Source organism: Marinactinospora thermotolerans DSM 45154 (assembly GCF_900167435.1).
In the GTDB taxonomy this organism is placed as follows: Bacteria; Actinomycetota; Actinomycetes; order Streptosporangiales; family Streptosporangiaceae; genus Marinactinospora; species Marinactinospora thermotolerans.
Genome location: NZ_FUWS01000006.1, coordinates 1 through 115,343 on the forward strand (window position 1 = coordinate 1; position 115,343 = coordinate 115,343).

Genomic DNA, 115,343 nt, shown 5'->3' on the forward strand with positions numbered 1-115,343 from the left:
ACGACGCCGGTGGGTTCGATGCGGCGTTCTTCGGGATCAGTCCGCGTGAGGCGGTGGCGATCGATCCGCAGCAGCGGTTGCTGTTGGAGGTGGCCTGGGAGACCCTGGAGCGTTCCGGGATCGACCCCGACCGGCTGCGCGGCACCCCCACCGGCGTCTTCATCGGCGGCACCCACACCGGATACGGGGCGGAGGCCCACTCGGCCGACGCCGAGGGGTACCTCGTCACCGGCAACTCCGCCTCGGTGATGTCGGGTCGGGTGGCTTATGCGCTGGGTCTGGAGGGTCCGGCGGTGACCGTGGACACGGCCTGCTCGTCCTCTCTCGTCGCGATCCACCTGGCGGCCGAGTCGCTGCGCCGTGGCGAGAGCACCCTCGCCCTCGCCGGCGGTGTGACGGTGCTCCCCGAACCCGACCTGTACGTGCAGTTCAGCCGGCAGCGTGGGTTGGCCCGTGACGGCCGGGTCAAGGCGTTCTCTGATGATGCCGATGGCACGGTGTTCTCCGAGGGCGTGGGGTTGATCCTGTTGGAGCGGCTTTCTGACGCGCGTGCGAACGGTCACCGTGTTCTGGGGCTGGTGCGTGGTTCGGCGATCAACCAGGATGGTGCGAGCAATGGGTTGACCGCTCCCAGTGGTCCGTCGCAGGAGAAGGTCATCCGTCGGGCTTTGGCCGCGGCCGGCCTGGAACCCGGGGACGTCGACGCGGTCGAGGCCCACGGCACCGGCACCACACTGGGCGACCCCATCGAGGCGCAGGCGCTACTGGCCACCTACGGGCGTGACCGAGACGGCGCGGAACCCCTGTGGCTCGGTTCGATCAAGACCAACTTCGGGCACGCTCAGGCGGCCTCGGGGGTGGCCGGGGTGATCAAGATGGTGGTGGCCATGCGGGAGGGCTTCTTGCCTCCCACCCTGTACGCCTCCTCCCCCTCCACCCACGTGGACTGGGACCAAGGCCGGGTACGGCTTCTGGATGAGGGCCGGGACTGGCCTGAGCGGCCGGACGCGCCCCGCCGGGCCGGAGTGTCCTCCTTTGGGATCAGTGGCACCAACGCCCACCTCATCATCGAACAAGCCCCCCACCACCCCGACCACGCCGACCAGACCGAGCACTCCGACCAGCCCGACGATTCTGACCAGACCGGGAAGGCTCCGGTTTCGTCTGTGTCGTTGCCGTTGACCCCGGTGGTGATCACCGCGCGTACCCCCCAGGCCCTACCCGCCCAAGCCGCCCGCCTAGCCGACCACCTGGCCGCTCACCCCGAGCATGACCTGCCCGCCATCGCGTTGGCCACCACCACCCGCACCCCCCACCAACACCGCGCCATCATCCTGGCCCCCACCACCCACGACCTACACACCTCACTGAACAACCTCGCCCACGGCCACCCCGACCCCGCCACCATCACCGCGCGCGCCCGCACCACCAAAACCGCGCTGCTCTACTCCGGCCAAGGCGCCCAACACCCCGGCATGGGCCACACCCTCTACACCACCTTCCCCGCCTTCGCCACCGCCCTGGACCAGGCCTGCGACGCCCTGGACGCCCACCTAGACCACCCCCTACGCGACGTCATGTGGGCCACCCCCGACCACCCCCTCCACGGCCTGCTCAACCACACCGCCTACACCCAACCCGCCCTCTTCGCCATCGAAACCGCCCTCTACCACCTCCTCACCACCTGGGGCCTACACCCCGACTACCTCACCGGCCACTCCATCGGCGAGATCACCGCCGCCCACACCGCCGGCATCCTCACCCTCACCGACGCCGCGACCCTGGTCACCGCCCGCGGCCGCCTCATGCAAACCCTGCCCCCCGGCGGCGCCATGACCGCCATCCAAGCCACCGAAGACGAAATCACCCCCCTACTCAGCGACCACCCCGGCCACATCGCCATCGCCGCGATCAACGCCCCCGACTCCACCGTCATCTCCGGCACCACCACCGCCGTCAACACCATCACCGCCCACTTCACCGCCCTGGGCCGCAAAACCCGGCCCCTCAACGTCTCCCACGCCTTCCACTCCCCCCTCCTGGACCCCATCCTCGACGAATTCACCACCATCACCGCCGGCCTGACCCCCCGCCCCGGCCACACCCCCGTCATCTCCAACCTCACCGGCACCCCCCTCACCCCCGACCAAGCCGCCGACCCCACCTACTGGGCCCACCACGCCCGCCACACCGTCCGCTTCAGCGACACCATCACCCACCTCCTCGCCGCCGGGACCGGCGTGTTCATCGAAGCCGGCCCCGACACCCCCCTGACCGCCATGGGCCCACGCACCGCCCCACCCGACACCACCGCCCTGTTCACCGGCCTACTACGCCCCGGCCACGACGAACCCACCACCCTGCTGCGCGGCCTGGCCACCGCCCACACCCACGGCACCCCCATCGACTGGGCCCGCCTGCACACCACCACCGGCCACCCCGCCCCCACCCCCCACATCGACCTGCCCACCTACGCCTTCACCCACCACCACTACTGGCTCACCGGTAGCGACAGCGGACACGAGCAGACTCCGGCCGGCGTGGACGACGGTTTCTGGACGGCCCTGGAGTCCGAGGAGATCGGGACGCTGGCGGAACGGCTGGACGTGGACGCCGAGGCGCTGGAGACGGTGCTGCCCGCGCTGTCCTCGCTGCGCGACCGCGAACGCGAGCGCGCCGAGGCCGAGAGCTGGCGGTACCGGCTGGTGTGGCGGCCCGTGGAGGTCCCCGCGACCACGCCGGGCGAAGCGGTGTGGTTGCTGGCGGTGCCCGCCGCCGCGCGGGACACCGACCGGGTCGGCGCCGTCGTGGACGGGCTGACCGGCCTGGGCCTGCGGACCCGCCTCCTCGTGATAGACGACGAGGACCGCGCCGCCCTGGCGGATGCGGTGCGCGCCCTGGTCACGGACGCGGATCCCACCCCGATCGGCGGCGTGCTGTGCCTGCTCCCGCTGGACGCGGCCCCGCACGGCGTCCACCCCACGCTCTCCCGGGGTACGTCGGCCACCGTCCTGCTGGTCCAGGCACTGGCCGACGCCGGGGTGACGGCCCCCCTGTGGGTGGCCACCGGTGGAGCGGTCACCGTCGACGGCGTCGATGACCCAGGCACGGTGGACCCCTTCCAGACCTCGGTCTGGGGGCTCGGCGCGGTACTGGCCCTGGACCACCCCGACACCTGGGGCGGTCTGGTCGACCTTCCCGCCGACCTCACACCCGAGGACGTCGCGGTCCTGCACGGTGTCCTGGCGGGCGGCGGCGTGGAGGACCAGATCGCGATCCGAGCGGAGACCGCGCACGCGCGGCGCATGGTGCGGGCCCGCGCCGGGGAGTCGCCGCAGTCCTGGCGGCCGCACGGGACCGTGCTGGTCACCGGCGGGACGGGCGGCGTGGGCGCGAACGTGGCGCGCTGGCTGGCCGAGGAAGGCGCCGAGCACCTGGTGCTGGTGAGCCGGCGCGGCCCCGCGGCCGAAGGGGCCGCCGACCTGGTGGCGGAACTGGAGAAGGCGGGCGCCACGGTGTCCGTCGCCGCCTGTGACGTCACCGACCGGGAGCAGGTGCGGCGCCTGCTGGCCTCGCTCTCCGACGGTCCGCCGCTGACGGCCGTGATGCACGCGGCCGGAACTGGGCACGAGGACGTGCTCGTCTCCGCCACTCCCTTGGCGGACTTCGCCGCCTTCGGGCGGGCGAAGATCGCCGGCGCGCTCGTCCTGGACGAGCTGGTGGACGAGGCGGCGGCCGCCCGGCCGGACGGTCGCCCGTTGGAGGCGTTCGTGATGTTCTCCTCCGGCGCGGCGGTCTGGGGGTCGAGCGGTCAGGCCCCCTACGCCACCGCCAACGCCTTCCTGGACGGGCTGGCGGAGCGCCGCCGGGCCCGTGGGGTGGCGGCCTCCTCGATCGCCTGGGGCGGTTGGGACGGCGGCGGCATGATGGACGGGACCGTCCGGGAACGGTTGGGCCGGATCGGCATGCGCCCGATGGCGCCCCGGGTGGCGGCCCGCTGCATCGGCCGGGCGCTGGGCGCCGGGGAGGATCACCTCGTCGTCACCGACATCGACTGGGAGCGGTTCGCTCCGGCGTTCGCGCTGGCCCGGCCCCGCCCGCTGCTGAGCGCGATCCCCGAGTTCGCCCGGGCGCTGGAGGAGACCGGTGACGGGGAGCCCGCCTCCGGGACGGGGGAGGACGGCTCCGACACGGCGCTGACCGAGCGGCTGGCGGGCCTGCCTCCCACCGAACGGGAGCGGGTGCTCGTGGGGCTGGTGCGCGCGGAGGCCGCCGCCGTCCTGGGCCACGACTCCGATGCCCCCGTTCAACCGGACGTGGCCTTCAAGGAGCTGGGCTTCGACTCCATGACGTCGGTGGAACTGCGCAACCGTCTCCACGCCGTCACCGGGCTGAAGCTCCCGGCGACGCTGGTCTTCGACCACCCCAACTCCGCGGCCCTCGCCCGCTTCGTCTTGGAGCGGCTGGTCCCGGAGGGCGCGGAGGAGACCGCGGACGGCATCCTCGGCCGGCTCGACGAGATGGAGCGGATGCTGCGGGAACAGCCGCTGACCCCGGGCGAGCGCGCCCGGATCGGCGAACGGTTCCGCGCTCTGCTGGACGCCACCGAGGCCCGGGAGGCCACGGAGGCGGACGAGACCGAGCGGGATCTCGACGAGCTGTCCGACGATGAGCTGTTCGCGGCGCTGGACGACCAGCTCGGGACGTCCTGACCGGCGTCGGCGCCGCTCACCGGCCGGGTCCGCTCGCGGGCCCGGCCGGTCGCGTCACGGCAGTGGGCGGCGCTTCTCCGGGGTGGTAGGGGAGACCTAGGGGTTGGTGACCCCCGGCCGCGAAATTATCGTTGCCCTGCGTATACGGGCCCGGCGCCGCAACGCGCGGCCATGCGGCGCGCCTCCCCCTTCCATCCCTCGCCGGCACCCTCCCGTCCCACCCGGACGAAGGCGGTGCCGTGTGCCCGCCGCCGTGCCCCCATCTCTCGCGGAGGAGACCCATGAAGGAGATCGCAGACGCCCTCGCGTCGGACGGATTCGACGCCGCGGCGGTTCGGGACCTCCCGATCCCCGAGACCTACCGGGGCGCGGTGGTGCTGGAGGACGACGTCGAGATGTTCGACGGCATCCCGATCAGGGACCGCGACCCCGCCAAGGCGCTGACCGTGCGCGAGGTCCCCACCCCCGAGCCCGGCCCGGGCGAGGCGCTCGTCGCGGTGATGGCGAGCAGCATCAACTACAACACCGTGTGGAGCTCGATCTTCGAGCCGGCCTCCACCTTCGGTTTCCTGAAGCGCTACGCCCGGTCGGTGCCCTCGGCCGCGTCCCACGATCAGCCGTTCCACGTGCTCGGTTCGGACATGTCCGGTGTGGTGCTGCGGACCGGCCCGGGGGTGCAGCGGTGGAAGGCCGGCGACAAGGTCGTGGCGCACTGCCTGTCGGTGGAACTGTCCGCGGCTGACGGGCACGACGACAGCATGCTCGACCCCGACCAGCGGATCTGGGGGTATGAGACCAACTACGGCGGGCTGGCCCAGCTCAGCCTCGTCAAGTCGAACCAGCTCATGCCCAAGCCGGCCCACCTGACCTGGGAGGAGGCGGCGGTCTCGGGGCTGGTGAACTCCACCGCCTACCGGCAGCTCATCTCCCGCAACGGCGCCCACATCAAACTCGGCGACGTGGTGCTCATCTGGGGCGCTGCGGGCGGGCTGGGCTCCTACGCCACCCAGCTCGCCCTGCGCGCCGGGGCGATCCCGGTGTGCGTGGTCTCCAGCGAGCGCAAGGCCGAGCTGGTCCGCTCCCAGGGGGCGGAGCTGATCATCGACCGGGCGGCCGAAGGGTACCGGTTCTGGAAGGACCCCGAGACCCCCGACCCTTCGGAGTGGAAGCGCTTCGGCCGGCGGATCCGCGAGCTGACCGGCGGCGACGACCCCGACGTGGTGTTCGAGCACCCCGGCCGGGAGACCATGGGGGCCAGTGTCTACGTCGCCCGCCGCGGGGGGACGATCGTGACCTGCGCCTCCACCTCCGGTTACCGGCACGAGTACGACAACCGGTACCTGTGGATGGGGCTGAAGCGGATCGTCGGCACCCACTTCGCCAACTACCGGGAGGCGTGGGAGGCCAACCGGCTCATCGCCAAGGGGACGGTGCACCCCACCCTGTCGGCGGTCTACCGGCTGGCCGACGTCGGTCTGGCCGCCCGGCGGGTACACGAGAACACCCACAGCGGCAAGGTCGGGGTGCTGGCGTTGGCGCCGCGCCCGGGGCTCGGCGTGGACGACCCCGAGCTGCGCGCCCGGCATGCCGACGCGATCGACCGGTTCCGTGAAGGGGACCCGGAGCAGACCGCCGTGGCCGACTGATCCGCGGCCTATCAGCGCCGGGCATGAAGAGACCGCCGACCGGAACGGGATCAGGGTTCCGATCGGCGGTCCGTTCCATGTCCGGTCCAGCCGGGGCCGGACCGGAAGGCGTGCCGGGGTCAGCCGACGTTCCGGTCGAGCGGGGCCGGTTCGCCGTGGCTGTGCTCCTCTTCGACGATCTTGGTCTTACGCAGGTAGACCATTGCGAGGATCCCCATGAGGACCGTGAGCACGGCGCCGGTGGCCGCGGCGGCCTGGGTGCCGTCGATGTAGGCCTCGCGTGCCGCGGTGACCAGTGCGGCCGCGGTGTCCGCGGCCAGCTGTCCGGCGGCGGCCAGCGCACCGCCGAGCGTCTGAGCGGTCGCCACCACCTCTGTGGGGAGTCCCTCCGGCAGGCGCTCCGCCAGCGAGCTGCGGTAGATGGCCGCGCCGACACTGCCGAGGACGGCCGCGCCCAGGGCACCGCCGAACTCGACGGTGGATTCGAAGAGGGCCGAGGCGGAGCCGGCCTTCTCCCGGGGGGAGTTGGCCACGACCATGTCGGAGGCCAGGGCCGACACCGAGCCGATGCCCCAGCCGACCAGCGCCATACCGCCGAACAGCAGCGGCAGGTTCGCCTCGACCGACAGCTGGGTCAGCAGCAGGAAGCCCACCGACATGACGATCAGCCCTGATCCGACGACGAAGCCGGGGCGGATGCGGCGGGTGAACGCGGCGCCCAGCAGCGCGCCGGCCACGGACCCGACGGCGGCCGGCAGGGTCATGACCCCGGCGATGAGCGGCCGCATCTCCAGGACGAGCATCAGGTACTGGGTGATGAAGTAGGTCGTACCGACGAGGGCGAACAGGGTGAGCCCCGCCGCGATGAGCGAGATGCTGAACGCCGACGTCCGGAACAGGGCCAGGTCCAGCATGGGGTGCTCGATCTTGCGCTGCCGCTGGATGAAGAGGACGCCCACGACCAGTCCCACGACGATGGCGCCCCACACCGGGATCCCGATGACTCCGGCGGCGATCTGCTTGACCGCGTAGACGATGGGGAGCACGGCCAGCAGGATCAGTCCGCCGCTGAGCAGGTCGAACCTCCCCTCGCGGTTGGGGCGCGTCTCAGGCAGCAGCAGGGGGCCGGCGATCAGCAGGATGATCATGAAGGGGACGTTGACGAGGAAGACCGACCCCCACCAGAAGTACTCCAGCATCCAGCCACCGGTGATGGGGCCGATGACGCTGCCGACGGACAGCATCGTGGCCCACAGCGCCATGGCCATCTGGCGCTGGCGGGTGTCCCGGAAGAGGTTGCGGATCAGGGCGAGGGTGGGCGGCATGAGGGTCGCCGCCGCGGCGCCCTGGAGGGCCCGCATGGCGATGAGCGTCTCGGCGTTGGGGGCGTAGGCGGCCACCACGGAGGTCACGGCGAACGTGGCGGAACCCACGAGGAGCAGCCGGCGCATCCCGATGCGGTCACCGAGGGATCCCATCGGGATGAGGAGGCCCGCCAGGACGAACGTGTAGATGTCGACGATCCAGAGCTGTTCGGAGGCCGTGGGCTCCATCTCCGCCGTGAGCGCCGGCAGGGCGAAGAACAGCGCGGTCACCGTGATCGAGATGATGAGGACCGGGAGCATGAGAACGACCAGGCCGGTCCATTCCTTCCACCCGGCCTTTCCCTGCTCCTTCACTGAAGGCATGTCGCACCTTTCCTTACGTGCATCAGAATTACTTTCGTACTGTGTCCAAGTACACCATAAGGCTGACAACAACTCATCACAACCCGGCCCCTACCTTGGAGTGCAGCCGTAACCTCCTGGGATGACACCAGGCCCTAAGACCCCTTTTGTCCCGGCCTAACGTCCTCCTGATCCGCTGAGCTGCATAAACGCATCTCTTTATTTCGTCACAGCTTTACCGCACAATCTGGACCGAGTATCATTTCAACACAACCGATCCTCGTGTGACGAAAAAAGAGGTGGGCGGATGAGGACCTGCGTGCAATGCGGACGCAAACTCGATGTACCGGCACGCGGCCGTAAACCCCTGTACTGTTCGCGTTCCTGCCAGGCGCACGCCTACCGGGCCCGGGCCAGGGCCCGCATGACCGAGGGAGACCCCTCCCCGCCGCAGCCCACGGCGGTGGAGGAGGGGGAGGGGGAGGACCGCCCCGCCACGCGCCAGGGCGGCGGGCAGAAGAGCGAGGGGCTCTCCCTCCAGGTGACGGTGCAGGCCGCCATGGAGATCGCCGACGCCGAAGGACTGGACGGGCTGTCGATGCGCAAGGTCGCCGCTCACCTCGGCGTGGCCACGATGTCGCTGTACCACTACGTCGCTTCGAAGGACGAGCTGATCGACCTGATGGTGGAGGCCGTTTTCAGCGAGGGCGAGCAGGGGCTCCCCGAGGCGACCGACTGGCGTACCGGCCTGGAGGCCGCCGCGCGTTGGGAGTGGGCGCTGTACTCCAGGCACCCCTGGAGCCTCCAGGTGATGGCCAGTGTCCATCAGCCCCTCGTCCCCAGCCTGCTGACCTACGGGGAACGGGTGCGCTCCCTCCTGGACGGCCACGGACTGGACCCGGTCACCTCGCACCGTCTGGTCCTGAGCGTGGACAGCCTCGTCCACGGGCTGGCGATGCTGCGCGTCAGCGAGATCGAGGCCCTGCGGCGCGGGCCGGACTCCGTCAGCGAGTTCCGCTCCGTGAAGGTCCCCGCGGCGCTGAAGACGACGGCCGACGTGTCCTATCCGCGCCTGGCCGCGCTGCGCAACCACGAGGAGGTCGTCGAGGACCTGGACGGCCTCTTCGAGTTCTGCCTGTCCCGGGCCCTCGACGGGGTCGCGCTCTTCCTGGAACGGGAGCGCTCCGCGGAGCCCGTGCACTCCCCGGCCGACCCCTCCCCGGAGGGAGCGGCCGGGGAGGAGGGCGCCGCGGGGCCGCGCCCCGGCCGGGACACGGCCCCCTCCGTCTAACCGACGACCAGAGGGGCCCGGCCCGGAGTGTCGGCGGTGCCGGTGGAGAAGAGGAGGGGCAGATCGTTGCGGCCGGCGATGCCGAGCTTGCGGTAGATGCGGGTGAGGTGCTGTTCCACGGTGCTGACGGTGATGTGGGCCTTACGGGAGATCTCCCGGTTGGTGTAGCCCAAGGCCGCCAGGGAGGCCACCCGGTGCTCCGCCGGGCTGAGCAGACCGCGCGCCCCCCGCGCCGGCCCCATCTCCCCGCCGCCTCCCGCCGTCGGCGCCTGCGCGGGCACGGCCGGCACCTCGGGGGACGGGCCGTCCGTCCCTCTCCGGCCGATCCCCCGCGCCTGCTGGCCGATGAGCCGCGCCTTGTCGTTCTCCCCCAGTTCGGCCAGGGTCCGGCCGAGCAGGGTGAGGGCCTGGCGCAGCTCGTTGTCGGGACCGGATTCCTGGAGCAGGTCGACGGCCTCGCGCAGCAGTGGAGGGCGCTGCCGAAGCTCCCTGGTCGAGGCCAGCACCATCAGCGCCATCCCCTTGGTGCGGGGGGTGTGGCCGTGGGGCAGGGCCCGGTGCCGGTCCAGGAGCCTGACGGCCCGCGCACGGTCACCGAGTTCGACCGCTGCCGTGGCCGCGCGCAGCGCCCAGGGCACGAGCAGCGGGTTGTCGAGTTCCCAGGTCCGCATCAGTGCCCCGCATTCCAGCAGGTCGCTCAGTGCGGCGTGCGGCTGCCCCACCGCGATCTGGTGGCAGCCGCGCGCGGCGAGGTGATGCAGCCCGTAGCGGGTCCGGTACACCCCCGCGGGGAGCGGGATGCGCAGGTACTCGGCGGCGCGTTCGTGCTCCCCCGTCCAGGTGCACGCCTCGACCAGCGTGGCGATCGGCAGCGCCGCCAGGACCCCCAGGCTCCGGATCGGCAGCGCCGTGAGGGCGCGTTCGGCATACCGGATCGCCGTGGCCGGGTCGCCGCGCCGCTCGGCGACGAAGGCGTGGAAGGCGGCGGTCACACTCGTCCACATCGGTGAGGAGCCCCGGGCCGCCCGCTCGCACAGGGCGTGGGACAGCGTGGCGGCCTCCTCAAGGCGGTCGGAGTAGACGAGGTGGAAGAGGGCGGACTCGGCCACTTCGACGCCGACGCCGTCGATCCGGGCGGACTGCAGGATGCGTTCCGCGGCCGCCGCTCCGGCGTCGGTCACCTCCCCGCGCAGACCGGTGGGCAGCAGCGCGGCCGGGGACCCACGCCGCCGCTGGAGCGGCGCGGCCCGGTAGCCGCCACGCAGCCGGTGGAACAGGACCGGATGGGTGCCGGACATCCACTGTTCGGCGGTGGCCCGCCATTCGGCCGCCTCCTCGCCCGCGTCGGCCTCGAGCAACGCGTACAGCGACGCGGCCTCCTCCTCGTTGCCGTGCCAGAGCATGCAGGTGAGAAGCCAGTACACATCGGCGGGTCCCAGCAGACCGTCACGCGCGGCCTGGAGCAGCCGGGAGAGGTGGACGAGGGTGGCGGAGGGGTTGACCCGCCACTCGGCCTTGGCCAGGGCGACGACGAGGTCGACACGTTCCCGTTCGCCGGTGCACAGGTCCACCGCGTGCCGGAGGTAGCGCACGGTGACCTCGTGCTCGTCGGCGGCACGGGCCTGGTCGGCCGCCTCGCACAAGATGTCGAGGATCCAGGATTCCTGGAGCGGGCCGCCCTCCAGGACCCGGTCCGCGACCACGGTGGGCTGCATTCCCATTCCGTGCAGGACCTGGGCGGCCCGGGCGTTGAGTTCGCGGCGCGCGTCCGGCTCGATCGCCTCCAGCACCGCGTCCCTGGCCGCGGGATGGCGGAAGCCCTCCGCCCCCAGCAGCCCGATCGACTCCAGCCAGGACAGGGTGGCGGCGACGTCGGCGCGCTCGACGCGCAGCACCCGGGCCAGCAGGTCTGGTGTGACGAAGGGGGCGAGGACGGCCGCCGCGTGGATGACCTGGCGGGCCGCGGGGCCGATGCGGTACAGCAGCGTGCGCACGCCTCCCCTGAACGCCTCCCCCGTGGCGCGACCGGCCGGATCGGCGGCGTAGTGCAGATCCTCGACGAGGGCGTGGACGAGCAGGGCGTTGCCGTTGCTGACGTCGTGGATCCACTCCGCGGTCGCCTCGTCTCCGGTCCCGTGGACCTCCTCCAGCAGCCGGGCGATCATGCCGGGCCGGTAGGAGGTGAGCCTGAGCCTGCGACAGTTCGGGTGGTGCATGAGGCCCGCCTGGATCCGCAAGGGGAGCCCCGACGGCCCTTCGGTGACCGTGAAAACGAGCAGGACCCTGGCTCCGTGCACCCGGTTGACGAAGTGGGTGAGCACTTCGAGGGAGATGGGGTCGGCGTACTGGACGTCATCGACAGTGATGAGTACAGTATCGTTGTCAGTACGCTGTGTGATGGCCCCCCACAGACCTTGGGTGATTCCGATCCAGTTGACGTCCTCCACCCTGACCCCGTCCGGTCCGGCGTTGAACATCGCCTCGCGCAGTTCCCTGAGTGCCCAGGGAGGCTCGTCGAACGACGTGGCAAGGCTCTGTGCGATCTGATAGACGACCCCGAGCGAGAGGTTCTGTTCATTCCTCAGACACGAGGCGCTCAGGTGGACGGTCTCCGACCGAACCGCGGCCTCGGCGAAGGCGTGCAGCGTCCGCGTCTTCCCGGACCCCGGCGGCCCGGTGATCACCGCGATCCTCCCCCGCCGGTCGCCGATTTCGTCGAGCATCGACCTGAGAATGGTCAGCTCGGATTCGCGTTCAACCAGCTGCATCGACTTTTCCTTCTGACGTAATCCCCGTGAACTTCTTTTCGGCAGCTCGCCTTCCGGAAAGTCAGATCATTTCCGGGAGAACACCCGACCTGGTCCAGGATGGGGTGATGGCACCATGGACGAATGACCATGGAAGGCCCGCGAGCAGGATGGATTATCACGAAAAGGGCGTCCGCCCCGGCCTCGTTCCAGCCCTCCGGGATCGTCACCCGGGGCCGGCCCCCATTCCGCCGCCCTCGCCCTTCAACGCGAGGCACGGCTGCGGGTCCGGGATGGTGAAACAGATCGCAATCCGGCGTCACCACACTTCACGGCCTGGGCCGGGTGCTCGTTCCATGCGGCCAGGGTTCGACCTCCCGTCGGCGCGGCATACGCCTGGTCCGGCGCACCGCGGGGGCGGGGCGGCGCGTTCACTGTCGTCGGGCGCGGTGCCCGGGGGCCGTGCCACCCGTCCGGAGCACCGGTCACGAGGCTCCCGTTCGGAGCCCTGAGATCACCTAATTCAGCAGGACGGATGGCGCACGTGCCATTCCCACCGCCTGCAAAGACTGTGCTTTGTACCGATTCAGACCTTTACTCCACCCTACTCAGACCACCCCAGAAAAATCTGTCCTCATGCGGCCACATGTAATTCACGACACGGGGCCGCCACCCCTCACGGCCATTTCGTCACACCCGCCGTTCCCGGCCGCGCACCCTTCGCCTTTCCGCCTCTCATAAAGGGGGGTCCGCCGCCCGCAGTCCCGCTGGTCCTGGAGGGAAGCGGCGAGCGCCCCCGCCCCTAGGGGGCGGATTCTCCGGCCGGAGGCGCGGCACACGTCCGGACCGCAAAACATCACACCCCTGAAGCGGAAGGCCCCTCCTCCCCCTTTCTCAGGAAAGCCACATATTCGCTGGTCGCCGCTTTTCCACGGCACACCCGGACGGGGGAGTGATATTCGCCACTCCAGAAAAGCACGAAAAGCGAAAAACCTGCACAAAAACCGACAGAACACGCAGATCGCCTCGCGCCCCACCCCCGGGCCCCGCCCCACAGCGCCCGCCCCGCCCCGGCGGGCACGGCACCGCGTCCCGCCCCCCTCTCCCCCCTGAAATCGGGAAAGGACCGTCCTTCCTCCCCAGCGGCCGGGCGGCCGCCACGGAACACGCCCGCGCCGAGGGACCCGGTCCGCCCCACCCCTAATCCCCACCGAGCCCACCACTCCCTGGGCAGGGGAGCGGCCGCCCTTGCCCGGCCGGACCGCATCGAGGGGGGTAGGGCGCGCGGTTCTAGGGGTGTCGGACGGCCGAGGGGCCTACGTACCCTCGACGCGGCGCACACCAGAGCGGCAGGTACCGGATGGCGCGCGCGCCGCCGACGTGCTCCGCGCCCCGGGCCGGAGAGGAACGGCCCGCAGACGGGGCTCGCCGTCCTATGCGCCGGACGGCGGACCCACCCAGCGGCACAGGACCCGGGTCGACGTGGCCCGGCGGACCGGCGGCGACAGAAGGGAACGCAATGGATCCACTGGCCGAAGCAGTCGTACGGGGCGCGGACCCGGCCGAGCTCGAAAAGACCGACACACCCACCGAGTACACCGCCGCGCACGTCCGCGCCGAGGACGTGGACATGTTCGACGGGGTCGTCGACAAGGACGTGCGCAAGTCGCTGCGGGTCGGCAAGGTCCCGCTGCCGGAGCTGGCCCCCGATGAGGTGCTGGTCGCCGTCATGGCGAGCGCGATCAACTACAACACGGTCTGGTCGGCGATCTTCGAGCCGCTGCCGACCTTCCGTTTCCTGGAGCGGCACGCCCGCCGGGGTGGCTGGGAGGAACGGCACAACCAGCCCTACCACGTCCTGGGCTCAGACGCCGCGGGTGTCGTGGTGCGGACCGGCGCGGGCGTGCGCAACTGGAAGGTCGGCGACCACGTCGTGGCGAGCACGGTCTACGCCGACGGCGAGGAGCCGGCCACGCAGGCGGACGGGATGCTCGGCGCCACCCAGCGCGCCTGGGGGTTTGAGACCAACTTCGGCGGCCTGGCCCACTACACCGTGCTCCGCTCCTCCCAGCTCCTGCGCAAGCCGGCCCATCTGAGCTGGGAGGAGGCCGCCGTCAACCCGCTGTGCGCCGGCACCGCCTACCGGATGCTCGTCAGCGACCGCGGCGCGCGGATCAAGCAGGGGGACGTCGTCCTCATCTGGGGCGCCAGCGGCGGCCTCGGCGCCTACGCGACACAGATGGTCCGCAACGGAGGCGGGATCTCGGTCGGCGTGGTCGGCTCGGGGCGCAAGGCCGAGGCGGCCCGCGCGCTGGGATGCGACGTGGTGATCGACCGCGAGGAGGCGGGGTTGATCACCCGCCCGGACGCCTCGCCGGACCAGGTGCTCGCGACGGGCAAGCGGCTCGGCAAGATCATCCGCAAGGAGGTCGGCGAGGACCCCAGCGTGGTGTTCGAGCACGTCGGCCAGAGCACCTTCGGCGTCTCGGTGTTCGTCGCCGCCCGCGGCGGCACGGTCATCACCTGCGGCTCCAGTACCGGTTACCACCACCAGTTCGACAACCGCTACCTGTGGATGAACCTGAAGCGGATCATCGGCAGCCACGGCGCCAACCTCCAGGAGCAGTGGGAGACCAACCGTCTCCTCGACATGGGCCGGATCGTGCCCGCCCTCACCGATCTGTACCGGTTGGAAGAGGTGGGCGAGGCCGCCCGGCTGGTCCAGCGCAACGGGCACATCGGCAAGGTGGGGGTGCTCGGCCTCGCCCCCGAGCCGGGACTCGGCATCACCGACCCCGAGCGGCGTGCCCGATTCGGCGAGGAGCGGATCACCACGATGCGCTCGTTCGCCACCCGCGGCTGACCCGTCCGCCCAGAGCCCGGCCCCGGCCGAGGCCGGACGCGCCCCGGCGGCGCGTCACCCTCGTCCGGGGCCGTCCCCGTGCCCTTTCCCCGGTCCCCTTTTCAGACGCAACCAGCCACATGCCCCGGCCGGGACGATCGGCCGCCACGACCACGAGGTATCCCATGCCCAGCAGTTTCACCGGACACGTGCTGGACGTTGTCGAACGACACGGCGAGACGCGTTCCTACACGTTCCTGCGCGAGTCCTCCGGTGGGCTCGTCGAGGACACCCTGACCTATGCCGGACTCGACCTGCGCGCCAGGGAACTCGGCGCCCTGCTCTCGGAGAGTCCGGGGGCGGGTTCCCGGGCTCTGCTGCTGTACCCGGCGGGGCTGGGATTCCTGGAGGCGTTCCTCGGCTGCCTGTACTCCGGCGTCGTCGCGGTCCCGATCCCCCTGCCGACCAACCGGGCCAGCCTGGACCGCGTCGCCGGGGTGATCGCCGACTGCTCCGCCGAGATCGTCCTGACGGATTCCACCTGTCACGACGACGTCGTGGAGCGGCTGGCCCAGTCGCCCCCGCCCGGAGGGCCGGTCCCCGTCGTGGCCACCGACCGGCTGGGAGCGGGCCGCGCCGGAGCCTGGCGGATGCCCGCGCTGGGCCCGGACTCCATCGCGTTCCTCCAGTACACCTCCGGTTCGACCAGCGCCCCCAAGGGGGTCATGGTCACCCACGCCAACCTCCTCGCCAACGAGCAGAGCCTGCTGCACATCACCGGGCTGACCGATCAGGGCGGGATGGCCGGCTGGCTGCCGCACTTCCACGACATGGGGCTCATCGGGATGCTGCTGAACCCCCTGTACGCCGGGGCCGACTGCGCCTACCTGAGCCCGCTGGGGTTCATGAAGCACCCGTTCCGGTGGCTGGAGGCCATCACACGTTTGCGCGCCACCTGCACCGTGGCACCCGACTTCGCCTACGGGCTCACCGCCAACCGGGTCACCGACGAGGAGCTGGAACGGCTCGACCTGTCCTCCCTGCGGTCGGCGATCAACGGCGCGGAGCCGGTCCGCGCGCGCACCCTGCGCGCGTTCACGCGGCGCTTCGCCCCGGTGGGGTTTCGCCAGGAGGCGTTCCAGCCCAGCTACGGCCTGGCCGAGGCGACCCTGCTCGTGGCCGGCCCCTCTCTGGAGGAGGAGCCCGTGATCAAGGAGTTCGCCCCGGCCGGCCTGGAGGCGGGTGAGGCCCGCGAGACCGCCCCCGGTACGGGGCTGGCGCTGGTGGCCTGCGGCCGACCGGTGGACCTGGACGTGCGGATCGTGGACCCGCAGACCCACGTGGAACTGGCCGACACGATCGTCGGGGAGATCTGGGTACGGGGCGGCAGCGTCGCCGCGGGGTACTGGAACGCCCCGGAGAAGACCGCGCGGACCTTCCAGGCCACCCTCGTGGGCGAGAACGGGGCGTGGCTGCGTACCGGGGATCTCGGATTCTACGAGGACGGCCGACTCTTCATCGCCGGACGCGTTGATGACATGATCATCGTCAACGGCCGCAACTTCCATCCGCAGGATCTGGAGGATGCGGCTCAGGGCGTGCATCCGGCGTTCACCGCCCAGCCGGCCGCGGCCTTCGCGGTGGAAGCGGGATCGCGGACCCACATCATCCTCGTACAGGAGATCAGGAGGGGCATGGCCCGCGACACGACGATTGAGGAGCTCGCCGAGCGGCTCCGTGCCACTCTGTCCTCATCCTTTGGCCTATCCCGGGTCGGGGTGTGCCTGGTCGCCGGAGGCGTACCGCGCACGACGAGCGGGAAGGTGCAACGGCGCCGCGCCCGCGCGCTGTTCCTGGAGAGCCGCTACCGGGTGTTCGCCACGGCGCTGGACGACACGGTCGAGGCGCTCGTGCGTGCGCAGCGCAGTGAGGACGATGGAACGGCCCGCGTCCCCGCGGAGGTGCGATGATCCCCCAGCAGACGGGCGCGCGTATCGTGGCCCTCGGCCACTACCTGCCCTCGCGCGAGGTCACCAACGACGAACTGGCCCAGCAGATCGACACCACCGACGAGTGGATCAGAACCCGCGTGGGCATCTCCACCCGGCGCGTCGCCGAACCCGATGAGAGCGTCGCCGACATGGCGGTGGCCGCGGCGGCGAAGGCGCTCGCCCGTTCGGGGCTCGACGCGGCAGAGGTCGACCTGGTCACCGTCGCCACCTGCACCGCGATGGAGCGCATGCCCAACATCGCCTCGCGTGTGGCCCGGAGCCTGGACATCCGCGGCGCCGCGGTGTTCGACACCAACGTCGCCTGCTCGGGGTTCTGCTACGCGCTGGCGACCGCCGACCACGCCGTGCAGTGCGGGTCGAGCCGGGCGGCGCTGGTCATCGGCGCCGACAAGATGTCGGACTTCCTCGACTGGCAGGACCGCACGACCTGCGTCCTCTTCGGGGACGGCGCGGGCGCCGCGGTGGTCGCCGCCGGTGGAACGACGCCCGAGCCCGGGATCGGGCCGGTGGTCTGGGGCTCCGAACCCGACCGTGGCGAGGCGATCCGGCTGGAGACCAGCGGGCCGGAGGGGCCGCGCGCCCTGTTCCGTCAGGACGGCCAGACCGTCTACCGATGGACGACCACGACACTGGCCTCCGTCGCGCGCCAGGCGTGCGAACGGGCCGGCGTGCCCCCGGAGGAACTCGCGGGGATCGTCACCCACCAGGCCAACCTGCGCATCATCGATCGGATCGTGGACCGGTTGGGGGCGCACCAGGCCGTCGTCGCCCGGGACGTGGTCGACTCGGGCAACACCTCGGCGGCCAGTGTCCCGATCGCCCTGTCCAAGCTCATCGAACAGGGGGCGCTGCCGACCGGGTCGCCGGTGCTGCTGCTCGGTTTCGGCGCCGGCCTGGCCTACGCGGCCCAGGTCGTCCGCTGCCCATGACCCGTCCCATCCGGCGGCGCGCCGCCACCCGGCGAGACCGAAAGGACGATCGATGACGATACCGGTGTGGGATTACCGGCCGGAACTGGAGGAGGAGCGGGCCGAGATCCACGACGCGGTGGACACGGTGCTCGACTCCGGCCGGCTCGTCCTGGGTGCCAGCCTCCAGGCGTTCGAGCGGGAGTTCGCGGACTACCACGGCGCCGGCCACTGTGTCGGGGTCGACAACGGGACCAATGCGCTGGTGCTGGCGTTGCGGGCGCTGGGGGTGGGCCCCGGTGACGAGGTCATCACCGTGGCGCACACCGCCGTGCCCACCGTGATCGCCATCGACGCGGTGGGCGCCCGCCCGGTCCTGGTGGACGTGCGCGAGGACCATCTGATCGATCCCGGGCAGGTCGCGGCGGCCGTGACCGAGCGGACCCGGGTGGTGCTGCCGGTCCACCTCTACGGCCGGTGCGCCGACATGACGGCCCTGCGCCGGATCGCCGACGAGCACGGCCTGCGGATCGTCGAGGACTGCGCCCAGGCGACCGGCGCCCGCCACGACGGCCACCTCGCCGGGACCCTGGGCGACCTGGCGACCTTCTCCTTCTACCCGACGAAGGTCCTCGGCGGTTTCGGTGATGGCGGAGCCGTCCTCACCGGTGATGCGGGGCTGGCCGAGGAGATCCGGAGCCTGCGGTTCTACGGGATGAAGGAGCGCTACTACACGCTGCGCACCCCCGCCTACAACAGCCGGCTCGACGACCTGCACGCCGAGATCCTGCGCCGCCGGCTGCGCAGGCTCGACGGCTACCTCGCCCGCCGCCGCGCGGTGGCCGCGCGCTACGCCGAGGGCCTGGCGGACACGGGCCTGGTGCTGCCGGACCGCGGCGCGGACGACGAGCACGCCTACCACCTGTACGTGGTGCGCCACCCCGACCGCGACCGGATCGTCGAGGCGGTGCGGGCCGAAGGGGTCGGCGTGGGGATCCACTATCCCTGGCCCGTGCACACCATGACGGGGTTCGCGCACTTGGGGTATGCCGCCGGGTCCCTCCCGGTCACCGAGCGGCTCTCCCGGGAGGTCTTCTCCCTGCCGATGTACCCGACCTTGACCACGGACCAGCAGGACCGGGTGATCGAGGTCCTGCGCAAGGTGGTGTCGGCCGGCTAGGGGGCCGGCGCCAGCACACCGTGGGGGGCGGACGCCTTGGCGTCCGCCCCCCACGGGCGTCTGCACCGTCCTATGCCCCGGCCGGGTCCCGACGGCAACCGCCCCCCTGCTCCGTGGGGCAGGGGGGCGGTCGCGGGCTCCGGGACGGCCGGAGCCCTCCCATCACAGGGAGCGCAGCCAGGTCTCGATCGTGCTCGCCATGGCGGGCGCGCCCTCTTCCAGCATGGTGAGATGGTCGCCGGGGACCTCGGCGAGGGTGTGCTCTTGGGGCCAGGTGGCGCGCCACAGGCCGGAGCGGTTGCGTTCGCCGTCGGGCCCCGAGGGCAACGGGGTGTCGGGCAGGACGCAGAAGGTGGGGGCCTCGACCTCCACCCGCATGGTGTCGCCGGCGACCTCCCGGACCAGCCGGTAGTAACGTCCCATGGCCGCCATCCGGGCGTCGGTGAAGGGGCCGAAACGGTCCTCCCGTTCGAACATCCCCACCAGCATCGAGTCGCCGACCTCGTCGACGATCCTGCTGTCGGGGTAGGTGTCGAGGAGGACGAGCCCCTGGGGGCGGGTCCCCATCCCCTCCAAACGGGAGGCCACGGCGTGCGCGAAGTTGCCCCCGGCGCAGTAGCCGAGGAGCGCGAACGGCTCGTCGCCCGCTGCCGCGCGGATGCTCTCGGCCCACAGACCGATGATCGCCTCGGTGGTCTCCGGCAGGGCGGAGACCGAGGAGAACCCGGGAACCGGCAGCACGTGCAGGTCGCGGACCCCGCGAAAACCCGTGGCGAGCCGCGCGAACTGCGCGGCGCCGCCCAGCGCCATCGGAGTGCTGAAGCAGTACAGGGCGGGGCGGGCCGGGCCGCGGGCCAGGGTGAGCGGGCGCAGGGGCCCACCGGCCTGTGTGTGCTCCCGGAAGGACGGGTAGAGGCCGGCGACCATCTCCAGCATGTCCAGCGCCTCCTGGACCCGGTCGGCGGCCGCGGCCGAACGGAGCAGGAGGCTGAGACCGTCGCCGCGCTGCCCCCCGGCTCGGGTCACCGGGGCCGGGGTCGCGGCCGGGGAGGCGGTCGGCGATCCGGAACCGGCGGGGTGGGCCCCCGAGTTCTCGGGGAGCTTCTCCGCATCGATCAGCTCCTCCAGGTGGCGGGCGAGACCGGCGGGGTCGCGCTCGTCGAAGGCGATGGTCGCGGGCAGCCGGATCCCCAGGGCCTTGGTCAGCCGGTTGCGCAGTTCGACGGTGGTGAGCGAGTCGAAGCCCGCCTCCAGGAAGTCCTGTTCCGGGTCCACGGCCTGCGCGGTACCGTGCCCGAGCACCGCCGCCACGCTCCGGCGGACCAGTGTGAGGACCTCGGCGGAGCGTTCTTGGGGGGTGAGCCCGGCCAGGTGGGTCAGGAGTGCGACGGCGCCGTCGGACTCCTCATCTCCGGGGGCGCTCCCCGTCACCTCCGGAGCGCTGAAGGAGTCCTCCAGCCAGTAACGCCGCCGCTGGAAGGCGTAGGTCGGCAGGTCCGTCGCCAGTATCGGGGCGCCGGAGAGGACGGTGTTCCAGTCCACTGCGACGCCGGCGCAGTGCGCCTGTCCCATCGACTCCAGGAAGCGCTCGGCTCCCCCGTCGTCGCGGCGCAGCGACCCCACCGCGGTCACCTCGCCCGCGGGCCCGCGGGCGGCGATCTCCTGCACCCCCGAGACGAGGACGGGGTGTGCGCTGCACTCCACGAAGACACCGTGGCCATCGGCGAGCAGCGCGTCGACGGCCCCGTGGAAGTCCACGGGCCGGCGGGCGTTGCGGTACCAGTAGTCGGCGGTCAGCTCCGTCCCGTCCAGCCGGCCCCCGGTCACCGTCGAGTAGAAGGGGATCTTCGCGGGGCCGGGGGTGATGTCGGCGAGCTCGGCGAGCAGGGGCTCGCGGATCCGCTCGACCTGCGGCGAGTGGGAGGCCAGCGTCGAGGGGAACAGGCGGGCGCGGATGTCCTCGGCCCGGCACTCCTCGACGAAGCGGGCCAGCAGGTCGGCGTCGCCGGAGACGACCGTCGACGTCGGACCGTTCTTGGCGCTGACGGCGATTCCCTCGCTCCAGGGGGCGATCCGCTTCTCGACCTCGTCGGCGCCCAGGGCGACCGCGGCGAGCGCGCCCTGGCCGGCCAGGTGATCGACGAGCAGGCGGACGCGCCGCTCGGCCACGCGCACCGCCTGGGACAGGGAGAGGACTCCGGCGACATAGGCCGCGGCGACCTCGCCCTGGGAGTGCCCCACGACGGCCAGCGGGCGCACGCCCACCGAGGTCCACAGCTCGGCCAGGGAGACCATGACCGAGAAGGTCAGCAGGGGCAGGACGTCGATACGGTCCATCGGCGTGGCACCGGGGAGGCCGCGCAGGACCGCCTCGGGGTCCCAGTCCACGATCTGCTCGATCTCGGCGAAGCACGCGCGCATCCGGGCGGCGAACACCGGCGAGGTGTCGAGGAGGTCCCGGCCCATGCCGATCCAGTGGGAGCCGTGCCCCGGGAAGACGTAGACCGCGCCGCTGGGCCTGCCCCGCCCGCCAGAGCCGCCCCGCACCGTACGGGCCCCTTCTTCTCCCGTGGCCAAAGCGTCCAGCCGCGCGGTCAGCTCCTCCAGGGAGGAACCGATGACGACGGCCCGCTCCTCCAGCGTCTGCCGGGCGGCGTACAGCGAGGCGGCGATGTCGGCGGGGTCGGCATCGGGGCGGGCGCGGGTGAAGGCGGCCAGCCGCTGCGCCTGCTCGCGCAGCGCGGCGCTGTTCCCGGCCGACAGCGGCAACGGGACGGCCGGGCCCGGGCCGAGCACGGACGTCCGCTGCTCCGCTTCGGACGGCGCGGGCTCCTGGGAGGTATTGGGCTCCTCCGGCGCGGGCGCCTCCTCGATGATCAGGTGGGCGTTGGTGCCGCTGACCCCGAACGAGGAGACGGCGCCCCGGCGCGGGCGGCCGGGGTGGGCCGGCCACGGCCGCGCCTCGGTCAGCACCCTGACCCGGGCCGCGTCCCAGTCGACCTGGGAGGAGAGGGCGGAGACGTGCAGGGTGGCGGGCATGCGCTCCTGGCGCAGCGCCATCACCGTCTTGATCACCCCGGCCACGCCGGCGGCCGCCTGGGTGTGCCCGATGTTGGACTTGAGCGACCCCAGCCACAGCGGCCACTCTTCGGGGCGGTCACCGTAGACCGCTTGGAGGGCCCGGGCCTCGATGGGGTCGCCCAGTTCGGTCCCGGTCCCGTGGGCCTCGACCACGTCGACGTCGGCGGCGGTGAGGCCGGCGTCGGCGAGGGCCTGGCGGATCACCCGCTCCTGCGCGGGACCGCTCGGCGCGGTGAGTCCGTTGCTCGCCCCGTCCTGGTTGACCGCCGAGCCGCGCAGGACCGCCAGCACGGTACGGCCGTTACGGCGCGCGTCCGACAGGCGTTCCAGGACGACCATGCCGACGCCTTCGGCGAAGACGGTGCCGTCGGCTCCCTCGGCGAAGGCCTTGACCCGCCCGTCGGCGGCCAGCCCGCCGAATCGGTGCCCGGTGGTGATGATCTGCGGGGTGGCCATCACGGTGACGCCACCGGCGAGGGCGAGCGTGCTCTCGCCCCGGCGCAGGGAGATGCAGGCCAGGTGGAGGGCGGTGAGGGAGGAGGAGCAGGCGGTGTCCACGGTGAGGGCCGGACCCTCCAGGCCGAGCGTGTAGGCCACGCGCCCCGAGATCACCGACCCCGACGTCCCCGTCCCCAGGAACCCTTCGACCCCTTCGGGGACGGAGGCGGGTTTGACACCGTAGTCGTTGGTGAAGGCCCCGACGAAGACCCCCGTACGCGTCCCCTTGAGGGAACGCGGGGGCAGCCCGGCCCGTTCCAGGACCTCCCAGGACGTCTCCAACAGCAGGCGCTGCTGCGGGTCCATGGCCAGCGCCTCACCCGCGGTGATCCCGAAGAAGCCGGCGTCGAACTGGTCGGCGCCGTCCATGAAACCGCCCGCCAGCGAAGGCGCCCCCTCGTCGGAGGGCTCCAGCTCCCAGCCGCGGTCCCCGGGGGCGGGGACGATCCCCTCGCCTCCGTCGGCGACGAGGCGCCACAGATCCTCGGGGGAGGCGACGCCGCCGGGGAGCCGGCAGGCCATCCCGACGATCGCGATCGGTTCGTGCTCCCGGGCCTGCACGGCGCGTAGCCGCGCCTTGGCCGTCTGGAGGTCCTCCGTCGCCCGCCGCAGGTATGCGAGGAGCTTTTCTTCGTCCGCCACGCGTCCGCCTTCCTCGATAGGCACTGGGAAATCCGGTCCGGGACCGGCCGCTTAGGAGCGCGTCGTGGCACCGGACGACGCCTGGTGCCGGGCGACGAGCGCCTCAAGCTCACGGACGAGGTCCTCCGGGCCGGGCAGCTCCCGCATCTCCTTGGCGATCTGTGCGGCGTTCTCCCGGAAGGAGGGGTCCTCCAGGACCCGGGTCAGCTCGGTGCGCAGGAGGTCGGCGGTGAGGGTGCCGGGGTCCAGGTGCACGCCCGCGCCTCGCGCCGCGATCTGGTCGGCCACCTGGTCCTCGTCGATGAGGTCGTGTGGGATGACGATCTGCGGGATTCCGTTGGACAGGGACGTCGCAACGGTCCCGGTCCCGCCGTGGTGGATGATCGCGGCGCAGGTCTTGAGCAGGAAGTCCAGCGGAACGAACCCGGGCAGGCGGACGTTGTCGGGGACGGTGGCCCCTTCGGGGAGGGCCGCGGGGTCCATCAGCGCGATGACCTCGATGGGCATGTCCGCGACCGCCTCGAAGAAGTCGTCGAGCCCGAAGGTGGTCCGGTCCCCCATGACCTCGCTGGTGGAGAACCCCTTGGTGAGGCAGACGCGCGGGACCTTCGGCTCCTCTTCGGCGAGCCAGGCCGGCAGGGCGCCAGGCCCGTTGTGCGCCACGTAGCGCATGTCGATGTAGCGGTGCTCGGCGGGGATGCGCAGCCACGGCGGCAGGGAGTCGATCGTCGCCTGCCCGAAGATCACGTCCTCGTGGAAGTCGCAGCCGAACCTGCGCAGCTTCGCGGAGATCCACTCGACGACCGGGTCGGCCTCATCGGCGGCCTCGGGGCGTTCGGCGCGCATGCGCAGGTACAGCTCCCGCATCCGGACCCAGTGGTCGCGGCTGATGGTGGTGCGCACGTGCGCGGCACCGCAGGCGCGCGCCGCCACCGCGCCCGGGAAGGTCAGCGTGTCCCAGATGACGAGGTCGGGACGCCAGGACCGGCAGAAGTCGACCAGCCCGTCGTACATGTGGTCCTCGACGGTGCCGTCCAGTGACAGCGGGGACGCCCAGGCCGCCAGGCAGTCGCGAACGTACTCGTAGGTGAGCACCTCGGGGCGCGACTCGGCGAGGCGGAAACCAGAGCCGTAAATCGTCTCCTCGGGCGCGAGCTCGGCCAGGCGCTCGGCCAGGCGCGCCGGTCCGCCGACCGCGACCCCTGTCAGCCCGGTCCGGTCGACCGCGTGCATGATGTCCGGCTGGGCCGCGACCACGACCTCGTGTCCGGCGTTCTTCAGGGCCCACCCGATCGGCACCATGAGGTTGAGGTGGGTTGATGCGGCGATATGGGTGAGGACGACGCGCATGTGGAGCCTCTCAATTCCGGGAGGTCGACGGCCGGGGACGGCCGTTCGCGCCCGCCCGGACGCGCCCGCCCCCGCGGGACGCCGGCCCCGGGCGTTCCCATCGCCGTGGCGGGGACCCGCCGTTCCCGGCCGGCACAGGGCGACACTAATCACGCCCGCCGCGCGCTCCGACCCTTAGGACACCCCTCAAACGCCCCTGCGGCCCGCTGGGCGGGACGCTGCCCCGGCCGCTCCCGCGCCCGCCCCGGCAGCGCGGGGGCGCCCCGACGTGCCGGGCGGGCTCTGGCGCCTGTTCGCCGGATGTCCGGGGAGGAACGGCTTAGGGGCGAGGTAGGGGTTGAGGCGGGCGGAACCCGAAAACTACGGTCGTCCCGCGATGTCCCGGCCCGCACCCCCGTGCACGGCACGACCGTGCCCGGATACGGGCCCGTCCCCGCTCCGGCCGGTGGCGGCCGAGGACCCGCCCTCCCGCCCCCGGCCTTTGGAGCCCGTAGCAGCGATGAAGTACACCGAACTCGCGATCGAAGGGACCCTCCTGGTCACCCCCGACGTCCTCGCCGACGAGCGGGGACGCTTCCTGGAGGAGTTCAACAGCGGATCGTTCGAGGCGCACACCGGCCGCACGCTCCCGGTGGCCCAGCTCAACCTGTCGGTCTCGCACCTGGGCGCGGTCCGGGGGATGCACTCCTACGTGCTGCCGGGCCAGTGCTACTACATGATCTGCGTCCAGGGCGCCGTCCTCGACGTGGTGCTGGACATCCGGGTGGGCTCCCCGACCTTCGGTGAGCACGTGGCCGTCACCTTGGACGCCGACCGGCACCAGGCGATGTACGTCGCCGAGGGACTGGCGCACGGCTTCGCCCCGCTGACCGACGGCGCGACGATCGTCTACCTCGCGACGAGCCTGTGGCGGCCCGGGACGCAGTTCGGGATCAACCCCCTGGACCCGCGGCTCGGCCTGCCGTGGCCGCGGCACGCCGGCCGGGACCCCTTGCTGTCGGAGAAGGACCGCACCGCCCCCTCTCTGGCCGAGGCGCGGGAGCGGGGGATGCTGCCCTCCTATGCGGACTGCCGGCGGATCTACCGGGCCGCGTCCGCCTGACCCCCGCGCCGGGGCCGGCCCGTCTCACTGCCCGGCGCGCTCCCACCAGGAGCGGTGGTCGGCGTACCAGCGGACCGTGTCGGCCAGTCCCCGCTCCAGCGGGACCTCCGGGCGGTAGCCCAGCTCGTCGCTGATCTTGGTGTGGTCGACCGAGTAGCGCAGGTCGTGGCCGGGACGGTCGGCGACCCGGTGTACCAGGGACGCGTCCGCGCCGATGATCTCCAGCAGCTTGCCGAGCAGGTCGCGGTTGGTCAGCTCGGTCCCGCCGCCGATGTTGTACACCTCCCCGGCCCGGCCCTTGGCCGCCACGAGCGCGATACCCCGGCAGTGGTCGTCGACGTGCAGCCAGTCCCGCACGTTCACGCCCTCGCCGTAGAGCGGCACGGGCAGCCCGCGCATCAGGTTGGTGACGGCCTTGGGGATGAACTTCTCGGGGTGCTGGCGCGGTCCGTAGTTGTTGGAGCAGCGGGTGACGCACACGTCCAGGCCGTGGGTGCGGTGGTAGGCCCGCGCGAGCAGATCGGAGGCGGCCTTGGAGGCCGAGTAGGGCGAATTGGGTTCCAGGGGGCGGGTCTCCTCCCACGACCCCTCCGCGATCGAACCGTAGACCTCGTCGGTGGAGACGTGAACGACCCGCCCCACCCCGACCTCCAGCGCGCACTGGAGGAGGGTGTGGGTCCCCACCACGTTGGTCGAGATGAACTCGGCCGATCCGGCGATCGACCGGTCGACGTGGGACTCCGCGGCGAAGTGGACCACCAGGTCCACTCCCCGCAGCAGGCGCGAGAGCAGCGCGGCGTCGGTGACATCGCCGCGCACGAATTCCAGCCGGTCCGGGTCGAGCCCGTCCAGGTTCTCGCGCCGGCCCGCGTAGGTGAGCTTGTCCACGACGGTGACGTGCGCGCCCTCCGTCTGGGGATAGGCCCCCTCCAGCAGGCGGCGCACATAGTTCGACCCGATGAACCCGGCCCCGCCGGTCACGAGGATGCGCATGGCGTCCGTTCCCTTCTCGACTGACCGTCCCGTCCCCTCCGCACCGGTCCACCGCCCTCAGACGTACGGCAGCGCGGGAACGTCACGGAACTCCTGCGCCACGCGCATGACGTAGCGCCCGTACTCCGACTTCGCCAGTTCCTCGCCCAGCCGGTAGCAGGTGTCCGCGTCGATGAACCCCTTGCGCAGCGCGACCTCCTCCAGGCAGGCGATACTCACCCCCTGGCGCTCCTCGATCACCTGCACGTACTGTCCGGCCTGGGTCAGCGACTGGTGCGTCCCGGTGTCCAGCCAGGCGAACCCGCGTCCCAGGTCGACCAGCCTGGCCTTGCCCCGGTCCAGGTAGTTCCGGTTCAGGTCGGTGATCTCCAGTTCACCGCGGGCCGAGGGGCACAGGTTCTTGGCGATGTCCACGACGTCGTTGTCGTAGAAGTAGAGCCCGGTGATGGCCCGGTTGGAGCGCGGCCGGACGGGCTTCTCCTCCAGGGAGATCAGCCGGCCCTGCTCATCGGTCTCGCCGACCCCGTAACGTTCCGGGTCGCTGACCGGATAGCCGAACAGGACGCACCCGTCCACGTCGGCGCTGTTCTCCTCCAGGACCGAGGAGAACGAGGAGCCGTGGAAGATGTTGTCCCCGAGCACCAGGGCCACGGAGTCGGACCCGATGTGCTCGGCCCCGATGGTGAACGCCTCGGGCAGGCCCTTGGGGGTGACCTGGACGGCGTAACTGAGCTCCAGCCCCAGCCGCGAGCCGTCGCCGAGGAGCCGGCGGAACTGGTCGTGGTACTCCGGCGCGCAGATGATCAGGATCTCCCTGATCCCGGCCAGCATGAGCACCGACATCGGGTAGTAGATCATCGGTTTGCCGTGGACCGGCAGCAACTGCTTGGAGACCGCCAGGGTCACCGGATGCAGGCGGGTTCCCGTGCCTCCGGCGAGAATGATGCCCTTCATCGTCGATCACCTGCCTCTCTGTATCTCCGCCCGGAACGCGCGACGCGCGGGGCGGCTGACCACCGGCAGGGGATCCAGGCGAGCCGGGCCGTTCGCGCCCTGGCCGGGCCGTACATGGTGCGGCCAGGTCGAAGCTAGGCGAACGGCTCCGGGCGGACCAGCCCGGGAACGCGACTTAGGGGGGCGAGGGCCGCCTTTGAGGGGTCCGCCCCGCCTCGCGCGGCCCGGTGGGGGCGAGCCGCCGGGCCGCCATCCGGCGCCGGCCGGATTCACGGGTGGGCTAGGGGTTGCCCCGGTTCCCGCGGGGCGGCACAGTTCGATGGGGACCGCCCCCCGCCGCGGGGCGGGGACGGCCGCCCTCCACCGGCTACCCCCTGGACGAGGCATGCCTGAGACCTTCACGACCAGCACCGATCCCGACCTGTGGCTGCGGCGTTTCGCCCCGGACCCCGCCGCACCGGCGCGGGTACTGTTCCTGCCGCACGCCGGCGGCGCCGCCTCCTTCTACCGCCCTTTGTGCAGGGCGCTGGCCGGGGTGGCCGAGGCGATCGCGGTGCAGTATCCGGGACGCCAGGAGCGGCGGCGCGAACCGTGCGTCGAGGACCTGCACCAAATGGCCGACCTGGTGGCGGAGGTCCTGGCGGGCGCGCCCGAGCGGCCGACGGCGCTGTTCGGGCACAGCATGGGCGCGGTCGTCGCGTTCGAGCTGGCGCTGCGCCTGGAGGAACGCGGGGCCGCCCCCGTGGCGCTCTTCGTCTCGGCCCGCCGGGCGCCGTCGCAGTACCGGGTCGAGGATCTGTACCTGCAGAGCGACGAACGGGTGCTGGAGGAGATCCGGCGGCTCGACGGCACCGACACGACGTTTCTGGAGGACGAGGAGCTGGTCCGGCTGATCCTGCCGACCCTGCGATCGGATTACCGGGCCATCGGCACCTACCGCCCCCGGCCGGGGAAGGCGACCTCGGCGCCGATCACCGTCCTGGTCGGCGACAGCGATCCGCGCATGTCGGCGCCCGAGGCGCCACACTGGGCCGGTCACACCTCGGCAGGGATCGACGTGCACTCCTTCCGCGGCGGCCACTTCTACCTGGCCGAGCACGTGGAGCCCGTGGCGGGGCTGATCGGACGCCGGCTGCGTGAGGCGGGGGTACCGGTCCCGGCCGCGCGCTGACCCCGTGGCCGGCGGCGATCCGGTGCCCGTCCGGCCGTGAAACCGGGTTGTGAAGGGCTCGGACTCCCCCTATCCCTAGAGGGATGATCGAGAGCGGAGCCGTCGGCGCGGCCGGGAGGATCGCGGCTCGGGTGGCGACGGGCCGGACCACGGCCGTGGAGGTGGTCGAGACCGCCCTGGAGACCATCGGCTACCGCGATCGGGAGCTGAACGCCTTCCCCGAGGTGTGGGCCGGGCAGGCCGTGGAACGGGCCGCCGCCGTCGACGCCGCCGTGGCCCGGGGCGCGCGTCTTCCCCTGGCCGGGGTGCCCATCGCCGTGAAGGCGTCGGAGGGCACCGGCTCGCTCCAGGCCCGCCGGCTGGTCACGGCCGGCGCCGTCCCCGTGGGCTCGACCTCGGTGCCCGGCCCCGGAACGGAGTGGAAGACCTGGGGGAGGACCCCGCGCGGGCGCACCGTCAACCCGTGGCGGCACGACGTCACCCCTGGAGGCTCATCGGCGGGGTCGGCCGTGGCCGTCGCGGCCGGCATGGTCCCATTGGCGACGGCCAGCGACGGGGCCGGTTCCACCCGGATCCCCGCGGCGTGGTGCGGGGTGGTCGGCTACAAGCCGACCACCGGACTGCTGCCCTCCCGGGATCGGGCGGGCCTGACGGTGGGCGGCCCCATCGCCCGGTCGGTCGCCGACGTAAGGCTGTACCACCGGGTGGCGGCGGGGGCGGAGCCGCGCGCGGCGGCCCGGCGCGTCGCCGGCGCCCTGCGCGTGGCCTGGTCGCCCACGCTCGGGTTCAACGAGGTGGACCCCGAGGTCCTGCGGGTGGCGGGCCGGGCGGTCGAGGCGTGGGCGCGACGGACCGGGACCACGCTGGAGGAGACCGATCCGCGCGTGCGCGACCCGGCGGCGAGCTGGTTCGCCCGACGGGCCGCGGGAGGCGGCCCGGGCTCCGCCGACGGGCGCGACCGGGCGGCCCTCGACGCTCTCTTCGGCTCCTTCGACCTGCTGGCCACCCCGACCACACCGAACCTCGCGCACGGCCACGACGGTCCCGGGACGACGATGAGCGTCGGCTTGACCTGGCTGTTCAACATCACCGGGCATCCGGCGATCAGTCTGCCCGCGGGTGTGTCCCGCGACGGCCTGCCGGTGGGCGTGCAGCTGGTCGCCGCCCACCACGACGATGGCCTGCTGCTGTCGGCCGCGGCGGAGTACGAGGCCCACGTGCCCTGGCCGGCCCCGCCGACCTGACTCGGGTCTCTCCGGCGCCAAGGCCACGCGGCCGCGCCGGCGGCCGCCTCCTGCTCACCGGCCGTATCCGGCCGTGCGCCTTCCTCTTCCCGGCCCGATACGCGGTGCCCATCGCGCCGCGCGTCCTCTCGGACGAGCCCGCAGCCGGACGGCTTCCGGCGTTGGAGGCCCACCTCCTGTTCGCCGCGATCTCGCGGGCCGGCCTGCCCCTCATGCGTCACCGGTTCGGTGAGGCGGGACCCCTGTGGGTGCGGCTCCTGGTGGCGGCCATCCGCTCCCACCAGGAGGCGGGGAACGCGGCCATGGTCTGTGACCTGGCGCAGTGGCTGCGCGGCACTTCGGTCTCCCTTCCCCCCTTCGCCCGGCTCGGCCAGGAGGCCCAGCGCGCCTTCGACGAGGGTGACGCCCTGGTCAGCCGGCGCGGGCCCCGCCGGAAGCCAGCGGCTCCTCCTCGACCAGGCCGTGCTCGGTCAGCTCCCAATAGTGGCGCCGGCTGGGCCTGGCCAGCTGGATGACGGCCTTGTAGGCCGCGATGCTCATCAACGCCCAGTAGAACGGGAGCGCGAGCATCGTGCGCACGGCGCCGTGGATCCCCCGCTCCATACAGCCCGCCATGTGCCCGTAGAGCAGCAGGAGGTTGCCCCCGACCATCGTCACCATGCCCAGGTACAGGACCGGCCGGGGGAAGAGCGGGGCGATCGGGTCGGGGCCGACGACGAGGTAGGTGGCCGTCAACGTCCAAAAGACCGGGTTGACCAGCGCCGCGAAGGTCGGGAAGCCGACCGTCAGGTGGAAGGAGAGGAACCCCGATGTGCCGAGTTCGCGCCACAGCCGGACCGGAGAGCGCATGTGGACCAGCCAGGTCTGCAGATACCCCTTGATCCAGCGACTGCGCTGGCGGATCCAGTTGCCCAGCCGGCTGTTGGCCTCCTCCTCGGTGACCGAGGCCATCATCCGCACCCCCCATCCCCGACGGGCGATGCGCACCCCCAGGTCGGCGTCCTCGGTGACGTTGTGCGCGTCCCAGCCGCCCAGCTCCAGCAGGGCGTCGGTCCGGAAGTGGTTGGAGGTCCCACCCAGCGGGATGGGCAGCCGGTACCGGTCCAGGCCGGGAAGGAACAGGCTGAAGTTGAGGGCGTACTCCGCGGCGAAACAGCGGGTGAGCCAGTTGGTCCAGGGGTTCCAGTACTGGAGCTCGGCCTGGACGCACACCACCCAGCCGGGCAGGGAGCGAAACGCCGCCACGGCCTTGCGGAGCTGATCGGGTTCGGGCCGGTCCTCGGCGTCGTAGATGACGCAGAACTCGCCCCGGGCCTGGGCCAGGCCGACATTGCACGCCTTCGGCTTGGTCCTCGGCCGCCCCGGTGGGATGAGCACCGTCTCGAAGACCGGCGACAGGACCTCGGGGATCGCGGCCCGGGTCTCCTCGTCGTCCTCCTCGACCAGGAGCAGGACCTGCAACCGTTCGAGCGGGTAGTCCAGGGCGGCGAGCCGCTCCAGCAGCGAGGGGAGCACCCTCCCCTCGCGGTAGAGGGGGACGAGGACCGTGTAGTCGGGAAGGTCGGTGTGCGCAGGCAGGTCGACGGCGCGGAACCGGATCACGTGCGCCCCGTCGGACCCGTAGACCATCAGCAGTTTGAAGACGAGGACCGCGGTGTAGACGACGGTGATGGCGGCGAGCAGCGCCGTGGCCACCGCCGTGGCGCCGTACAGGAACAGACAGGCGACGAGCACCACCAGCCCGGCCGCGGCCGTCACCCGCTGCCCCCCGCTGAGCAGGGTGCGCGCGCCCGCATCGGGGACGGCGCCGTCGGGGTGTTCCGCCACCGGGGACATCACGCCTCCCTCAACCGGTAGACGACCCGGTCGGCGTCCTCGTAGACGAGCGAGTAGTCGCGGAGCCGCGACGTCTCGTCCAGCGCCGACCACACGCGATCGGGGGCGCCCGGGGTGCGCCGCATGTGCACCCAGCGGATGTCGTTGGCCCGCGGGTCGGCCAGGGCAGGCTCCCACCTGCGGTAGCTGCCCTCGTAGACGATCTGGTGGACCGGCAGCCGCGAGTGGAACATGACGGTCTCGTTGCCGAACGACTCCATGAGGACCCGCCCGCCGTCGTAGTTGTCGCGCAGCCAGGCGGCCGTGCGCGCGGCGGCCTGTTCGGCGGGCGCGGAGCTGAACTGCTGGGCTTCGCGCAGGACCACGACGTCGCCGTCGCCGACCGCTCCCATGAGGCTCATCGCCGCGGCGGCGCCGCCGACGAGGGCGCCCACCACCCGGCGGGTCACCGCCACCCGGGTACGCAGCACCTCCGCCGCCAGGCAGCCGGTGAACAGCGCGATCGGCAGGAGCATGACCAGCGCGAAGCGCACGTTGTAGAGGTCCCCGGTGATCTCCTCGACGTGCAGGGGCCGTTGTCCCGAGTAGAGGGCGAGGACGAAGAACGGGGGGAAGACCAGCAGCGCCAGGGGGGCGACGCCGCGCCGCCGCACCAGGTGGACGACCAGGCCGGCGACGGCGAGGAAGGGCAGGATGCCGCCCGCGACCCCCATGATCGCGTACAGGTAGGTCATGGTCGAGGTCGCCCAGTCGCCGACCGTCGCCTCCTGGTCGGACACCCACAGCGAGGGTTTGGCGTAGTCGCCGTTCTGGAAGAAGAGGGGGTCGCCGAAGATGACGGCGTTCCACAGCACCCAGCCCACGGCGCCGGCGCAACCCACCAGGCCGAAGAAGATCACGTTGGCCTCGGTGCGGCGCAGCCGCTGGCCGACCGGTGACCGTCGCCATTCGACGTGGGCGACGATGACCGCGACCGCCAGGGCGAACACCCACGTCTCATAGCGGGTGAGGGTGGCCAGCAGGGTCGCGACGGCCGTGGCGGTCAGGTTCCGGTGGCCGCCGGTACGGCACCACACGGTCAGGTGGTGGGTGGCCGCGGCGACACAGGCGATCATCAGCAGCTCGGTCATCGGGGTGCTCTGGAGGTAGAGCACCCCGGGGCAGCCGGCGAAGACCAGGCCGGCGATCAGCGCCGCCCCCCGGTCACCGGTGAGCAGCGCGGCGGTCTTGTAGAGGTAGCGGGTGGCGACGACGTAGGAGGCCATCGATATCAGCGAGGCCGCGAACCCCGACAGATACCAGGAGTCCAACCAGACGAACGGCAGCGCCAACAAGTGGGGCAGCGGCAGCCACACGCCGCCGAGCTGGGCCAGCCCCGGAGTGGGGGAGTCCACGACCCTGCGGGCGATGAGCAGGTGCGAGATCGCGTCGGGATAGGCGAGGGTGAGGGGAAGGAAGTGGACGTAGGCCAGCACCGACAGCAGCAGCGCTCCGGTGGTGAGAGCGGCCAGGGCGGGATCACGGGGGCGCACCAGACGGCCGGCCACGCCCGCCCGGGCGAGCTCGCCCCAGATCGCGACCATCCCGACGAGGGAACGCCAGATCACACCCAGGTCGGCCCCTGTCTGCTCGCCGTGGGTGCGGGGATGGTGCTCCACCGGCCGCTGTACGATCCTGGCACCCACGGCACGCAGCTTGGCGACGAGCTCGGGCGAGACTGCGGCGGCCTCGCCGCGCAGGTCGACCCTTTCCAGCACGCTGCGGCGCACCAGCTTGTAGGCGCAGTCGACGTCACGCGCCCGGGTGCGCAGCAGCAGCCGGTTCAGCCCCGTCCACAGCGCGCCGTTGACCCTGCGGTGCAGGGGGTCGGCCCGGCGGGCGCGGTAGCCGATGACGGCGTCGGCCCGTTCCCTCGCGGCCGTCCGCAGGAAGCCGAGGAGAGCGTCGGCACGGTACTGGCCGTCGGAGTCGGTCAGGAGGACCCACGAGGCCCGGGTCCGGTCCAGGGCCGCGCGGACACCGCTGCGCACGGCCGCCCCGTAGCCGCGGTCCTCCTCGTGCCGGACGACCTCGACCCGGCCGGGGAAGCACGTCGCGGGTTCCTCCGCGTCCCGTCGCGTCGCGGCTGCCGTCGTCGACCACGACGACCCGGTGGGGCTCGCCGGCCCTCTCAAGGGGGCGGAGCAGGTCCTCCACGACCGCTTCGAGGTTCTCGGCCTCGTCGTAAGCCGGCATCACCACAGCGACACCCACTGAACCCCCTCCGTGAGGGCGGAAACGAAAGAACGCCGGGTTCCCGGCGGGTTCCCGGGGAGCGCACGGCATCGGCTGTTCCACGACTCGCGGGAAACACGCGTCCGCGTTCCCGGAGAAGAATTGCGAAATGAACGGGAATCACGACCCGGGAAACCGAATAACCCCAGGTAAGCACACCCGCATCGCCCCGCATCGCATTTGGGGACCGCGACACGTGAATTGCCATCCATCCGGTTCACGAGGAGCGCGACACCGGAATAAGCGGCGGCTGACGGGATGCCGGAAACTTCGCTCCCTACAGGCCGATTCGCCCTCTCCCTTCTCCATGGATACGCTTCGCTTCCCTGCGGAGAAGATGTCTCGAACTTCCTTTCTCGAAAGGGATCACCCCATTGCCGGGAAAGGAGAACAACGGAATATCCACCGAGAGGTGCCGCATCCGGACGTCCGCTGTCACCTCGGTGACATCCGAGCGTTATCCGTTTCCGCCCTACGATGGTGGAATGGACGATCTGCACGGTAATCAGGCGACGTGGCGGTTCGACGGGGAGAAGGTCCTCATCCGCTACCGGTCCGGATGGCGCGTCGCTCCGTTGCTGAAGGAGCTGGGAGGCTGCGAGGTACCGCTGGCCGCCATCGCCTCGGTCGACTTCACCCCCAAGAAGGGCCGGCGCGGAAGCTGGGATCTGCGGCTACGGCTACGCGACCACGCCGACCCCTTCGCCGCCGTCGGCGCGGCGCTGTCCGAGAAGAGCCTGCCGTTCCACCTGACCGGTGACGCCTCGACCGAACTCGTCGCCGAGTACTACGCCGACCAGCTCTCCTTCTCCGTGGAGGCGACGCGCGACACCGGCGACCCGGGTCCGGCCGAGAGGTTCGCGGTCGGCCTCGTCCCGCCCCTGCCGCTGCACATCCGCACCTCGGAGGGGACGGCGGCGTTCGACGGCCGGACCCTGCTGTTGGCGTGGTCCGGCGACGCCTCCTCCCGCAAGCACAAGGAGCAGCGGCGCGAGTTCCCGATCGAGGAGATCCGGCGGGTCGAGTGGGCGCCCGGCGACGGTTGGAACGAGGGGTACCTGCGTGTCGTGACGCACGGGTCCTCCACCGCGCAGCCGGTCAAGCCCAGCAAGGACCTGCACTGTCTCCTCACCGAGGACAGCGCGCGGGAGAGCGCGCGCGCCCTGCTGATGGCCGCGACCGTGACCGCCCACCTGTGGGCGCGGGAGGAGGCCGTGTCGGCCCGGCGGGGGGAGACGGCGGCACTGGAGGCCGGGGCGAATGCCCTGGGGGCGGGCGGGACGCCGCCCTCGCCACAGCCCCTCCCCGCCGACGACGTGGCCCGCGGCATCTACGACCGCATCCGCGAGCTGGGCCGGCTCCACGAGGAGGGCCTGTTGACCGACGAGGAGTTCCGGAACAAGAAGGCCGAACTGCTGGATCGACTGTGAGACCGCCCGTCCCCCTATCCGTGCGGACGCCGCCGGCCGAGCATGCCGAAGCGGGTTTTGGAAGGCCATGACCATTCCCTGGAATTACCTTTCCCCCGTCCTGGCGCATGCTGGGGAAAGAGGCGGGACGGGGCCGGCCGAAAAGGTCCGGAAAGGAATACGGCCCGCCCACGAGGCTTCTCAGGGGGAGGCATGAGAATGCGCGTCAACGGATGGGTCGCCTTCGCGGCCACCATGATGCTCCTGGCCGGCGTGTTCAACATCCTGCACGGCCTGGTCTCATGGTTCAGACCGGGGTTCTTCGCAACCTCCGAAGGCAACCTGCTGCTGTTCGGCTTCACGGGGTGGGGCGTCCTGCTCACCCTCTGGGGCATCCTGATGGTGGTCACCGCGTTCTCGCTGCTGAGCGGTGCGACCTGGGCACGTGTGCTGACGATCGCGGTGGTCGGGGTGAACGCGGTCGCCCAGCTCGCCTTCCTGAACTCGTTCCCGTGGTGGTCGGCGATCATGATCGCCCTCGACGTCCTGGCGATCTACGGGCTCACGGCCAGGTGGCCGGCCACGGCCGCAGCGGGACCGGGAGAGCGCGCGGAGGGTTCGGGCATCAGCATGCCGGAGCAGCGCTCCGGGATGCACTCCGAGGGGGCCCACACCCCGCAGGGTGCGCACGAACGTCACCGGACCTGACCCGCCACACGGGCCGCCGTCACACGCCGGTCCGCAACCGATCCCGTCCCTGGACGTCCTCCGGCGGCGCCGGAGGGCTCCCGAGGGCGGGATCGGCCGTTGAACGTCAGTCCGCGGGCTCGAAGGAGCGCGTCATCTCGTCCAGGAGCGCGCGGTTGGTCTCCCAGTCCTCCTCGGTGGAGACCAGGAACAGCGCGTACCCCTTCTCCTCGGTGTGGAAGGCCCGGTTGACCGCGCGCATGCGCCCCTGGGAGCCGTCGAAGGTGAACTCCCAGTCGGCGGCGCTGACGTAGTCGTCGAGGTCGAGGGAGTCGTCGTCCAGCCGGGTGATGGCCACCTTCTCGTAGCCGCCGAAGTTCGAGGAGATCGCCCCCTCCTGCCGGTTCCAGTCCTCCAGCGCGTCCTCCCCCGGCTGATCGGTCTGGTCGATCTGGAGGTAGCCGCCCTCGGGATTGGTGAAGAACACCCCGTTGTCGCGCCGCTCCAGCTCCCACCCCTCGGGAACCTCGATCTCGAAGCCGGTGGGGTCCTCGTGCCGCCGCATCGGCGTGTCCTCGGCCGCGTCCTCCGCGTCGCCCTCCTGCTCGGGCTCCTCGGCCGCGGTGGGGTCGGCGGCGATGCTCTCCTCGGCCGACGCGGGAACCGTCTCCGGGGCCTGCGACGGGGCTTCCGAGGGCTCCACGGGCGCGTCTCCCCGCTGGTCCGAGGCGTTCCCGTTGGCCAGCCATAACCCCAGCGCGGCCGCGAGCACCAGCCCGACAACGGCGAGCAGCGCCGGCACCAGCAACCGGGTCACCGGTCTGCGGCCGGGGCCGGGCGGGGGCGCCACGGAGGCGAACTCGGCGGTGGACTCGGCCTGGACGGGGCCCGCCGCCACGGGGGCGACCCGGGTGGCCTCGCCGTCCTCTTCTGCCTGCCCCTCGACGACGATGGGGTGCAGCATCGCCACCGCCTCCTCCACGGTGAGGCGACGCGAGGGGTCCTTGTCGAGCAGTCCGTCGAGGACGGGGCGCAGGGGGCCGGCGGAGGTCGGCGGTGGGACCTCCTCGGTGACGATCGCGGTGAGCGTCGCCATCGCGGTGGAACGCTGGAACGGCGGTTTGCCCTCGACGGCGGCGTACATCGTGATCCCCATCGCCCACATGTCCGTGGAGGGGCCGGCCAGCTGGCCGCGCGCCTGTTCGGGGGCGAGGTAGTTGGGCGAGCCGAGGAGGTTGCCGGTGCTGGTCAGCTGGGTGTTGCTGTCCTCCAGCCGGGCGATGCCGAAGTCGGTGAGCACGGCACGGTCGTCCTTGGCGATCAGCACGTTGCCGGGCTTGATGTCGCGGTGCACGATGCCGCGCTGGTGGGCGACCGCGAGCCCCGAGAGGACCTGGAGGGCGATCTTGGCCACACGGGTCGGCGGGAGCGCGCCGTGTTCCTTGAGGAGCTCGCTCAGCGAACTGCCGCGCACCAGTTCCATGACGATCCACGGCCGGTCGTCGCTCTCGACCACGTCGAAGACCGTGATGATGGAGGGGTGGCTGAGCTGGGCGGCGCTGCGCGCCTCGCGGAGCATCCGGGTCCGCAGGATGGTGATCTCACGCTCGGGGAGCTGGGCGGAGATGGTGAGTTCCTTGATCGCGACGGGGCGGTCCAGCAGCTCGTCGGTGCCCTGCCACACCCGCCCCATGCCGCCTTCGCCGATCAAATGGGACAACCGGTAACGCCCGACGAGCAGGCGTCCCGGCTCAGATTGCTCAGTGCTCATAGAAGAGGTTCCTCGGTAGGGAGGCGAACGCCCGCGAGGCCGCGGCGCCACTCTGGGGAGTGTAAAAGCCCTCGGGAGGGCGGATGGGCCGCATCCGGCCGTATCGGGGGTTCCGGCGGCCACCGCTCCACCGCCCCGCCCGGTGACCTGCCCCGACACCGGCCGCGGACGGCCGGGGAGCCGAAACGGTCGGGTCCGGGCCGGGAATACGGTGTGGCCCACGCCTCAGGGGTCCTCCTCCCCCGACGGGGATTGTTGCGTACGATGGCGCCGTGATTTGTCCTAAGTGTCAAAGCCGCATGATGACCTTCGACCGCATGGGGATCCACATCGAGCAGTGCGAGCGCTGCCGCGGGATCTTCCTCGACGCCGGTGAGCTGGAGCAGATCACCGCCGCCGAGCAGCGCCACTACGGTGGCGGCGCCCACTACGGCGGCCACCGTCCCGACTCTCCCGCCCCCTACCGTGGGCGTCCCGACTCCCCCGCCCCCTACCGCGGCCGTCCGGACTCCCCCGCCCCCTACGGCTACGGCCACGGCTACCCCGACTCCCCGAAGCCCTACGGACACCGCCGCAAGAGCTTCCTCGGGGAACTGTTCGACTGACGTCAGGTGAACCTGCTGATCTGCGCGCGCTGCGGCGCGCGCACCGACGTCCCCCTGGTCGAACCGGACGAACCGGTGATCCGCTGTGCCGCGTGCGGCCATCGGCGCCGGTTCCACCGGTTGCCGCTGTACTGCGTGACCGGGCCGAGCGGGACGGGCAAGTCGACGGTGGCCCGGCTGCTCGGCGAGCGGCTGAGCGACCGGTTCGTCGTGCTGGAGCAGGACGTGTTGTGGCTGGCCGGGCTGCGTGACCCCGCCGACGACCATCGGGCCTTCCGGTCGGCGTGGTTGCGGGTCATCTCGATGATCCACCAGAACGGCCGGCCCGCCGTCCTGTGCGGCACGGTCGTCCCTCCCGAGCTGGAGCCGCTGCCCGAACGCGCCCTGTTCGCCGAGATCCGGTACCTGTCCCTGGTGTGCGACCCCGACGTGCTGGCCGAGCGGCTGCGCGCCCGTCCGGCCTGGCGGGAGTGGGACGAGCCGCGTATCGCCGAGACGTTGGAGTACACCGCGTGGATCCGCTCCTGCGCGGACCGGATGGATCCCCCCATGACGCTTCTGGACACCACACACGTTCCGGTGGAGGCCACGGCCGAGGCGGTGTGCGCGTGGGTCACCGGCGGCTGAGCCATGGGGGCGGGCCGGGGAGGACGCTCCGCCTTCGCGGTGCCTCGCCCGATGCCCCGGCCCCGTTCCGCGCTCCACCGCGTCCCTCCCGCCGTCGTCGGGACCGATCCGGTCCCGACACAGGGTGATACCGCCATCGCTTACTGTCAAGAGATGTTGCGACGGCCGCGCCGCCGTCGCCGCGGACCGATTTTCACTCGCCTGCGGGCGATGGGGCGAACGGACGGGTGGGCCGATGGCACGCGGGTCGAACGGGGGACGTGGTCCCGGCGCCTGGACGTGGAGCCGTACCGCCGAGACCCGCAGCGCGCTGCTGCGGGGAGCGCGCGAGGTGTTCACCGAACAGGGCTACAGCGGGGCGGCGATCGCCGACCTGGTGGAGCGCACCGGCTCCAGCGTCGGCAGCGTCTATCACCATTTCGGCGGTAAGGCCGAACTGTTCCTCGCCCTGTGGGAGGAGCACCACCACGCGCAGGAGACACGGGCCGCCACCGCCGTCGCCCGGGCGCGCGAGGCGGGGGTCGACGACCCGCTGGAACTGTTCTGCGCGGGGGCGCGAGCCTTCCTGGAGGGCTCGTGGGAGCGGCGCGACCTGTCGCGGCTCTTCATGGACGGTGACGGGCCGCCCGGTTTCGAGACCACGCGCCGCTCCAGTGGACGCGACTGGGTGCGCCGCAACACGGTCCTGCTCGGCGCCGGCGGGTCCCCCGCCGAACGGGTGACCGTCGCGATCCTCACCAGTGTCATCGGCGAGGCCGGACGCGAGGTCGCCGTCTGCGCGACACGTGCCGAGGCCGAGGAGGTCATCGAGACGACGCTGGGGCTCATCCGGCGGCTCGGTGCGGTGGAGGGCGGACCGGCACGCTGATCCGGCCGGTCCGCCCTCTCCGCCTCAGGAGGAGGCGGAGGTGACCGGCTCGGGGTCGGGGGACCCACCGGTCGGTGCGCTCCCGTCGCTGTCGTCCTCCAGCGGCGCGAACCGGCGTAGCCGCAGGCTGTTGGCGACGACGAAGAAGCTGGAGAACGCCATGGCCGCCCCCGCGATCATCGGGTTGAGCAGTCCGGCCGCCGCGAGCGGGAGCGCGGCGACGTTGTAGGCGAACGCCCAGAACAGGTTGCCCTTGATCGTGGCGAGGGTGCGGCGGGACAGCCGGATCGCGTCCACGGCCGCGCGCAGGTCGCCGCGGACCAGGGTCAGGTCGCTCGCCTCGATCGCGACATCGGTGCCGGTCCCCATGGCCAGGCCGAGATCCGCCTGGGCCAGTGCCGCGGCGTCGTTGACCCCGTCACCGACCATCGCGACGGTCCGCCCCTCGGCTTGGAGGCGTTTGACGACGTCCACCTTGTCGCTCGGCAGGACCTCGGCGACGACCTCGTCGATCCCGACCCGTTCGGCGACCGACCGCGCCACGGCGGTGTTGTCGCCGGTGAGCAGGATCGGGGTGAGACCGAGCTCGCGCAGCCGCCGGACCGCCCGCGCGCTGGTGGGCTTGAGCGCGTCGGCGACGACGAGGACGGCCCGGGCCCTGCCGTCCCAGCCGACGGCGACCACGGTGCGGCCCTGCTCCTCGGCCGCCGCACGCGCCTCTTCGAGCTCGCGCGGCAGGGGCCAGGACCGCTCGGCGAGCAGGGCGGGCCGGCCGACGACCACCGTGCGGCCCTCGACGACTCCGCGCACGCCCAGGCCCTCGACGTTGCCGAACTCCTCGACCCGCGCGAGCCGGCCGGTCCGGGCCAGCGCGCCCGCGGCGATGGCCTGGGCGATGGGGTGCTCGGAGGCGTCCTCCAGCGCGCCGGCCAGGCGCAGCACCTCGTCGGCGTCCTCCCCCTCGGCGACGGTGACGTCGAGCAGCGTCATACGGCCGGTGGTGACCGTCCCGGTCTTGTCCAGCACGATCGTGTCGATCCCGCGCGTGGTCTCCAGGACCTCGGGCCCCTTGATGAGGATGCCCATCTGGGCGCCCCGCCCGGTGCCGACGAGCAGCGCGGTGGGGGTGGCCAGGCCCAGCGCGCACGGGCAGGCGATGATCAGCACGGCGACGGCCGCGGTGAACGCCGCGGCGGCCGGGGCCCCGGTGCCCAGCCAGAAGCCGAGCGTGGCGACGGCCAGCGCGATCACGATGGGGACGAACACCCCGGAGACCTTGTCGGCGAGCCGCTGGACCTCGGCCTTGCCGTTCTGCGCGTCCTCGACCAGGCGGGCCATCTGCGCGAGGCGGGTGTCGGCGCCGACCCGGGTGGCCCGCACGACCAACCGGCCCCCGGCGTTGACGGTGGCGCCGACGACGCCGGCTCCGGGGCCCACCTCGACCGGCACCGACTCGCCGGTGAGCATGCTCATGTCGACGGCGGAGGACCCCTCCTCGACCACGCCGTCGGTGGCGATCTTCTCACCCGGGCGGACCACGAAACGGTCGCCCTCGACGAGGGAGTCGACTGGGACGCGCTGCTCGCGGCCGTCGCGCAGGACGGCGACGTCCTTGGCCCCGAGTTCGAGCAGGGCGCGCAGGGCGGCGCCGGCCCGGCGCTTGGAGCGGGCCTCGAAGTAGCGGCCGGCGAGGATGAAGGTGGTGACGCCCGCCGCGACCTCCAGGTAGATGTCGGCGGAACCGTCGGTGCGGGCGATCGTCAGCTCGAACGGGTGGGTCATGCCGGGTTCACCGGCGCTGCCGAGGAACAGCGCGTACAGCGACCACGCGAACGCGGCGATCGTGCCGAGGGAGACGAGGGTGTCCATGGTGGCCGCGCCGAGCCGGAGGTTCTTCCAGGCGGCGACGTGGAAGGGCAGCGCCCCCCAGACGACGACCGGCGCGGCGAGGGCCAGGGACGCCCACTGCCAGTAGGTGAACTGCAACGCCGGGACCATGGCCATCGCGATGACCGGGATCGACAGCAGGACGCTGACGAGGAGCCGGTCACGCAGCGGCCGGGTGGGATCGCCGTCCTCGGTGGCGGGGGCGTCCTGGGACGCGGCCGGCGGCTCGGGGAGGGCCGCGGTGTAGCCCGCCTTCTCGACCTGGGCGATCAGATCGTCGGTGGTGACGCCGGGATCGAAGGTCACCCGCGCCTTCTCGGTGGCGTAGTTGACCGTCGCGGTCACGCCGTCGAGCCGGTTGAGCCGCTTCTCGACGCGCGCGGCGCAGGAGGCGCAGGTCATGCCGCCGATCGTCAGCTCGATCTGGCCGCCGGGTGTTCGTGTCGTGTTGTCGCTGCTGTCCATTCCCGCTCCCGGAGGGGCGGACCCGGGTCAGTGGCCGGGGTCCGCGCTGTCGTCGTGGCCGTCGGCGGATGCGTCGACGCGGATGGTGAACTCCGCTGTGTGCACCTTGCCGGCGTGCTTGAAGTCGAGGAAGAGCCGGTAGTCGCCCGCGGAGGGGAAACCGGCTCGAAAGGCGATGTCCGGTCCCGTCTCGCCGTCCCGCTCCTCGGGGTGGGCGTGCAGGTAGGCGAGGTCGCCGGCGCGTAGCGCCACCAGGTGGCCGTGGGCTCCGAGGTGGGGTTGGAGGTCGTCGACCGCGGCGCCGTCCCGGGTGACGGTGAAGGTGAGCGCGCCGTCGCCTCCTGGGGAGGGGTCTCCGCGCAGTTCGACGGTGTAGCCGTCCACCCGTGCCGTCGAGGAGGGCGCGGGCAGTGGTTGGGGCGCGTAGTCGCCGGGAACCGCGAGATCGGCTCCGAGGGTGTGTCCGGCGCCGTCCTCGCCGGGGACGAAGTCGGTGATCACCCGGTGGGGGCCGGGCTCGCTCGGCTCGTAGGGGACGCTCCAGGTGCCGTCCGGGTCCATCTCGGGATGCAGATGGCGGTAGCCGGCCATGTCGCGGCCGACGACGATGAGGTGCATCCGGGCGTCGTGGGACTCGTCGAACGCGGTGACGGGGCGCCCCTCAGGGCCCAGGATCCGGAAGGAGAGGGGTTCCTCCTCCCCCGGTGTCCCCGAGAACGTGTCCAGGTCGAGCGTGTACCCCTCGTGGGAGATCTCCAGTCCTCCCGGTGGTGGGGCGGCCGGCGCGTGCCCGTCCGTACTGTGGGCGGCCTCCTCGACGGCGGTCGGGACATAGGGGGCCGCCAGGGATCCGGCGCCCATGGCGGTGGCGAACACCACCGCGAGCCCCAGTCCGTAGACCGCGAGTTTCGCCGGGGTGTTCATCACCCCACCTCCGGCCCGCGGCTCACGGCCGGCGTGCCGGGGGAAGGGACGGCGCATGCGGCGGGGCGCGCGCCCACGTCGCTGCGGACGGCGGTGGACATGGTTCCTCCCGAAGGTCACCACGGGCCCGGCCGTCTCCGGCCGCCGCCCGTTTCCTCGTTCACCCTCAGGACTACCATACCCCCCCAGGGTATGCAAGAAGGGGTCGGGGCCCGAACGGCCCCGCCCGATCCCGCCGGTCCGCCCCCCGCTCAGGCCCGGGCCGGCGCCCTGTCCCGCGCGCCCGCGATGTCGCAGACCAGATGCGCGATCCGCGACAGGCCCCCCACGTCGACCGCCTCCGGGACGGGCCCGCCGCCCCGCACCACCCCGGCGCCCCAGGCCCCCAGACGCCCCGCGGTGGCCGTTCCGGGCCTGAGCGCGTCGGCCGCACCGGCCTCGGCCAGCCGAAGAGCGCGCACCCGCTCCTCCTCGACCCTCGACCGGGGCAGGACGAGCAGTGGCGACCGCCGCCCCAGGGCCTCACAGACGGCGCCGTACCCGCCCGTGGTGACCACCGCCGCTGCGCCGTCCAACCAGGGACCGGGATCGGAGACGAATCCCAGGACCGTCATGTCCTCCCGGCCCGCGGCGAGGCGGTGGATCTCCGACCGGGCCGCAGCGGGCAGCCTGCTCCCGGTCACCAGAAGGCCGCGCACCCCCGACGGCAGCGGCATGGCGGCGAACGCGCGCGCCTGCTCGGCGTCCCCGGCCCCGCTCAACAGCCCCAGGACATAGGAGTCCGCCGGGGTCACCGGAGGGCCGGGCGGGAGCGCGCCGGAACGGCCCAGGTAACCGACCGAGGACACGAGGGGACGCAGGTCCGGGGGCAGCCCCAGCCCGACCACCGGGTCGGCGACCCCCCGGTCCCCGTACACCCACACCGCGTCGTACCAGCGCCGCAGTGCCGTGCAGCCGCGGACGCGGGCCCATTCGACGGCCGCCCGCGCCGGATCCTCCATGACGTCGAGCAGTCCCAGGACGATCTTGGTCCGCCCGGATCTGCGCAGCACGTCGAGAGCCGCGGCGAGCTCGCCTTCGGCCCCGTCGGGCCGGCGATCGACGATGAGCACGTCGGGCGCGAAGGCCCGCAGCGCCGCGGCGAGCTCGCGCGCCGCCCGCCCCGGGCCGGCTCCAAGGCGCCGGAGCTCGCACCCGGGCGGGTAGTGCAGCGCGGCCGTCTCCGCGGCGCGGGCGAAGACCAGGGTCTCGGGCGCCGGCGTCATCGTCGCGAGCGCGTCGGCGATGGCCTTGGAGCGGCAGGCCGGGCCGAGGTGGCGGCTGTCATCGGCGTAGAGGGCGACGCGCAGGCGACGGGACGGGGCCGGGGCGGATGGGTGGGGCATGTTCTCCTCCTCGTCGGCTCCCGGGATGCGTCACATCACGGGATGAGCCAATCACGGACGGTGAACACTCTCCGTCACTTTCATATAACGCAAAGTTAAGGCAGCTCCAAGGCGGGATTATGGCCCCCACCTCCCAAGGGGGCACCGCCACGTCCCCACCCACCTGGGCCGACTTCGCCCGCCGCACACCGCCGCGGCACCCTCACCCGTGTTCCGGTCGGCCGGCGTCGGACCGCGCACCGGCCTTCTTCTCCTCGGAGAGGAGATCGCGCAGATAGTCGCGCAGGACGAGGGCGTTGTTGTGCTCGACGTCCTTCGCCCCGTACAGCAACGTCACCGGCCCGCTCCTCGCCGCCTCCAGCAACGGACGGACCTCTTCCCGCGCCCCCTCCAGCTCCGCCCGATACCGCGCGCGGAAGTCGGGCCAACGCCGCGGGTCGTGGCCGAAGCCCTTCCGCAGTTCGCCGCTTGGCGCGACCTCCTTGGGCCACCCGTCGATACGCAACCGCGCCTTGGCGACACCGCGCGGCCACAGCCGGTCGACGAGGAAGACCTTCCCCGGGGACCCCGCCTCGTCACGGAGGTGGTCGTGGACCCTGCGCACCACGATGTCGATGTGCTGTTCCCCCATACGCCGGGGCTACCCGGGCCGGGCCGCCCGAACCCGGTGGATGACGCTCGCCGGCCGCGACGGCCACGGGGAACGGTCGCGACCGGCACCGCCCCGGGAGACAACGCCGTACCCCGGGGCGCCCCTCCGTCGAGCGCGCGTTCTCACGGTCGGGCGGCGGGCCACGGCCGCTTCCAACGAAGGCTCGATTACTCTCCGAAACATATATCACCGAGCGTGATCATCCATCTTCCGCGAGTAGAATATGAAATAGATTCGAACAATTATCCACGCGACTGGAATCACCACAACGGCCCCCCCGTATATACCGTCGCCACACGTTTTCCATAACCGCATTTTGTCGGTTTTTCAGAAAAACCAATGACAGGCGAATCGTTGTTTCGTCGCGGTTTGACGGGGTTCATTCTGCGGTGATCTGGATCACATGACGGACATGGATTGGCTGGTCCGGGCGCTGGTCATATCACCATGCGTGCAGGGCCCACGCACACGCAGGACCACGAAGAGAATGACCGCGCTTCAGCGCGGAACAGCACCACATCCCTCAAAAACGAATGCGTAAGGAAATCATGAGCAACATGAAGCGTATTCTCATCGGTGCCGTCATCATCCTGCCCGCCGCCTTCGGCTTCGCCGGCTCCGCCTCCGCGGGCACCTTCGCCGGCGCCGGAGAGGCCGAATACTCCGCCGCCAAGGCCAAGGAGCTGCTCGTCGGCTACGCCGACGGCGACCAGAAGTTCCTCCTCGTCGACCGTGAGCAGGCCCAGGAGGAGGCCAGCGCCGAGGCGGCCTTCGCCGGAACCGACTAGTCGGCCGGTAACGGTGATCTCCCGGCCGCCTCCCCGCTCGGTGGCCGGGACCCCGGTCTGAAGCGCCCGGGTGCGCGGCACGGTTCATCCCCGCCGGGCACCTGGGCGTCCTGCGGCCGACGATCCCGGAACGCGCACGGTACGCGGGAGGTCCTAGGCTCCCTCCTCGTGACCGTTCTCAAATCGATCGTGCTGTTCGCCCTGGCCGCCCTCGCCGAGATCGGCGGGGCCTGGCTGGTCTGGCAGGGGGTGCGCGAGCACCGTGGACTGCTGTGGATGGGGGCCGGGGTCATCGCCCTGGGCGTCTACGGGTTCGTCGCCACCCTCCAGCCCGACGCCGACTTCGGACGGGTGCTCGCCGCCTATGGCGGTGTGTTCGTCGCGGGGTCACTGTTGTGGGCGATGCTCATGGACGGTTTCCGACCCGACCGTTACGACGTGACCGGCGCGCTGATATGCCTGGTCGGTGTCGCCGTGATCATGTACGGGCCACGTGGCGGATGACCGCCGTGGCCCTTGTGCCGGGCACCGGCCCCGTCAGTCGGACGCCTCGGTGGAACGGGACTGGTAGACGAGGTCGGCGTAGTCGGGGTGGCGCTGGATCCAGCCCTTGACGAACGGGCATAGCGGCAGCACCGAGAGCCCCTTGGTCCGAACGTCGTCGAGCGCCCCGCGGACCAGCCGTCCGCCCACCCCCTTGCCCTCATATGAAGGGTCCACCTCGGTGTGGGTGAAGACGATCAGGTTGCCCGCCAGTTGGTACTCCGCGAACCCGGCGACCGCGTCGCCCTCCCGGGCCTCGTACCGGTTCGCCTCGGGCGCCTCGGCCACCTCGATGTCCATGCGCCCCTCCCTTCATCGCCATGTCAGGTCGCCCCACGCTATCCCGCGCCGGCGAACGGCCGAAGGCCGCCCCGCCCGCGCCCGTCGTTTCCCGGTGGCCGACCGTCCCGGGACCGCGGCGTCGGAGACGTCGTTTCGGCGCCCCACGCGACGGGGCCGGCCCGGGCGGACGGAGCCCGGGAGTGACCCGCGGATCGGGCGCGGCGGGATCAGCGTGGCAGATGGCGGAGCACCGGATCGGTGATGCCTCCGGGACAGGACAGCGCGGTGCGGTCCCATCCCGTCAGCGCGACACCCGCCTGGTAGGCGCTCTCGTAGAAGTCCAGGACGGTGCGGCGCGGGTCGGGGGTCTGGCGGGCGTCGGCGTAGCGCAGCAGCGCCAGGTGGGCGCCGCGGCTCTCGATCCACTCGGCGGTGGCGGGCTGGAGCGGCTGCCGTTCGAGTCCCACGGGTTCGGGCGAGGTGTAGGAGTAGAAGGCGGGCTCGGGGACGCTCTGGTCGCCGAACCAGAATCCGAAACTGACCACCTCCCGCGAGTAGGCCTCGCGGGTGACGGGGTCGGCCTGGGGCGGCTGGTCGACCCGGCGTTCGGAGAACCGGGTCACCGCGATGTCGAAGGTGTGCCAGAAGTGGTGGACCGGGCTGGTCTTGCCGGAGAAACGGGACGCGAACTCCTCCAAGAGGAGGTTGACCCGGCCGAGCACCCGCCAGTATCGGTTGACCGCGGCCGGATCATAGGCGGCGTGCTCGGTGTCCTCCTCGAACGGCCGTCCCGAGTCGGGCAGGTCGAACGGACGCGGCACCGCGATGCGGACGTGCACCCCCAGGGAGTCCAGGACCGAGACGACCTCGCGGTAGAACGAGGCGACGGAGTGACCGGGAAGCGCGAAGGACGCCTGCCGCCCCTCCTCGGTACCGGCCACGAGACGGTGTCCGACGAAGTCGAAGTCGATGGTGAAGACGGGGTTGCCGTCGATCGCGCCCATCGGCCGGGTGGTGATCCCCCGCCCGGTGAGGTGGAACGGGACATGCCACCAGTGGTTGCGGCGGATCCCCGAGGACAGCCGGATCTTGCCGACGATCTGGAGGAACCGGTGCACCGTCTGCTTGGTGTCCTCCCAGTCCTGCAACGGGAGCGGGGGAAACGGTTCCATGGCATCCTCCTCGGCGGCTGTGGCGCGTCGGTGACGCTCCGTGGTCACCTTAGGCACGTGGAACGGCGCGGCACAGCAACCGGTGCGGGGTGTCGACGGCGGAAGGCGACCGGCCGTCCACAGGCTGTGGACGGCCGGAGGCGGGGACACCTCAGGGGTGCGCCGGATCGTCGGCGTCGTCGAGCCGGTTCAGCAACGCGATCAGCAGTCGAAGCTCCTCGTGTCCCAGGGCGTGGGTGAGCGGTGACTCGCGGGCCAGGCGCGCGCCGATCGCCTCGACCACCTGTTCCCCCTCGGGGGTGAGGCGGGCGACGCGCACCCTCCGGTCGCTGCGGGAGGGCACCCGGGTGACCAGTCCGCGCTCCTCCAGTTCCCCCGTGATCAGGGAGACCCGCGACGGGGTGCAGCGCAAGGCCCGCGCGAGCCGTCCCTGGGAGGGGCGGTCCCGCAACGCGCGCAGGGCCCGCGCCTGGAGCGGGGTCAGCCCGTGCTCGGCGGCCAGCTCCGCGAGCACGTCGGTCAGCCGTTGGGCGACGCGCAGGATGGCCTCACCCGCGGTGCGGCCGAGCGGGGAGGGCTCGGACCGCTCCGCGGACCCGGGTGTGGTGTCCATGGGCTCAAGCATGGCGGGTCCGCGCTGCTCCGTCCCCGGCCGGGACCGTCCTGGAGCGCGCGCCGCCCCCGGTGAGCGCGACGATGCCGTCGGGCAGCCCGGCCCGCCAGCAGGCGCGGTCGTGTCCCCCGTTGTACTCGACGTAGTCGAAAGCCGCCCCCCGCTGCGCCAGCGTGTCACGCAGCCGCCGGGTCGGCTCCAGGAGCCGCCACTCGTGGACGCCGACGCTGAGGTGGACGCGCCCGGGGAGACGGTCGGCCTGTGCGAGCAGGCGGGTGAGCCGCTCGGTCTCACCGTCGGCACCCACGGGGGCGGGCCACCAGAACGAGCCCGACTGCGAGATGGCCCGGCCGAAGCGGTGCGCAGCGGTGTGCGCGGCGTAGAGGGCGGTGAGGCCGCCCAGGCTCTGACCCGCGATGATCGTGTGCTCGGGGTCGCTGGTGAGCCTCCTGCCTTCCGACGCCCACGGCAGCAGCTCCTCGTCGAGGAAGGCGACGAACGGGTCGTGGCAGGCGAGCTCCCGCGTCCTGGTCGGGAAGTCCACCGCCGAGACCAGGATGGACACCATCGGCGGGATGTCCCCGCGTTCGATGAGCGCGTCGAGCAGGGGGAACACCGGGATCCCGGCCCACTGTTCGCCGTCGAGCAGGACCAGCACCGGCCAGGGGCCGCCGTCCGCGGGGCGCCGCGCGGGTTCGTGGATCCACACGGTGCGCGTGTTGCCCAGGATCGCGCTGGTGAAGGAGTGCTCCTCGACCGTTCCCGGCGCGCCGGCGCCGGCGTCGCGCCACAGTTCGGGCGGGGCGTCGGGCAGTGACACCACCGACCAGGAGGCGTCGAGCCGTTCGCGCGCGCGAGGGTCGGGGACGGCGTGGGCCATGGCGTCGAACCAGCGGGCGATGGCGGGCCGGTCGGCGGGCTCGGCGCGGGCCAGTGACCGCCTCCGGCGGATCGCCGCCATCTCCTCCAACGGCCCGGGCGACGCCGCCGAGGGGTCGGCGGGAACCGGGGCGATCGCGTAGGAGGAGCGCCAGTCCGCGCGCATCCGGTAGGTGAGGTGCCAGACGTCGGTTCCCGGGATCCGCTCCATGCGGTTGCACTCGTAGGAGTCGGCGTCGGCGGCCTTGTCGGCGAAGAGGATGACGTCGGCCAGTTCGTTCCCCCCGCGCCACAGGAAGGTGACCGCGCACTGGTCGGTGGCGTCGATCCGTTCCACGAGGGGGGTGCCCCGTTCCTCGACGGTCCGCCAGAAGCCCGGCAGGTCGGCGCGGCCCTCGGCGACCGCGGCGATGAGGGCTTCGACGGCGGGACCGGTGGTCCGGTCGGGGCGGAGCGCGCGGCCTTTCCCAGGCGGCACGGTCGTGAGGAAGGTGTCCACTTCTCGCGGCATTCAAATGAGGATAGGCACACCTAACTAAATTTTCAATATGTGAACCATGTCGACCACCGAGGACGGCGGGGTGATCACCCCTGTCCACTCTCCCCGTCCCCGCTCGGGACCCGGCCCCGCGGCAGGCGGAGGGTGAACACCGCCCCCCTCCCCGGTTCGGCGGCGACCTCGGCGGTCCCGCCATGGAGCTCCGCGAGGTTGCGGACGATCGCCAGCCCCAGGCCGCTCCCACCGGTACGGCGGTTGCGTGACTTCTCCGCCCGCCAGAAACGGTCGAAGACGTGCGGCAGGTGCTCCGGCGCGATCCCCTCCCCGGTGTCCGCCACCTCGATGACGACCGCCTCCCCCGCGCCGCGCGCCGTCACCGTGACACGTCCACCCGCGGGCGTGTGCCGCAGCGCGTTGCCCACCAGGTTGCCGACCGCCTGGAGCAGGCGCCCCCGGTCGGCCACCAGGGTGAGGTCCCCCGAGAGCCGCGCGGACAGCTCCACCCCCGCTGTCTCGGCGTGCAACCGGTGACTGGCGACGCTCTGTTCGACGAGCTCTCCCGCGTCCACCAGCCCCAGGGACAGCCGCAGCCGGCCGGCGTCGGCCAGGGCCAGCTCCTGGAGGTCGTCGATGATCCGCTGGAGCAGCAGCGTCTCCTCCACCAGCATCGCCATCCGCTCGGGTTCGGGGTCGGCGACCCCGTCCTGGACGGCCTCCAGCCAGCCGCGGAGATTGCTCAACGGGGTGCGCAGCTCATGGGAGACATCGCTGACCATCGCCTTGCGCTGCTCCTCCAGCCGCTGTAGGTGCTCCGACATCTCGTTGAAGGCGACCGCGAGCCGGCCGATCTCACCGGAGTCGGCGACCTCGACCCGGGCCGAGCCGTCCCCCGCCCGCATGCGCTGCACGGCGTCGGTGAGCGCGCGGACCGGGCGGACCAGCCGCGCCGAAAGGGTGACGCTCACCGCGACGGTCAGCACGAGGACGAGCAGGACCACCCATGAGATCCGCGCGATCCCCTCCCGCGAGATCATCAGGCCGGCGGTCGTCTCCTGCTCCGGATCGTCGATGAAGAGCAGTGCCGCCGGGGCGACGTAGGGGTCGAGTTGTTCCCGCCGGGCGGAGTCGACGCAGGCCGCCGCCCTCGGGTCGAGCTGGAACGGCGCCGGCGCCGCCTCCTCCGCGGGGGCGGGGGCGGCGCTGGATGGGGGACGCGGTTGGGCGAGGCCGGCCGTCGGGGACACCCGCGGCTCCTCCTGCGCGGGGACCGCCCCCGGCACCTCCGCCCCCGGGGCGGGCGAGGAGGGTGTACCCCCCTCCTCCGCCGGCGCGTCGTTGCCCGCTCCGGGCGGCGACGGCTCGGGCCGCCCCGGCGCCGTGGACGGGACCGGCTCCGGCGCTCCCGGCAGGTCCATCGGTTGCCAGGGGGCACGGGCGTCATCGGGTTGGGCGTCGGGCAGCACGCTTCCGCGCCCGGTGGCGCCGTCGATCCGGTATCGGACGTCCAGGTCGAGCGGTCGCGTGCACGCGGCGATGAGGCGGTTGAGCTCGTCCAGGGCCGCGCGCCCGCCCGCCGTGGGCTCCTCCAGCGCGTCGAGACCTCCACGACCAGACCCTGCTGGTCGCGCAGGCAGTCCGCTCCGGCGTCCGCGACCGCGCGCAACCGTTCCCGGTCCCGTTGGTCCAGCGCGTAGGCACCGTCCGGCAGGTCATGCCCCGCATGGCTCCACCACCGGTTCGGCACCCTCCAGGTCGACGCGCTCCACCGGTCCGTCCCCGGACCGACGGCGAGGTGCCCGCGACGATCGGCGCCGCCGTCCGGACCTTCCGCCACGTCGGCGGACGGGCCTGCCCGGACCGTTCGGGCGGCGCGGATCCCCGGACGGCCCGCCCGGGTCCCGGCTCAGGGAACGGGCACCACGTTGAGGCGTTCGAGGAACTCCCGCCCCAGCGGAACCCGCTGTTCGACGTGCTTGTCGGTGACGACGTCCATGGCGAGGGCGAAGGAGAACACCCCGTCCTCCCGGCGGACCCAGCCCACCCACCATCCGGCGCCCGGGTTGAACCGTCCGGCCAACCCCGACTTGCCGTACAGCACGTAGCCGGGACCGTGCTCCAGGAACAACAGCTCGCGCACGTCCCGTTGGTGGGCCTCGGAGGTCGGCAGCCTTCCCCGCGCGAGGTCGGCGAGGAAGTCGGCCTGCTCGCGCGGGGAGATCTCCAACGTCCCGTCCAACCAGAACGGCCTGCCGGACTCCCCGGTCTCGCGGTTCCCGTACCCCAGGCGGTCCACCCAGGTCCGCATCCGGTCCGGCCCCACCCTGCGGGCCACCTCGCGGTGGACCCCGGCGTCGGAGGATACGACGGCCTCGCGCAGGCTCGCGTCACGTTCCCAGTCGGCGTTGCCGTCGTGCCGGACGGTCTCGTCCACGCTGGGGACGGTGTCGGTCTCCAACGCGATCAAGGTGGCCGCGATCTCGAAGGTCTCCGCCGGGGGATGGCGGTGCGCGGCGCGTTCCCGTCCCACGACGGTGGTGAGGTTGCGCTCGACGTCGTAGAGCACGAACGCGCCGTCCGTGTCCGCCTCCTCGAAGACCTTCTCCAGGTCGTCGCGGACCACGGTCCGCGGCGAGGGCGCGGTCTCGGGCATCATCCCCGGCCACACCCGCGCGGCCGAGTCGCCACCGGCCTCTCCAGGGGGAGCGCATCCGCCCGTCACGGTGAGCGTGGCTCCCGCCAGGAGCGCGACGACACGGACTCCGACGACGGTGCTCGACGTGCGCGACACGGATGCCCTCCCCATGAGCGATGTCGCTGCCAGTATCGAGGATGTCACCATATGCTTTCGCGTAGTACGCGCGGATCCGGCAATCTTTCCCGTGCCGTGACCGTGGATCCGGCCCCGGCGCCGGCCTCGCCCCCCCTCCCTCAGCGCAGCCGCGCGGCCCGCACGACCACGGCGGCGCGGTTGCCGACGCGCACCCGCTCCAGCGGGCGCACCCCCTCGGGCAGGGCGATCTTGCGGGTACGCGCCGTCACCACGAGGACCGCGTGATCCTCCAGGACACCCGCCAGCGTTCGCAGCAGCCCGGTGACGGGCTCCCCCGCGGGGCGGTCACCCGCCCAGTGCGTGAGGTCGCCGTAGGGGACGTCGGTCACCACGACGTCCACCGCCGGCCGTGGCCGGCGCGGCGCGAAGACGTCGGCGACCTCCACCGCGTGCGGCAGGTCCCCGCCGAGCGCGACGAGCCCATCGGCGAGCCGGGCCGCCGCGCGGGCCCGCTCCAGGAAGGAGGGGCGACCGTACTCCTCGGCGTGCGCGCGCAGCTCGCGTTCGCGGGCGGCCAGGCCCTCGACGGTCAACAGCTCCAGGTTGCGCGCCGCGAGCGCCACCGCGTCGGAATCGACGTCGCCGACCCGGACGTGGGAGAGCCGGTCTCGATGCGACAGGCCCAGGACCGTGGCGAGGTAGCCGCTGCCGCAGCAGGGGTCCCACAGCGACACGGGCCGCTGCGGCAGATGGGCGAGCGCGCGTTGCAGGAGCTCGGATGCCAGCCGCACCGGAAAACCGGGGAACCCCGGCGCCGAACGCAGCACCTGTCCACTCGCCAGATCGGTGAAGTCGGCGCGTTCGGTCACGTGTCGATAAGCCATCCCGTCCCCCGTCGTCCGTCGCGGCCGGGCGCGCCGTCCCGGCTCCTCGACGGGAGGCCGCGTCCCCTATGACCCTAGGAGACGAACCGCCCGAGGCCGTCCCGCCCGCTCAGTCGAGCTCGTAGTCGAGGACGAACGTCAGCTCCCCGCCGGTGTCGTCCCCGTTGATGAAGGCGCTGCCGCGGATCCCGACCAGCTCCCCCGTCCCCGTGTCGGGGACGATCCTCAGCTCGGTCCTGGGCTGCTCCCCGAACGGGCCGATCATCGCGTGCTGGAGGACGAAGGTCCCCGTCCGCCCGTTCACCGCCCCCTGGAACCGTTCCAGGCCGCTGTGCGCGGGGGCCTCCCGGCCCGCGGACGTCATGATCAGGTTCGCCTCGCTGGTGCCCACGATCTCACCGTGAAACGTCCGGACCAGGCGGGTGCGGGAGAGGCGCGCGCCCCGACCGCCGTAGAACGGTTGTTCCTCCAGGCCGTCGGTGCGGAACGTCCCCGTAGCCGTGGTTCCCATGCCCGTCTCCTTTCACCGCGGTCGGCCGCCGCGGTGCGGCGGCCACTTCCCACGCGCGCCCGCCCTGAAACCGGTTCGCACACGGAACGGCGTCCTGGATCGCCTGGTGGCGCCGGCCCGGCTCCCCTCCGGACCCGCGCGGCACGGGCTCCGGCGCGGCGGGCACGGCGCGCGGAGTCCTCCCTCACATGCCCTTAGGGTGCTGTCTCCGGGCGTTCCGTGCTAACCCTCGCGCATAATCGCGTGTTCGGGCCGAGCCCTCCGAAACCGGGCGGACCCTCCCCTCCCCGGCGAAGCCGCTCCCGGGGCGCTCATCGGACGTCCCCCCGCGCGCCCTCCCGTGGCCGGCGGGCGCGGCCCCTCGGCCACCTCAGGGCCTGGCCCGGCGGACCCGCGCCTCGTCCCACACCGGCTCGGGCGCCTCGTAGACCGTTCCGTCCGCGCCGAACACCAGGAACCGGTCGAAGGAGCGCGCGAACCACCGGTCGTGCGTCACCGCGAGCACGGTGCCCTCGTACTCCTCCAGCGCGGCCTCCAGCGCCTCGGCGGACTCGACGTCGAGGTTGTCGGTGGGCTCGTCCAGCAGCAGCATCGTCGCCCCCGACACCTCCAGCAGCAGGATCTGGAACCGGGCCTGCTGGCCCCCCGACAGGGTCTCGAAGCGCTGGTCGCGCTGGTGGACCAGCTCGTAGCGCTGCAACAGCGGCGCCGCCTCCTCCAGGGGCAGCGCGTGGTCCGCCGCGAGAATGGCGGCCGGGGTCCGCCCCACCCACTCGGGGTGGTGGTGGGTCTGGGCGAAGTGGCCGGGGTTCACCCGCGCCCCCAGGCGCGCCTCACCGGTGTGCGCGACCCGGCCGTCCCCGGCGAGCAGGCGCAGGAAGTGGGACTTGCCCGAGCCGTTGGAGCCCAGGACCGCCACGCGCTCCCCGTAGAACACCTCCGTCGAGAACGGCCGCATCAGTCCGGTGAGTTCCAGGTCGACGCAGGTGAGCGCGCGGACCCCGGTGCGTCCACCGCGCAGCCGCATCCGGATCGAACGCTCGCGCGGCGGTTCCGGGGGCGGCCCGGCCTCCTCGAACCGGCGCAGCCGGGTCATCGCGGCCTGGTAGCGGCTGGCCATGCCGTCGTTGACGGCGGCCTTCTGCCAGAGCTCGCGGACGAGCTCCTTCAACCGCGCGTGCCGCTCGTCCCAGCGGCGGCGCTGCTCGGCGAAGCGGGCGTGGCGGTCGGCGCGCGCCTGGTGGTATCCCTCGTAGCCGCCGCCGTGCACCCAGGTGGAGTTGCCCACGCCCATCCCGCCCTCCAGGGTGATGATGTGCGTCGCGGTGCGGGCGAGCAGTTCCCGGTCGTGGCTGACGAACAGCACGGTCTTCGGCGTCGTGCGCAGCCGCTCCTCCAGCCAGCGTTTCCCCGGCACGTCCAGGTAGTTGTCCGGCTCGTCCAGCAGCAGAACCTCGTCGGGGCCGCGGAGCAGCGCCTCGAGCACCAGCCGTTTCTGCTCGCCTCCGGACAGGGTGGCCAGCTCCCTGTGCCCGGCCCGGTCGAACGGGACGCCCAGCGCGGCGACCGTGCACACGTCCCACAGCACCTCGGCGTCGTAGCCGCCGACGTCGGCCCAGTCGGCGAGCGCCTGGGCGTAGCGCATCTGGACGTCCTCGTCGGCGCGGGCGGCCACCTCGGCCTCGGCCTCGCGCAACTCGCGGGCCACCCGGCGCAGCGTCGGCGGGGACACCGACACCAGCAGGTCGCGGACCGTCGCGGTGGATCCCAAGGGGGCCGAGACACCGTCGGCGTCACCGTCGGCCCCCGCCTGCGAGCCGATGAACTGGCGCATGACGCCCAGGCCGCCGCTGCGCGACAGGCTGCCCGCGGACGGCTGGAGGTCACCGGCGACGATCCGCAGCAGGGTGGTCTTGCCACTGCCGTTCGCCCCGACCAGGACGGCCTTCATCCCCTCCCCCACCCGAAACGACACCTCGTCCAGCAGGACCCGTCCATCGGGAAGGTGAAAGCCCACTCCGGCCACGTCGATGTGCCCCATGGGGACGACCCTTTCACCGAGCCCCTCGGCCCGGCAATCGGTTTTCGTCGGCGGGAAAACGGACGGAGCCCGAGGTCAGACGACCTCGGGCTCCGATGTTCGATGCGGTCCTGACGGGATTTGAACCCGCGGCCTCCACCTTGACAGGGTGGCGAGCACTCCAAACTGCTCCACAGGACCTCGTTCCGCCTCAGCGGTACAGCAGAATCCTACCCGCTCCGGAGAGGCGCTTGGACCACTCCGGCGGGACAGGCCGGGCGGATACCCCGGGCCGGCGTCCCGCTCCGCGCGCCCCACGCTTCCTGGCCGGTTCCGGCTCCCGCCGAAGCGGCGGCCGAGACCACGCCGGACAACGCCCTGACCTGCGACGACTTCGCCGAGGTGAGACGGGGGAGCCCGCGCGGCCCGGCCCGTGTCACCCCCGGGCCGATTGTCACCGCGACCGCCGCGACGCACTGTCGTGCCTATGGCGCAGTTGTGCGGCGGGCAGACCCGCAAGGGACACCCGTGCCGGAACAGGGTCGCCGTGGCCCCGTGCAGGCACCACACCGAGGAGAAGATGCGCGCCCGCGCCGAACGCGCGGCCCGCGCGATCTGGGGTCGGTCCCGGCACCGCGGTCCGCGCCCGCCCGCCCTGCTCCCGGCCGGTCACCCCGGCCACGGCCTCGTCGCCGAGATCACCGTGCTGTGGGAGGGGTGGTTGCGCGGGCTCGCCCCCGGCCACTGCGTGGAGTGGGAGTCGTTCTCCCTCTTCTGGCCCGACGCCGGTTGCGCCACCCTCGCCTCCGCCGCCCACGGCTGCCTGCGGATGGCGTCGGGCGGCCAGCGGCCCCCGGCGGATCCTGTCGCCTTCACCCTCCAGGCGGCCGACGGTTCGGGGACCCGCCGGCTGACCCCGCGCGGCAGGCGCGTCGTCACCACGTTGGCGCGGCGCGAGTTCGGCACCGCGCGGCGGCTTTCCCGGCAGGCCACCGACGCGGGGCTGCGCGGTGTCGCGCGCTCGCTGCTGGTCCTCGGCCTGTGCACGTGCGCGGCGCGCGGCGCCCTGGAGGGGTGTGCCTGTCTCGCACTGCTGCGCTCCACCCACGAGGATCCCGTCGTCCTGCTGCGCGAGGAGTTCCACGACCGCCCGCCCATGGCGTCTTAACCCCGCCTCCGCGTGAGAGGCGTCACGGATCGGGACGGCCGTGGCGGACGTCCCAGGGGTGATGAACCACGCGACGGAGGGACGCTGATGGAGAAGCGCAACGGGATCGCCTTGGGGTTGTGCATCGGCGTGGCCTTCGGTGTCTCCATCGGCAGTCTCATGGACAACCTCGCCCTGGGCATCGCGATCGGCATGTCCCTGGGCGTCGCGTTCGGCGCGTTCACCGACTCCAAGAAGGAGGAGCGGGACTGATCCAAGGCCCCTCCCGCGGTGACGGGCCCGGACGACATCCGGCGCGGCGGCCACTACAGTGCGGAACGAGGGCTCGCGCCCACCGCGAACCGCCAGGCCACACCGTCGAAGAGGAACAGCGCCGTGAACGCTCCGGAAGAGGTCCCCTCGCCGCCGGCCGCGCCCGCCGCATCCACGCCGGCCCCGCCCCTGCCCCCGGGACCGCCCGCGGGCCGGCTCGACCGCTGGCTGTGGGCCGTACGCCTCACCAAGACCCGCGCGGACGCGGCCCAGGCCTGTCGGGGCGGCCACGTCCGCGTCAACGATCGGCCCGCCAAGCCCGCCACCCCGGTGCGCGCCGGTGACGTGGTCCGCGCCCACCTGCACGGCACGACCCGGATCGTCGAGGTCACCCACGTCATCGAGAAGCGCGTCGGCGCGCCCGTCGCCGTGCGCTGTTACGTCGACAACACCCCCGCGCGGCCGCCCGAGGCCATGATCCCGGTGGCCCGTCGCGACCGTGGGGCCGGGCGTCCCACCAAGCGGGATCGCCGCCAACTCGACCGGCTCCGCTCCGAGGGGTTCTGAAACCGGCGGTGCCACACCGGCCCGCTCGCCACGAGGTCTGCCACGGGGCCGTCCTTCGCGACGCGGGCCACGGCGGGAAGGGCGCCCGATCCGTTCCCGCCCCCTGGACGGGTGGAGGAGGGGCGATCCCACGGGCGTCCGGAAGGCGGGGCGAACCCGGGCCTGTCACCGGACACCGGCGTTGTCCCCCCGGCCGGCGGGACGGGCTCACCCGTCCCTTCGGGAGCCGGCGCGCCGACGGGTCGGGCGGCGACGACCGACCGGCGCGGTGAGACCGGGAGACCGCGCCTTTCCCCGGGCGGATCACCGCGTCGTGGGGCCGGAGCCGTCGGCGGCCTCCTGCGACGCGGGCGATCGCTTTCACGCGCTGTACGTCCTCGCGCTCTGCCTCGGCCTGCGGCGCGGGGAACTGCTGGGGCTGCGCTGGCAGGACGTCGACCTCGACGCCGGGCGCCTGGAGGCCGCCCACACGCTTCAGCTCGCCGGCGGGGCGTTGCGCCCGGTGCCGCCGAAGACCGGCGACTCCTCCCACACCGTCCCGCTGCCCGACCTCTGCGTGAAGGCACTTCGGGAGCACCGCAAGCGCCAGTCCGCCGAGCGGTCCGACGCCGCGCCGGGCTGGGATGAGAACGGGCTCGTCTTCCCCTCTCGGCGGAGGACGCCGCTGGAGCCGGACAACCTGCGCCGGAGCTGGGAGCCGCTGCACCACAAGGCCTGCCTCGACGGAGCCCGCCCGCCACAACCTCCGGCACACCTGCGTGACGCTGCTATTGAACCTCGAAGTACCGCCCCAGGTGGTCCGGGAGACCGCCGGACACAACGGCACCGGCGTAACGATGACGATCTACGCGCACACGTCCCTGGACGACAGACGGAGAACGCCGGGAAAGCCCAGGGAAGCAGCCGGCTGACACCGCTACCGTCAACCGCCATCAAAAAAGCCCGGACCGTCATGGCTCCGGGCTTCTTCACTGATCGTGCTGGGTGGCCAGGGGCGGGGTCGAACCGCCGACCTTCCGCTTTTCAGGCGGACGCTCGTACCAACTGAGCTACCTGGCCCCGATCACACCTTGCGGCGTGCTGGGCGGTCCTGACGGGATTTGAACCCGCGGCCTCCACCTTGACAGGGTGGCGAGCACTCCAAACTGCTCCACAGGACCTTGCTTGCCTCCCACCTGTCCCGATCGTTCCGGGATCCGGTGTTCCGCTTGCTCCGTTCTCCATTCTGCCAGACCTTCGGCAGTACTTCGGCCGGAGCCAGTACCCCCAACGGGATTCGAACCCGCGTTACCGCCTTGAAAGGGCGGCGTCCTAGGCCACTAGACGATGGGGGCCTCGACGACGAACGAGTCGCCATACCCTCTTCGCTGCCGTCGGGGATGGCACAAGCATAGGGGAGATCAGAGGAGAGTGCCAAAGTGATTCCCGCCGTGCCCCTAGACGGGTGAGGGGGACGGTGTTCGCGGCCGGGCCGGTTCGTCCGGCGAGGAGGTCGCCGGGGAGCCGCCGAGCGAGGGGGAGGGCGAGGGTGAGGGCGTGACCGGCGGGGTCGCCGGCGGTTCCAGCGGACGGTCCGGGTCGGCTTCGAGGTGCCGCTCGATCTGGGCGGACGTCAACCCCAGCCCGCCCAAGGTGACGTCGTCCCACGCCTGTAGGCGTCTGGTCTCGGCGTCGAAGTACAGGACCGACGCCTGGTAGGGGGTCGGCTCCCCGTTCCCGCGGTCCAGGCTGCGCAGCCCGGCCCCGCCAGTCGACCCCTGCACGAAGTAACGGGTGCCGGTCGCCTCCAGCTCCGTCCAGCGCCGATGTCCGTGCCCGGACAGGACGAGCGGCACCTGCCCGGTGAAGGCGCGCGCCTGGGCCGGGTCGTGGATGACCGCGACGTCCACGGGCGGGTCGGCGCCGGCGACCGTCGCCTCCATCTGTTCCAGGCCGAGGGCGGCGATCTCCCCCTCGTCGGGGTTGTCGCGGGTCTTGTCGGGGGTGAACCTGGGATCCCCCACGCCGTAGAGACGCAGCCCCGCCACCTCGCGCACCTCGTCGTCGAGCACGATCGCGTTCTCCTGGCTCTCCACGGCACGCTGGGTGCCCATGGAGTCGTGGTTGCCGCGGATCCACACGTAGGGGACCTCCAGTCCGGCGATCTCGTCGGCGAACACGTCCTCGGCGGCGCTCCCCCGGTCGGTGAGGTCTCCCGAGTCGATGATGAGGTCGACCTGGAACTGCTCCTTCAACGACCGGATGACGTCCCAGGCCGCCGGGTTGAGGTGGATGTCGGAGACGTGCAGGACCCGGATGGTCGACCCGTCGTCCTCGTTCTCGTAGACCGGCAGGGCCGCCGTCACCTCGTACAGCCGTGAGACGTTGCCGACGAGACCCGCCAGCTGCTCGCTGTACTCGGAGAAGTGGTTGATGACGTCCTCGGCGCTGCCGACCACCTGCGGCGCGCCGGCGAGCAGGCCGGTGTAGCGCGGCTCCGAGATGGCGCCGGGGTTGAAGGTGGCGTAGGTGGCGCCGCCCGTCGCGGCTAGGGTCAGCAGGGCGGTCAGCGCGCTCCAGCCGGCCCTGCGCAGGTCGCGGAAGAGCACGAGCGCGGCCAGCGTCGCGCCGATGAGCGCCGCCAGCCCGGCACGCACGAACAACCGGATCACGCCCTGCTCGAGGTCGGCGCCGATGCTCGCCGCGACCTGGGGAATGGCCTCGGGGTTCTCGAAGAGCTCCTGCGCCGCCGCGAGCCGGATCTCGGAGATGGCGGCCTCGAAGCGCAGGGGGGCGGCGTGCGTGTCGAATTCGAGCCTGCCCAGCGGCGCGACGTCGACGACGGTCTCGCCGTGCCAGGACGGGCTCACGCTCAGCCGCACGTCGGCGGGGCCCACCGGCGTGGTGACGTGGCCGCCCAGCGCGAGCCCCAGCCAGCCGCCGAGCAACGCGGCGGCGAGCACCACCGCCACCCGCCAGCCCCGCCACCTGCGCACCCGTCCGGCCAGCTCCGTCCTGCGGGGGACGACCGAGAGGAGACCCGACCACGACGACACCCTGCCGATCATCCCTCGGGCTCCTCCCGCATCCGGTCGAGACGCGGCCCCGCGGCCGCTTCCGTTGTGGCCGTTCCCCGCGGGGCCGCGCACAATACGAGACGTGGTCGAACTTTCCCTTACCCGCTTCGAGGAACTCGTGGCCGACGCCCTCGACACCATCCCCCCGGAACTGACGCGTCTCATGGACAACGTCGTCATCACCATCGAGGAGGATCCGCCGGAACCCGGCCTGCTGGGGTTGTACGAGGGGATCCCCCTGACCGAACGAGGGGAGGGCTACGCGGGGGTCCTGCCCGACCGGATCCTCATCTACTGGCGGGAGATCTGCGCGATATGCGAGACGCCGGAGGAGGTGGTGGAGGAGGTGAGGATCACCGTCGTCCACGAGATCGCGCACCACTTCGGGATCGACGACGCGCGCCTGCACGAGCTGGGCTGGGGCTGAGGAAGCCCAGGGACGGATCACTCGAAAAGGGGCACGACACGCCGCCCCGGCAACGAATCAAGCACGAATTACGCCGAACGGGTTGCGCAACATACCCATCATCCTGGACCGTATGTTACCAAGCAACAACCGAGAGTGACGCCAGTGCGAACGATCGAGGAGTCGCCGGTGGGCAATCCGCGAATGCGAAACCGCAGCTCCGACACCCTTCGCTCCGGCAACGGCGCTGCGGCTTCCCCGCCCTCCACCGCCGGCGGCGATACCGACTGGCGTACCAGTTACCGCCAGGTGATGCGCACCCGGGAATTCCAGGCGCTCTGGCTGGGGCATGCGCTGTCCATGGTCGGCAACTTCCTGCTCACCTCGCTGGTGACGGTGCTGGTCTACCAGCAGACATCGTCGGCGATCGCGGCCGGCTTCACGATGTCGCTGACCTTCCTGCCCCAGTTCATCGGCGGCCCCCTGCTCTCGGGTCTGGCCGACCTGTTCCCGCGTCGCCGGGTCATGATCGTCAGCGACATCGCGCGCGGGCTCTTCGCCGCCTCCGTCGGCATCCCGGGCCTGCCCCTGTGGTGCCTGTGGATCCTCATGTTCTGTTCGGTGCTGCCCCTGGTCACCTTCGGTGCCGCGCGCGCCGCGCTGATGACGGAGATCGTTCCCGGGGAGCGTTACGTCGCCGGATCCGCCATCATCAACATCACCGCGCAGGTCGGGACGCTGACCGGTCTGGTCGCCGGCGGTGCCATCGCGGCCGTCGTCGACCCCCATCTGGCGATCATGGCCAACGGGCTCACGTTCCTGCTCTCCGCCGTGATCATCCGGCTGGGGGTCCGGGCACGCCCCGCGCCGGCCGGGACGGACAGCACCCGGCCGGGCCTGTGGGAGCTCACCCGCGACGGCGGCAGGCTCGTCTTCAGCGATCCGCGGCTGCGCACCCTGGCCCTGTTCGGCTGGCTGGCCGGCTTCTACATGGTCCCCTACGGGCTGGCCAACCCGCTGGCCGCCGAGGCCGGAGGTGGTTCCAGCGCCGCCGGGCTGCTCATGGCGGGCCCCTCCATCGGCGCCGTGGTCGGTGGTTTCGTGCTGACCCGGCTGGTCAGCCCGGACCGGCGGATGTGGCTGCTCGGTCCCATGGCCGTGGCGACCTCGCTCCCGCTCCTGGCCTGGCTGCTGTCCCCGCCGTTGTGGGTGATGGTGTTGCTCCTGATCCTCTCCGGCAGCATGGGGTCCTACCAGTTCGTGGCCAACGCGGCCTTCGTGCTGTGCGTGCCCTCCGGCGGCCGGGGTCTGGCGTTCGGCCTGGTCGCGGCGGGACTTCAGGTCGCCCAGGGGGTGGGGATCATCGTGGCCGGGTTCGCCGTGGAGTTCGTCGGGACCCACGTCACCGTCGCGCTCGCCGGCCTCTCAGGAGTGGTGGGAGCGTTCCTCCTGTCCGCGCAGTGGACGCCCCTGGCCCGCGAGACCATCACCTTGATGAACCGGACCGAGACGGCGGGCTGAGCCCGGGTCAGACGTGGGAGAAGCCCGGGCGCGCCGCGGGCGGCCGTAGAACCGGCACGGGAGCCGTCCGGGTCGTCGTCTCCCGAGACGCGCGTGGCCCGGCGTGGGAAACGCGGTGAGAACCTTCTCCGGAGCCGAGAGGGACGTGCCGCCCCTCAGGGACCGTGGCACGGCCGGTCGCACGGTCCGGACACCATCGGCGCGGCGGCGCATTCCGCCCGGTCAAGGAACCGCACCCGGGCGACGGACACGGCCCCGCGCGGGTCCGGGCCACCTCCCGGCCCCCTCCACGCCGGGGGCGGGAAGGGGGCCGTCCCCACCGTGTCGTCCGGAACCCCGCCGGCCACGGTCAGAAGTCGGACTTCTTGCCCTGGAAGTTGCGGATGACATGTTCAAGGACCGACGTCCCCTCGTCCCCCTCCGGCATCACCAGCCAGGCGATGATGTAGAGAAGGATGCCGCTGCCGCCGAGCAGGGTGAACACCGCGAACGCCAGGCGAACCAGGTTGGCGTCGATGCCGACGAACTCGCCGATACCGCCGCAGACGCCGGCGATCATCCGCCTGTCCCTGCTGCGCCGGAACTTCTTCTTGCCACCGAAGTTTTCGCTCATGACCTCACCCTGCCCTACCTGGCCCCGCTCTCCCATAGGGATCGCCCCTGGCGCTCCCCTGAAACGTCCCTGACCGGACCCGTCCCCGAGGGCGGGGCAACCCCGCCCGGCGTATGCCGCGGCCTTCTCGACGCGCGACGGGGTGCCGCGTCAGGGGCGAAAACCCGTTACTCTTGTCAGCAGGCGGTGTGGCACGATGTGTGGTACACGCGAGGGCCCTTAGCTCAACTGGCAGAGCAGCGGACTTTTAATCCGCGGGTTCAGGGTTCGATCCCCTGGGGGCCCACAGCACAGCCCCGGGTGGGCGCTCCGGTCCAGGAGCGTCCACCCGGGGTTTCATCGTGCGCGGATCCACCGCCCGCTCCTTGGTGACCCATCCTCGGCCCGCCCCGCGCGGGAGGCACGGCAGCGGTCACCGGGTGAGCGGCGGTCCGTGGGGCCGCACCCGAAAGGGCGAGGTTCGGCGTTTCGGGCCTTCGCCCGCAGTCCTCAGGAGTCGTCTTCGGTCGTGCCGGGCGCGAGGTAGCCCCCGACGAAGCCCAGGACCCCGAAGGCCGCGGCGGCCGTCACGGTGGGCACGAAGAACAGGTCCGACGCGCCGGTGACCCAGCCGGGTCGTTGGACGATCACCCCGGCCACCTGCCCGAGGACGAGCAGGGTCCCCAGGGCGAAACAGATGATCAGGGCGATCTTGAACAGGGTCCTGACCAGGGCGTAGGCCCGTACTTTCACATCGGTCACGGTCAGCTCCCCAGGATCGGTAGGGCGCCCCATCCGATGAGGCAGCCGATGAGGAAGATCGGGATCATGTAGTAGGCGATCAACGGGACGAAGGTGCTCTCAGGGCGCGCTCCCGTCAGTCCCGCCGCGACGAAAATCGACCCCGACGCGGGCGGGGAGGCGCCCTCGGTGGAGGCGAACACCAGGATCGCGATGATCGCGAGCAGGGGATCGACCCCCACCCCGACCAGCGCCAGGAAGGAGATCTGGCCCACCGCCGTGAGCGTCGCGGTGGAGGAGAGCGGACCGGCGACCAGGGTGATCACCAGGCCGACGACCACCACCATCAGCACCCGGTTGACCGGCAGGGTCTGGAGAAGGTTGTTGACGTCCTCGGCCAGGCCCAGGCGCCCGAGCACCTCGCTGGCCGCGATCGCGAAGAACAGCAGCGCGCCGACCGTGGCGAACTTGGGCAGCGCGCCGTCCAGCAGGGTCGACCAGCCGCGCGCGTTCCTGGGCAGCCGGTCGCGCCCGGCGACGAGCGCGAAACCGATGATCAGGATCGGGATCCAGGTCAGCAGCGAGATGTCGTCCATGGCGTCGCCCAGGGCCGTGGACTCGGCGAGGTAGGTGCCCAGCGGGCCCACGGTGACGACGATGGGGATGAGCGCGCCCAGGAAGATCGACAGCGCGCCCGCTCCCTGGCGCAACGCCGTGCCCAGCGGCGTCAGCTCCTCCTCGGCGACCTTGGCGATGCCGTCCCTGCGCACGAAGTACATGACCAGTCCCATGCGCAGCAGGACCTGGTAGGCGCCGGCCACGAGCAGCCCGAGGTAGACCTGCCCCGTGGTGACCATGCCACCGGCGAAGCCGACCATGATGACCATGGAGGCGCTGGGCGGCAGCGCGGCCCCCATGCCCCCGTTGCCCGCCAGCACCGTGGCGGCCCGTGTGGGGGACCAGCCGGTGCGCACCATCCACGGGCCGGTGAAGGAGCCGGTGGAGGCGGTGTTGGCGGAGTTCGACCCGGACAGGGTGCCGAAGACCACCGAACCAGCCGTGTCGATGTAGGCGGGGCCGCCCCGGATCCGCCCGAAGACGGAGTTCAGGATGGCCAGGATCTTCTGGATCAACCCGGTGATGTCGATCAGGTAGGCCATGAACACGAAGGCCAGGGCCGCGTAAAGCACGTCGTGGGTGAGCGCGTCGGCCAGCCCGCCCAGGAGGTAGGCGGGGGCCTGCGTTCCGGCGAAGAGGGAGGTGACGACCAGCCCGAGCAACATGGCCTCGCCCATGTTGCGCTTGAACACGACGTTCCAGCCGATGATCACGGCGATGAAGGCGGCGAGGGCTAGGAGTGCGATGGGCATGGGCCGACCTTCGGTGAACGGGGACGGGGGTGGCGACGCCCGGTGGCGGGGCGGGCGTCGGGGCGGGGCCGCGGGGACGGTCCGCGCGCGCCGGGGGACCTCATCCGCGCTCCCCCCTGATGGCGGCGCGGCGGCGCTCCTCCTCGGCGACGACCTCCGTGGCCGCTCTCAGGGTCTGCTCGGCCTCCGTCCGGGGGACGATGAAGACCCCGTCGTCGTCGGCGACGACGATGTCGCCGTTCTGGCAGACCACGCCACCGATGGAGATGGCGCGGCCGACGTGCCCGGGGCCGTCCTTGTAGGGGCCGGCCGGGGAGACGCCCGCCGCCCAGACGGGAAAGCCGAGTTCGCGGATCTCCTTGGTGTCGCGCACCGCTCCGTCGACGACCATGCCGCGGACGCCCTTGTTGATGGCGCGTTCGACGATGAGCTCGCCCAGCAGCGCGCGGGAGATGTCGCCGCCGCCGTCCACGACCAGGACGTCGCCGGGGCGGGCGAGGGTCAGCGCCTGGTGCAGGGCGCGGTTGTCGCCCGGTCGGGTCGTGACCGTGAGCGCGCGCCCTGTCAGGTGGGCCCCCGGCCAGACGGGGCGGATCCGCGGGGAGACGAAGCCGAGGCGGTCGCGTCCGTCGCCGATGGCCGCGGTGGGCACCTCCGCGAAGGCGTCGGCGATCCGGTCGGCGTCCTCGCCGCCGCCACGGGCCAGGCCCAGGTGGCGGTCGGCCGCTCCCCGGCTCACCGGTGCGGCGACTCCGAGGGCGTCGAGGAGCTCGATGCTGGCCCGGAGTTCGTCGGCCCGCCGCAGGGCGTGGACGCGCGTGCCGTTGTCGAGGCGTTCCAGTGCCCGGGAGCCGTCGGTGAGGGCGTCGGAGATCTGGGCGCGCATCCAGATCTCCTCCCCCGCCGCCCTGCCGGCGTCCACCGCCTCGGTGATCAGGGCGCCCAGCCCTTTCATGAAGACGCTGCGCAGCAGTTTGCGCCGTGAGGCCTCGCCCACCTGACCGCCGATCGCCTCGGCCTGGGAATCGACGGCGCTCAGCAGCCGGGCGGCCTCCTCGGAGTGGGGGCCCGACAGCAGCACGGTGGCCCTGGCCCCGAACTTCATCACCGACCCGATGATCGCACCGTCCACGACCTGCGCCGATGCGCCGATGACGCGGGCCACCTCGGCTTTGGTCTCGGGGGCGGCGGCGTTCATGTCCACATAGACCGTCTGTGCCCGCAGTCCCGGCAGCGCGGCCTCAGCGGCGGTGACGGCGTGCGCTCCCGTGACGAGGCTCAGCACGAGGTCGGCGCCGAGGACGGCCTCCCGCGCGGAGGTCGCGCGGGTGACGCCTTCGGGGGTGGGCGTCGCGGTCGCGGGGTCGAAGCCCACCGTGGTCCAGCCCGCCTCGGCGAACGCGCCGGCGTAGACGGCACCGGCCTCCCCGAGTCCGAGCACCCCTACCTGCATCTCACACCTACTATCACTGGATGATAAGTTTTATTGCGGAATGCAAAGCAGTGTGACCTGCGCCGCTTCGAACTGTCAACCTCCCGGAAACCCGTCCGATACGTTGGGAGGGCCGAGGGAGGGCCGAAGCGCCGTGGCGACAGGGCCTGACGCCCCCGGACAGCGAGGAAGAGACACGGACCATCGCGGACGGCGGACAAGGGCGGAAAGTGGGAAGCACGGCGACGAGCGGAAACCAGGGGCGCACACTCGACCGGGCCCTGGACGTCCTGGAGTGCCTAGAGCGTTCTCGCGGCCCCATGCGGCTCAGCGATATCGCCCGCGAGAGCGGCCTGCACGTGGCCACGACCCAGCGCACCGTCAACCAGCTGATGCGGCGCGGCTACATCCAACAGGACCGACTGGGGTACTCCCTGGGACCGGTGATCCTGTCCCTGGCGCACGCGTTCGTGGTCAACGACCGTCTCAGCACCGTGGCGACGCCGATCCTGACCGAACTGTCGGCGACCACGGGTCTGACCTCCTCGCTCTTCGTCCAGTCGGGTGAGGAACGCATCCTCGTCGCCCGCGTGGACGGCGCCGAGCCCATGCGCTACCAGTTCCCCATCGGACGCCGCGTCCCACTCGACGTCGGCGGCGGCAAGGTGCTCCTCAGCGCGTGGGACGAGGAGGAGCTCGACCGCTACCTCTCCCGATACGACCAGATCCGACTGGCCTCGGGACGTGTCCAAAACGCCGATGACCTGAGGGAGCAGATCGTCCGGGTCCGAGAACTCGGCTACTACCTGGCCGACTCCGAGCGTGAACTCGGCGCGCTCAGCCTGACCCACCGGGTCCAGGACGCAGAAGGCGTCCTCGTGGCCGCCATCAACCTCGTCACCACCGCCGAGAAGACCAGCGTCGACCAGCTCCTGTCGTTCCTTCCGGAGCTGTCCCGGGGGGCCGGCGCGATCGGCGTCAGGATCTGAGCCGACCCGGTCGCCGGCTCCACGGCGCCGGCCCCCGCCCGAGCCGCCCCGTCCCAGACAGTGGGTGACGCCGACGAGCCGTATACCGACCGGGACGCCGTTCGCGTCGACACCGCGGGGATGCTCTTCACCGGCCGGCCGGTCATGTCGGAGGGGTGGCCGAACGCCGGCATGTCGGCGTAGGCGCGCCGGCGGTCAAGGACCCCCGGTCCGTCTCCTGTCGACGGCCCGGAGGGGAGTTCCCGTCGGCGACCCGGCGCCGGCCTTCCAAAGGACCGGGCAGGCGGCGGCGCTCCTTCCCTGACGGGAGCCGCGCACAGTGGGACGGCCCTCGGCAGGCCCGGCCCCGTGACAACGGGCGGCCTTGGAACGGGTGCCGGCGGCGTCGCCGTCCGGCGCGTCGCGGGACAGGGCCGCGGGGAGAGCGCCGGGCTTCCCTCAGAGGCGCCGCACCACCGGGCGAGGAGAGTCCCCCGCGACCGCGAACGCCCTCCCCGGAAGGCCCCACCCCTGACGCGCTCCCCCCGGAATGGGCCGTTCGGTCCCGGACCGATGTCCGGGAGCAGCCCCGCGGCGTCCGCCGAAGGCCCTGCTCCCGATGCCGTCCCTCTACGGCAGGCCCACCGGCCGGCCCTGTTCAGTGCCCGAAGGCGGAGGGGTCGATCGAGGCGAGCAGCCGCACCGGGACCGGCACCCGTCTGCCGCGGTCCTCGTAGGCCTCCCTCGCGCGCAGGGCGGACAGGACGACGTTCGCGCCGAGGTAGCGGAACGGGTCCGGGGGGATCCACCCGCTCGGCGGACGGGTGAACGCGGAATCCGACCACTCGTCCCTGTCCCCCAGCGCCAGGGCCGCGAGGACCTTGCCCATCAGGCGGGACGCCGCGATCCCGTCCCCCGAGTAGCCGGCCCCGTAGTAGACGCCCGGGACCGAGCGCAGGCGCCCGGCGAACGGCAGCGAGGTGACCGAGTACTCCACGGGCGCGGTCCAGGCGTGCTCCACGGGAAGCCCCGCCAGGGACGGGAAGAGCCGCGCCATCTGCCTCTTCACCTCGCCCAGGCGCAACGGTGCCCCCCACATGCCGCTGGCGTTCCTCCCGTACGCCGCGGCGATCCCTCCCTTGCCGAAGAGGAGCCGGCCGTCGGGCGTCGTCCGGTAGAAGTTCAGGCGGCGCCGGGAGTCGGTCACCGCGATGTCGCCGTCCCAGCCGATCGCCTCCAGCGCGTCGGGGGCGGGCCGGGTGACCAGGGTGTCGGTGGCGACGGTGACCATGCGGCGGCCGATGTCCTCCACCTGTCCCGCCCAGGCGTTGACGGCCAGGACGACCCGGTCGGCGGAGATCAGGCCGCGCGGCGTACGCACCTGGGTGCGCCGGCCCGCGCGCAGGGCGGTGAGGGGGGTCCGCTCGTGGACACGCACCCCCAGGTCCAGCGCCACCCGGCGCATGCCGCGCACCAGTTTGGCGGGGTTCAGCGTCGCGCAGCCGGGATCCAGGACCCCGCCGAAGTGGTGGCGGGTGCCGGTGAGCCGGCGGGTCTCCTCGGCGGAGAGCGGGCGCATCGGCGCGACCTCGGCGCGGTCCAGGTCCCTCATGGTCTGGTGCCAGGCCCCGTCCTGGGCTCGCGAGGACGCCGCCCACAGCCAGGAGGCGGGCCGGTAGTCCGCGTCGATGCCGTTGTCGTGGAGGAAGGAGCCGATCTCCTGGACCGCCAGCGCCGACTCCTCTCCGATCCGGCGCGCCTCGGCGTGGTCGCTGATGGCCACCAGGGCGGCGAAGCGGCCCCACAGCGGCATGAGGTAGCCGGCGTTGGCCCCGCTCGCGCCGCCGCCGCACACGTCCGCGTCGATGAGCATGACGTCGGTTCCCGGAGCCCGGCGCAGGATCTCCAACGCCGTCCACAGCCCGGTGTAGCCACCGCCGACGACGCAGACGTCGCAGCTCGCCGCCCCCTCCAGCCGCGGCGCGCGGCCGTCCTCCGGCTCGTCGGCGAACGCCTGTCGCATCCAGAAGGTGCGCTGTTGCGGTGCGGGCACCCCCGGACGGGGCCAGCCGGGGCGCAGGACGAGATCGGTCATCGTTCCACCTTCGTCGGGTCGGGCGGCCGGGCCGGCCTCCGCGCAGGCCGGCCCGGGGATTTGAGGGTTCCCGTTGTGGAGCGGGCGCCGCCCGCCCGGTGTCGCACCGGGGCGGGCGGCGCCTCACCCCGCCGCGGCGGGGTGCGCCACGGACTCCGCGGGCGCGGGGGTCATGCCCCGGAAGCGCCGGTCCAGCAGCGCGTCGGGCAGGACGCGGGAGAGCAGTTCGAACCTGCGGACGTCGGCCCCCACCGGGTAGCGGGTGCGGGGAGCGGCGTCGGTCAGCGCGCGGGCCACCGCCTGGGCGAACTGCTCGGGTGTCGTGCCGCTCTCCACCGCCTGTTGGGCGTTGGCCTCCAGGAACGCTTCGAAGGAGGCCCGGTAGATCTCAGCGACCCCGGGCGGCGCGCCGCGCAGGACCTCGCCGCCCACCTGCGCCACCTTCCCCCAGATGGGGGTCAAGATGGCGCCCGGCCGGACGACCGAGACCCGCACCCCGGAGGAGGCCACCTCGCGCCGCAGGGCGTCGCTCATGGCCTCCTTGGCGAACTGGGCCATGGCGTAGGCGCCGAGGTAGGGGACGGCGATCCTGCCCAGTCCCGAGGTGACGTTGACGATCCGCCCCCGGCTGCGCCGGAGCAGTGGGAGGTGGGCGCGGATCATGGAGAGCTGGCCGACGACGTTGGTGTCGAACTGGCGCCGCAGCTGCTCGGTGCTGACGCACTCCAGTGGGGCGGAGACGCAGATGCCCGCGTTGTTGACGAGCCCCCACAGACCTCCGTACTCGCGTTCGCACCGCTCGGCGCAGGCCGTCACCGAGGCGTCGTCGGTGACGTCGACGAGCGCGTAGCGCAGCCTCCCGTGCAGCGACTCGGCGACGAGCTTCTCCCCGTCCTCCTCGCGTCGCACGCCGGCGAGGACGTGGAAGCCCCGGTCCTCCAGGTCGAGCGCGCACTCGCGGCCCAGGCCGGAGGAGGCCCCGGTGACGACCACCGCGCGGCCGGGGGGCGGTGTCGCGATCGTGCGTGTACCCCGCATCGGATCAGCCCTCCCCTCGGACCGTGGCGACCGTCCCGTACGGGTCCGGTCCCGGGAACGTCAACGCCGGTTCGAGCTTGCCGACGAGCGCCGCGTGCGACATCAGGCGGAAGTAGCCGTCGCGTATCCGGCGCCGGAGGGGTCCCTCGGACTGTTCGAAGTCGCTGATCGACCGGGTCGCCTCCACGATGGAGCGGGTCCGCTCGGCGCGCGCCTTCTCATAAGAGCGCAGGGCCCGCGCGACGTCGGGCTGGCGCTCCAGGTGCCAGGCCAGCACAACGGCGTCCTCGATGGCCATCGCCGATCCCTGCCCGAGACTGGTGAGCATCGGGTGGGCGGCGTCGCCCAGCAGGGTGACGGGGCCTTGCCCCCACCCTTCGAGGAAGGGCCGATCCCGCGAGGTCACCGACAGGATGTCGGAGGGCGGGGTCACCCGGATCGCCTCGCGGACCTCGTCGGGCCAGCCGGAGTAGGCGCGCAGGATGTCGGCCTTGCTGCCGTCCCAGGTCGTCGAACGCTCCTCGGGCATGTTCTTGGTGCCCCACCAGTACAGCCGGCCGTGGCCGATGTCGACCAGCCCGAACCGCATCCCGTCGCCCCAGAAGTGCACGACCGACCCCGGGGGGAACCGGGGGTGCTCGTAGTCGGTGATGCCCAGCCACACGATGTAGCCGCTGTCGTGGGCGGGTTCGCCGGGGCCGACGATCTGGCGCCGGACCGCGGAGTTGAACCCGTCGGCGCCGACCAGCAGGTCCGCCTCGGCCTCGCCCCCGCCGCGGAAGTGGGCGCGCACCCGGCCGCCCTCGACCTCGAACCGCTCCAGGGGGGAGTCCACGACGATGGGGATGCCCTCGGCCTCCTCCTGGAGCGCGGCGAGGAGGTCGGCGCGGCTGATGCAGACGCAGGGCACGCCGAGCCGTTCGACGATCTCGGGGAAGGGGAACTCCCTGATGAGCCTGCCCTTCCTGTCCTTCACCAGGTACTTCTCCATCGCCCGGCCGCGCTTTTCCAGGCCGAGGTCGATGCCGAGGGAGTCGAGCGCGGCGATCGCGTTGCTCATGACCGACAGTCCCGACCCCGCCGCCCTGATCTCGGGCGCCCGCTCATAGACCCGAACGTCGACGCCGACGCGGCGTAGCGCGATCGCGGTGCTCAGTCCGCCGATTCCGGCGCCGGCCACGATGGCCGTCCTGGTCGTGTTCATCTCAGTTCTCCTCGTCACCCTTGGTACGGAGGCCCGAGGCGTCCAGGACCGCGCCGACGACGTCGGACACGTACGGCTCCTCCATGATCGTCAGATGGTCACCCTCGACGTCGACGACGCGAAGCCGTCCCGAGGTGTAGTCCCGCCACCCGTTGGCGGGGTCAGCGTGCATGCTGCCGATGGCGCTGTGCATGGACATCAGCACGTCGGGCAGCGGTTCCTTCGCGTGGATGAGCACCATGTCCTGGTCGACCAGGTCGGGCCGGTAGTCGAAGGCCGCGCGCCAGTTCGTCCGGTACAGGTGGAACAGGCGGCGCACGATCGCGTCGGTGCTGCCCTGGGGCAGGACCCCTTCGTCGATCGCCAGCCGGGTGATGAACTCGAACTTCTCGTCCAGCGTGGTGAGCTCCGCGGGCAGGACGGCCTCGGGCGACTCGCCCCCGCGTTCCAGCCAGAGCAGTTCCCAGAAGAACCAGCCGATCAGCGCCTCGTCGTCGGTCCAGGGGACCCGGTCGGGGTTGAGCGCGGTGGTGTCCAGCAGGATCAGCGAGCCGACCTGCTGGCCGGCGGCCCGCAGTTGGCGCGCCATCTCGAAGGCGACGAACCCTCCGAAGGACCATCCCCCGATGTGGTAGGGGCCTTCGGGTTGGACGCGGCGCATGGCCTCGACGTAGCCGGCCGCGATCTCCTCGACCCCGCTCACCGGTTCGGTCCCCGCGTCGGTCCCGGCCGCCTGGAAGGCGTAGAACGGCTGTCCCTCCGGCAGGTGCTTGGCGAAGGGGACGTAGCACAAGACGTTGCCGCCCATGGGGTGGACGTAGAACATCGGGGGCCGGTCGCCGTCGGTGCGGATGGGGACGAGCGGGTTGAACTCCGTCGCCGCGGCCTGCCCGGCCGGCCCGGACGCCGCCTCGACGCGCTGCGCCAGCTCGGCCACCGTCGGCGCGGCGATGAAGTCCGACAGCGGCAGCGCCACGCCGAACCGCTGCTCGATGAGCACGACCAGCCGCATCGCCGTGATGGAACTGGCCCCGAGCTCGAACAGGTTGTCGCGCACCCCCACCTCGCCGACCTCCAGGAGGTCGGCGAGCATCTCCACCAGGGTCCGTTCCCGCGCGTCGCGGGGGGCGACCCGTTCGGCGCCGCCGGTCCGGGTGAGACGCCTTTGGATCAGCTCGGCGTCGTCGCGCTTGCCGCTGGGCGTGAGCGGCATGGCCGCCAGCCACTCGTAGTGCGCGGGCACCATGTACTCGGGCAGGGAGGCGCGCAGGCGCCGGCGGATCCCGTCGAGGTTGGCGTGCTCGTCGTCGCCGACGAGGAAGGCGGCGAGGAAGGTGTCCCCGCCCTCACGGCGCCGCGCCACGACGGCGACCTCGGAGAGGTCGGCCAGCCCGGCGGCCGCGGCCTCGGCGATCGCGAGTTCGACCTCGGCCGGTTCGACGCGGTATCCGCGCACCTTCACCTGCCGGTCGGCGCGGCCGAGGCAGACGACCTCCCCGCCGGGCAGCACCATGCCGACGTCGCCGGTCCGGTAGAGACGCTCCCCGGGCCGCGCGGGATCGTCCAGGAAACGTTCCCCGGTGAGGTCGGGCCGGCCGGCGTAGCCGTCGGCCAGGCAGACGCCGCCCAGGTAGATCTCGCCCTTGCCACCGACCGGGACCGGGCGCATCCCAGAGTCGAGGACGAGCACGCGGGCGCCGTCGATGGGGCGGCCGATCGGCGGCAGCGCCGGGAAGCCCGCCGGATCCCCGCTCATGGTGAACGCGGTCACCACGTGGCTCTCGGTGGGCCCGTACTGGTTCTCCAGGAGGGCGCCGTCCAGGGAGGAGCAGAACCTGCGGATCTCGTCGGTCACCCGCAGCTGCTCGCCGGAGGAGATGACGGCCCGCAGCGCCGAGGGGACGATGCCGAGGGTGTCGGAGGCCTCCGCCAACCGCTGGAGGGCCACGTAGGGCAGGAAGATCCGCTCCACGCCCGCGCGGTCGACCAGGCGCAGCAGCGCGGGCATGTCGCGCCGCAGTTCCTCGTCGATCACCACGAGCGCGCCCCCGCCGCACAGCGTCGAGTACAGCTCCTGGAAGGAGACGTCGAAGCTGAGCGGGGCGTACTGCAAGGTGCGCCCCCCGACCGCGCCGCTGGGGATGCCGTTCTGCCAGGCCACGAGGTTGGCCAGGGCACGGTGGGGCATCGAGACCCCCTTGGGCCTGCCCGTGGACCCGGAGGTGAACAGCAGGTAGGCCTCGCCTCCCGGGTCGATCCCGGGCAGGTGCGGCTGCCGTCGGCCGGGGCCGGCGGGGTCAAGGGTGCCGTCGAACAACGACTCGGCGGGCAGCAGCACGGCCCCGTCCTCGACCAGGTGCTCGTGGGCCTCGTCGGCGACGACGCGCACGGGGTCGCCCTGCTCGACCATCGCGCGCAGGCGTTCCAGCGGATAGGAGGTGTCCAACGGCACCACCGAGCAGCCGGCCCGGGCGGCGCCGACGAGGACCGCGACGGTCCGCGGCGACCGCTCCATCAGGATGCCGATCCGGTCGCCGGGCCGGGCCCCCAGGCGCAGCAGGATCCGGGCGATCCGTTCGGTGATGCGGCCCAGTTCCGCGTAGGACCAGGTCAGTTCCTCGGCCACCACCGCGGGCGCGTCCGGCACCCGGCGCACCTGCTCCTCGAACGCCGTCACCACGTCGGGGTGCTGACGGGCCGGCTCCGACGTCTCGGTCGCGGGGGCGAGGCCGGAGAAGTCCACCGGCTCGTCCGGGCGCTCGGCGATACGGCGCAGAAGGCGCACGAAGGTGTCCGCGTACAGCTCGCTTTGGGCCTGGGTGAACTGCCGGCCGGAGAAGTCCATCCGCAGCTGGATGCCGCCGTCCACCGGATCGGCCATGGCGTTGACCAGCAGCGCGAAGTTGGTCTCCTCCCAGGCGGTGAAGCCGAGACTGCGCGTCCCGGGGACCTGGAAGACCTCGCCGAGCTGGCGGAAGTGGATGAAGTTGAAGGCGGTGTCGACCAGGGCGGTGCCGCCCAGGTCCTCCTGGATGACGGCGAGGGGGACCCGCCGGTGCGGGTGGCTCTCCCGCTCCTGGGCGACCACGTCGCGCACCGCGTCGAACCAGGTGGCGGCCTGCGCCGTCACCCGCACCGGCATCGAGTTGAGGAAGATGCCGCACATGCGCTCGGCCCCCTCAACGTCGGGACGACCGTGGGTGACCAGCCCCGTGGTGATGTCGGTCTGGCCCGAGAACACCCGGAGAAGGAGGGTGTGCGCGGCGAACAGCACGGACTTCACGGGAACCTCGCGTTCCCGGGCGACACCGCGGACGGCCTCGGTGAGCCCGTCGGGCAACGGCACCTGGCGGACGATCAGGCCGTCGTCCCCGCCCGCGGGCGCGTAGGGACGGAACCCCTCCAGGAGCGGCGGCACCGCGCCGGCGAGCTTGTCCCGCCAGTAGCGCCGGCTCTCCTGCGCCGCGATGGCCTCGCGCTCGGCCGCGACGTGCAGCCCCGGTGAGGGGATCTCCTCCTGTGGCACCGGCGCGATGTCGCCGCCCCGGTCGTGGAGGTAGTCACGCAGCAGCTCGGAGACGAGGTTGGCCACGCTGCCACCGTCGAGAAGGGCGTGGTGGAAGCTGAGGACGAACTCGACGCTGTCCGCGAGCAGGAACACCCGCAGGTGGTAGAGCGGGGCCTGGTCGAACCGGTAGTCGTAGAGGCGTCGCTCCTGCATGTGCCCGTGGATGCGCGCCTCGGCCCGCTCGCGCGGCTCGGCGCGTAGGTCGACCACGTCCAGCCCGCCCGCCACGGTGGGGTGGACGATCTGCAACGGCTCGGAGTGGCCGGCCAGGGAGAAGGAGGATCGCAGGGCGGGATGCCGGGCGACGAGCCGGCCGTGCGCCGCGCGGAAGGCGTCCTCGTCCCAGGGCAGGACGAGGCTGTAGCGGAACACGTCCTTGTAGACCGCGGAGTCCTGCTGCTCCCTGCTGTGGAAGAGCAGGCCGAGCTGGAGGCGGGTGAGCGGGTAGGCGTCCTCCGCCCCCTCCAGGCGGGCCCGGTCCACGCGGGAGACCAGCGCGAAGGGCTCCAGTTCGCCGTCACCGCCCGGGCGCGCGTCCCGGTGGTCCACGGCGGAGGCCAACCCGGCCAGCGCCGCGACCGTCGGGTTGCGCACGAGATCGGTCAGCGTGAAGTGGATGCCCTGCTTCTCCGCGAGCGCGCGGACGCGCAGCATCATGATGGAGTCGCCGCCCAGCGCGAAGTAGTCGTCGTGCACGCCGACCCGCTCGACGCCGATCACCCGCGCCCAGATGTCGGCCAGCGCGGCCTCGGTGGCGGTGCGCGGCGCGCCCCCGCGGGTGTCGGACGCCGCGGTGGTGGGGGCGGGCAGCGCCCTGCGGTCGGCCTTGCCGTTGGGGGTGAGCGGGATGCGGTCGATCCGGACGAAGTGCGAGGGGACCATGTACTCGGGGAGGGACTCCCCCAGGCGGGCGCGGAGTTCGGCCGGGTCGATCTCGGCGCCCGCCGTGTAGTAGCCGACGAGGACCGGGCCGCGCCCCTCGGGCCGGTGGTCCACCACGACCGCGTCGTCGACCCCGTCGAGCGAGACCAGGGCGTTGTGCACCTCGCCGAGCTCGACCCGGTTGCCGCGGATCTTGACCTGGCCGTCGATACGGCCGAGGTACTCGATGGTGCCGTCGGCGAGCAGGCGGGCGAGGTCGCCCGTGCGGTACAGCCGTCCCCCGGGGTTGAACGGGTCCTTGACGAACCGTTCGGCGGTCAGCTCGGGACGGTCGAGGTAGCCGCGGGCGACCTGGACGCCGCCGATGCACAGCTCTCCGGGGACACCCACCGGCTGGGGGCCGCCGTGCTCGCCGAGCACGTAGATCGTGGTGTTCTCGACGGGACGGCCGATCGGGACGCGGGTGACTGGGCCCTGCGCGGCCGGCGGGCAGTCGTGGTAGGTGACGTCCACGGCCGCCTCGGTGGGGCCGTACAGGTTGACCAGCAGGGGCGCCCGCTCCGCGGCGGCGGCGAAGACGCGGTTGAACTGGTTGACCCGCTCCGCCGGCAGCGCCTCGCCGCTGCAGAAGACGTGGCGCAACGAGGGGGTCTGCTCGTGGGGACGCGGCGCGTCCTCCAGCAGGTCGAGGAAGGGGCCCAGCATCGACGGCACGAAGTGGACCGCGGTCACGCCGTGGTCGCGGATCGCCCGGACGATCTCCCGGGGATCCTTTTCACCGCCGGGGGGCAGCAGGGCCACCCGGGCGCCCTCGCAGGCCCACCAGAACAGTTCCCACACCGACACGTCGAAGGAGATCGGCGTCTTCTGCAGGAGGGTGTCCCCCGGCCCGATCGGGTAGCGCCGCTGCATCCAGGTGAGGCGGTTGACCACGGAGTGGTGCTCCACCATGACCCCCTTGGGGCGCCCGGTGGACCCCGAGGTGTAGATGACGTAGGCGACGTCCTCGGAGGTGGCGAGCGGGGCCAGCGGGGCGTCGGAGCCCCGGTACAGCCCGGAGATCTCGTGGACCGGCGCCGTCGTCGCGACCGTCCCGGCCTCGACGCCGCCCCCGACGAGGACCGCCCTGGCCCGGCTGTCCTCCAGCAGCATCTGGATCCGCGCGGCCGGGTAGCCGGGGTCGACGGGGACGTAGGCGCCGCCCGCCTTCAGCACCCCCAACAGGCCGGGGAGCAGTTCCGGGCCGCGCCGGGCCATGACCGCGACGCGCTCGCCGGGGCCAACCCCGTCCGCGCGTAGCGCGCGGGCCACCTGGTTGGACCGCCGGTCGAGCTCGGCGTAGGAGAGGACCTCGCCGGAGGCGTCGTCGACCACGGCCGGCAGGTCGGGGTGGCGGGCGGCCTGTTCGGCGAAGAGCTCGTGCAGCGTCTTCTCCGCCGGGTAGGGCGCGGTCTCCCCCTGCCGGAGGCGGACGACCTCCTCGTACTCCTCGGCCGTCAGCATGGACAGCGCCGACAGCGGGAGCTCCCGAAGGTCCAGGCCCTTGCGGATGAGCTCTTGGACGTGTCCGGCCAGCGCCTCGGCGGTGAAGTCGCCGTCGAAGACGTCACGCGCGTAGTCCAGGTCCACGCGCAGGCCTTCCTCGTCCTCGAAGGCGTGCACCATGACCGACAGGACGTTGGCGTCGTGCACCGGGGCCATGATGGTGGTCGTGCGGGTGACCCCGGGGATCTCGGAGGGGCGCGGGTAGCGCATGTAGGACAGGGTGACGTCGAAGAGCCGGCGCGCGTCGGCCCCCTGCGCGGGCAGTTCGCGCAGGATCTCGCCGAACGGCAGGCGCTCGTACTCCCGCAGTTCGCGCAGCCGGCCGCGGACCTGCTCGGCCAGGTCGAGCAGCGGGGTCGCCTCGTCGACCGTCACCCGCAGGGGAAGGTTGTTGGCGAACTGGCCGACCACGGCGCGCTCGCCCTCCGTGTGCCGGTTCAGGAACGGAACGCCCAGCACCGTCTCGGTGCAGCGGTGGATCCGGGCGAGGCAGGCGCCGAAGGCCGTGGCCAGGTAGGCGAACGGTGAGGCGCCCGCTTCCAGGATCCGCCCGACCGTCTTGCCGTCGATGACGAAGGAGTGGCGTCCGCGCCGCGGCCGGCCGGCGCCGCCGCGCGCGAACAGGGCGGGGGCGACGTCCCGCAGGTTCTCGCGGTGGAAGGCGCGGTCCCGTTCGTACTGCTCGGATCCGTGGTAGGCGCGCTGTTGCGCGATCGCCTCGACGAAGGAGGGCGACGGCCCGATCTCGGAGGCGCCTTCGCCACCGTGGGCCCGGTAGGCGGAGAGGATCTCCAGGGTCAACCGGTTCAGCGCCCAGGCGTCGACGATGATGTGGTGGGCCTTCAGGAAGAGGTGGAGCGCCTCGGGGCCTTCACGGACGAGCGCGGCGTAGAAGGGGCGGCCGTCCACGATGTCGAGAGGCCGGCCGAGCTCCCGTTCCCGCCAGGCCCGCACCGCCTGCCGGGGGTCCTCCTCGCCGGACAGGTCGACGGTCTCCACCTCGGGTGTCCAGGCGTCCGGGTCGGCGGGGTCGAGCCGCGCCACGGGGTCGCCCTCGCCGTCCTCGCCGAAACGGAACCGGAAGGCGTCGTGGCCGCGCAGGGCCCGCACGACGTGTTCGAGCAACAGGCCCGCGTCCACGTCGCCTTCGAGGCGCTCGTCGACGACGACGTTGAACTGGGGGCCACCCGGAGTACGCGACTCGGCCGTCCAGACATCCCGCTGATACGCATTCAGCGAGAATTCCCCTGACGCTTCCCCTTGATTTACCGTTCGATTCTGGAACATTGAGTTTCCATTTCTCCGCGAGGGGAGGAAAAAAATACTTTCGGCGCACGGACGCCGAGTCACCAAGGACACGCTGGAGAGTAACCAGGTGGCGCGACCATCGACCACTACACGATCAAGTAGGGGAAGTCGCCGGTCGGGTAGTCGAATTAGTTCAGTTATCAACCAACGAGAGGGTCACACCCTCGCCATGTGCGCTCATTTGTCGAAGATAGGAAAACGGTCACACTCCGCACCGGACGTTCACCGGCCACTTCCGGCAGCATGGGAATAAGCGGCCACTTCTTCGCTTTTTCCAAGGTCACGACCCCCTTCCGACTCTTCACCCCGTCCAGTGATCCACATCACATAACCTTCTGTTGTCAGCCGTGCGCGGTGGGGCTAAAAATCGAGACGGTCATCCCACTTTCTGTCCGTATCGATCACGGGGTCCCCGGTTTCCTCACCACTGGACTCTCCGGATCGGCGGGACGGCCCGTTCCGCCAGGAGACGAAGGAAAGAACATTGGAACAGCCCACCATCGTCACGGACGGTCGACGCATCAAGGGCAACCGGCGACGCCGCGCGTTGATCGAGGCCACCTTGCGCGTCATCGAAAGGGACGGTGTCAGCGGCGTGAGCCACCGGACCGTCTCCCAGGAGGCCCGGCTGCCGACCTCCGCCTCCACCTACTACTTCACGGGGCTGGAGGACCTGCTGACCGCGGCCCTGAGCAGCGTGATGACGGAGGACGCCGAACGGGTCCGCCGGCTCACCGCGCCGGGGGACAACCGACACGAACTCGCCCTCCTGTTCGCGGGGGTCGTCGCCCTGCCCGGCCATCTGCTCGCCGAGTACGAGCTGTTCCTCCTCGCCGCCCGCCGTCCCGCCCTCCGTAAGGCGACGGACGAATGGTTGGACGCCCTCAGGGACTTCGCGTACTGCTACACCGACGACCCGGTACGCGCCTGGTACGCGGCGGGAATGATCGACGGAATACTCCTGCATTCCCTCCTCCGGGACGAGAAACCGACCGCGGCCGAGATCGAGACGGCAATTCGCGCCCTGCTTCCCGGACCACCGAGGAATCCGTAGCAGGAAGAAGAATTCAACATCCGCGCGATCCGGGTGCCGTTGTTCCTGCCTGCGCAGAAATACGCTCACCAGCCCGGGAAACGGCCGCGCCACCCGACCTCGACGACTCCGCCCCAGGCGAGCCCGCGGAGCTTTGACGACAGACGACGGATACGAACGAGCTCACAGGAGAGAACGACGGTGAACAGCGCTCTGATGGGCAGACCTCACATCCCCACGGCAAGAACACCCCCGCTGCGCGGACGGCAGCGCGAAATGGCCATGGTCGTCGACGCGCTGGAGAACTCGTGGGCCCGTGAGAGTACTTTCATATTCGTCGAGGGGACCATCGGTTCGGGAAAGACCCGGTTCCTGCGCGAGTGCATCGAGACCGCCCGTGACATGGGGCTCGGCGTCAGCAGGAGGAATCTCCTCCACGGTCCGGCGTCGCGGTTACCCGAGGAGGGCGAAGGGGACGGACGCGGCCTCGTCGTCATCGACGACGCCGACCTCCTCAGCGTGCTGGAGATCGACGGTCTGGTCTCCTCCGAGAAGGGAAGGGGCCGGCAGGGCGTCGTCTGGCTGGTCGCCCGCAGGGTGGGGAACTGCTCCCGCCACCTGCACTCGCGCCTGTCGCTGCCGGGGGACGAGATCCTGCACATCCCCCTCGGGAGCATCCCGCCGGCCGAGGCCGCCGTCTTGGCCGCCGACCTCCTCGGAGCGCCCCTCTCGTTACCCGTGGCCGAACTGGTGAGACGGACCGGTGGACACCCCAAGCTCCTGGTGGAGCTGTTGAACGGCATGCTGGAGGAGCAGACCCTCCTCGTCACCTCCGCGGAGGTGCGGCTCCTGGAGGATCGTCTCCCCGAACGGCTGTACCGCTGGGTCAAGGCGGTACTGGACGAGAGCTCTCCCCAATGCCGTCAGTTCCTGCGCGTCGCGGCGGCGCTCGGGGACCGGATGAGCCTCGACCGGGTCCGGGCGATGCTGGGGCTGCGGCTGGTCGAACTGCTTCCCCTGATCGACGAGGCCCGCGCGCTCGGCCTCATGACGACCTCCCCCGACCTCACCTTCCACAGCCCGCTCGTCCACCAGGTGCTCTCCGCCATGGTCCCCTCCGAGCTGCGGCGCATCCTGCGCCGCGAGGTGGGCGGCCCCCAGCAGCACGAGGGCGGAGGGGTGCTCCTCTCGGAGGCGAAGACGCGCCGCCTCACCGACAAGGAACGCGCGATCGTGCGCCTCCTCGCCCAGGGGATGACCAACGGCCAGGTGGCGCGGCGGCTGACGATCTCTCCCAACACCGTCAACTACCACCTCAAGAAACTGTTCCGGCACTACGGGGTGAACTCCCGGGTCGAGCTGCTCAACGCCGTGGGCGAGGACTGAGGACCGGCCCGACGGCTCCGGAGCCCGGGGGATCGGCTCCGGAGGCCGGGGACGGAGGTCGTCTCCCCGTCCTCACGGACGGTCCCGCTCGTCGACGCGGCGCCGTACCCCGACCACCGAGAAGCGGGACGTGACAAAGGAACCGTGGAAGACCGCGGCGTTGCCCGAGGCGTTGGCCCCGGTCCCGTGGACGTCGGAGAAGATCGACGCCTGCGTCATCAGCCACGGGCCCGTCAGGTCGAGTGAGAGGTTCACCCCGCTCTCCCTCGCGAACTCCTCGGCCTGTTCGCGCACGTCGGGCCGGACCGTGTGCACCCCGGCCACCAGCGATCCGCTGCGCCGCGCCGTCTCCGCCATCGTCTCGAAGGCCTGTTCGGCCGACGGCACCGGGACGGCGAAGTAGACCGGTCCCGGGTGCTCGGTGAAGAGGGCGTCCGCACCCGCCTCTCCCCGGACGATGACCGGCGTGCACAGCTCGGCCGCGGGATGGGCCGGGTGGGACACCCCGGGCGCCGCGTGCAGGACCTCCCCGAACTCGCCCGCGGCGGCGCGGCGGTGGCACTCCAGCGTCTCCGAGTCGCCGATCGCCCCGAGGAGCTCCGCCGACTCGCTCCCCTGGGACAGCAGTCCGTCCAGCGCGGCACCGATGTCGGCGATGACCCGGTCGAAGTCCTTGTGGCCCTCGTCCGTCGCGATCCCCGCCTCGGGAAGGAACAGGTTCTGCGGCCCCGTGCAGAGCCGGCCGCTGTACAGGGCGAGGGTGAAGGCGACGTTGCCCACCAGGCCCCGGTAGTCGCGGGTGGACTCCACGAACAGCGAGTTGACCGCGGAGGTGTGGGTGAAGACCGTCGCCTGGCGGCAGTTCTCCCGCAGCCACGCGCCGAAGTCCGGCTTACCCGTGTAGTCGATGATCCGCACCTCGGGCCGGGTGGCCAGGTCGCGCGCCACCCCCTCGCCGGGGTATTCGGCGGCGAGGCAGACGAGGTCGGGGGCGAACCCCGCCTCGCGCAGCACCTCCCGCGCCACCTCGACGGTCATGGCGAGCGGGAGCACCGCCTCGGGGTGCGGTTTGACCAGGACCGCGTTCCCGGCCGTCAGGGAGGCGAAGAGTCCGGGGTAGGCGCTCCACGTCGGCACCGTCCTACCGCCGATGACCAGTCCGATTCCCCGGGGGACCGGGGAGAAGGTCTTGGCCAGCACCTCCGCGCCGTCGGCGGTCGGCTTACGCCACTCGACCCTCGCGGGGAGACGGGTCTGCTCCGCGAGGACGTGGGCCACCGCCTCCAGGCCCCGGTCCTGGGCGTGCGCCGCCCCGGCGTGGAAGGCCATCAGGCTTCCCTGGCCGCTCGTGTGCGTGGCCGCGTGGGCGAACTCGTGGGAGCGCCGGTTGATGCGGGCGAGGATCTCCGCGCACACCGCCGCCCGCTCCTCGGGGGTGGTCCGCGCCCACCCGCGCATGGCCGCGCGCATGGCCGGGAACAACCGGTCGGGGTCCACGTGCGGATAGGAGATCCGCAGGAGGGAGCCGAAGGGGGACCGTTCCCCGCCCTGTTCCGGCTCGGGCCCCACGAGCCCGTCAACGGCGGGCTGGCCCAACGCGAACGGCTTTCCCAGGCGGGCCTGGAACGCCGCCTCGCCCTCCTTCTCCGCGTCCGGGCCGTAGGCGTCCCGGTCCTCCTCGTAGGCCGCCCAGTACTCCCTCGTCGACACCGCCTCAAGGGCGCGGTCCAGCAGGGGACGGTGCCGTTCGACGAGTTCTCCCACGACGTCGTCGCGGACCGGGGTCTGCGGCAAGCCGGACATGTTCTCCACCTCGTTTCACCAGAACCGCGTCCGTCCACGGACGCGAGCGGGGATGCGCTGCGTCCAGGGCCGCGCGCCCCGCCTCCGCGGGCCCGACCCCTCCCGTCGGGACCGCGGAGGCGGGGCGCACGTTCCCCGGTCTCAGCGCGTGGTCGCGGGAGCCCGGCCCGCCAGTGCCACGAGCAGCGCCCCGACCGCGAGCGCGCCCGCCACCCACATGACCGAGACGATGCCGGTGGCGTCCAGCACCATTCCGCCGACGAACGCGCCCAGCGCGATGCTTCCGTTGAAGACACCGACGAAGAGGGAGGAGACGCCCTCTTCCTCGCCGGGAGCGGACTTCATCATCCAGGTCTGCGCGCTGACCGAAACACCGCCGTAGGACAGGCCCCACAGGATCAGCAGCGCGCCCGCTCCGAGAACACCGACACCCAGCCACGGCGTGAACAGCACCGACAGCGCCAGGCCCGTGCTGAGCACCACGAGCATGGTGCGCGGCGCGTGGGCCGCCCGCGGACCCGACACGAAGTTGCCGATGATGCCGGCGATGCCGTAGACGAGCAGCATCACGCTGATCAGCGCCGCGCCGATACCGGTGACCTCCTCCAGGACCGGCCGGATATAGGTGTAGGCGGCGAAGTGTCCGGTCACGAGCAGTACGGCGATGACCAGGCCGGTGACCACCCGCGAATTGCGCAGCAGCCCCGCCACCCCGCTGAGCCGGGCGGCCTGGGCGACGGTGAGCTTGGGCAGCAGCACGGCCATCGCGACCGCCACGGCCAGCGCCAGCCCCGCGATCACGACGAACGCCGCGCGCCAGCCGACGAGGGCCCCGATGTAGGTGCCGGTGGGGACGCCGAGGACGGACGCCACCGCGATACCGCTGAAGATCATGGAGGTCGCCGAGCCGATCGACCTCTCGGGGACGAGACGCGGCGCGAGTCCGGCGGCGAGCGCCCAGACACCCCCCATGCCCACTCCGACGAGGATGCGGGCCACGACCATGATGGTGAAGTTGGGCGCCCAGGCCGAGAGGAGGTTGGCGCCGGCGAGCAGCACCATCAGCGCGATCAGCACGATTCGGCGGTCCGAACGGCCGATGAGGGTCGGGACGAACGGCGCGGAGACCGCGGCGACCAGACCCGTGATCGTCAGCGTCAGCCCGGCCGTCCCCTCGGAGACGTTCAGGGAGTCACCGATCGGCGTCAACAGGCCGACCGGCATCATCTCGGAGGTGACGACCGTGAAGGTACCGATCGCCACCGCGATGACGGCGAGCCACCCTCTGGTCGGGTTGCGCGTTCCCACACCTGTGGGAGTGGCGACTTCGGAATGGTTGGACATGCGGCCATCAAAACGGTGTGGACCGGGCGGAACAATATCGAATTCCTCATGCTTCAATTAGCTGGGTTCATCGATGCAGTCCCCGGCCCTGAAAGCCGGTCGAGACGGGAGGCGTCCGTGCGAGGTCTGGAGATCAGGGAACTGGAATGCTTCCTGGTCCTTTCCGAGGAACTGCACTTCGGCCGCACGGGGGAACGCCTCTACATTTCGCAGAGCCGGGTCAGCCAGCTCCTGCGCGCGCTCGAACGCCGTGTCGGCACCCGCCTCGTCGCCCGTACCAGCCGCCACGTGCGCCTCACCGCGGCCGGCGAGGAGTTCCTCGCCTCGCTGCGTCCCGCCTACGACGCCCTCGTCTCGGCCGTCGAACAGGCCCGCGCCGCCGCCCACGGCACCGCGCGCCGCATCCGCATCGGCTTCCAGGGGGCCATCTACGAGGAGATCACGCGGGCCATCACCGCTTTCCAGGCCCGCCACCCCGAATGCCGCGTCGACATCGCCGAGATCCCCCTGTCGGACCCGTTCGGCGCGCTGCGACGGGAGACCGTGGACGCCGCGGTGGTCCTGCTCCCGGTGGAGGAACCGGACCTGCACCTGGGGCCGGTGTTCTCCGAGCAGCAGCAGAGGCTCGCCGTCTCGGTGCGCCACCCCTTCGCGCAGCGCGCCCGGCTGGACGCGGAGGATCTGGCCCGCGTCTGCCTCATCCCCCTCACCGGTCCCGCGCCAGAGTACTGGAAGAGGGTCCATTCCCCACAGGTCACCCCGAAGGGCCGCCCCATCCCCCAAGAAGGCGGGGTGCAGACCCTTCAGGAGGGGTTGACGCTGATCGCCGCGGGGCGAGGCGCGATGCTGCTGTGCGGTTCCACCGCCGAGTACAACCGGCGCCGGGACATCGCCTTCGTTCCCGTCGGCGGACTGCCGATGTCCGCGCTCGGCCTGATATGGCCGCGCAGTGGCGAGAGCGCTCATCTGAAGGCGTTCGCCGCCGAGATATCCGATTCCATTTCCTGAGGTCGAAGGAGCGCGGTCATAGGGCCGTCCTTACGGAGGGGAATGGTTGCCCGCCTCCTACCTTCCCCGTTGCCGCGGGGCTACCCATTCGCGTAGTGGCCCCTCACCTTCTCCAGCGGGAGAATCGGTTGTCATGATTCCGACTGCCGACGCTCTCGTATGCGGCTTTGGACCGGGACTGCTGCTCGCCCACGGAGCGGGCAGCGACATCCAGGACAGCTACGGCCCGTTGATCGCGCCCCTCGCCCTCGGCAACACGGTCGTCGGCCCCGACTACCCGGGCTCGGGGGGAACGCCGGCGCCGTCCGGCCCGCCGACCCTCGACGCCCTGGCCGACCACATCGTCGAGAGCGCCCTGCGCGCCGGCGTCGAGACGTTCGCCGTCTCGGGCTTCTCCATGGGGACGGCGGTCGCGGTCCGCACCGCGACCCGTCACCCGGCCCGCGTGACCGCGCTCGTCCTCTCCGCCGGCCTGGCCCGCCCCGACATCCGCCTGCGCCTGGCCGTGGGCACCTGGCGCGCGCTGCTCGGGTCGGGTGACGCGAGGGGGCTGGCCTCCTACCTGACCCTGCTCGTCAACAGCCCGGCGTGGCTGCGGGGCCGCTCCGAGGCGGAGGTGGAGGAGCAGCTCGCCCTGTTCGCCGAGGGGATGCCCCCCGGTACGGACGGGCAGCTCGACCTGTTGAGCCGCCTGGACGTACGCGGGGATCTGGGGCGGGTCGGGGTGCCCACCCTCGTCGTCTCCCCCGTGGACGACCTGCTGGTGCCCCCGGAGCATTCGCGGGAACTGGCCGAGGGCATCCCGGGGGCCGAGCTGGTGGAGCTCGACTGCGGCCACGCGATCGCCGCCGAACGCCCCGCCGAGTGGGCCGCCCTGATCGGCGACTTCCTCACCGCCACCGGCCATCGGACCCCCCACCCGGAGTAGACCGCGCGCCCGCGGCGCCGCGCCTAACCGACCGCCCCGGCCCTCCGCCGGGCGGCCGGGGTCCTCGCGAGCAGCCGACGCCAGCGCGGGAGCGGCACGGCGTGCAGCTCCCGCAACGTCCGTTCGTACCCGGTCCGTCCCGGGTCGCCGGCCGCTTCCGGGCGGTGCTCGGGACCTCCGGTCGGGCGCCGGGCCGGTGGTCCCTCCATGAACTCCTGGGCGACCCGACAACCGGCCACCACTCGCACCGGCCGTCCGTCGACATGGACGGCGTCGCCGCGCACACGGGTCTCCACGAACCGCGCTCCGGGCACCGGTCGTCCACCGTCCTGCGCAGCACCGTGGAACGGGACCGGATTCCGTTGCGGCTCGGCAGGGGCGCGGAACCCTGGCACGGCCACGGAGGTCCACTCGGGCGGGGGACCTGGAATGGGCACCACGGGCGGGGCGGGCGGGGCGGGGAGCCGGTCCGACGGGGCCTCCTCCCGCCGTCCTGGTTCGGGGGAGGAAGGGAGGTTCCCGTGTGCCGGACCGTCCTGGGGTGGGATCGACATGGACTCTCCTGGGGTTCCGGCCGGCCGCCGGCGAGGGGACGTCTCGGTCATCCGGCCCTGCGCAGGGTCTCGGCCGCCAGCCGTACCACGGTGGTGTGGGTGTTCCGGGCGAGCCTGCGCGGATCCGGAACCGAGGTCAACGCGAGGTGCCGGTCGTAGCCGAGCAGGGCGATCGCGGCCCCGCTGCGCCGGACGACGCCGGCCGTCCCGAGCAGGTCGAAGCGCGGGTCGCCCCCTGGAGCCTGTTCGGCGAACACGACGACGGAGCGCCGCGGTAACCCGGCGTCCTCGGCGACCATCAGATCGAGCGCGCGCCCGGCCTGGAACGCGCCTTCACGGGTGGCCGGCACGACGAGGACCCGGGCGTGCGCCGCCGCCAGTACCGCGCGGTCCACGGCCGAGGACGTCTCGGGCCCGCAGTCGACGAGCGTGACACCGAAGAACCGGGACAGCGCGGTGACGACACCGCGGTCGCCGGCCGCGTGCCCGCCCATGTCGTCACGGGTGACGGGAAGGGTCCACAGCCGCTCACGGACGGCGGTCAGGTACGGTTCGATCACCTCGAAGGAGCCGCCTCCGCCCGCCTCCCTGCCGAGGTCTCCGAGGGACAGCCGCGGGCGCACCCCGAACCGGTACTCCAACGACCCCACCCCGGGATCGACGTCGACGGCGAGCACCCGGTCGTGCCGGTAATGGGCGAACACGGTGGCCAGCAACGCGGTGAGGACACCGTGGTCGGTCTCCCCGTCGACACCGCCCACGGCGATCCGGCGGCCGGTGGTGATCGGACGCTGGACGGCTCGGCCGGTCTCGACGGCCTCCCCGAGGTCATCGGCCGGCCACAACGAGCGCGCGACGGCACGGCCGATCCGCCGCATCAGGGAGTCCCCGTGCGGGCCGGTGACCGGCGCGGCCACGGCACCGCGCGCGTGGGGCTCGTCCATCTCGCTGCCTCCCCGGGGGATCGTGTGCGGCTCAGAAGGTGGTGAGGAGACGCCCATAGGTACCGAAGACCCCGATGGTGACCGGGATGAGAGCGACCACCGCGACGGCCTCGATACGTCCGGCGATGCGGCGCAGCCGGGCCCGGACATGCTCGGGCTGCTCCCTCGTGAGGACCACGACGGGGATGATCGCGATCAGCAGCAGAACGGCGACCACCGGCCAGACCGCCCAGGCTGCCTCCTCCCTCCAGGCGAGGGCGGCTGCGGTCAGGACCACCAGGGCGGCGGCGAGCAGCGACACCTTCTGAGAGGCGAGGGGATACATCCGGGACCGGCCCGCGACCACGACCGCGAACAGCGCGGACAGGGCCGCCGTCCATCCGTCGAACTCCGAGGCGAGTCCCACACCAGCCCCGGCGGCGCACACGGCCACCGCGACGACGGCGATGGCCATGCTGCGGTGGGTCGCGGTCAACGCGGCCATCACGTCACCACGGCTCACCTCGCCTCCCGCGCTCCGCCGGTCGTCGAGGGCCGTCAGCCCCGACAGCGCCGAGGCGGCTCGCAGGATCACGCCGAGCAGGACCACGCAGACGACGGCCGCCACTGCGCCGGTCCGAGCCGCGTCCAGCCCCAGCAGGGCGCATGCCGGCCACAACATGGCCAGGAGCGACAGCGCGCCGCCGCCGATCAGGCCGCCCCGGCCGAGACGCGAGATCAGGCCGAGCAGGATGACGAGCAGCCCCGCGAGGAGCGCGGTGCCACCCCACCTGGCCCAGGCCGGCCAGGCGTGGAGATCGGCGCCGGCCCACAGCGCGTACCCACCCAGGACCGCACCGGCGATGGACAGCGCCGTGCCCAGCGGCTCACGCCAGGTGGGGCCGATCGCCGGACCGGTGAGGAAGAGCAGCAGCGCGGCCACCGCGGCGATGGTCACCCCCGTGCCACCGCCGATTCCCACCCGCAGGAAGTGGCCCACGACGAGCGTCAGTGCGGTGAGCACCGCGGTGGCGGTCCAGCGGGCCGCCTCGGGGTTCCAGCGGTCCCGGTGCCCGTCCAGCGCGTCCCCCGCGGCCTCGGGTACCTCGTGGACGACGGGAGCGGGCAACGGGTCCTCGGCCCGGACCAGACGCAGCACCGCGCCATCGGGGATGCCGCGGTCGGCGAGCGTGGACTCACCGTCGAGGATGGCACCGGACGCGGTCGCGAGGTGCAGCGGCCGCGCCGGGCCGTCCACCTCGTCGCCGAGAAGGTGGAGTACCTCGGGCATGAGCGCCCCGACCGGTTCCCGGGCGGGCAGGACGGCGTCGACCCTGCGCCGCCCGCCGACGAGCGTCACCCGGCTCCAAGCGGTCATCGGACCCTTCCATTCGCTGTGTCTGTGCCCGTCACGATCGTGTCCCTGAGCGGGCTACTCGGGGACCTCGGTCACCGCGACGCGTTCAAGGTAGCCGTTGCCGAGCAGCCAACGGATACTCGGCAGTTCGGGCTGCCGGCTGAAACCCGTGGCGTCGACGGAGAACCGGACGCCGCCCCCGTCCCCCGACCCGGCCCCGGGGGAGAGTGAGGCGGTCACCTGGAACGGGTAGACCACGCGGTAACGGTGGTAGGTGCCCTCCGTCCCCCCGTCGCCCGCCTCCTCGGGAACCGTGCGGACCTGCTCCGGCAGGCCGCGCTCGGCGAAGGGGAGGCCGTCGGGGTAGAGCAGCGAACCGCTCTCCTGGCCGAACGCGTCCACGATCTGACCGGTCCGCAGCGTGTGGGCGTAGGAGTCGCCGGTACCGGAGGAAAGCCGTTCACGCACCTCTGCGGCGAGTTCGGCGCTCTGCCGGGCCGCCTGGTCCTCTTCTTCGGCGCTGAGACGTTCCGGAGCGGACTCCGTCGTCGCCACCTGTTGGTACAGCCAGCGGGCCGCCTCGTCCATGGACGCGAACTCCGCGCCCGTACGGCCGCGCTCGAACTCCACGACGCCGATCGAGTACCCGTCCTCGTCCTGGCTGAGCAGGTAGTAGCTGGTGACGTGCGCGGCCGGTGGCCGTGGGTCGCCGGGCAGGACGTAGAGGTCACGGGGCACACCGGCGCGGTCCAGTTCTTCCCGCAGCATCGACAGCGTGACCTGCGTCCCCACCCAGTCGGCGGGCACGGGGGCGATCGCGTCGCCAGGGGGCCCGGCGACCTGCTCGGCCTCCCGCTCCTGGGTGGCGAGGCGGTCCTGGACGAAGGACCAGCCGACCGTCCCCCCGCACAGGACCGCGGCCACGCACAGACCCACGATGATCTTGGTGATGTTCTCGTCCAGCCCTCTGCGGTCCCGCTGCGGGCCGAACAGCACCGCCTCGCGGAGACGCTGGCGGCGCACCGCGACCGACTCCAGCAACTGGCTGTCGTAGTCGCGTGCCATCGGTGTTCCTTTCGGGTCACGGCCGAGGGGCCGATGTCACCGGGGCCCGACACGGGAGGGGAGCCGCCACGACGCTCCCCTCGCCCGTCCCGTACGCGCGGTGACGCTAGATGGCCTGGACGGCGGCGCTGGCCCGGCTGAGAGCGTCCTGGGCGGTGCCGTCGTTGGTCTCCAGGGTCTGGCGGACGAGGCGGATGATCTCACGCACCTCGTTGGCCGCGTTGTGCCACTTGAGCTCCTTGGCGCTGTACTCCTCGGAGACCCCCGTCGCCTCGAAGTCGCTCATCGCGTTGCTCACGTCGACGTCGCGGTCGCCGATCAGGGTCTCCAGACGGGACATGACGGAGTGGATGTTGGTCTGCGCCTCCTGCGAGGCGCCGAGGTCGTAGCTGTTGCGTCCGTTACCGCTCATGAAAGGGCTCCTCGGGGTCGGGGGTCAGGCCGTGCGGAACTTCGCGGCGTCGAAGTTGGCCGCGCTCATGTTGCGCTGGGCCTCGTCGGCCATGGTCTGGTTCCCGGTGGAGAAGGCGCTCTCCATTCCGCGCTGCCCCTCGTTGATCGAGCCGAGACCGGCGTTGAGGTCGGCGGTGATCTGCTCCGAACGGGCCTTGAAGGAGTCGAAGGCCGCCTTGCCCGCGCCGTTGAACTTGCCGGCCAGGGGCTCGGCCGCCTGGATGAGCTGGTTGATCAGGGACCCCAGCTCGTCACTCGATCCCGAGGTGTTGCGAGCGAGGGTGGTCAGGGTCTGGTCGCCGTAGTCCCATCGTGACATCTGTTCACCTGTTTCTCGGTGGTCTGGCGTGCGGACGTCCGCGTCTTCGTCTCCGCACCGAGCGGACGCACCGGAACGACCACGGGTTCCCGCATTCCGGTGTGCGATTCAGCAAATGAGTCAGAAAAGCCTCGCAAGTCAAGGACATGCATAATACAGGTCAAAGATCGTCAGCGCTTTTCGTTTGGAACGCGTGCGCTTGGGGGCGGAGGAATGAAGTTCGAACTGGTGGATCCGGTCGGCTGGGACACCGGGACGCCCGCGCACGATCCCGGACCGGCGCAGCAGGACGACCTCACGCCCGCCTCCGTCTCCGAGCCCCCTCAGCAGCCCGCCGAGCGGCTGCGGACGACAGCGGCGCGGCTGAACGCGCACGTCAGACGGGAGGCCGGCGTGCTCGACGCGACCCTGGCCCGCCTGATGGAACGTGTCGCCGCGCTCGAACCGGCCATGACCGACTCCGGACAGCCCGCATCGCCTCCCCCGCCATCCGGCTTCCGGGCCGGCATGTTCGCCGCGTCCGGCCACTGACCCCCGCCCGCTTCCGCCGCGCGGCGCGGTGGAAGCGGGACCACCAGACGAGCAGAAGGGACGGATCCCCATGTCCGGTTGGGACATCCAGGCCCCCGCGGTCGGCACCGTCATGACGACGGTGGGCGGTTACGTCGGCGGTGAGGACGGCGAGGGCGGTCTGGTCGCCGCGATCGACGCCCTGGGGACCCACGTCGAGGAGGCCGGGACGGCCGCCGACAGCGGGCCCATCGGCACCGCACTCGCCGAATTCCTGGAGGAGTACGGCACGACCCTGCAAGGCATGGTCGCCAAGACGGCCAGCGCCATCACGGGGTGCACCGACGCCACGACCGCCTACCTCGACGGGAACCTGGAGATGGCGGCCGAAGCCCAGAACAACGCCGGCGTGGTCACCGACCTGGACCTGTGACCGGCCGGACGGAACGGGCCGCAGGCGCGCGGACCTCCCGCCGTCCCCTTGGACCGTTCCGTCCCCAAACCCCCTCCGCCGGAGCGAGCGCGGCCCACAGCCCCGCCCCGGCACCTCGTGAAGCGACGTAACGACGGCTCGAACGGACGGCTGGTGGTGGAGCGTTGAGTGAAGGCGCTGTGATCGATCCGAGCGCGATCCCTATCCCGGGGGTCGACCCCGACGCGGTGGAGGCCGCCGGCCAGGCCATCAAGGACGACGGCGAGGACATCGCCCAGGCGGGCCAGGACATCAAGAGCGCCTGGGGCGGCCTCGACGGCGTCTACATCGCTCCCGAAGCCGACATCCTCCTGTCCGCAGTCGACCCCGTCGCCACCGACGGCGACGACGTCGGTTCCGCCGCCGCCACCGTCGGCGACGCCCTCATCGCCTTCGCCGAAGAGGCTCGCGCCATCAAGGCCCGCCTCGTCTCCCTGAAGGCCGACGCCGAGGCGTTCAAGACCGAGATCGACGGCGACGAGGACTGGCGCGAGGACGAGGACAAGGTCGCCGAACTCGACCGGCTCAACAACGACATCTCCAAGGCCGACAACGACTACAAGGAGGCCGAGCGAACCTGCGCCAACAAGATCACGGCGTTGTTCGGCGGAACCACCTTCGTCGCCGTCGACCCTGGCGGACAGGCGCCCAGCCTCGGCGAGGGCGAGGTCCCCTACGGCTTCACCGAGGCTCCCCAGAACGTCGCCACCCCCTGGGCCACCCCCCAAGAGCACGACGCCCCCTGGTACGAGGACGTCTGGGACGGCGGCAAGGACTTCGTCGTCGGTATCGCCCAGGACGCCGCCAGCCTCGTCGGCCTCTACGGTGAGAACGGGTGGGGCGTCGGTTCTTGGAGCGAATGGGGGGACAACCTCTCCGACACCTACTCCGGGATGCTCGAAGGCTTCGGCGCCCTGGCCGGTCTCTACGGCGAGAACGGCTGGGGCGTCAGCTCCTTCGGCGAGTGGTGGGGCAACTTCTCCACCGGATGGACCGAAACCGCCCACGCCATCGTCCCCTGGCGCGAATGGGGGGACCGTCCCGGATATGTCATCACCCAGAGCGTCCTCAACATCGGCAGCATGTTCGTCGGCGTGGGTGCCGCGAAGGCCGTCATCCAGGGGGGCCGGCGCGCCGGCGACGCGGTGGACGTCGACAGCGACAGGGGTGGCGACGGAGGGAGCACCCCCGAGGTCGACTTCTCCACGGCATCGGGTGGGCGCAGTGCCGCCGAGGCACTGTCGGACCTGGGTGACGCGGCGGGGGACCTGCGGATCGACACGGGGCGACTTGGCCGGCTCGACGCCGCCCTCAACGAGGCCGAAGCCCTCAGCAACACGACCACGCCCGAGAACACCGGCGGGGATCCGCGCCCCTCCACATCCGGACCCCGTGGGGACGACTCCACCGGCTCCGGCACCGAGTCCGGCTACTCCGCCCCCGAGACGCCCGGCGACACCGCCCCGGCCGGCATCGACGTTAGTAGCAACGCCGAGGTCGAGCACTTCAGGGACCTGGCCACCACCGAACAGATCCACGAGCTCACCATCGAGCAGTTCCGCAACGACATCGAGGCCGCCGACAGGTCCGAGAACGGCATCCCGGGAGCGGTCGACAACCGGGAACCCGCCATGGCCCACGCCGAAGCGGGCAACGGCCGCATCGAGGCATCGGCGAATCAGGGGCCCGGTGGACCCGGAGGACCCGGGGGGACCGAAGGGACCGGGAGAACCGGTGGCGGGACCGGGGGCGGAGGCGGCGACACCGGCCGAAACGAGACCGGTGGTGGCACCGGCGGCACCGGCTCCGGCGGTGGGACCGGCTCTGGCTCCAGCAGCGGTGGCACCGGCTCCGGTGGCAGTGGGACCGGCGGTGGGACCGGAGGCCCTTCCGAACCTCCCTCCTCCCCTGGAGGGGGTACCCCCTCCGGTACGGGCGACACGGGCGACGAGGGGACCCGCCCCTCCAGCGAGACACCGAACGACCCGCCGTCGTCTCCCGCCCCCGGGGACACCGGCTCCGGCACGCCTCGCACCGAAGGCACGGACGGCGAGGGGACGGAACGCGAGGGAACGCCCAAGGAGGAGGAACCCGCCCTCACCCCCGGGGAACAGAAGAAGTTCAAGAAGGCCGACGAACTGGAGGCCGCGCTACGTCAGGGCGGATTGAGCGATGAGAGAATCGAGGCACTCCGCGGGGATCACCCACGCAACGGCGACGAATGGCAGAGATTGGCGACCGCCCTCGGTCAGACGTTCAACAAAAAAGTCTACGAAATGCTGCATCCGGAAGCCCTAAAGTTCGCCATGGAGGGGGCAGACTCCCCCCGAGAGGTCGCCTACAGGTACGAGTACTACAAGTCGCTTTACGACGAAAAAGCCGATGAGCTTCGCCGCGAGGAGTCGGCGGGACAGATCCATAAGGGTGAGAGCCGACAGCAAGCCGCAGCCCGGATCATCCTGGAACGCGACATCCAGAAGCAACTGGACGCGGATCACGCCGCCGTGCGCAGACTCTGGCCTACAACCACACAGATCGAACCCGGTCTCTCCGGGGATGAACTGGACCGGCAGGTCCGCGAGCATGCCGGCTCGATCAGCATGGGACACCAGACATCGGTCGCCTACCACGTACGGAAGCACTATCTGGAATTGCCGACCGCGGAGAACAGGGGCGATAAATTCGCGGACTTCCACAGCAGCGCGGAGAGGACGATCCGGGAGGGCGAACTGGTCAGCAGAAGCGTCGGCCCGGACGGAACCGAAAAGCTCATCTACCAGCGCAGCACGCTCGATGCCGACGGCAATCCATTGAAGAATGGAAAGGGTAGACCGGTAAGCCGGGTGGAGGCGATCGTCATCGCGACTCCGGAAGGTAGACTCATCATGCTAACGTACGGCGGAGCGAAGGCCGTGAAATAGAGATGACCGAATTCGAAGAACGCCGATCACACATCTCCCGAAAAATGGCGAAGGTGCTCGACTACCTGGCAGGCCCTGAGCCAGGGGACAAGGACCGTACCCCGGCCACGGGAATGGCGATGGAGGGCGCGGTGGAGATCTACCGCCTCAGCCTGGAAACACCCATCGACCCGGCGGAGATGGCCGCCTTCAAGGCCCGCTTCACCGAGCTCATGCAGACCAAGGAGAACCGCATCGGACTCGCCCTCTTCCTCTCCTCCTGCGAGCAGGAGGCCGATCGCGGCCGCCTCGACGGATACGCCGACGCCTGCTGGAGCCGATCGGTCCTCCAGATCATCAACGACGAGTTCACCCCCCTGGAACCCCTCCTCTACGAACCCGACCGGGAGGCCATCCAGGACATCGACGAAACCCTCCACGATGTCGCCGATGACGCCCCTCCCGTACGCGAACATGAGATCCCCTCCTGGATCCCCGCATCACACTGGTGGTGGCGCGCCCCCAAACAACAGGACATGAGCGAAGAAGAACGACGACAACGCCTCGAATACGACTGGTACGACTGGCACGACTGACTGGAGAACCGTGAGCGAACGACGCAGCCCCGAGGAGATCGCCGCCGAGCGGATGCTCGCCGACCCCGACGCGATCCGCCGGCGCCTAGACGCCGACATCGCGGAGGTGGCCCGCCTCGGTCAAGGGGAGGTGAGCATCGATCCCGCGGCTCCGCGCGACGTGCTGATGGCGGAGATCCGCTCCCAGGCCCGGCGCATCGGGTTCGACTCCCCCATCGCGGCGGCCACCGCCGCCATGCGTCACATCCGGGAACTCCCCGTGGCCGAACGCGGATCCGGCTCACCGATCACGCCCTACCACGAGGCGGCCCATCGCACCCTGGCCGAAGGGGAACTCGTCGCCGAGACCACCTCGCCTACCGGAGAACGGCTGCTCGTCCTCCAGCGCGTGGCGGAGGAGGCCGCCGGCGTCACCGTCACCCTGCGCGCCCGGGTACGCATCGACCCCGACCACGGAACGTGGCTCGACTCCTTCGGCTGGCCCGTCGATGCCCCGGATGTCCCGGTGTACTCCTTCACCGCCGGCCCCGCCGCCTGCCTCTCTCAGGCCCTCGCCGATCTGCGCGACGACACGGTCCCCTTCGACCGGGCCATGCTCATGGTGCTCGGCACGGCCACCGGGACCCCCGAGGCCGCCGATGAGCGGCAGCGCCGCGACCTCGCCCTCCAGTTCGCCGGCCGCCCTGACGACCTGGACGCCTACATCGCCCGGCTGCGCTCTTACGCCGACGACGCCTCCGGTGATGGGTGGTTCGGTGCCTGCCTGTACCGCTCCGCGCTGGAGACCCTGTTCGAGGGCTTCCTCGGCGGCGCCGCCTTCGCCCTGGTCGACATGTCCGTCATCGACGACATCGACGAGGACCTCCGCGAGCAGCTGCCCCTGGCCACCGGCGCCTCGCCGGCCGCCGCGCCCGTGGGCATACCCGCCCACCACTGGTGGTGGACGGCCTCGGGAGAACGCTGAGCCCCGGTCGCCTTGCGGCGCCGCCCGGCCCGGAGACGGCCCCCGTTCTCCTCCTCCGGGAGCGACATCGGCATCCGCCACGCCACATGACCTCACCGTCTCCGCCGGGAAACATCCGTGAATCCGGCGGAGACGGCGGCATTCACGGCCCTCTGCATCGGGCGTGTGCGGACCGCCGTCAACCGCGCCGGACTCACCCGCCACCTCAGCGCCTGCCGACAGGACACCGAACATGGCCGCCTCGACACGCATACTCCGACGCCCGCCGGAACCGTTGCCTCCCACAGTTCCTCGGTTCCATGGCCACGCAGGCGGAACGTGAAAGGGCCGGAGTGCCGCGCGGAACACAAACCCGGATAAGAAAAATGGGAGGCTCCGGCGACTATCCACATGACAGCAATGTCCTTTGAAGCACACGCACGGCCGAGAAATGTCCCTTCCAGGAGCCGACCCGGTCATCGGCAAGCCGTTACAAGGCCCGTCGGCAGACCACTGGAAGCCGGACACGAGAAGCGCGCCGCGAGTTTTCAGAAATTCTCAGCACCGGCCACCCGCCCTCTCGGAACATCCGGCAGCGCGCAGGAGGAAAGATGACCGAATTCGGAGAACAACGCTCACACATCTCCCGGGAAATGGAACAGGTGATCGACTACCTGGTGGACCGTAAACGAGGGGACAAGAAACGTCCCCCGGCCGCAGGAGCCGCGATGGAGGGGGCGGTAGAGCTCTACCGCCTCAGCCTGGAAACACCCATCGACCCGGCGGAGATGGCCGCCTTCAAGGCCCGCTTCAGCGAGCTCATGCAGACCGACGTCAACCGCGCCAGCCTTGTCCTCTACCTCATCGCCTGCCAACAGGAGGCCGATCGCGGCCGCCTCGACGGATACGCCGACGCCTGCTGGAGCCGATCGGTCCTCCAGATCATCAACGACGAGTTCACCCCCTGGAACCCCTCCTCTACGAACCCGACCGGGAGGCCATCCAGGACATCGACGAAACCCTCCACGATGTCGCCGATGACGCCCCTCCCGTACGCGAACATGAAATCCCCTCCTGGATCCCCGCATCACACTGGTGGTGGCGCGCCCCCGAACAACAGGACATGAGCGAAGAAGAACGACGACAACGCCTCGAATACGACTGGTACGACTGGAAATGAGAGAATCCCGGCTGACGGGCACAGCCCCGTGGAACACGCCGCCGTACGGATGACGGCTGTTCCTCACCACATCCCGTCTCCGTCCCGTACCGGTTCGCGTTCCACATCCCGGCCTCCCGCCCGCCGCCCGGCCCGTTCTCGTCGCTCGTCGAGGAGAAGTGGTCCGGTGCCCACAGCCGCCCGCGCGTCCGGAAAGGGCGTGAGGAGGCGGAGCGGTCCACGCGGAACGGGAGTGGCGGCGAACCCATCTCATCGGTGAGAGGCCTCCGGGCTCAGGGCCTCTCCTCCGGGGAAGCCGGTGAAGCTTCTCAACGGAACCACCGACCGCCTTCCCCGCCTTCTCGTGAAAGTTCCGGCACACCGGCTCGGCAACGGGGCTCCCGGCCCGCTCGAACGGATCGCCCTCAGGCCTGCTCCACCCCCTCCCCCGGTGGCGTGACCCCCACCGCCCCTCTCCCGGCCCGCCCTCCCTCTCCTCCGCCCCGGCGCCCCCTCACCGGAACCGGACCGCCCTCGGGCACGTCGTGTTCCTCCGGGTGCGCGAGAATTCAGTGGGATCACCTGGAGGCCCGCTTCGCCCCCTGAGCGCGGTCCGCGCGTCTCCACCGTCCGCGTACGAGGTCCCACGCGGCCCCGTTTCGAGAGGAGTGCTGGTGACGACCCGCACGGTGCACCGGCCGGCCCGGACCGTCCATCCGCTGCCACCGGAGGACCCCCACGAGGTCGAGGCCCCGCCGACCCTCCCCGAGGGGAACCCTCAAGGCAACCAGTTGCTGTCCCTGCTGCCGATGATCGGCATGGTGTTGTCGCTGACCGTCATGATGGTCATGCGCAATCCCGCGTTCATGGTGCTCGGAGCGGTGGTGCTCGTGGTCGCCCTGCTCGGCGGCGCCGTGATGCTGCTGTCACGGCGCGGGCAGGCGGCCCGGCAACGCCGCACCCAACGGGAGCTGTACCTGGAATACCTGGAAGGGCTGCGGGAGGAGCTGGGCGAACGAGAGCGCGCGGCCCGTGCGCGTGCCCGGTTGCTGGATCCACCGCCCGAAGCGTTGTACGACATCGTCCGCGACCCCGCCCGGCTGTGGGAGCGTCGCCGGCGGGACCGGGACTTCCTGCGTGTGCGGATCGGTACGGGGCTGGTGCCGGGCCGTCCGTTGCGCCTGGCCGAACGCGGTTCGGCGCTGACCCCCACCGATCCGTTCATGCTGTCGGAGGCGCGGGCCGCGATCCGCAGGTTCGAGGCGGTGCCGGAGATGCCCCTGACGCTCCCGTTGGACATGGTCGGCGACGTGAGCGTGGTCGGCGGACGGGAGGACGTGCTGCGGTTGGTCCGCGTGCTGCTGGCCCAGCTGGGCTCCTTCCACGCGCCCGAGGACGTGGCGCTGGCGGTGATGCATCCCGAGGGCCGTTCCGCCGACTGGGCGTGGGCGAAGTGGCTACCGCAGGTCCTGGACCGGCAGCGCCGCGAGGCGGGCGTCAACGCGCGGCTGATCGCCTCGAGTCCCGCGGGGTTGGGGGCGCTGCTCGCCGACGAGCTGCGGTCGCGCACCGACTTCGCGGCGGAGGTACGTCGCGGGGTGGGGCGGCGCGAGGCCTACCGGATGATGAGCCGCCTGGTGGTGGTGCACGACACCCACGGGGAGGACGCGGTCGAGCTGGTGCGCCCGGACGAGGCCGTGGGACCGGCCGATCTGGGGGTGACGGTCCTGCATCTGGTGGCCGACCGGATCCAGGAGCCGGGGGAGGTGTCACTGCGGCTGACGGTCACCGGAGACCAGGTGGTCGTCGAGGACCTGCGCGGTGAGGAGGCCCGCGTGTGGGAGGGCACCGTGGACGACGTGCCCGCGGCGACCCTGGAGGGACTGGCCCGGATGCTGGCGCCGCTGCGGCTCTCACGGGAGTCGGTGGAGGAGACCACGGCCGAGGGCGGCAGCACCGACTTCCCGTCCCTGATGGGCGTGTCCGATCCCGGGGCGATGGACGTGGAACGGCTGTGGGCGCCGCGAAGCGAACGTGCCTTCCTCCGGGTTCCCATCGGGGTGGACGACATGGGCCAGCCGGTCATCCTGGATCTGAAGGAGGCCGCCCAGCTCGGCATGGGCCCGCACGGTCTGTGCGTCGGGGCGACGGGGTCGGGCAAGAGCGAGATGCTGCGGACGCTGGTGATCGCGCTGGCCGCAGCCCACCCGCCCGAGCGGGTGAGCATGGTGCTGGTCGATTACAAGGGCGGCGCGACGTTCGCACCGTTCGAGACGCTGCCGCACGTGGCAGGGGTCATCACCAACCTGGAGGACGACGCCGCGCTGATCGAACGCGTCCACGCGAGCCTGTCAGGTGAGGTGCAGCGCCGTCAGCAGGTGCTGCGCGACGCGGGCAACGTCGCCAACATCGGCGACTACACCCACCTGCGGACGCGGAACCCCGGCCTGCCACCGCTGCCGCACCTGCTGGTGATCATCGACGAGTTCGGCGAGCTGCTGACCGCGCGCCCCGACTTCATCGAGCTGTTCCTGTCGATCGGGCGGATCGGCCGCAGCATCGGCGTGCACCTGCTGTTGTCCAGCCAGCGGATCGAGAGCGGAAAACTGCGCGGGCTGGAGACCTACCTGTCCTACCGGCTGGGCCTGCGCACGTTCTCCGAGGAGGAGAGCCGCACCGTGCTGGACACCCCCGACGCCTTCCACCTGCCGTCGCTGCCGGGGTTCGGCTACCTGAAGGTGGACACCACGGTCTACCAGCGCTTCAAGGCGGGTTACGTCTCAGGCCCCTATCGGGGGCCGGTGGCCGAGGAGGACGAGGAAGAGCGCGGGGGAGCGGTCACGGTGCGCCCCTACCCCGCCTACAACGTGGCGACGGCGCCGGGTCAGGGGGCCGTGGCCGCGGGGGATACGGAACTGCCGGAGCGCTCCTCCGGGCCGACGCTGCTCGACGTGATGGTGTCCCGGTTGGCGCGGCACGGCGATCCGGTCCGCGGGATCTGGCTGCCGCCGCTGCCGCCGGCGACGACGCTGGACATGGTCACCGGTCCCGTGCGGATCGACGGTGACGCGATGCGGCTGCCCGGCGACCGGGCCCCGCTGCGGGTCCCGGTGGGTCTCCTCGACGACCCCGCACGGCAGTGGCAGGGGGTGTGGGAACTCGATCTGACCGCGTCGGGCGGTCATCTGGCGATCATCGGCGGCCCGCAGACCGGCAAGACGACGCTGCTGCGCACCATGGTGTTGTCGATCGCGCTGACGCACTCGCCGAGCGAGGTGTCGGTCTACGCGCTGGACCTGGTCGGTGGTGGTCTCCAGGCGCTGTCCGACCTGCCGCATGTCGGTGGGGTCGCCACGCGGACCGACCCGGAGCGGGTGCGCCGCACGGTCGAGGAGCTGCGGGACATGCTGGAACAACGCCAGGAGGTGTTCCGCGAACGCGGTGTCGACTCGATCCGGCAGTTGCGGCGGATGCACGCGCGTGGCGAGGTTCCGGAGCTGGAGTCGGCCGACGTGGTGCTGTGTGTCGACGGGTTCGGCGCGATCCGCAGCGACTTCGAGGAGATCGACGACATGGTCTCCGAGCTGCTGCAACGCGGCGGAGGATATGGCATCCACGTGGTGGCGGCGATGTTGCGCTGGAACGACGTGCGCATGGCCGCGCAGTCCAACTTCGGGCAGAAGGTGGAACTGCGGCTCAACGACCCCACGGACTCGTCGGTGGACCGCAAGCTCGCCGAGACGATCGGCGCCGACGTTCCCGGCCGGGCTCTCACCGACCGGAAGCTGTTCGGGCAGGTGGCGCTGCCCCGCGTCGACGCGCTGGCCGACGCCGCGGACCTGGGCGAGGTGGTCGAGAAGACCTCCCGGGCCGTCGCCTCGGCGTGGCGCGGCCCCACGGCCAGGCCGGTCCGGGTGCTGCCCCACCGCCTGCCCGCCGCCGCGCTACCGGATCCCGGGCAGGAGGAGCTGCGGGTGCCGATCGGCGTGGACGAGCGCGCGCTCGAGCCGGTCCTGCTGGACCTGTTCGGGCGTGATCAGAACCTGCTGGTCCTGGGGGACGGGGAGTGCGGCAAGACGAACCTGCTCCGTCTCGTCGCCGAAGGGCTGATCGCCCGCTACACCCCCGAGGAGGTGGTGTTCGCGGTGATGGACCCGAGGCGGACGCTGCGCGGCGTCATCCCCGAGCCCTACCTGGGCGGGTACGCGAGCAACGCGCGGGTGTGCGCGGGCCTGGCGGGGGGTGTCGCCAAGGAACTGGAGGGGCGTATGCCCGACGACACCGACCCCGACAGGTCGGCCGGGGATCCGCCGAAGCCCCGCGTCGTCGTGCTGGTGGACGACTACGACGTGCTGACCACCGCGGGGCAGAAACCGCTGTCCCCGTTCGTGCCGTTCGTGTCCAACGGGCGCGACATCGGGCTGCACTTCGTCGTGACCCGGCGTGTCGCCGGAGCCGGACGCGGGATGTACGACCCGCTGGTCCAGGCGATGCGGGAGATCGGCACCAGCGCGCTGATCATGTCCGGTGATCGCGGTGAGGGCCAGCTTCTACCACGGGTGTACGCGGGCCCACAGCCTCCGGGCCGTGGCCGCTGGATCCGATGGGGGGAGGCCGGCCGTCTGATCCAGACCGGGCTGCTGGACGTGGAGGAGGAGAGATGACCTACGACGTGGTGGCACTGGTCGGCCGGGCTCCGGGAATACGGGAGCTGACGGGGGCGATGGTGCGGGCCGGACGCCGGCTGCGGGTGGACGACGGGGGTGGTGGCAGCGTCATCCGGCTGTGCGACGACCGTGGCCGCACGGTGCTGGGCATCGAGGCGGCACAGCGGGTGGAGGTGCGTGACGAGGTGGAGCGGTTGCTCGGTGCGGAGACCGCGGCGCGGATGCCCGAGCCCTGTTGGTGGGTGGAGGCGCGAGCGGCCGGTTCGGGCGAGGAGGCCGTCGCGGTGGCGCATCGCTTCGCCGACGCGCTGGTCGGGGAACTCGGTGGGATCGTGTGGTCGTCGCGGCCCGCACTGCGTCGGCCCGCGGGCTGGTCCGGGAGGTCGGTGTGAAGCGCCATCCTGCGGTGGACGTCGACACCGGACGGACGGTGGTGGTCGTACAGGACCGGCCGGTGGTCCCGTTGTCGTCGTGGCTGGCCGACGCGCTGGCCGCGTGCGGACGTAACGGGCGCCGGCTCCAGGTGCTCTCCCCGTCGGGTTCACGGATCACCCTGCCGTTGCGCACCGTGCTGGACGAGGCGAAGGCCCGGTGGGTCGTCGAGGGAGACGATGGGGGCCACCATGACGGCGTCTCCGGGGTGCCCCTGGTGTGGGAGGAACGGGACGGATTCGTTCCCCTGGCGGGTACGACCGGTCCCTCTCCCGAGTTCTCGCGTCCGGCGGCCGTGGAGACGGACGAAGGAGGCCAGTTGCTGGTCGACTTACGGCTGCTGCATCCGGCACGGGAGGGGCTGGTGCTGGGCGATGCGGTCGAGGCGCTGGCCCTGGGCCTGACCGGTGCCCGCCCAGTGGGGTGGGGGACGAGCGAACCCGCCCTGTCCCCCTGGGACCGGTCCGCGCTGACCGCGCTGTGCCGGCGCCGCGCGCCGAAACCGACCTGGGTGGTGTTCACCGGTCCGCTAGGTGGGGAGCGGCGGTTCGTCGGGACGCAACGGGTGTCGCGGGTCACGTCGGGGGTGAAGGAGACGATCACGTTCGCGGTCGGTCACGCTCCCGGGGAGATGCCCCCGTTGGAGCGGGTGGCGCGGCTCGTCAGGGACATGGCCGACCGGGGCGTGCTGCTCAGCCTGGTGGTCAAGCGGGCTCGCGGGCGGGCGGACCTGACCTGGGAACCACGGTGGATGGGGCTTCCCGTGCCGGTCGGGATGGCGATCGGCGCGGCGGGGGTGCGCGAGGCCGGGCTCGACCGGGTGCTGGCCGCGCCGGTCCGGGGCCGGGTCATGGGCCCCTCCCGTTCCCCTTCGGTCTGGTTCCCCCTGGGGAACGGAGACGATTCCGGCGCCTGGACAGAGTTCGAGGCGTTGATGCGGCACCTGCGTCCGGAGGGTGCGGCGGCGGTCTGACCGCCGCCGTTCCGGCCGGGACCGTATCGTCGCGGGGGTCGCCTCGCGGTTTCGGAATCGACGGGGAACACCCCATCGTCGTCACGGATTGCAATCGAGCTCACACTATCGGTAATGTTCTGTCTCGACGGGAACGCCACCACCCAACACGGTGGATCCCCGTCTGTTGAGCGACGAGGGGGCCCTCAGCACAGCGCGGTGCGTTTGAGGGGGAGCCGCGCGGCGGACGACGGGGCCCCGCTCCTCCCAGAGTGGCGCGGTCTCGGGGTACGGGGGGACTCCGGGGCCGCGTCACTCATCTTGTCGTCCGCCCCTTCTCGGCCGTCGGGGCCGACCGTCCGTCCGGTGTCCCGTCCCGCCCGCCCGACGGCGGAGCCGCGCGACCAGATGCCCTACTTCGTGTGCGGCGCGCCGGAATCGGTCCAGGTCACGGCCCGCGTGCGCTCCCCCGTGGTTTCCTCTTCAACCATGACACGGACGGGTTACGGTGCCGCCATGAGCGATCACGAGGAGAACGCGCAGGCGGGTGAGCTGCTGGACGAACGCGCCAGGAGCCGGCCGGGCGACCGGCGTCCCGCCCTCCGGACGTGCGCTTGGTGCGGCAAGGAGCTGTCCCCCTCACGCGCGGGCCAGCAGCGCTTCTGCGGCGAGGTCTGCCTCAGGCGCGATCACGAACGGCGGTTGGTGGTGGAGCAGCGTCGGGAACGCGGCGGCCCCGAGCGGGGCGAACGCGAGATCGTCACCGAGATCATCACCGAGACCCGCACCCGCATCATCCAGGTCCCCCCGTCGCCGCCTCCGGCCCCTCCCCCGCCCCGGATCGTCGAGGTGCCGGTCATGGCCACCCCCACGCGCGCCGAGGAGATCACCGACTTCATCGAGGCCGCAGCGGAGAGCGTGCGCAACGGCACGATCCGTCCCGGTGACCATCGTCGGATCCTCACCTCGATCACCCGCCTGCTGGCCGCCCTGGAGGACGCCCATCCGGGGGGCCGTGACGCGCTGTGGGGACGGCGTTGACCCTCCCAGGTCCCACCGTCCTCTCGGGTTCACGGGGTCAAAACGCCCGCCAGCGCACCGTCGGATCCTCGTCGCGCAGGGAGCGGACCCTACGGCGGAACTCGGCCAGTGCCCGCGGGTTCCCGGGGACGTGCTGGGCGACCCAGGCGGCGCTGGCCGTCTCCCGGGCGCCGCGCAGCGCCGCACCCCCCTCCCATTCCATGACGTCCCAGCCGTAGGTCCGGGTGAAGTCCGCGTACTCCCTCCCGGGCAGGCCGTAGCGGTCGCGCGACAGCGCCATCACCACCAGGTCGTGTTCGCGCAGGTCGGTGGAGAAGGTCTCCAGGTCGACCAGGATCGGTCCGGCGGGACCGACGTGCACGTTACGGGGGAGCGCGTCGCCGTGGATGGGGCCTGGGGCGAGGCGCGGGGTGAGGGCGGCGGTCAGGGCGGCGAACCTGGACCGGCGCCGCAGCAGGAAGTCGGCGTCGGCGGGGTCGATGTGCCCCTCGGCCGCGCGCAGCCAGCGTTCGACGCCGGCAAGCAGGTCGCGTGGCGGAAGCCCGAAGGGGGGCTCGGGAAGGGCGTGGACCCTGCGCAGCAGGAGGGCGAGGTCGGTGGCGCCGGCCGGGCGCACCGGAGCGGGCAGCCGCTCCCAGAAGGTGACCGGATGGCCGGACACGTCCAGTGCTTCGGGGGCGTCGGCCGCGGTGCGCACGGCGGGGACCCCCTGTCCGGCCAGCCAGTGGGCGACCGCGATCTCGCGCCGGGCGCGGTCCAGCAGGGACGGGTCACGGCCGATCCGCACCACGACGGGGGCCCGGTCCAACGCGAACACCGCGTTCTCACCGAAGGCGAGTTCTGTGGCCCCCGCGGGGCTGATCCCGGTCCGCGCGCACGCCTCGTGGAGGACCTGGAGCACCCGTTCCCGGCCGAATCCCTGCGCGGTCATCGTTCTCTCCCTCTCTGGGTCGACCCCCAGCACGCTATCGCTGGATTCGGGGCCCGAGGTGGTGCGGGCGGCCGTTCGGGCGCGGGACCGGGCCGTCCGGTCCGGGTGGGTCCCACCGGGGTTCCGCAAAGGACAAAACACACAAAGAAGTAGTTCCGGATTTGTGTCGTTGTCGATTCGCCCCTCCCGCCCAGTCCGAAACCGGTAGGGTTCGACCGTCGACTTCTCCCCCTTTTCGAACACCGCGAAAGAGGCGTGTCTGTGGCCGAGACGGTTCGCCTGGTCTGTCCGTCGGGACGCAAGCATGCCGAGCTGTGGGGCGGCGCCGCCGTCGTCCTGCTCGGGATCGCCGTCATCGTGTTCGGCGGCTCCCACTGGGCGGGCATCGTGCTCGGCGTCCTCCTGCTGGCCGCGGGTGCCGTGTCGGCCTGGCACGGTTCCCGGCTGCGGGTGCCGGTGCTCGAAGTCGACGCCGAGGAGTTCCGCTACACGCGGGGCCGCTACATCGTGCGGCTCCCCTTCGACGAGATCGGCTCCTACCAGCTGCTCCCCGGACGCACCCGGTCGCTGGGGCTGTACGACGTCACCGGCCGCCCCCAGGTGTTCCCGTCCGTCGAGGGACGCCGGACGACCCGTCCCTACCTGCCCCTCACCGGCCTGACCTCGCCCGCCCGGGTCGAGGCGTTCATGCGCGCTGCGGGCATCCCGACCCGCGACCGCTCGCTGACCAGCGGAGACGGCGACAACGCCTGAACACGCCGCCGGCGGGCCCTCCCCGTGGAAGGGCCCGCCGGCGCGGTTCGTTCAGACCGGTCAGAACTCCAGTCCCTCGGCGTCCTCACCCAGGACCTCGGGCAGGAAGTCGGGGTTGTCGGCGAGCCAGGCGCGGGCCCCCGCCTCCTCGTCCCCCTTGTGGTCCTCCAGCACCACCTGCTCCAGGTCGGCCAGCTGCTCGTCGCTGAGCGTGAAGTTCTGCAGCCAGCCGTTGAGCTCGGGGAAGTCCTCGGCGAAGCCGGAGCGGCCGACCATGTGGATCTCCTCGCGTTCGCCCATGGCGCCCGCGGGGTCCTCCAGGTCCTTCAGGTCGTACTTGGCGTAGGCGATGTGGGGCCGCCACAGCGTCACGACGATCGGCCGTTCCTCCTGGATCGCGGCGTCGAGCTCGGCCAGCATCGCCGAGGTGGACGACTCGACGAGGTTGTACTCCTCGTCCAGGCCGTACTCGGGCATCGCGCTCTCCTTGGTGGTGCGCACCAGGCCGGAGCCCGATTCGATGCCGATGATCTCGCCGCCGAACTCGTCGGCGCGGCCCTTGAGGTCCTCGATGGAGTCGACGTCCTCGACGTAGGAGGGGACGGTCAGCTTGAGGCTGGCGTTGTCGTACCAGACGCCCAGGTCCTCCATGTCATCGCCGTACTGCTCCCAGTAGTCGGCGTGCGTGGTGGGCAGCCAGGTGTCGAGGTACAGGTCGATGTCGCCCTGCGCGACCCCCTGGTAGACGGGAGCGACGTCGACGCTTTGGACCTCGACCTCGTAGCCCTTCTCCTCCAGGATCACCTTCCACAGGTTGGTGACCGCGATGTCCTCCTCCCACGGGATGAGGCCGATGCTGATCTGCTTCGCGGTGTCGCCGCCCTCGTCCTGGGGGCCGGTGGCGACGCCTTCGCCGGAGCCGCAGGCGCCGGCCAGGAGCACCAGGGAGGCCGCCGCCGCGCCGATCCCGAGACTCCGGCCGCCGCGCGAGGTGGTACGCATCTGGATTCCCTTCTGCTGTTGTGCGGGGATGGATGGGGGTCAGCGGGATGCGCGCTGGGCGCGGGCCGCCGGGGAGAAGCGGGTGACCGCGCCGGTCAGGCGATCCAGGAAGATCGCGAGGACCACGACGGCGATGCCGCCCTCGAACCCGAGAGCCACGTCGCTGCGCGCGATACCGCTGTAGACGTCGTTGCCGAGACCGCCCGCGCCGACCATGCCGGCGATGACGACCATCGACAGGCTGAGCATGATGACCTGGTTGACGCCGGCCATGATCGTGGCCAGGGCCAGCGGGAGCTGGACACGGCGCAGGATCTGGAGCGGGGGCGCGCCGAACGCCTCACCCGCCTCGACGAGTTCCCGATCGACCTGGCGGATGCCAAGCTCGGTCAGGCGCACGCCCGGCGGCATCGCGAAGATGACCGTGGCGATCACGCCGGGGACCTGTCCGATGCTGAAGAACGAGATCGCCGGAATCAGGTAGACGAACGCCGGCAGCGTCTGCATGAAGTCGAGGATCGGCTTGATGAGACGGCTGACCCTGTCGTTGTAGGCGGCCAGGACGCCGATCGGGACGGAGATGGCGACGGCCACGGCGGTCGCCACCAGGATCAGCGCGAGGCTGCTCATCGCCGCCTCCCACTTGTCCATGCTCACGATGAGCAGGAAACCGAGGAAGGCGAACAGCGCCAGCCGCCACCCCGAGACCACCTGGGCCAGCGCCACGAACAGCAGCAGCACCAGCAGGTCCAGCGGGACGCCGACGATGTGGTGGAGGACGAACAGCGCCACCGTCGCCACGGCCGCCCCCACGGCGAGCAGCCACTGCCGGCGGTCGCGGGTCGCGGTGAGGCTCACCACGACCAACGCGGCGAGCAGGAGCAGCGCGAGGACCAACGGCGGGTGCACGTAGGACGCGCCGAACAGGTTCATCGCCCACAGGAACAACGGCGCCGGCAGCGACCCGATGACCAGCGCGACCCCTCCGGCGAGGGCCTCCACCAGGGAGAGCACCGCCCAGGCGGCGAGCGCGGCCAGGGTCGGGATCGCGCCGCCCCGGATGTTCCCCCGGCGGGCGAGCAGGCCCGCGGCGACGACCAGCGCGGCGATCAGGGTGAGCTGCGCCGCGGTCGGGACGGTGAGCAGGGCCGCCAGCCAGTCGACGCAGGCGCCGATGACCGCGCCGATCACGTCGAACAGCGGGCCGAGGTTGTCGCGCAGCCAGTCGATGGCCGAGTCGAACCAGGGGCCGACCGGGACACGCGGGACCTCGATGGTCAGAGGTGTCGAGGACACGTTCACCTCGCCTCACCCCCATCGACGGCGACGCCGGCGGCCACCGCGGTGGCGGTGTCCTTCTCCCCGGCGTCGTGGCCGGGCGGGGCGAGCGCGGCGAGGAGGGTGTCCCGCGCGACCGCGCCGAGCAGCCGGTCGGAACCGTCGACGACGGCGATCGGGTGGGGGGTGCCGGCGGCGCGGTGGAACAGGTCGGCGACCGCGGTGGCGGGGCCGACACGGTGGACGCCGGTGTCCAAGACCGAACCCAGCCCTTCCGCGTCGTCCGCCCGGTCCAGGGCGTCGGCGTTCACCACGCCGAGCAGGCGCCGCTGCGGGTCGAGGACGAAGGCGCGGTCGGTCCCGGCCTCGCGCATGGCGCGCAGGGCCTCCCGTGGGTCCTGGCCGGAGTCGACGGCCGTCGGCGGCGCCATGACGGAGCCGGCGGTGAGCACGCGGGTGCGGTCGACGTCCTCCACGAAACGGGCCACGTAGTCGCTGTTCGGGCTGTCCAGGATCTCCTGGGCCGTGCCGATCTGGGCCACCCGGCCGTCGCGCAGCACGCAGATGCGGTCGCCCAGGCGCATCGCCTCGTTGAGGTCGTGGGTGATGAAGATGATGGTCTTCCCCAGCGACGCCTGGAGTTCCAGCAGCTGGGTCTGCATGTCGCGGCGGATGAGCGGGTCCAGCGCGCTGAACGCCTCGTCCATGAGGATGATGTCGGTGTCGGCGGCGAGGGCCCGGGCCAGGCCGACCCGCTGCTGCATGCCGCCGGAGAGCTGGGTGGGAAGCCGCTCCTCCCATCCGGCGAGGCCGACGAGTTCCAGGGATTCGCGGGCCTTGCGCACACGCTCCTCGCGCGCGATCCCTCGGACCTCCAGGCCGTAGGCGGCGTTGTCGAGGACCGTGCGGTGCGGGAAGAGCGCGAAGTGCTGGAAGACCATGCTGATCTTCTCGCTGCGCACCCGCCGCAGTTCGGCCGCCGAGAGTCGGGTGATGTCGGTGCCGGCGACCTCGACGGTGCCGGAGGTCGGTTCGAGCAGGCCGTTGAGCATCCGGATCAGCGTGGACTTGCCGGAGCCGGACAGGCCCATCACGACGAAGATCTCGCCGGGGCTGACCTCGAAGGAGACGTCGATGACGGCCGCTGTGACGTTCAGGTCGGCGATCTCGTCACGGTGCCGACCGTCGGCGAGGAGCTCGACCGCCCGGTCCGCGCGTCTGCCGAACACCTTGTAGAGCTTTTCTGCGCGTACTGCTGGCACGGTCCCCTCTCTGGTCTTCCGGTCGCCGGGTGCGGCGGTCCCGGCAGCCCGGACCACGCGGGTCCGTATTCGCGCGGGACGTCCGCGCGCGGGCCGGGGAACGCGCCCCGCATACTCAGGGCGTGACGACGGCGTCGGCCGCCTCACTGCTTCACGCCCGTTTTGAGTAGGTAGGTCACGTTACAGACGGCGACCTGGGGATTCCCTGAGGGGGATCACGACGAAATAACACGTTTAAAGCGCGAAAAAATGGAATGCGGACCTGTCCAGGTGACCTCGCCGGCCACGCGGCAAGGGATTGTGATATGGGTCACTGCCTTCTAGAGAGTGACCTTCGTCACTGGATTCGGCGAAGGTCCAGCTCTCCGCGGACACGCACCGATGGGGCTCGCTTCCATAGAGTGAACGAGGATGATAGGACCCCGAACGGGTTCCCGGACGCCTCCGGCCGCGTTCGCATAAAGTCGATAACGTGACGCAGTCCCGGATACGCGCCATCCTGACCGTTGTGGCCCTCACCGCCGTGATGTGGGTCCTGGAGATCATCGACCTCCTGACGAACAACGCGCTGGACGCCTACGGCATCCAGCCCCGCGTGATCGACGGCCTCGGCCACGTCCTCACCGCGCCGTTCCTGCACTTCGGATTCGACCACCTGATCGCCAACACCGTGCCGTTGCTGGTGCTCGGCTCCCTCACCGCCTTCAGCGGCCTGGGACGCTTCGCCGCGACCTCGGTGATCGTCATCCTCGTCAGCGGGGTCGGCGTGTGGCTGACCTCCACGCCCGGCAGTCTCACGCTCGGAGCCAGCGGGCTGATCTTCGGCTACTTCGGCTTCCTCGTACTGCGCGGCATCATCGAACGCAAGACGATCGACATCGTCATCATGATCTGTGTCGTCATCTTCTACGGGACGATGATCTTCGGCGTGCTGCCCACCCAGACCGGGGTCTCCTGGCAGGCCCACCTGTTCGGCTTCCTCGGCGGACTGCTCGCGGCCTACGTGCTGCCCAGGCGCGAACGTCCACAGCGGCTCACCCCCGGATACGGCCCCCAGGGGTATGGCCCCGCGGGCTACCCGAGGTACTGATCCGGCCCGGCCGGGTCAGACCTGGGCGCGCGTGAAGTTGAGGTGCGAGCGCGACGGCGTGGGGCCGCGCTGGTTCTGGTAGCGCGAGCCGTACTGGGCCGAACCGTAGGGGTGTTCGGCCGGCGAGGTCAGCCGGAACATGCACAGCTGGCCGATCTTCATGCCCGGGTAGAGCTTGATGGGCAGCGTCGCCACGTTGGACAGCTCCAGCGTCACGTGGCCCGAGAAGCCCGGGTCGATGAAACCGGCGGTGGAGTGGGTGAGCAGGCCGAGACGGCCCAGGGAGCTCTTGCCCTCCAGCCGGCTGGCGATGTCGTCGGGGAGGGTGACGACCTCGTAGGTGGAGGCGAGCACGAACTCGCCCGGGTGCAGGATGAAGGGCTCCTCCCCCTCGGGTTCGACGAGGCGGGTGAGGTCCGGCTGCTCCACCGACGGGTCGATGTGCGGGTACTTGTGGTTCTCGAACACGCGGAAGTAGCGGTCGAGGCGGACGTCGATGCTCGACGGCTGGATGAGCTTCGGGTCGTAGGGGTCGATCCTGACCCGCCCGGACTCGATTTCAGACCTGATGTCACGATCGGAGAGCAGCACGCTCCAGAACTTACCTGCTCACACCCACCGACCCGGATACCCGTGGAAAACCTCGATTTCCGGCTGCGCCAACGGTTCGGGTACGATAACCTCGTTGCGAACCGGGAGACCGGTCCACATCGCGGGTGTAGTTCAATGGTAGAACTTCAGCTTCCCAAGCTGACAGCGCGGGTTCGATTCCCGTCACCCGCTCCACGCAGCCGAAGGCCAGGTAGATCGGTGGAAACCGAACACCTGGCCTGACGCGTTTCCAAGGGTCTGTAGGGGGCGCGTGCCCGATCGCCGCGCACCGCCACCTCATCTCCCGGCCACCCACGCCCCACCCGCGCGCCTTCCTCGGCTCCTCGGTGGCCCGCTCCTCACGACGCTCGGCGAGTTCCCACGCCCGATGTCACCCCCGTTCCGGGGCCGGACGGATCATGGCGTAGCCCTGCCGGGGCGAGGGGTGCAGGGTGGACTTGCCGGCGAAGACCAGCTCCGCCAGCGGGAGGGACTGGTGGTAGAAGTTCAGCGACGACCGAACGCCGAAGATGTCGGCCGAGGCGAGGAAGAACGGCAGTTCGGCGGTGAGGTAGCGCATGGCCTGTTCGATGTGCTCGCCGGTGATCGGCCCCTCGTGTCCCCGGGCGGTGAGGACGTCCCTGCTCATCTCCGCGCACGTCTCCCATAAGACGTCGTCCTCGCCCAGCGCCCGCTCGCATTCGGCGAGCACGTCCCGGTAGACCTCGTTGGCGGCCAGGTCCGACATCCGGTGCAGGCCGTCGGCGTCCCTCGGCCCACCGTTGGCCTCCCAGGCGCGGACGACCCGGTTGCGCACCGCGTTGGTCTCGCCGCGTGCCTTCTTCCGGGCGCGGCGCGGGTCGTAGCCGAGCGCGAGGTAGGTGTGCTCCAGCGCCGAGTCGGGGATGACGACGTCGACGCGGGCGAACTCCGCGCGGAGCCAGCCCAGGAGGCCGGTCAACAGTCCGACCTGGAAGTAGCTGTTTCCGGGGCTGACCCCGAGGACCACGTGCTCGCCACGCTCCCGGATCGTGTGGCAGGCGTCCGTGAACGGTTCGACGGTGAAGGACGCCCACTGGCGGCCGGGGTCGCCGCCCCGGTCCGCCGCGCCCGTGGGGGCCGTCATGTCCAACGACCGGTTCCGGGCCGTTCGGCCCCGTCCAGGTACCGTCGGCGCAGCTCCTCCCGGCGGATCTTGCCGGTGCCGGTGCGGGGCACCTCGTCGAAGCCGACCACGATCGGTTCGGCGAGTTCGGGGAGGCCGCGCGTCGCCCTGCGCCACCGTTCCCGGTCGAGCCGGCCATCGGGTGTGGCGACAACGGGGACCGGTGGTCCGCCGCTGACCGCCAGCAGGGCCACGTCGTGCCGCTCGGGCAGGTGGTCGACGAGCACGTCCTCCAGTTCGAGGCAGCTCATGCCGGGGACGTGGTTGACCTCGCGGTCGAGGAGTTTGACGCTGCCGGTCCGGGTCTTGATGCCGATGTCGCCGGTGTTCCACCACTCGCCCACGGCTTTCTCGTTCCACCGCTCGGGTTCGCGGTAGTAGCCGACGCAGCGCGCCTTCGTGCGGGCGAACACCAGCCCGGGACGGCCGTTGGGCACCGGGCGGAAGGTCTGGGGATCGACCACCTTGATCTGGACGAAGGTGGGCATCGGGCGTCCCACCACGCGGGGACCCGGTTTCTGGTCGCGCCGCCGGTTGGCCGTGCGGCGGGTAATGAACGTCATCCCCAGCCCGCCGGTCTCCGACTGCCCGTACCCGTACCGCCACACGGGGAAGCGGTGCCGGGAGGCGTTCAGGAAGGTGCGGATCGTCGACCAGTACACCGCGTCGAAGGTGCTCGCGAACATGCGCACCGAGGAGAACACGTTCCGGCGGCTGTCCAGGGCGAGTTCCTCCAGCCGCGCGTAGTCGATCGGCAGCGCCTCGATCACGGTGGGCGGATGTTCGCGAAACAGCGGCTGGACGACCTCGGGGTCGCTGTCGCTCATGAGGAGGACCTTGGCCGGGGACAGGGTCAGCACCGAGTAGATCCACGTGAAGGCGCGGGCGTGGACGTAGGGCATGAACACCGCCACGCTGTCGTCCCGCCGGTAGGTGATCGGCGGCAGATGCCGGCATTCCAGCCTGGCCATCTGCCCTTGGAGCTTGGCCGGGGTGTACATGATGAGCTTGGGAACGCCGGTGGTCCCCGACGTGTGGGTGAGCATCATCAGCTCGCCGTTTCCACGCGGGACGGGGGCCGGTTCGGCGGCCCCGTCGAACTCCGCGAGGGACAGCGCGTCGGGCACCTCCTTGTCGAGGCACAGGGTCTGCTCGGCGAACGAGGAGAGCGTGCTCCCGTCCTCGGCCTCGCGTGTCAGGCGCTGGTGGTCGCTGACCAGCAGTTTCGGTTCGGCGCGCCGGAGCAGCGCGCGCACCGCGTCGTCGGGCAGCAGGCCCGAGAGCATGACGGGGATCGCGCCGATCCTGCTGGCGGCCGCGGC

84 protein-coding genes, 6 tRNA genes and 2 pseudogenes (1 of these 92 running past the window's edge) are annotated in these 115,343 nt (G+C 71.7%); 42 read left to right on the forward strand and 50 right to left on the reverse strand.

From position 1 onward, the window contains the following. Both B5D66_RS11660 and ccrA (B5D66_RS11665) read left to right on the forward strand, forming a co-directional pair. Positions 1-4,712 (forward strand): type I polyketide synthase (locus B5D66_RS11660; RefSeq protein WP_078761735.1); only part of this gene is annotated, 4,712 nt, incomplete at its 5' end. A 281-nt stretch (positions 4,713-4,993) separates the two neighbouring features. Further along, entirely contained in the window at positions 4,994-6,358 is a 1,365-nt protein-coding gene (gene ccrA, locus B5D66_RS11665) for a crotonyl-CoA carboxylase/reductase (RefSeq protein ID WP_078761736.1), read from the forward strand. A gap of 119 nt (positions 6,359-6,477) precedes the next feature. Here the strand turns inward: ccrA (B5D66_RS11665) and B5D66_RS11670 are convergent, their stop codons facing one another. Beyond that, a complete protein-coding gene (locus tag B5D66_RS11670) occupies positions 6,478-8,046 on the reverse strand; it encodes an MFS transporter (protein ID WP_078761737.1) in 1,569 nt (522 codons plus the stop codon). 286 nt (positions 8,047-8,332) lie between these two features. Between B5D66_RS11670 and B5D66_RS11675 the strand changes: the two genes are divergently transcribed. Further along, entirely contained in the window at positions 8,333-9,316 is a 984-nt protein-coding gene (locus B5D66_RS11675) for a TetR/AcrR family transcriptional regulator (protein WP_078761738.1), read from the forward strand. Here B5D66_RS11675 and B5D66_RS11680 read toward each other — a convergent pair. Continuing rightward, positions 9,313-12,084 carry a helix-turn-helix transcriptional regulator gene (locus B5D66_RS11680; protein WP_078761739.1) on the reverse strand — a complete coding sequence of 924 codons (2,772 nt, stop codon included), beginning with the start codon at positions 12,082-12,084 and terminating at the stop codon, positions 9,313-9,315. The two genes, B5D66_RS11675 and B5D66_RS11680, sit on opposite strands and share 4 nt — an antisense overlap. Positions 12,085-13,582: 1,498 nt before the next feature. On the opposite strand from B5D66_RS11680, the gene ccrA (B5D66_RS11685) reads away from it, so the two are divergent. From ccrA (B5D66_RS11685) to B5D66_RS11700, 4 genes are all read left to right on the forward strand, one after another. Next, positions 13,583-14,926, forward strand: a complete 1,344-nt coding sequence (ccrA, locus tag B5D66_RS11685) for a crotonyl-CoA carboxylase/reductase (protein WP_078761740.1) — start codon at positions 13,583-13,585, stop codon at positions 14,924-14,926. 164 nt (positions 14,927-15,090) lie between these two features. Continuing rightward, positions 15,091-16,875 carry a fatty acyl-AMP ligase gene (locus B5D66_RS11690; protein WP_078761741.1) on the forward strand — a complete coding sequence of 595 codons (1,785 nt, stop codon included), beginning with the start codon at positions 15,091-15,093 and terminating at the stop codon, positions 16,873-16,875. Beyond that, positions 16,872-17,846, forward strand: a complete 975-nt coding sequence (locus B5D66_RS11695; protein ID WP_078761742.1) for a beta-ketoacyl-ACP synthase III — start codon at positions 16,872-16,874, stop codon at positions 17,844-17,846. Before B5D66_RS11690 ends, B5D66_RS11695 begins: the two co-directional genes overlap by 4 nt. A gap of 52 nt (positions 17,847-17,898) precedes the next feature. Then, entirely contained in the window at positions 17,899-19,005 is a 1,107-nt protein-coding gene (locus B5D66_RS11700; RefSeq protein ID WP_078761743.1) for a DegT/DnrJ/EryC1/StrS family aminotransferase, read from the forward strand. Between the two features lie 162 nt (positions 19,006-19,167). Here the strand turns inward: B5D66_RS11700 and B5D66_RS11705 are convergent, their stop codons facing one another. Both B5D66_RS11705 and B5D66_RS11710 read right to left on the reverse strand, forming a co-directional pair. After that, positions 19,168-23,226 (reverse strand): type I polyketide synthase, encoded by a 4,059-nt coding sequence (locus B5D66_RS11705; protein WP_159457256.1) that lies wholly within the window; start codon positions 23,224-23,226, stop codon positions 19,168-19,170. A 51-nt stretch (positions 23,227-23,277) separates the two neighbouring features. Further along, entirely contained in the window at positions 23,278-24,576 is a 1,299-nt protein-coding gene (locus tag B5D66_RS11710; RefSeq protein WP_078761745.1) for an activator-dependent family glycosyltransferase, read from the reverse strand. A 499-nt stretch (positions 24,577-25,075) separates the two neighbouring features. On the opposite strand from B5D66_RS11710, the gene B5D66_RS11715 reads away from it, so the two are divergent. Continuing rightward, positions 25,076-25,678 carry a dTDP-4-dehydrorhamnose 3,5-epimerase family protein gene (locus B5D66_RS11715; RefSeq protein WP_078761746.1) on the forward strand — a complete coding sequence of 201 codons (603 nt, stop codon included), beginning with the start codon at positions 25,076-25,078 and terminating at the stop codon, positions 25,676-25,678. 24 nt (positions 25,679-25,702) lie between these two features. On the opposite strand, the gene rfbB is transcribed toward B5D66_RS11715, so the two are convergent. Beyond that, on the reverse strand, positions 25,703-26,671 hold the full coding sequence (gene rfbB / locus B5D66_RS11720) for a dTDP-glucose 4,6-dehydratase (protein ID WP_078761747.1): 969 nt from the start codon (positions 26,669-26,671) through the stop codon (positions 25,703-25,705). A 57-nt stretch (positions 26,672-26,728) separates the two neighbouring features. Continuing rightward, a complete protein-coding gene (gene rfbA, locus B5D66_RS11725; protein WP_078761748.1) occupies positions 26,729-27,625 on the reverse strand; it encodes a glucose-1-phosphate thymidylyltransferase RfbA in 897 nt (298 codons plus the stop codon). Positions 27,626-28,010: 385 nt separating this feature from the next. On the opposite strand from rfbA, the gene B5D66_RS11730 reads away from it, so the two are divergent. Beyond that, positions 28,011-28,796 (forward strand): thioesterase II family protein, encoded by a 786-nt coding sequence (locus tag B5D66_RS11730; RefSeq protein ID WP_078761749.1) that lies wholly within the window; start codon positions 28,011-28,013, stop codon positions 28,794-28,796. 83 nt (positions 28,797-28,879) lie between these two features. Next, positions 28,880-30,040, forward strand: a complete 1,161-nt coding sequence (locus B5D66_RS11735; RefSeq protein ID WP_078761750.1) for an amidase — start codon at positions 28,880-28,882, stop codon at positions 30,038-30,040. Between the two features lie 411 nt (positions 30,041-30,451). Here the strand turns inward: B5D66_RS11735 and B5D66_RS11740 are convergent, their stop codons facing one another. The 3 genes and pseudogenes from B5D66_RS11740 to B5D66_RS26470 all read right to left on the reverse strand — a co-directional run. Continuing rightward, positions 30,452-31,876 carry a glycosyltransferase family 2 protein gene (locus B5D66_RS11740; RefSeq protein WP_078761751.1) on the reverse strand — a complete coding sequence of 475 codons (1,425 nt, stop codon included), beginning with the start codon at positions 31,874-31,876 and terminating at the stop codon, positions 30,452-30,454. Next, positions 31,876-34,050: a glycosyltransferase gene (locus B5D66_RS26320; protein ID WP_200813622.1), complete on the reverse strand. Its 2,175-nt coding sequence runs from the start codon at positions 34,048-34,050 to the stop codon at positions 31,876-31,878. Before B5D66_RS26320 ends, B5D66_RS11740 begins: the two co-directional genes overlap by 1 nt. After that, positions 34,046-34,201 (reverse strand): annotated as a pseudogene (locus B5D66_RS26470) (hypothetical protein); the annotation flags it as partial. The pseudogene B5D66_RS26470 and the gene B5D66_RS26320, both read right to left, overlap by 5 nt. Positions 34,202-34,635: 434 nt before the next feature. On the opposite strand from B5D66_RS26470, the gene B5D66_RS11750 reads away from it, so the two are divergent. After that, positions 34,636-35,580, forward strand: coding sequence for a DUF4429 domain-containing protein (locus tag B5D66_RS11750; RefSeq protein WP_078761752.1), 945 nt, complete (start codon positions 34,636-34,638; stop codon positions 35,578-35,580). A gap of 198 nt (positions 35,581-35,778) precedes the next feature. Next, positions 35,779-36,267 carry a DUF7144 family membrane protein gene (locus tag B5D66_RS11755; protein WP_078761753.1) on the forward strand — a complete coding sequence of 163 codons (489 nt, stop codon included), beginning with the start codon at positions 35,779-35,781 and terminating at the stop codon, positions 36,265-36,267. 106 nt (positions 36,268-36,373) lie between these two features. On the opposite strand, the gene B5D66_RS11760 is transcribed toward B5D66_RS11755, so the two are convergent. After that, positions 36,374-38,017 carry a serine/threonine-protein kinase gene (locus tag B5D66_RS11760; protein WP_078761754.1) on the reverse strand — a complete coding sequence of 548 codons (1,644 nt, stop codon included), beginning with the start codon at positions 38,015-38,017 and terminating at the stop codon, positions 36,374-36,376. A gap of 299 nt (positions 38,018-38,316) precedes the next feature. Here B5D66_RS11760 and B5D66_RS11765 point away from each other — a divergent pair, with 299 nt between their 5' ends. From B5D66_RS11765 to B5D66_RS11775, 3 genes are all read left to right on the forward strand, one after another. Beyond that, entirely contained in the window at positions 38,317-38,622 is a 306-nt protein-coding gene (locus B5D66_RS11765) for a TFIIB-type zinc ribbon-containing protein (protein WP_235000947.1), read from the forward strand. Between the two features lie 6 nt (positions 38,623-38,628). Then, on the forward strand, positions 38,629-39,249 hold the full coding sequence (locus B5D66_RS11770) for an AAA family ATPase (RefSeq protein WP_078761756.1): 621 nt from the start codon (positions 38,629-38,631) through the stop codon (positions 39,247-39,249). Between the two features lie 235 nt (positions 39,250-39,484). Further along, positions 39,485-40,117, forward strand: a complete 633-nt coding sequence (locus B5D66_RS11775; RefSeq protein WP_078761757.1) for a TetR/AcrR family transcriptional regulator — start codon at positions 39,485-39,487, stop codon at positions 40,115-40,117. 24 nt (positions 40,118-40,141) lie between these two features. On the opposite strand, the gene B5D66_RS11780 is transcribed toward B5D66_RS11775, so the two are convergent. The 4 genes from B5D66_RS11780 to B5D66_RS11795 form a co-directional block, all read right to left on the reverse strand. Next, a complete protein-coding gene (locus B5D66_RS11780; protein WP_078761758.1) occupies positions 40,142-42,469 on the reverse strand; it encodes a heavy metal translocating P-type ATPase in 2,328 nt (775 codons plus the stop codon). Positions 42,470-42,496: 27 nt separating this feature from the next. Next, complete coding sequence (locus B5D66_RS11785) at positions 42,497-43,393, reverse strand: hypothetical protein (protein ID WP_078761759.1); 897 nt, start codon at positions 43,391-43,393, stop codon at positions 42,497-42,499. A gap of 251 nt (positions 43,394-43,644) precedes the next feature. Next, entirely contained in the window at positions 43,645-44,778 is a 1,134-nt protein-coding gene (locus tag B5D66_RS11790; RefSeq protein ID WP_078761760.1) for a glycosyltransferase family protein, read from the reverse strand. Positions 44,779-44,980: 202 nt separating this feature from the next. Further along, entirely contained in the window at positions 44,981-45,409 is a 429-nt protein-coding gene (locus B5D66_RS11795; RefSeq protein WP_078761761.1) for a DUF488 domain-containing protein, read from the reverse strand. Positions 45,410-45,978: 569 nt separating this feature from the next. Between B5D66_RS11795 and B5D66_RS11800 the strand changes: the two genes are divergently transcribed. Continuing rightward, positions 45,979-46,218, forward strand: a complete 240-nt coding sequence (locus B5D66_RS11800) for a hypothetical protein (RefSeq protein WP_078761762.1) — start codon at positions 45,979-45,981, stop codon at positions 46,216-46,218. A 168-nt stretch (positions 46,219-46,386) separates the two neighbouring features. Further along, a complete protein-coding gene (locus tag B5D66_RS11805) occupies positions 46,387-46,722 on the forward strand; it encodes a YnfA family protein (RefSeq protein ID WP_078761763.1) in 336 nt (111 codons plus the stop codon). A 33-nt stretch (positions 46,723-46,755) separates the two neighbouring features. Here the strand turns inward: B5D66_RS11805 and B5D66_RS11810 are convergent, their stop codons facing one another. From B5D66_RS11810 to B5D66_RS11855, 10 genes are all read right to left on the reverse strand, one after another. Next, positions 46,756-47,061 carry a GNAT family N-acetyltransferase gene (locus B5D66_RS11810; RefSeq protein WP_078761764.1) on the reverse strand — a complete coding sequence of 102 codons (306 nt, stop codon included), beginning with the start codon at positions 47,059-47,061 and terminating at the stop codon, positions 46,756-46,758. A gap of 209 nt (positions 47,062-47,270) precedes the next feature. After that, positions 47,271-48,215, reverse strand: a complete 945-nt coding sequence (locus B5D66_RS11815) for a DUF5996 family protein (RefSeq protein ID WP_078761765.1) — start codon at positions 48,213-48,215, stop codon at positions 47,271-47,273. A gap of 151 nt (positions 48,216-48,366) precedes the next feature. Continuing rightward, the gene (locus tag B5D66_RS11820) at positions 48,367-48,828 is read right to left on the reverse strand and encodes a MarR family winged helix-turn-helix transcriptional regulator (RefSeq protein ID WP_078761766.1); all 462 of its coding nucleotides are present in this window, start codon (positions 48,826-48,828) and stop codon (positions 48,367-48,369) included. A 4-nt stretch (positions 48,829-48,832) separates the two neighbouring features. Beyond that, complete coding sequence (fes, locus tag B5D66_RS11825; RefSeq protein ID WP_078761767.1) at positions 48,833-50,218, reverse strand: enterochelin esterase; 1,386 nt, start codon at positions 50,216-50,218, stop codon at positions 48,833-48,835. 74 nt (positions 50,219-50,292) lie between these two features. Next, positions 50,293-51,450: a sensor histidine kinase gene (locus B5D66_RS26330; protein WP_327308406.1), complete on the reverse strand. Its 1,158-nt coding sequence runs from the start codon at positions 51,448-51,450 to the stop codon at positions 50,293-50,295. 659 nt (positions 51,451-52,109) lie between these two features. Continuing rightward, on the reverse strand, positions 52,110-52,994 hold the full coding sequence (locus B5D66_RS11835; RefSeq protein WP_235000948.1) for a penicillin-binding transpeptidase domain-containing protein: 885 nt from the start codon (positions 52,992-52,994) through the stop codon (positions 52,110-52,112). A gap of 140 nt (positions 52,995-53,134) precedes the next feature. Beyond that, a complete protein-coding gene (locus tag B5D66_RS11840) occupies positions 53,135-53,860 on the reverse strand; it encodes an rRNA methyltransferase (RefSeq protein ID WP_078761768.1) in 726 nt (241 codons plus the stop codon). Positions 53,861-53,969: 109 nt separating this feature from the next. Further along, the gene (locus tag B5D66_RS11845; RefSeq protein ID WP_078761769.1) at positions 53,970-54,371 is read right to left on the reverse strand and encodes a DUF3224 domain-containing protein; all 402 of its coding nucleotides are present in this window, start codon (positions 54,369-54,371) and stop codon (positions 53,970-53,972) included. 370 nt (positions 54,372-54,741) lie between these two features. Further along, positions 54,742-56,412 carry an ATP-binding cassette domain-containing protein gene (locus B5D66_RS11850; protein ID WP_078761770.1) on the reverse strand — a complete coding sequence of 557 codons (1,671 nt, stop codon included), beginning with the start codon at positions 56,410-56,412 and terminating at the stop codon, positions 54,742-54,744. Positions 56,413-56,517: 105 nt separating this feature from the next. Further along, positions 56,518-56,592: transfer RNA gene (locus tag B5D66_RS11855), tRNA-Asp, on the reverse strand. Between the two features lie 346 nt (positions 56,593-56,938). Here B5D66_RS11855 and B5D66_RS11860 point away from each other — a divergent pair. The 4 genes and pseudogenes from B5D66_RS11860 (at position 56,939) to B5D66_RS26560 (ending at position 59,289) form a co-directional block, all read left to right on the forward strand. Continuing rightward, positions 56,939-57,559, forward strand: a complete 621-nt coding sequence (locus tag B5D66_RS11860) for a hypothetical protein (protein ID WP_078761771.1) — start codon at positions 56,939-56,941, stop codon at positions 57,557-57,559. Positions 57,560-57,646: 87 nt separating this feature from the next. After that, a complete protein-coding gene (locus tag B5D66_RS25730) occupies positions 57,647-57,811 on the forward strand; it encodes a glycine zipper domain-containing protein (protein WP_200813623.1) in 165 nt (54 codons plus the stop codon). Between the two features lie 189 nt (positions 57,812-58,000). Further along, the gene (locus tag B5D66_RS11865) at positions 58,001-58,378 is read left to right on the forward strand and encodes an RNA-binding S4 domain-containing protein (RefSeq protein WP_235000974.1); all 378 of its coding nucleotides are present in this window, start codon (positions 58,001-58,003) and stop codon (positions 58,376-58,378) included. Between the two features lie 313 nt (positions 58,379-58,691). Continuing rightward, positions 58,692-59,289 (forward strand): annotated as a pseudogene (locus B5D66_RS26560) (site-specific integrase). 74 nt (positions 59,290-59,363) lie between these two features. Here B5D66_RS26560 and B5D66_RS11875 read toward each other — a convergent pair. The 4 genes from B5D66_RS11875 to B5D66_RS11890 form a co-directional block, all read right to left on the reverse strand. Further along, positions 59,364-59,437 (reverse strand) — tRNA-Phe (locus tag B5D66_RS11875). 26 nt (positions 59,438-59,463) lie between these two features. Beyond that, positions 59,464-59,538: transfer RNA gene (locus B5D66_RS11880), tRNA-Asp, on the reverse strand. A gap of 101 nt (positions 59,539-59,639) precedes the next feature. Further along, positions 59,640-59,712 (reverse strand) — tRNA-Glu (locus tag B5D66_RS11885). Positions 59,713-59,814: 102 nt separating this feature from the next. Continuing rightward, positions 59,815-61,425, reverse strand: coding sequence for a metallophosphoesterase family protein (locus B5D66_RS11890; protein WP_078761772.1), 1,611 nt, complete (start codon positions 61,423-61,425; stop codon positions 59,815-59,817). Between the two features lie 91 nt (positions 61,426-61,516). Here B5D66_RS11890 and B5D66_RS11895 point away from each other — a divergent pair, with 91 nt between their 5' ends. Together B5D66_RS11895 and B5D66_RS11900 are read left to right on the forward strand one after the other, a co-directional pair. Further along, on the forward strand, positions 61,517-61,861 hold the full coding sequence (locus tag B5D66_RS11895; RefSeq protein WP_078761773.1) for a metallopeptidase family protein: 345 nt from the start codon (positions 61,517-61,519) through the stop codon (positions 61,859-61,861). Between the two features lie 183 nt (positions 61,862-62,044). Next, the gene (locus B5D66_RS11900; protein WP_078761774.1) at positions 62,045-63,361 is read left to right on the forward strand and encodes an MFS transporter; all 1,317 of its coding nucleotides are present in this window, start codon (positions 62,045-62,047) and stop codon (positions 63,359-63,361) included. Between the two features lie 349 nt (positions 63,362-63,710). Here the strand turns inward: B5D66_RS11900 and B5D66_RS11905 are convergent, their stop codons facing one another. Next, positions 63,711-63,974 (reverse strand): PspC domain-containing protein, encoded by a 264-nt coding sequence (locus B5D66_RS11905; protein WP_078761775.1) that lies wholly within the window; start codon positions 63,972-63,974, stop codon positions 63,711-63,713. A 213-nt stretch (positions 63,975-64,187) separates the two neighbouring features. Between B5D66_RS11905 and B5D66_RS11910 the strand changes: the two genes are divergently transcribed. Continuing rightward, positions 64,188-64,260, forward strand: a tRNA-Lys gene (locus tag B5D66_RS11910). A 203-nt stretch (positions 64,261-64,463) separates the two neighbouring features. Here B5D66_RS11910 and B5D66_RS11915 read toward each other — a convergent pair. From B5D66_RS11915 to B5D66_RS11925, 3 genes are all read right to left on the reverse strand, one after another. Continuing rightward, a complete protein-coding gene (locus tag B5D66_RS11915) occupies positions 64,464-64,715 on the reverse strand; it encodes a hypothetical protein (protein ID WP_200813624.1) in 252 nt (83 codons plus the stop codon). A gap of 2 nt (positions 64,716-64,717) precedes the next feature. Further along, positions 64,718-66,064 (reverse strand): TRAP transporter large permease subunit, encoded by a 1,347-nt coding sequence (locus B5D66_RS11920; protein WP_078761776.1) that lies wholly within the window; start codon positions 66,062-66,064, stop codon positions 64,718-64,720. Between the two features lie 100 nt (positions 66,065-66,164). Beyond that, positions 66,165-67,517 (reverse strand): RraA family protein, encoded by a 1,353-nt coding sequence (locus B5D66_RS11925; RefSeq protein WP_078761777.1) that lies wholly within the window; start codon positions 67,515-67,517, stop codon positions 66,165-66,167. 209 nt (positions 67,518-67,726) lie between these two features. Here B5D66_RS11925 and B5D66_RS11930 point away from each other — a divergent pair, with 209 nt between their 5' ends. Beyond that, positions 67,727-68,485, forward strand: coding sequence for an IclR family transcriptional regulator (locus B5D66_RS11930; protein WP_078761778.1), 759 nt, complete (start codon positions 67,727-67,729; stop codon positions 68,483-68,485). Positions 68,486-69,122: 637 nt separating this feature from the next. Here the strand turns inward: B5D66_RS11930 and B5D66_RS11935 are convergent. The 4 genes from B5D66_RS11935 to B5D66_RS11950 form a co-directional block, all read right to left on the reverse strand. Then, positions 69,123-70,559 (reverse strand): NAD(P)/FAD-dependent oxidoreductase, encoded by a 1,437-nt coding sequence (locus B5D66_RS11935; RefSeq protein ID WP_078761779.1) that lies wholly within the window; start codon positions 70,557-70,559, stop codon positions 69,123-69,125. 123 nt (positions 70,560-70,682) lie between these two features. Beyond that, on the reverse strand, positions 70,683-71,597 hold the full coding sequence (locus B5D66_RS11940) for an SDR family oxidoreductase (RefSeq protein WP_078761780.1): 915 nt from the start codon (positions 71,595-71,597) through the stop codon (positions 70,683-70,685). A gap of 4 nt (positions 71,598-71,601) precedes the next feature. Further along, complete coding sequence (locus B5D66_RS11945; protein ID WP_078761781.1) at positions 71,602-72,801, reverse strand: FAD-dependent oxidoreductase; 1,200 nt, start codon at positions 72,799-72,801, stop codon at positions 71,602-71,604. A gap of 1 nt (position 72,802) precedes the next feature. Then, entirely contained in the window at positions 72,803-80,083 is a 7,281-nt protein-coding gene (locus B5D66_RS11950; RefSeq protein ID WP_078761782.1) for an amino acid adenylation domain-containing protein, read from the reverse strand. Positions 80,084-80,588: 505 nt separating this feature from the next. On the opposite strand from B5D66_RS11950, the gene B5D66_RS11955 reads away from it, so the two are divergent. Together B5D66_RS11955 and B5D66_RS26095 are read left to right on the forward strand one after the other, a co-directional pair. Continuing rightward, positions 80,589-81,158 carry a TetR/AcrR family transcriptional regulator gene (locus tag B5D66_RS11955; RefSeq protein WP_159457257.1) on the forward strand — a complete coding sequence of 190 codons (570 nt, stop codon included), beginning with the start codon at positions 80,589-80,591 and terminating at the stop codon, positions 81,156-81,158. A 180-nt stretch (positions 81,159-81,338) separates the two neighbouring features. Beyond that, positions 81,339-82,523 (forward strand): helix-turn-helix domain-containing protein, encoded by a 1,185-nt coding sequence (locus tag B5D66_RS26095; RefSeq protein ID WP_235000950.1) that lies wholly within the window; start codon positions 81,339-81,341, stop codon positions 82,521-82,523. A 72-nt stretch (positions 82,524-82,595) separates the two neighbouring features. Here the strand turns inward: B5D66_RS26095 and paaN are convergent, their stop codons facing one another. Both paaN and B5D66_RS11970 read right to left on the reverse strand, forming a co-directional pair. Beyond that, positions 82,596-84,326: a phenylacetic acid degradation protein PaaN gene (gene paaN, locus B5D66_RS11965; protein ID WP_078761783.1), complete on the reverse strand. Its 1,731-nt coding sequence runs from the start codon at positions 84,324-84,326 to the stop codon at positions 82,596-82,598. Between the two features lie 141 nt (positions 84,327-84,467). Continuing rightward, the gene (locus B5D66_RS11970; RefSeq protein WP_078761784.1) at positions 84,468-85,670 is read right to left on the reverse strand and encodes an MFS transporter; all 1,203 of its coding nucleotides are present in this window, start codon (positions 85,668-85,670) and stop codon (positions 84,468-84,470) included. Between the two features lie 117 nt (positions 85,671-85,787). Here B5D66_RS11970 and B5D66_RS11975 point away from each other — a divergent pair, with 117 nt between their 5' ends. Then, positions 85,788-86,678: a LysR family transcriptional regulator gene (locus B5D66_RS11975; RefSeq protein WP_235000951.1), complete on the forward strand. Its 891-nt coding sequence runs from the start codon at positions 85,788-85,790 to the stop codon at positions 86,676-86,678. Between the two features lie 133 nt (positions 86,679-86,811). Continuing rightward, a complete protein-coding gene (locus B5D66_RS11980) occupies positions 86,812-87,606 on the forward strand; it encodes an alpha/beta fold hydrolase (RefSeq protein WP_200813625.1) in 795 nt (264 codons plus the stop codon). A gap of 601 nt (positions 87,607-88,207) precedes the next feature. Here the strand turns inward: B5D66_RS11980 and B5D66_RS11990 are convergent. The 5 genes from B5D66_RS11990 to B5D66_RS12010 all read right to left on the reverse strand — a co-directional run bounded on the left by B5D66_RS11990 (position 88,208) and on the right by B5D66_RS12010 (position 92,277). Next, positions 88,208-89,104, reverse strand: coding sequence for a MinD/ParA family ATP-binding protein (locus B5D66_RS11990; protein WP_078761787.1), 897 nt, complete (start codon positions 89,102-89,104; stop codon positions 88,208-88,210). 31 nt (positions 89,105-89,135) lie between these two features. Continuing rightward, positions 89,136-90,461, reverse strand: coding sequence for a type VII secretion integral membrane protein EccD (gene eccD / locus B5D66_RS11995; RefSeq protein ID WP_078761788.1), 1,326 nt, complete (start codon positions 90,459-90,461; stop codon positions 89,136-89,138). 54 nt (positions 90,462-90,515) lie between these two features. Further along, the gene (locus tag B5D66_RS12000; protein WP_078761789.1) at positions 90,516-91,505 is read right to left on the reverse strand and encodes a TNT domain-containing protein; all 990 of its coding nucleotides are present in this window, start codon (positions 91,503-91,505) and stop codon (positions 90,516-90,518) included. Between the two features lie 106 nt (positions 91,506-91,611). Further along, positions 91,612-91,917, reverse strand: a complete 306-nt coding sequence (locus tag B5D66_RS12005) for a pore-forming ESAT-6 family protein (protein ID WP_078761790.1) — start codon at positions 91,915-91,917, stop codon at positions 91,612-91,614. A gap of 24 nt (positions 91,918-91,941) precedes the next feature. Continuing rightward, positions 91,942-92,277 (reverse strand): WXG100 family type VII secretion target, encoded by a 336-nt coding sequence (locus B5D66_RS12010; RefSeq protein ID WP_078761791.1) that lies wholly within the window; start codon positions 92,275-92,277, stop codon positions 91,942-91,944. 213 nt (positions 92,278-92,490) lie between these two features. Between B5D66_RS12010 and B5D66_RS12015 the strand changes: the two genes are divergently transcribed. From B5D66_RS12015 to B5D66_RS12060, 10 genes are all read left to right on the forward strand, one after another. After that, the gene (locus B5D66_RS12015) at positions 92,491-92,808 is read left to right on the forward strand and encodes a hypothetical protein (protein WP_078761792.1); all 318 of its coding nucleotides are present in this window, start codon (positions 92,491-92,493) and stop codon (positions 92,806-92,808) included. Between the two features lie 70 nt (positions 92,809-92,878). After that, positions 92,879-93,220: a DUF6507 family protein gene (locus B5D66_RS12020; RefSeq protein ID WP_078761793.1), complete on the forward strand. Its 342-nt coding sequence runs from the start codon at positions 92,879-92,881 to the stop codon at positions 93,218-93,220. A gap of 179 nt (positions 93,221-93,399) precedes the next feature. Next, on the forward strand, positions 93,400-96,180 hold the full coding sequence (locus tag B5D66_RS12025) for a hypothetical protein (RefSeq protein WP_078761794.1): 2,781 nt from the start codon (positions 93,400-93,402) through the stop codon (positions 96,178-96,180). Between the two features lie 2 nt (positions 96,181-96,182). Then, positions 96,183-96,755, forward strand: a complete 573-nt coding sequence (locus B5D66_RS12030; RefSeq protein ID WP_144390094.1) for a hypothetical protein — start codon at positions 96,183-96,185, stop codon at positions 96,753-96,755. 10 nt (positions 96,756-96,765) lie between these two features. Then, positions 96,766-97,719 carry a hypothetical protein gene (locus tag B5D66_RS12035; protein WP_078761796.1) on the forward strand — a complete coding sequence of 318 codons (954 nt, stop codon included), beginning with the start codon at positions 96,766-96,768 and terminating at the stop codon, positions 97,717-97,719. A 590-nt stretch (positions 97,720-98,309) separates the two neighbouring features. Further along, complete coding sequence (locus B5D66_RS25060) at positions 98,310-98,825, forward strand: hypothetical protein (RefSeq protein WP_144390095.1); 516 nt, start codon at positions 98,310-98,312, stop codon at positions 98,823-98,825. Positions 98,826-99,531: 706 nt separating this feature from the next. Beyond that, positions 99,532-103,521, forward strand: a complete 3,990-nt coding sequence (gene eccCa / locus B5D66_RS12045) for a type VII secretion protein EccCa (protein ID WP_078761798.1) — start codon at positions 99,532-99,534, stop codon at positions 103,519-103,521. Further along, a complete protein-coding gene (locus B5D66_RS12050) occupies positions 103,518-103,916 on the forward strand; it encodes a hypothetical protein (protein ID WP_078761799.1) in 399 nt (132 codons plus the stop codon). The genes eccCa and B5D66_RS12050 overlap by 4 nt, the downstream gene beginning before the upstream one ends. Further along, the gene (locus B5D66_RS12055; RefSeq protein ID WP_144390096.1) at positions 103,913-104,929 is read left to right on the forward strand and encodes a DUF6177 family protein; all 1,017 of its coding nucleotides are present in this window, start codon (positions 103,913-103,915) and stop codon (positions 104,927-104,929) included. The genes B5D66_RS12050 and B5D66_RS12055 overlap by 4 nt, the downstream gene beginning before the upstream one ends. 495 nt (positions 104,930-105,424) lie before the next feature. Continuing rightward, positions 105,425-105,949, forward strand: coding sequence for a hypothetical protein (locus B5D66_RS12060; RefSeq protein ID WP_144390097.1), 525 nt, complete (start codon positions 105,425-105,427; stop codon positions 105,947-105,949). A 37-nt stretch (positions 105,950-105,986) separates the two neighbouring features. On the opposite strand, the gene B5D66_RS12065 is transcribed toward B5D66_RS12060, so the two are convergent. Beyond that, the gene (locus B5D66_RS12065; RefSeq protein WP_078761801.1) at positions 105,987-106,880 is read right to left on the reverse strand and encodes an aminoglycoside phosphotransferase family protein; all 894 of its coding nucleotides are present in this window, start codon (positions 106,878-106,880) and stop codon (positions 105,987-105,989) included. A 261-nt stretch (positions 106,881-107,141) separates the two neighbouring features. Between B5D66_RS12065 and B5D66_RS12070 the strand changes: the two genes are divergently transcribed. Further along, entirely contained in the window at positions 107,142-107,633 is a 492-nt protein-coding gene (locus B5D66_RS12070; protein WP_078761802.1) for a hypothetical protein, read from the forward strand. Between the two features lie 60 nt (positions 107,634-107,693). Here the strand turns inward: B5D66_RS12070 and B5D66_RS12075 are convergent, their stop codons facing one another. Genes B5D66_RS12075 through B5D66_RS12085 form a run of 3 tightly spaced genes read right to left on the reverse strand, consistent with a single transcriptional unit; the run spans position 107,694 to position 111,175 of the window. Beyond that, entirely contained in the window at positions 107,694-108,635 is a 942-nt protein-coding gene (locus B5D66_RS12075) for a glycine betaine ABC transporter substrate-binding protein (RefSeq protein WP_078761803.1), read from the reverse strand. A gap of 39 nt (positions 108,636-108,674) precedes the next feature. Next, complete coding sequence (locus B5D66_RS12080; RefSeq protein ID WP_078762056.1) at positions 108,675-109,931, reverse strand: ABC transporter permease; 1,257 nt, start codon at positions 109,929-109,931, stop codon at positions 108,675-108,677. A gap of 2 nt (positions 109,932-109,933) precedes the next feature. Further along, the gene (locus tag B5D66_RS12085) at positions 109,934-111,175 is read right to left on the reverse strand and encodes a quaternary amine ABC transporter ATP-binding protein (RefSeq protein WP_235000952.1); all 1,242 of its coding nucleotides are present in this window, start codon (positions 111,173-111,175) and stop codon (positions 109,934-109,936) included. Between the two features lie 472 nt (positions 111,176-111,647). Between B5D66_RS12085 and B5D66_RS12090 the strand changes: the two genes are divergently transcribed. Continuing rightward, positions 111,648-112,265 (forward strand): rhomboid family intramembrane serine protease, encoded by a 618-nt coding sequence (locus tag B5D66_RS12090; protein ID WP_078761805.1) that lies wholly within the window; start codon positions 111,648-111,650, stop codon positions 112,263-112,265. A gap of 15 nt (positions 112,266-112,280) precedes the next feature. On the opposite strand, the gene dcd is transcribed toward B5D66_RS12090, so the two are convergent. Next, entirely contained in the window at positions 112,281-112,856 is a 576-nt protein-coding gene (gene dcd, locus B5D66_RS12095; RefSeq protein WP_078761806.1) for a dCTP deaminase, read from the reverse strand. Positions 112,857-112,977: 121 nt separating this feature from the next. Between dcd and B5D66_RS12100 the strand changes: the two genes are divergently transcribed. After that, positions 112,978-113,051, forward strand: a tRNA-Gly gene (locus tag B5D66_RS12100). Positions 113,052-113,247: 196 nt separating this feature from the next. On the opposite strand, the gene B5D66_RS12105 is transcribed toward B5D66_RS12100, so the two are convergent. Then, positions 113,248-113,982, reverse strand: coding sequence for a tRNA-dependent cyclodipeptide synthase (locus tag B5D66_RS12105; protein WP_078761807.1), 735 nt, complete (start codon positions 113,980-113,982; stop codon positions 113,248-113,250). Next, a protein-coding gene (locus B5D66_RS12110) for a class I adenylate-forming enzyme family protein (RefSeq protein WP_078761808.1) crosses the window boundary here: on the reverse strand, positions 113,979-115,343 show its 3' portion. The gene runs 177 nt beyond the window's last position; the window shows 1,365 of its 1,542 coding nt (coding positions 178-1,542); its start codon lies off the right edge, out of view; its stop codon occupies positions 113,979-113,981. The genes B5D66_RS12105 and B5D66_RS12110 overlap by 4 nt, the downstream gene beginning before the upstream one ends.

What these genes read in the sequence shown, in the direction of transcription:
- B5D66_RS12000 (WP_078761789.1), bottom strand. Translation starts at nt 91,505, where the DNA reads ATGGCACGCGACTACGACAGCCAGTTGCTGGAGTCGGTCGCGGTGCGC.
- B5D66_RS11905 (WP_078761775.1), bottom strand. Translation starts at nt 63,974, where the DNA reads ATGAGCGAAAACTTCGGTGGCAAGAAGAAGTTCCGGCGCAGCAGGGAC.
- B5D66_RS12065 (WP_078761801.1), bottom strand. Translation starts at nt 106,880, where the DNA reads ATGACCGCGCAGGGATTCGGCCGGGAACGGGTGCTCCAGGTCCTCCAC.
- B5D66_RS11755 (WP_078761753.1), top strand. Translation starts at nt 35,779, where the DNA reads ATGCGCGTCAACGGATGGGTCGCCTTCGCGGCCACCATGATGCTCCTG.
- B5D66_RS11970 (WP_078761784.1), bottom strand. Translation starts at nt 85,670, where the DNA reads ATGTCCAACCATTCCGAAGTCGCCACTCCCACAGGTGTGGGAACGCGC.
- B5D66_RS12015 (WP_078761792.1), top strand. Translation starts at nt 92,491, where the DNA reads ATGAAGTTCGAACTGGTGGATCCGGTCGGCTGGGACACCGGGACGCCC.
- B5D66_RS11980 (WP_200813625.1), top strand. Translation starts at nt 86,812, where the DNA reads ATGATTCCGACTGCCGACGCTCTCGTATGCGGCTTTGGACCGGGACTG.
- B5D66_RS11820 (WP_078761766.1), bottom strand. Translation starts at nt 48,828, where the DNA reads ATGGACACCACACCCGGGTCCGCGGAGCGGTCCGAGCCCTCCCCGCTC.
- B5D66_RS11775 (WP_078761757.1), top strand. Translation starts at nt 39,485, where the DNA reads ATGGCACGCGGGTCGAACGGGGGACGTGGTCCCGGCGCCTGGACGTGG.
- B5D66_RS12010 (WP_078761791.1), bottom strand. Translation starts at nt 92,277, where the DNA reads ATGTCACGATGGGACTACGGCGACCAGACCCTGACCACCCTCGCTCGC.
- B5D66_RS11890 (WP_078761772.1), bottom strand. Translation starts at nt 61,425, where the DNA reads ATGATCGGCAGGGTGTCGTCGTGGTCGGGTCTCCTCTCGGTCGTCCCC.
- B5D66_RS11840 (WP_078761768.1), bottom strand. Translation starts at nt 53,860, where the DNA reads ATGGCTTATCGACACGTGACCGAACGCGCCGACTTCACCGATCTGGCG.
- B5D66_RS11695 (WP_078761742.1), top strand. Translation starts at nt 16,872, where the DNA reads ATGATCCCCCAGCAGACGGGCGCGCGTATCGTGGCCCTCGGCCACTAC.
- B5D66_RS11990 (WP_078761787.1), bottom strand. Translation starts at nt 89,104, where the DNA reads ATGGACGAGCCCCACGCGCGCGGTGCCGTGGCCGCGCCGGTCACCGGC.
- B5D66_RS11765 (WP_235000947.1), top strand. Translation starts at nt 38,317, where the DNA reads ATGATGACCTTCGACCGCATGGGGATCCACATCGAGCAGTGCGAGCGC.
- rfbA (WP_078761748.1), bottom strand. Translation starts at nt 27,625, where the DNA reads ATGAAGGGCATCATTCTCGCCGGAGGCACGGGAACCCGCCTGCATCCG.
- B5D66_RS11950 (WP_078761782.1), bottom strand. Translation starts at nt 80,083, where the DNA reads ATGTTCCAGAATCGAACGGTAAATCAAGGGGAAGCGTCAGGGGAATTC.
- B5D66_RS11750 (WP_078761752.1), top strand. Translation starts at nt 34,636, where the DNA reads ATGGACGATCTGCACGGTAATCAGGCGACGTGGCGGTTCGACGGGGAG.
- B5D66_RS11715 (WP_078761746.1), top strand. Translation starts at nt 25,076, where the DNA reads ATGAAGTACACCGAACTCGCGATCGAAGGGACCCTCCTGGTCACCCCC.
- B5D66_RS12050 (WP_078761799.1), top strand. Translation starts at nt 103,518, where the DNA reads ATGACCTACGACGTGGTGGCACTGGTCGGCCGGGCTCCGGGAATACGG.
- B5D66_RS25060 (WP_144390095.1), top strand. Translation starts at nt 98,310, where the DNA reads ATGACCGAATTCGGAGAACAACGCTCACACATCTCCCGGGAAATGGAA.
- B5D66_RS11815 (WP_078761765.1), bottom strand. Translation starts at nt 48,215, where the DNA reads ATGGAACCGTTTCCCCCGCTCCCGTTGCAGGACTGGGAGGACACCAAG.
- B5D66_RS11730 (WP_078761749.1), top strand. Translation starts at nt 28,011, where the DNA reads ATGCCTGAGACCTTCACGACCAGCACCGATCCCGACCTGTGGCTGCGG.
- B5D66_RS25730 (WP_200813623.1), top strand. Translation starts at nt 57,647, where the DNA reads ATGGAGAAGCGCAACGGGATCGCCTTGGGGTTGTGCATCGGCGTGGCC.
- B5D66_RS11780 (WP_078761758.1), bottom strand. Translation starts at nt 42,469, where the DNA reads ATGGACAGCAGCGACAACACGACACGAACACCCGGCGGCCAGATCGAG.
- B5D66_RS11680 (WP_078761739.1), bottom strand. Translation starts at nt 12,084, where the DNA reads ATGCAGCTGGTTGAACGCGAATCCGAGCTGACCATTCTCAGGTCGATG.
- B5D66_RS11690 (WP_078761741.1), top strand. Translation starts at nt 15,091, where the DNA reads ATGCCCAGCAGTTTCACCGGACACGTGCTGGACGTTGTCGAACGACAC.
- B5D66_RS11945 (WP_078761781.1), bottom strand. Translation starts at nt 72,801, where the DNA reads ATGAACACGACCAGGACGGCCATCGTGGCCGGCGCCGGAATCGGCGGA.
- B5D66_RS11795 (WP_078761761.1), bottom strand. Translation starts at nt 45,409, where the DNA reads ATGGGGGAACAGCACATCGACATCGTGGTGCGCAGGGTCCACGACCAC.
- B5D66_RS11760 (WP_078761754.1), bottom strand. Translation starts at nt 38,017, where the DNA reads ATGAGCACTGAGCAATCTGAGCCGGGACGCCTGCTCGTCGGGCGTTAC.
- B5D66_RS11675 (WP_078761738.1), top strand. Translation starts at nt 8,333, where the DNA reads ATGAGGACCTGCGTGCAATGCGGACGCAAACTCGATGTACCGGCACGC.
- B5D66_RS11740 (WP_078761751.1), bottom strand. Translation starts at nt 31,876, where the DNA reads ATGTCCCCGGTGGCGGAACACCCCGACGGCGCCGTCCCCGATGCGGGC.
- B5D66_RS11925 (WP_078761777.1), bottom strand. Translation starts at nt 67,517, where the DNA reads ATGCAGGTAGGGGTGCTCGGACTCGGGGAGGCCGGTGCCGTCTACGCC.
- paaN (WP_078761783.1), bottom strand. Translation starts at nt 84,326, where the DNA reads ATGTCCGGCTTGCCGCAGACCCCGGTCCGCGACGACGTCGTGGGAGAA.
- B5D66_RS11900 (WP_078761774.1), top strand. Translation starts at nt 62,045, where the DNA reads ATGCGAAACCGCAGCTCCGACACCCTTCGCTCCGGCAACGGCGCTGCG.
- B5D66_RS12105 (WP_078761807.1), bottom strand. Translation starts at nt 113,982, where the DNA reads ATGACGGCCCCCACGGGCGCGGCGGACCGGGGCGGCGACCCCGGCCGC.
- B5D66_RS11710 (WP_078761745.1), bottom strand. Translation starts at nt 24,576, where the DNA reads ATGCGCGTCGTCCTCACCCATATCGCCGCATCAACCCACCTCAACCTC.
- B5D66_RS11845 (WP_078761769.1), bottom strand. Translation starts at nt 54,371, where the DNA reads ATGGGAACCACGGCTACGGGGACGTTCCGCACCGACGGCCTGGAGGAA.
- B5D66_RS11735 (WP_078761750.1), top strand. Translation starts at nt 28,880, where the DNA reads ATGATCGAGAGCGGAGCCGTCGGCGCGGCCGGGAGGATCGCGGCTCGG.
- B5D66_RS11920 (WP_078761776.1), bottom strand. Translation starts at nt 66,064, where the DNA reads ATGCCCATCGCACTCCTAGCCCTCGCCGCCTTCATCGCCGTGATCATC.
- B5D66_RS11670 (WP_078761737.1), bottom strand. Translation starts at nt 8,046, where the DNA reads ATGCCTTCAGTGAAGGAGCAGGGAAAGGCCGGGTGGAAGGAATGGACC.
- rfbB (WP_078761747.1), bottom strand. Translation starts at nt 26,671, where the DNA reads ATGCGCATCCTCGTGACCGGCGGGGCCGGGTTCATCGGGTCGAACTAT.
- B5D66_RS11935 (WP_078761779.1), bottom strand. Translation starts at nt 70,559, where the DNA reads ATGACCGATCTCGTCCTGCGCCCCGGCTGGCCCCGTCCGGGGGTGCCC.
- B5D66_RS11810 (WP_078761764.1), bottom strand. Translation starts at nt 47,061, where the DNA reads ATGGACATCGAGGTGGCCGAGGCGCCCGAGGCGAACCGGTACGAGGCC.
- B5D66_RS12075 (WP_078761803.1), bottom strand. Translation starts at nt 108,635, where the DNA reads ATGCGTACCACCTCGCGCGGCGGCCGGAGTCTCGGGATCGGCGCGGCG.
- B5D66_RS11785 (WP_078761759.1), bottom strand. Translation starts at nt 43,393, where the DNA reads ATGAACACCCCGGCGAAACTCGCGGTCTACGGACTGGGGCTCGCGGTG.
- eccD (WP_078761788.1), bottom strand. Translation starts at nt 90,461, where the DNA reads ATGACCGCTTGGAGCCGGGTGACGCTCGTCGGCGGGCGGCGCAGGGTC.
- ccrA (WP_078761740.1), top strand. Translation starts at nt 13,583, where the DNA reads ATGGATCCACTGGCCGAAGCAGTCGTACGGGGCGCGGACCCGGCCGAG.
- B5D66_RS12020 (WP_078761793.1), top strand. Translation starts at nt 92,879, where the DNA reads ATGTCCGGTTGGGACATCCAGGCCCCCGCGGTCGGCACCGTCATGACG.
- B5D66_RS11940 (WP_078761780.1), bottom strand. Translation starts at nt 71,597, where the DNA reads ATGCGGGGTACACGCACGATCGCGACACCGCCCCCCGGCCGCGCGGTG.
- B5D66_RS11850 (WP_078761770.1), bottom strand. Translation starts at nt 56,412, where the DNA reads ATGGGGCACATCGACGTGGCCGGAGTGGGCTTTCACCTTCCCGATGGA.
- B5D66_RS11800 (WP_078761762.1), top strand. Translation starts at nt 45,979, where the DNA reads ATGAGCAACATGAAGCGTATTCTCATCGGTGCCGTCATCATCCTGCCC.
- B5D66_RS12030 (WP_144390094.1), top strand. Translation starts at nt 96,183, where the DNA reads ATGACCGAATTCGAAGAACGCCGATCACACATCTCCCGAAAAATGGCG.
- B5D66_RS12060 (WP_144390097.1), top strand. Translation starts at nt 105,425, where the DNA reads ATGAGCGATCACGAGGAGAACGCGCAGGCGGGTGAGCTGCTGGACGAA.
- fes (WP_078761767.1), bottom strand. Translation starts at nt 50,218, where the DNA reads ATGCCGCGAGAAGTGGACACCTTCCTCACGACCGTGCCGCCTGGGAAA.
- ccrA (WP_078761736.1), top strand. Translation starts at nt 4,994, where the DNA reads ATGAAGGAGATCGCAGACGCCCTCGCGTCGGACGGATTCGACGCCGCG.
- B5D66_RS11700 (WP_078761743.1), top strand. Translation starts at nt 17,899, where the DNA reads ATGACGATACCGGTGTGGGATTACCGGCCGGAACTGGAGGAGGAGCGG.
- B5D66_RS12005 (WP_078761790.1), bottom strand. Translation starts at nt 91,917, where the DNA reads ATGAGCGGTAACGGACGCAACAGCTACGACCTCGGCGCCTCGCAGGAG.
- B5D66_RS11790 (WP_078761760.1), bottom strand. Translation starts at nt 44,778, where the DNA reads ATGCCCCACCCATCCGCCCCGGCCCCGTCCCGTCGCCTGCGCGTCGCC.